Origin of the sequence: Klebsiella sp. C283, from assembly GCF_048822555.1 — a bacterium.
Lineage (GTDB): Bacteria > Pseudomonadota > Gammaproteobacteria > Enterobacterales > Enterobacteriaceae > Klebsiella > Klebsiella quasipneumoniae.
Map to the genome: position 1 here is coordinate 111722 of NZ_JBMEZS010000007.1, position 115343 is coordinate 227064.

Consider the following 115343-nt stretch of genomic DNA (forward strand, 5'->3'; position numbering starts at 1 on the left):
GACAGCTGATTTCGACAACCGGCGCGCGCGAATATAGGCACCGATGGCATGGCCGGTGACATCCTTAAACATTCGCTGCAAATGCCACTTGGAATAACCCGCCTTCGCCGCCACATTGTCCAGAGAAAGCGGCTGATCCAGGTGACCTTCCAGCCAGCTAAGGAGATCGCGAATAATCCCTGCTTGATCCATAAAATGTCCCCATCCTTAAACACAGGTGCCTGATATTAAAGTAGCGGATAATAGCATTTTTTGATGTTTTAGCATTCAGTGTTTTTTTTGCTTTTAAATGCGGTAGGTCCGTGGATCTGAACGAGAATTTTGTAAAGCTGTGATCTATAAACCTTTTCCGCAAAGTGCGTGATAATCACTCAGCTATATTTTTTAAGAATGGTAACAATATGAAATACAAGAAGTTTGCGATGGGCCTGCTGCTGCTGGCCGGCTGCCAGGTCGCTCAGGCGGAGCAGATTGGTTCCGTGGATACGGTCTTCAAATGGTTAGGGCCGGATCACAAAATTGTCGTCGAAGCCTTTGACGATCCGGATGTGCAGAACGTGACCTGCTATATCAGCCGGGCGAAGACCGGCGGGATCAAAGGCGGGCTGGGGCTGGCGGAAGATACCTCTGACGCGGCCATCTCCTGCCAGCAGGTCGGGCCGATTGAGCTGACGGACAAAATCAAAAATGGCAAAAGCCAGGGCGACGTGGTGTTCCAGAAGCGCACCTCGCTGGTGTTTAAAAAGCTACAGGTCGTTCGCTTCTATGATGCGAAACGCAATGCGCTGGTCTACCTGACCTATTCGGATAAAGTGGTTGATGGTTCGCCGAAGAACGCCATCAGCGCCGTGCCGATTATGCCCTGGAATAAATAAACGGGAGCGCGCATGCAGCAGCCACGGATTTGGTTAGTTGAGGATGAACAGAGTATCGCCGATACCCTGGTTTATATGCTCCAGCAGGAGGGCTTCCAGGTCACCGTCTTTGACCGCGGGTTGCCCGCGCTGGAGGCGGCGGCGCATCAGGCGCCCGATGTGGCCATCCTCGACGTCGGCTTGCCGGATATCAGCGGCTTCGAGCTCTGTCGGCGCCTGCTGACGCGCTTTCCGGCGCTGCCGGTGCTGTTTCTGACGGCGCGGAGCGACGAGGTCGATAAGCTGCTGGGGCTGGAAATCGGCGCTGACGATTACATCGCCAAGCCGTTTTCGCCGCGCGAAGTCTGCGCGCGGGTGCGCAGCGTGCTGCGGCGGCTGCAAAAATTCGCCGCGCCTTCGTCGGTAGTTCGCGTCGGCGAGTTTGTGCTTGACGAGCAGGCGGCGTCGATAAGCTGGTTCGGCCAGCCGCTGAACCTGACGCGCTATGAATTTCTGCTGTTGAAAACGCTGCTTCACGCGCCCGGTCGCGTCTTCTCCCGCCAGCAGCTGATGGAGCTGGTGTGGAGCGATGCCTGGGAAAGCCTCGACCGCACCGTCGACACCCACATCAAAACCCTGCGCGCTAAACTGCGGGTCGTTAATCCTGAGGTGGCGCCAATCAATACCCATCGCGGGATGGGCTACAGCCTGGGGCGCGGCTGATGCGCATCGGCATGCGCCTGCTGCTGGGCTATTTTCTTATCGTCGCGATCGCCGCGTGGTTTGTACTGTCGATCTTTGTCCAGGAAGTCAAGCCGGGCGTGCGCCGGGCCACGGAGGGGACCCTCAACGATACCGCCACCCTGCTGGCGGCGCTGGCGCGTGAGGACCTGCTGGCGGCAAACCCGCAGCAGGGCAGGCTGGCGCAGGCCTTTCACCAGCTCAACCAGCAGCGGCTCAACGCCAATATTGGCGGAATTAAAAAGGTGCGGAATGAGTACCGCGTCTATCTGACCGATGCCCGGGGCAAGGTGGTGTTTGACTCGAGCGGAGAGGCGACAGGGCAGGACTATTCACGCTGGAACGACGTCTGGCTCACCCTGCGCGGCCAGTACGGCGCGCGCAGTACGCGCAGCGATCCGCATGATGAAGCCAGCTCGGTGATGTATATCGCCGCGCCGGTGATGGATAAGGGGCGGATTATCGGCGTGCTGAGCGTCGGTAAACCCAACCTGGCGATGACGCCGGTCATTCAGCGCAGCGAGCGGCGGATCCTCTGGGCCGGCGGCGCCCTGCTGGGTATTGCCCTGTTGATTGGCTGCGGCGTCGTCTGGTGGATCAATTTCTCTATCGGCAAGCTGGTGCGCTATGCGGACTCGGTGACCGCTGAACGCCCGCTGCCGCTGCCGGAGGTCGGCAGCAGCGAACTGCGTAAGCTGGCCCAGGCGCTGGAGAGCATGCGGGTGAAGCTCGAAGGCAAAAACGCCATCGAAAACTATGTCTATGACCTGACTCACGAGCTGAAAAGTCCGCTGGCGGCCATCCGCGGTGCGGCGGAGATCCTGCGCGAAGAGCCGCCGCCTGCGGTGGCGGCGCGGTTTACTGAGAATATCCTCGCGCAAAATACTCGCATGCAGCTGTTGGTGGAGCGGTTGCTCCAGCAGGCGCGACTGGAAAACCGGCTGGAGATAAAGCCGCAGCCGGTGTCGATAGATGCGCTATACCAACGCCTGGCGGAAGAGCGCGACATCGCCCTGGCGGCGAAAGCCATCACCCTGCGCTGGCAGGAGAGTGGGATGCTGGTCAATGGCGATGGCGAACTGCTGTCCCAGGCGCTGGGCAATCTGCTCGACAACGCGATTGATTTTACCCCCCAGGGGGGCGAGATCGCCCTGGCAGTAGAGAAACGAAATGCAGAGGTGCGACTGAGCGTAACGGATAACGGATGCGGTATTCCGGAGTATGCCCTGACGCGGATCTTTGAGCGGTTCTACTCGCTGCCGCGTGAAGACGGCCACAAGAGCAGCGGCCTTGGGCTGGCCTTCGTTCGTGAAGTCGCGCGCCTGCATCACGGCGATATCCGTCTACACAATCGGCCCGAAGGCGGCGTGGTCGCCACGCTGAGACTTCACCGTCCCTTCACATAGCTTCAAATTCCCCCCACACAACCGCCCTATTGTGAGGCCATTACGATAGGGAGAAAGCTATGTTGAAATCACCGTTATTCTGGAAAATTACCACGTTAATAGGCTGTATTGTGCTGTTATCTCTGCCTTTGATGATAGTCAGGGAGCTCATCAATGAGCGGGCTGATTATCGCAGCGAGGTTGTGGATGCCATTGAACAGAGCACCAGCGGCTCGCAAAAACTCGCCGGGCCGCTGATCGCTATTCCGGTAACCGAGACGCTGACCCGCAGGGAGAACCAAAAAGAGGTCGAATATCAGCGGAGCTGGGAGTACTACTGGCTGCCGGAGTCGCTGGCGGTCACCGGCAAACAGACCGTGGAGTCGAGAAGGGTGGGCATCTACAGCGGACAGGTCTGGCATAACGCCCTGCAGATCAAGGCCTCCTTCGATCCGCTGCGTCTGGCGTCATTGCGAAAAACGAATATCTCCCTGGGCCAGCCGCGGCTGGTGGTGAGCGTCGGCGATGCCCGCGGCATTGGCGCCATTCATGCCCCGGAGGTTAACGGCAGCCTATTAAGCGTGGAGCCTGGGCTGGGGATCAGCGGCGATGGGGCGGGCATCCATATGCCGATGCCTGCGCTGGCGGAGGACAACAAGCCGCTTGAGATCGCTTTTTCGCTCGATCTGAACGGGACGGGCGCATTTTCACTGGCGCCGCTCGGGCGCAACAGCGAGCTGCAGCTGACCAGTAACTGGCCGCATCCCGGCTTTCTCGGCAGCTTCCTGCCAACGAAACGCGAAGTGAATACTGCCGGCTATCGCGCCCACTGGCAAAGCAGCTGGTTCGCCAACGATATGGGCAGCTATTTCAAGGATGATATGGAGATCCCGTGGTCGCGCCTGCCGGCGTTCAGTGCCGATGTCATGTCGCTTGCCGACCAGTACCAGCTAACCGACCGGGCGACAAAATATGCCATCCTGTTAATCGGGCTGACGTTTATGGCCTTTTTCGCTTTCGAAAGCCTGACCCATCGCTCCCTGCATCCGATGCAATATTTGCTGGTGGGCTTATCGCTGGTGCTGTTTTACCTGGTGCTGCTGGCGCTTTCGGAGCACATTGGCTTTACCGCCGCCTGGCTGGCCGCCAGCCTGTCCGGCGCGGTGATGAACGGGATCTACCTCCAGGCGGTGCTCAGGGGATGGCGTAACAGCCTGCTGTTTGTCGCGGCGCTGCTGCTGCTGGACGGGGTGATGTGGTTTCTGCTGCATTCCGAGGACAGCGCGCTGCTGTTGGGTACCGGGGTGCTGGTGCTGGCGCTAAGCAGCCTGATGTTTTTGACCCGGCGAGTGGACTGGTATGCGTTATCGTTACCGAAAGGCAGTGTGCCTCCGCCTCCGTCTGCCGATGACGACAAACTGCGCCTCTGGAAAGAGTGATGGCATAAAAAAACGGCGCCCTCGGGGCGCCGTTTTCACATCATGGCTGCGGAATAAATCGCATTATTCCTGCAGATCGCCACAGAAACGGTAACCTTCACCGTGAATGGTAGCGATGATTTCCGGGGTATCCGGAGTGGATTCGAAGTGTTTACGAATCCGACGAATGGTCACGTCAACGGTACGGTCATGCGGCTTCAGCTCGCGACCGGTCATTTTCTTCAGCAGCTCGGCACGAGACTGAATTTTGCCCGGGTTTTCGCAGAAGTGCAGCATCGCGCGGAATTCACTGCGCGGCAGCTTGTACTGTTCGCCGTTCGGGCTGACCAGGGAACGGCTGTTGATATCGAGTTCCCAGCCGTTGAACTTGTAGCTTTCAACGCTGCGACGCTCTTCGCTCACGGTACCGAGGTTCATGGTACGGGAGAGCAGGTTGCGCGCGCGGATAGTCAGTTCACGCGGGTTAAACGGTTTAGTGATATAGTCGTCAGCGCCGATTTCGAGGCCAAGGATCTTATCCACTTCGTTGTCGCGACCGGTTAAGAACATCAGCGCGACGTCAGCCTGCTCGCGCAGCTCGCGCGCCAGCAGAAGACCATTTTTACCCGGCAGGTTGATATCCATGATCACCAGGTTGATATCATTTTCAGACAGGATCTGATGCATTTCCGCGCCATCGGTCGCTTCGAATACATCGTAACCTTCTGCTTCGAAAATACTTTTTAACGTGTTGCGTGTTACCAACTCGTCTTCAACGATAAGAATGTGCGGGGTCTGCATGTTTGCTACCTAAATTGCCAACTAAATCGAAACAGGAAGTACCAAAGTCCCTGACCTGCCTGCTGCATGTCGCAAATTAACATGCGCGGCGTAACATGACTAAAGTACGTAATTGCGTTCTTGATGCACTTTCCATCAACGTCAACAACATCATTAGCTTGGTCGTGGGTACTTTCCCTCTGGACCCGACGGTGTCAAAAACGGCTGACATCCTAACCATTTTAACAGCAACATAACAGGCTAAGAGAGGCCGAACACCCAATAAAACTACGCTTCGTTGACATATATCAAGTTCAATTGTAGCACGTTAACAGTCTTGTGAAATCATTGCATCGCCATGCTCTTTATAGTCACAATCTTTACCCGGCTCAACTAGTTGCGTGGATAAATTAATAAATACAGTGAATCCAATGCCTGCAACGATGCGTCAGGTGAAATTTCATTGCCCATCATATGGATAAATGGGTTCTGTTAACATACTCCTTGTCATGGCCTCCTGAGAACAGTTTAGATTTTTTTATGGGTAAGAAAACGCAATTTTAGTGATTTTTGTTGCAAATTTGTAAATTTTCACCGCGTAAAATGCGGGGCTCCGCGCCTCGACAACGCCTGAGAGAGAGAAAAAAACCGCAATGCGTTTAACGATTATTTTAGTCGGTCCTGCCCGGGCCGAGAACGTCGGCGCCGCCGCCAGGGCGATGAAAACCATGGGATTTCGCGATCTGCGGATCGTGGACAGTGAAGCCCATCTGGCGCCGGCGACACGCTGGGTGGCGCACGGCTCAGGCGACATCCTCGATGGCATCACCACCTATTCCACCCTTGCCGAGGCGCTGCACGACGTCGATTTTACCGTCGCCACCACCGCCCGCAGTCGCGCGCGGTTTCACTATTACGCCACGCCGCAGCAGCTGTTGCCGCTGCTGGAGGAGAAGGCGAACTGGATGACCCATACCGCGCTGGTATTTGGCCGTGAAGACGCCGGATTGACCAATGAGGAGCTGGCCCTGGCCGATGTGCTGACCGGCGTGCCGATGGCCGCGGATTATCCTTCGCTAAACCTCGGTCAGTCGGTGATGGTCTACTGCTATCAATTAGCATCGCTTATGCAACAACCGGCGCCCGCCGCCGCCGCGGCAGACCATCATCAGCTGCAGGCGTTGCGCCTGCGCGCCCTGGCCTTGCTTTCGCGTCTGGGCGTGGAGGACGATGCCAAACTGGCCGACTGGCTGTCGCAACGAATGGGGCTGCTGCAGCAGCGCGACACGGCAATGTTGCATCGTTTGCTGCATGATATTGAAAAAAACCTTCCAGAATAAAGCTCTGTAATATATTTTAATTATGGTTGTATGTGCTGTTTTTGCGGGGAATGTTCCGCCGATCTGGATGTTTTTCCTTGTCGGGGTGGCGCAATACGTAAGCTCGCTGAAATGAGGTTAATTGAGAAATTCATTGACTTAAGAGGGCAGATACTTTAACCAATATAGGCAGGACACACAGACAGATAAAAATACAGAGTACACAACATCCATGAATCGCATCGGCATGATTACCACCATTATCACCACCACCATTACCACAGGTAACGGTGCGGGCTGACGCGTACAGGAAACACAGAAAAAAGCCCGCACCTGAACAGTGCGGGCTTTTTTTTTGACAAGAGATCAAGGGGTAAGAACCATGCGAGTGTTGAAGTTCGGCGGTACATCAGTGGCAAATGCGGAACGGTTTCTGCGGGTTGCCGATATTCTGGAGAGTAATGCCAGGCAGGGGCAGGTAGCGACCGTCCTGTCTGCCCCGGCGAAGATCACCAACCATCTGGTAGCGATGATTGAAAAGACCATTGGCGGCCAGGATGCCCTCCCCAATATTGCCGACGCTGAACGCATTTTTACCGAACTTCTTCAGGGCCTTGCCGACGCCCAGCCCGCTTTCCCGCTCGCCCAGCTGAAAGCCTTTGTTGAGCAGGAGTTTGCTCAGATTAAGCATGTCCTGCACGGTATCAGCCTGCTGGGTCAGTGCCCGGACAGCGTCAATGCCGCGCTGATCTGCCGAGGCGAAAAGCTCTCCATCGCCATCATGGCGGGTCTGCTGGAAGCCCGTGGTCATAAAGTCAGTGTGATTAACCCGGTGGAAAAACTGCTCGCGGTGGGCCACTATCTGGAATCCACGGTCGATATCGCCGAATCCACCCGCCGCATCGCCGCCAGCCAGATCCCGGCAGACCATATGATCCTGATGGCCGGGTTTACCGCCGGCAATGAGAAGGGCGAGCTGGTGGTGCTGGGGCGCAACGGCTCCGACTATTCGGCTGCGGTACTGGCCGCCTGCCTGCGCGCCGACTGCTGCGAAATCTGGACCGATGTCGACGGCGTGTACACTTGCGACCCGCGCCAGGTGCCGGATGCGCGTCTGCTGAAATCGATGTCTTATCAGGAGGCGATGGAGCTCTCCTACTTTGGCGCGAAAGTGCTGCACCCGCGCACCATCGCTCCTATCGCCCAGTTCCAAATCCCATGTCTGATTAAAAATACCGGCAACCCGCAGGCGCCGGGAACGCTCATCGGCGCCAGCCGCGACGAGGACGATCTGCCGGTCAAAGGCATCTCTAACCTCAACAACATGGCGATGTTCAACGTCTCCGGGCCGGGGATGAAAGGCATGGTCGGCATGGCGGCCCGCGTCTTCGCCACCATGTCCCGCGCCGGCATCTCGGTCGTGCTGATCACCCAATCCTCTTCCGAGTACAGCATCAGTTTCTGCGTGCCGCAGAGCGACTGCGCGCGTGCCAAACGGGCGATGGAAGATGAGTTTTATCTCGAGCTGAAAGAGGGGCTGCTGGAGCCGCTGGCCATTATGGAGCGTCTGGCTATTATCTCGGTGGTGGGCGACGGAATGCGCACCCTGCGCGGTATCTCGGCAAAGTTTTTTGCCGCGCTGGCCCGCGCCAATATCAATATCGTGGCGATTGCCCAGGGTTCATCCGAGCGCTCCATTTCGGTGGTGGTCAGCAATGACGACGCCACCACCGGCGTGCGCGTGACCCATCAGATGCTGTTCAACACCGACCAGGTGATCGAAGTGTTCGTCATCGGCGTCGGCGGCGTCGGCGGCGCGCTGCTGGAGCAAATCAAACGCCAGCAGAGTTGGCTGAAGAGCAAACATATCGATCTGCGCGTTTGCGGCGTGGCCAACTCTCAGGCGCTGCTGACCAGCGTGCATGGTCTGAATCTGGAAAACTGGAGTGAGGCGCTGGCGGAGGCGAAAGAACCCTTTAATCTCGGTCGCCTGATCCGCCTGGTAAAAGAGTACCACCTGCTGAATCCGGTGATCGTCGACTGTACCTCCAGCCAGGCGGTCGCCGATCAGTACGCCGACTTCCTGCGCGAAGGTTTCCATGTGGTCACGCCGAATAAAAAGGCCAATACCTCTTCGCTGGATTATTATCATCAGCTGCGCCACGCCGCGAGCAGCTCGCGCCGCAAGTTCCTCTATGACACTAACGTTGGCGCTGGCCTGCCGGTGATTGAGAACCTGCAGAACCTGCTCAACGCCGGCGATGAACTGCGCCATTTCTCCGGGATCCTCTCCGGCTCTCTGTCGTTTATCTTCGGCAAGCTGGATGAAGGCGTGAGTTTCTCGGCGGCGACGGCGATGGCCCGTGAGATGGGGTATACCGAGCCGGATCCGCGCGACGATTTATCCGGGGTGGATGTCGCGCGTAAGCTGCTGATTCTGGCCCGTGAGACTGGACGTGAACTGGAGCTGTCGGACATTATCGTCGAGTCGGCGCTGCCGGCGGACTTCGACGCCAGCGGTGATGTTGAGACCTTTATGGCCCGCCTGCCGTCGCTGGATGATGCGTTCGCCTCGCGGATCGCTAAGGCGCGCGATGAAGGTAAAGTCTTGCGCTATGTCGGTAACATCGAAGAGGATGGTACCTGCCGGGTGAAAATTGCCGCCGTTGACGGCAACGATCCGCTGTTCAAAGTCAAAAATGGCGAGAACGCGCTGGCCTTTTACAGCCACTATTATCAGCCATTGCCGCTGGTGCTGCGCGGCTATGGTGCCGGGAACGACGTCACGGCGGCCGGTGTTTTCGCCGACCTGCTGCGCACCCTTTCCTGGAAGTTAGGAGTTTAAGATGGTCAAAGTATATGCCCCGGCTTCCAGTGCCAATATGAGCGTCGGGTTTGATGTGTTGGGCGCGGCGGTCACGCCGGTCGATGGCACGCTGCTTGGCGACAACGTCACTGTCGAAGCGGCGGAGCAATTCAGCCTGCAGAATCTGGGACGCTTCGCCAGCAAACTGCCGGCGGCGCCGCAGGAGAACATTGTTTACCAGTGCTGGGAAAGCTTTTGCCGGGAGATCGGTAAAACGGTGCCGGTGGCGATGACCCTGGAAAAAAACATGCCGATTGGCTCCGGGCTGGGCTCCAGCGCCTGCTCGGTGGTTGCCGCGCTGGTGGCGATGAACGAGTTTTGCGGTAAGCCGCTGAACGAGACGCGCATGCTGGCGCTGATGGGGGAGATGGAAGGGCGTATCTCCGGCAGCATTCACTACGACAACGTGGCGCCGTGCTATCTTGGCGGCATGCAATTGATGATCGAAGAGAACGGGATTATCAGCCAGCAGGTGCCCGGGTTTGATGAGTGGCTGTGGGTGCTGGCCTATCCGGGGATTAAAGTATCTACCGCCGAAGCGCGGGCGATTCTGCCGGCGCAGTACCGCCGTCAGGATTGTATCGCTCATGGTCGCCACCTCGCGGGCTTTATTCACGCCTGCTACACCCGCCAGCCGCAGCTGGCGGCAAAATTGATGAAAGATGTGATTGCCGAACCGTACCGAACCAAACTGCTGCCGGGCTTTAGCGAAGCGCGTCAGGCGGCCATGGAGATGGGCGCCCAGGCTTGCGGCATCTCCGGCTCTGGCCCAACGCTGTTCGCGTTGTGCGATAAGCCGGACACCGCACAGCGCGTCGCCGACTGGCTTGGCGCGCACTATCTGCAGAATCAGGAAGGCTTTGTTCATATTTGCCGGCTGGACACGGCGGGCGCACGCGTAGTGGGATAACCAATGAAACTGTATAACTTAAAAGATCACAATGAGCAGGTCAGCTTTGCGCAGGCCGTTACCCAGGGACTTGGCAAGCATCAGGGCCTGTTCTTTCCGCACGATCTGCCGGAATTCAGCCTGACTGAAATCGACGACATGCTGGCGCAGGATTTTGTCACCCGCAGCGCCAAAATTTTATCCGCCTTTATCGGCGATGAGATCCCGCAGGATGTCCTGCAGCAGCGGGTCCGCGCGGCGTTTGCGTTTCCGGCGCCGGTGAGCAAGGTTCAGGAGGATGTCGGCTGTCTGGAGCTGTTCCATGGCCCCACGCTGGCGTTCAAGGATTTCGGCGGCCGCTTTATGGCGCAGATGCTGACCCACATCGCGGGCGATAAGCCGGTCACCATCCTCACGGCGACCTCTGGCGATACCGGGGCGGCGGTGGCGCATGCTTTCTACGGACTGCCGAACGTTAAGGTAGTGATCCTCTACCCGCGCGGCAAGATCAGCCCGCTGCAGGAGAAGCTGTTCTGTACTCTCGGCGGCAACATTGAAACCGTGGCGATTGACGGCGACTTCGACGCCTGCCAGGCGCTGGTGAAGCAGGCGTTTGACGATGAAGAACTGAAGGCGACGCTGGGGCTCAACTCGGCTAACTCCATTAACATCAGCCGCCTGCTGGCGCAGATCTGCTACTACTTCGAAGCGGCGGCGCAGCTGCCGCAGGAAGCCCGCAATCAGCTGGTGATTTCCGTGCCGAGCGGCAACTTCGGCGATCTGACCGCCGGTCTGCTGGCGAAGTCGCTGGGTCTGCCGATCAAACGCTTTATCGCTGCCACCAATGCCAACGACACCGTTCCGCGCTATCTGCAGGGCGGCGAGTGGGCGCCAAAAGCCACCCAGGCGACGCTGTCCAACGCCATGGACGTCAGCCAGCCGAACAACTGGCCGCGTGTCGAAGAGCTGTTCCGTCGTAAAATCTGGCGTCTCAGCGAGCTGGGCTATGCCGCGGTCGATGATGAGACCACCAAAGCGGCAATGCGCGAGCTGAAGGCCATCGGCTACATTTCTGAGCCGCACGCGGCGATTGCCTGGCGCGCGCTGCGCGATCAGCTGCAGCCGGGAGAGTACGGTCTGTTCCTCGGCACCGCCCATCCGGCGAAGTTCAAAGAGAGCGTGGAGGAGATCCTGCAGGAGACCCTGCCGCTGCCGAAAGAGCTGGCCGAGCGCGCCGACCTGCCGCTGCTGTCTCACAACCTGCCGGCGGATTTCGCCGCGCTGCGTAAGCTGATGATGGGCTAAATCCTTACCGTCCCCCTGTTGCGTCGATCGCCGTAGGGGGACCGTTTACTTACTGCTCGTGGCGTTTAAACACCAGTTCGCCTTTCTCCGACGCCTCCGCATCAAAGAAATAGCCTTCGCTATTAAAGGATTTCAGCTGTTCCGGCTGGGTTAAGCGGTTTTCAATAATGTAGCGACTCATCAGGCCACGGGCCTTCTTGGCATAGAAGCTGATCACTTTGAATTTGCCGTTCTTCTCATCGAGGAATACCGGCTTGATCAGCTGGCCCTGCAATTTTTGCGTTTTCACCGATTTAAAATATTCATCGGAAGCCAGGTTGATGACGATATCGTCGCCCTGAGCCTGCAGCGCCTGATTCAGCTTCTCGGTAATGGTCTCGCCCCAGAACTGGTACAGATCTTTGCCGCGGGGGTTTTCCAGACGGATCCCCATCTCCAGGCGGTAGGGCTGCATCAGGTCCAGCGGACGCAGCACGCCATACAGGCCGGAGAGCATGCGCAGGTGTCGCTGGGCGAAGTCAAAGTCGTCCTCGGTGAGCGTCTCTGCCTGCAGGCCGGTGTAGACATCGCCCTTAAAGGCGAGGATCGCCTGGCGGGCATTTTGCGGCGTAAAGTCAGGGTGCCAGTCGTGGAAACGGGTGGCGTTCAGATCCGCCAGCTTGTCGCTGATGCTCATCAGCTTGCCGATTTGCGGCGCGGTCAGCTGACGGGCGATGCTGATAAGCTGTTGAGAATACTCGAGGAGTTCGGGCTGGGTATAGCGAGTCGTTGCCATCGGGCTTTGATAATCGAGCGTTTTAGCAGGTGAAATCAGAATCAGCATATCCAGTCCTTGCAGGTAATTTCGACGAATTTTAACAAAAAAAGTGCATGGTGGGATCGATAGCTGCGATTGCCGCGCTATTCGCGCGGCAGTTCATTCCACGCGCCCGGGGCCAGCTGTTGGTGAATCTCAGGATAGCGCGACGCATCGAAAGTAGGCTGAATGCCCAGTTGGCGCTGACGCAGATAATCACTGGCGATAATCCGCACCGTCGGGGAGAGCAGCAGGATGGCCGTCAGGTTGGTCATCGCCATCAGCGCCATAATGATATCCGCGCTCTGCCAGACGACCGGCAGGCTAACCAGGGTTCCCAGCAGTACCATCAGGACGGTAAGTATCCGCAGCGCCCAGATATAGCGCGGCTTATCCAGACGCAGAAAGACCAGATTATTTTCCGCGTACAGGTAGTTGGCGACGATAGAGCTAAAGGCGAACAACAGCACGATGAAAGCGATAAAACCCGCCCCCCAGCCCCCGACCAGCATGCTCATCGCGTGCTGCAGGGCCTGGATGCCGTTGAGCGTATACTCATTGTCGGGGTGGGGCGCCAGCATGACGATAATCGCGCTGGCGGTACAGATGACGATGGTATCGATAAACACGCCAATCATCTGCACGATACCCTGCGCCGCCGGGTGCGGCGGCCAGGAGGCGGCGGCTGCGGCGGCGTTAGGCGAAGAGCCCATTCCGGCTTCATTGGAGAACATGCCGCGCTGAAAGCCGCTGGTCAGCGCCTGGCTGATGGTGTAGCCCACCGCGCCGGCGGCGGCTTCCTGCCAGCCGAAGGCGCAGCGAAAGATGGTGGCGAAAATCGTCGGCAGGGCGGTGATATGCCACAGGCCGATAAGCAGGCTGGTGGCGATCCACAGCAGCGCCATGATGGGGACGATCCACTGCATCAGGCGCGCCACACCGCGTAAACCACGGAGGATGGCCAGCAGAACGACAACGGCCAGCACGCCGCCGCTGACTGCCGCCGGCAGATCGAACGCATAGCGCAGGGCATGGGCCACGGAGTTGGCCTGTACGGTATTGAAGATAAAGCCATAGGCCAGCAGCAGGAGGATCGAAAACAGAACGCCCATCCAGCGCATGCCGAGCCCGCGCGCCATATACCAGGCCGGACCGCCGCGAAACTGCCCGCGGCTATCGCGCTCTTTATACAGCTGGGCAAGGGAACATTCGGCGAAGCTGCTGGCCATGCCGAGCAGGGCGGAGACCCACATCCAGAATACGGCTCCGGGCCCGCCGGCGGCGATAGCCAGCGTGACGCCGGCAAGATTGCCGCTGCCGACTCGCGCAGCAAGGCTGGTACAGAGCGCCTGAAAGGAGGTTAAACCGCCCGGCTGCGGGTGCAGGCTTTTTTTCAGGCTGCGGCCAAATTTGCGCACGTAACGGAACTGAATACCCCGGGTTTGCCAGCTAAACCAGATACCGGCGCCCAGTAGCAGATAAATCATCACTGAGCCCCAGAGTATTTCATTGATAAATGAGAGAAAATCAGGCATTAAACATCCTCTTGTCCATGCCGGCACGCCAGTGTAAGCGTTACCAATTAAGTGACAATCCTTGCGCTTTCAGCAAATTAATCTGCATAGTTTATCACACTCTGCGCTCTTCTCTCGTCGGCGGTTGCGCTGACCCGGCAGCGTGTTATCATCTGGGCAGACCGGTTACATCCCCTTAACTGCTGTTTAAGAGAAATATATCATGACGGATAAATTAACTTCTCTGCGTCAGTACACCACTGTCGTCGCTGACACCGGAGATATTGCGGCAATGAAGCTGTATCAGCCTCAGGATGCCACCACCAACCCTTCCCTGATCCTCGGCGCGGCTCAGATCCCTGAGTACCGTAAGCTGATTGACGACGCTGTGGCCTGGGCTCGTAGCCAGAGCAGCGATCGCGCGCAGCAGATCCTCGATGCTTCCGACAAGCTGGCGGTGAACATCGGTCTCGAAATCCTGAAACTGATCCCGGGCCGTATCTCCACCGAAGTGGATGCGCGTCTCTCCTACGACACCGAAGCGTCTATCGCTAAAGCCAAGCGCATCATCAAGCTGTATAACGACGCGGGCATCAGCAACGATCGTATTCTGATCAAGCTGGCTTCCACCTGGCAGGGCATTCGCGCCGCTGAACAGCTGGAAAAAGAGGGCATCAACTGCAACCTGACGCTGCTGTTCTCCTTCGCTCAGGCTCGCGCTTGCGCCGAAGCGGGCGTCTTCCTGATTTCGCCGTTCGTTGGCCGTATCCTCGACTGGTACAAAGCCAATACCGATAAGAAAGAGTACGCGCCGGCAGAAGATCCGGGCGTGGTTTCCGTCAGCGAAATCTACGAGTACTACAAGCAGCACGGTTATGAAACCGTGGTGATGGGCGCCAGCTTCCGTAACGTTGGCGAAATTCTGGAACTGGCTGGCTGTGACCGCCTGACCATCGCCCCGGCGCTGCTGAAAGAGCTGTCCGAAAGCGAAGGCGCCGTTGAGCGTAAACTGGTGTATACCGGTGAAGTGAAAGCGCGTCCGGAGCGTATTACCGAATCTGAGTTCCTGTGGCAGCATAACCAGGATCCGATGGCGGTAGACAAACTGGCGGAAGGTATCCGTAAGTTTGCGATCGACCAGGAAAAACTGGAAAAAATGATCGGCGAACTGCTGTAATCCCGCAGGTGGCCGACGCCCGTCGGCCACATTACACTGTCTGTCCCGCCAGCAGCAGTGTATCATTTCGTTTAACGCCACAGTTTGAACGGAATAACCATGAATACCTTACGAATCGGCTTAGTTTCCATTTCCGATCGCGCCTCCAGCGGCGTCTATCAGGACAAAGGCATCCCGGCACTGGAAGAGTGGCTGGCGCGTGCCCTTACCACCCCTTTTGAACTGCAGACTCGCCTGATCCCGGATGAGCAGGTCATTATTGAGCAAACGCTGTGCGAACTGGTTGACGAGATGGGGTGCCATCTGGTGCTGACCACCGGCGGCACCGGCCCGGCGCGTCGCGATGTGACGCCCGACGCCACGCTGGCGATTGCCGATCGCGAGATGCCGGGCTTCGGCGAGCAAATGCGCCAGGTTAGCCTACACTTTGTGCCGACGGCGATCCTTTCCCGGCAGGTCGGGGTGATCCGCAAGCAGGCGCTGATCCTCAATCTTCCCGGACAACCGAAAGCGATTCAGGAGACCCTGGAAGGGGTGAAAGATGCTGACGGCAACGTGCTGGTGCACGGTATTTTCGCAAGTGTACCTTATTGTGTACAGTTGCTGGAGGGGCCTTATGTGGAAACCGATGGCCGTGTGGTAGAAGCATTTCGTCCCAAAAGTGCCCGACGCGAAACTTTATCCTGAATTTGATGCATTTGTGACATAACATGCATCGCTGATGGTGTGCCGTTTTATTTACGATATAGTGCTGTTTACTTTACACACTATAAAATACGCTGCACGCCTCAGGATGAAATCGCGTTATGTCATATGCAAACCGACCGCTCAACCGCCAGGATTATAAAACGCTGACGCTGGCCGCCCTTGGCGGCGCGCTGGAGTTTTATGACTTTATCATCTTCGTTTTCTTCGCCGCCGTCGTCGGCGAGCTCTTCTTCCCCGCGGATATTCCGGAATGGCTTCGCCAGGTACAGACCTTTGGCATTTTCGCCGCCGGTTACCTGGCGCGTCCGCTGGGGGGGATCATCATGGCCCATTTTGGCGATCTGGTAGGCCGCAAGAAAATGTTTACCCTCAGCATCCTGCTGATGGCGCTGCCGACCCTGGCGATTGGTCTGCTGCCGACCTACAGCTCGGTGGGCATCGTCGCGCCGCTGCTGTTGCTGTTGATGCGTATTCTGCAGGGGGCGGCGATCGGCGGCGAGGTGCCTGGCGCCTGGGTGTTTGTCGCCGAGCATGTTCCGGAAAAACGCATTGGTATCGCCTGCGGCACGCTGACGGCCGGCCTGACCGTAGGCATCCTGCTGGGATCGGTGGTAGCGACGCTTATCAACACCAGCCTGACGCCGCAGGGGATCCACGACGGCGGCTGGCGGATCCCCTTCCTGCTGGGAGGCGTATTTGGTCTGGTGGCGATGTATCTGCGCCGCTGGCTGCAGGAGACGCCGATTTTTCTTGAGATGCAGCAGCGCAAAGCGCTGGCGCAGGAGCTGCCGGTAAAAGCGGTGGTCCTCAAGCACCAGAAGGCGGTGGCGGTCTCTATGCTGCTGACCTGGCTGCTGTCGGCAGGCGTGGTGGTGGTGATCCTGATGTCGCCGGTCTGGCTGCAGAAACACTATGGCTTCGCCCCGGCGATAACCCTGCAGGCCAACAGCATTGCCACGATTATGTTGTGCATCGGCTGTCTGCTCGCCGGGCTGGCGGCGGACCGCTTCGGCGCCAGCCGCACCTTTATCGTCGGCAGCCTGCTGCTGGCGGTTGCCAGCTGGGCGTTTTACCACCTGTCTGGCGCCAGCCCGCAGCGGCTGTTTCTGCTCTACGGCACGGTGGGACTCTGTGTGGGCGTGGTGGGGGCGGTGCCTTATGTTATGGTGCGGGCCTTCCCGGCGGAAGTGCGCTTCACCGGCATCTCCTTTTCCTACAATCTGTCGTACGCGATTTTTGGCGGCCTGACGCCAATTGCCGTCACGATGCTGATGGGGGTGTCGCCGATGGCCCCGGCCTGGTATGTGCTGGCCTTGTCGCTGATGGGGCTGGGATTAGGTATCTGGCTGCGTCAGGGGCTGACGGCGGCGAGGTTGCCGGAAGGGGAGCTGCAGCGCTAAGCAGGTTTGCCGATGATGACCAGCCGCCGCCCTGTCACAGGGCGGCGGCGGAAGATTAACGCGGTTCGCCGATCGGCAGCACGGTGCGGCCGAACTGCTCGTTCAGCACTTCGCCCATCGCCAGGTAAATGGCGCTGGCGCCGCAAACCAGGCCGACCCAGCCAGCAACTTTCACGATGCCTTCGTTATCCAGCAGATGACCAATCGCCAGCAGCGCAAACAGCACCGTCAGGCTCAGGAACACGAACTGCAGCATGCGTGCGGCTTTCAGCGTACCGAAGAACATGAACAACGTAAAAATACCCCACAGGCCGAGATACATGCCGAGGAAGTGCGCGTTCGGCGCATCAGCCAGGCCCATTTTCGGCATCAGGAGAATAGCAACCAGCGTCAGCCAGAAGCTGCCGTAGGAGGTAAAAGCGGTCAAGCCAAAGGTGTTGCCTTTTTTGTATTCCAGCAGGCCGGCAAAAATTTGCGCAATGCCGCCGTAAAAAATGCCCATCGCCAGGATAGCTACATCGAATGCGAACAGGCCGCTATTCGCCAGGTTTAGCAGAATAGTGGTCATGCCGAAGCCCATAAGGCCCAGCGGTGCCGGATTAGCCAACTTAGTGTTGCCCATAATTCCTCAAAATTATCATTAAAAGGGAAGCATTACCCCGCGACTTGGCGGCGGGGCGCGGCATAATAATGAGGCGCGGAAAGGCTGTCTATGATCTGGCGGGGTATTTTTCACCAATTTCAGTTGCGCCCGACGACGAGTGGAGCATTTGTCGTAAACAGGCAATATGCAGAACCGCGGGGATGGTGACCCGATAAGCGCTGCCGCTTACCGCTTTCACGCTGTTCAGCGCGGCGCCAAGCGGTCCCCCCAGCCCGGCGCCGCGTACCAGGCCATGGCCGATGACGCTCACGGCGGCGTGCGTGCACAGGATGGCGGTTAACCGCTCATCCAGTAGCAGGGCAACGCCTTCACTCAGCTTGCGGCGCCTCAACAGATGGGGCAGCAGGCTTTCCAGCTCATGACTCCGGCACTCCACCGCGGCGAGAAACTGCGTTTTTTGTTCCTCATCCAGCTTATTCCAGCTGTGCTGCAGAAAATGCGTCAACAACTGTTGCTCGATCTGCGGCGTCGTCATCTGTTTATCGACCTTCGCCTTTAGCCTTTTACACACATCCAGCAGGATGGCGCGATAAAATTTGCCATGGCGGCGCAGCGTATTGGCGATGCTGTCGCCGCCGAAATGCTGTAGCTCGCCGGCGATCAACTGCCAGTTGCGGCGATAGCGCTCCGGGTGGCCCTCCATAGACAGAAAGGTCTCGTTGCGCAGCAGCGTACTGGAGAGACGGGGTTTGCCATTTTCCCCGTGGGTCAGAATACGGGTAAACGCTTCCAGATGCGCCTCGCTGCACTCAGGCAGAAAGGCGAGATCGTCATCATCCAGATAGTTAATATGCATAACGTTTTCTCTCGGGCAGGGGACGACGTTAGTCGTCGCCGATAATTTTCAGTGAGGCCATATCTGAGGAGTTGACCGTGTGGCCGGAGAAGGCGATTTTTTTCACACAGCGCTTGTTGTCGTTATCGCTGTTGAGGGAGATCCAGCCGGTGGTGTGGCCCTCTTTGATCCCGGCGGGCACGTTCAGGGTGTGGCTGGCGCCGTGGCTGGCCTTAAAGTAGACCGTTGCTCCGGAGAGCTGAATATCGCCGCGTTCGGCGCTGAGCTGAATACGTTTGACCACCCGGCAGACGGGAAGCTTCAGCGTCAGATCGTTGGTCTCATTGCGCGGCATGGCTATCACGCCGAGGATCTTATGGTCGTTGGCGGCCGCCGAGGTGATAACTGACACGCTAAGGATAAGCCCCGCTGAAAGCCGGAATAGTGATTTCATTAATCTGTCCCCTGAATAAGTAAAGTGCGAGGGCGGGGATCTTATCACTGCGAAAACGGGGCTTTTAGCGCACAAGTATTGCGTTTTATGTCAATGATATTATGAATATATTCGGTTTTTTTTATTCGTTACTTGTATGGGTGTTTCGCCATCTTTTTTGCCGCCCGACAACATCGTTTGCTAAGCCATCGACGGCAGCGGGCGAGGGCGTCGGCTGGCCTCCGACAAAAAATTTTTCTGCTTGCCCCTTGATGCCGGGGTGGGCGACCCCATCTTGTAGTCAACCGCAGTGAAGAACCTGAAAAAAAATGATGTCTGGGCAGTTGAAACCGCACGTTTCGCCCTTATTACAGGTTCACAACCACATGTTGATCGAATTTTTAGTGGAGACGTTTAGATGGGTAAAATTATTGGTATCGACCTGGGTACTACCAACTCTTGTGTAGCGATTATGGATGGCACTACTGCACGCGTGCTGGAGAACGCCGAAGGCGATCGCACCACGCCTTCTATCATTGCCTATACCCAGGATGGTGAAACTCTGGTTGGTCAGCCGGCTAAACGTCAGGCAGTGACAAACCCGCAAAACACCCTGTTTGCGATTAAACGCCTGATTGGCCGCCGCTTCCAGGACGAAGAAGTTCAGCGTGACGTTTCTATCATGCCATACAAAATTGTTGCCGCAGACAATGGCGACGCATGGCTGGATGTGAAGGGCACCAAAACTGCACCGCCGCAGATCTCTGCTGAAGTGCTGAAAAAAATGAAGAAAACGGCTGAAGATTACCTGGGTGAACCGGTAACTGAAGCGGTAATCACCGTACCGGCTTACTTCAACGATGCGCAGCGTCAGGCAACCAAAGATGCTGGCCGTATCGCCGGTCTGGAAGTCAAACGTATCATCAACGAACCGACCGCGGCCGCGCTGGCGTACGGTCTGGATAAAGAAGTGGGCAACCGCACGATAGCGGTTTACGACCTCGGTGGTGGTACTTTCGATATCTCTATTATCGAAATCGACGAAGTTGATGGCGAAAAAACCTTCGAAGTACTGGCGACCAACGGTGATACTCACCTGGGCGGCGAAGACTTCGATACCCGTCTGATCAACTACCTCGTTGATGAATTTAAGAAAGATCAGGGCATTGACCTGCGCAACGACCCGCTGGCGATGCAGCGCCTGAAAGAAGCCGCTGAGAAAGCGAAGATTGAACTCTCTTCTGCTCAGCAGACCGACGTTAACCTGCCGTACATCACGGCAGACGCGACCGGTCCGAAACACATGAACATCAAAGTGACGCGTGCGAAACTGGAAAGCCTGGTAGAAGACCTGGTCAACCGTTCCATCGAGCCGCTGAAAGTAGCCCTGCAGGATGCCGGTCTGTCCGTTTCCGATATCAACGACGTCATCCTCGTTGGTGGTCAGACTCGTATGCCGATGGTGCAGAAAAAAGTGGCCGAGTTCTTTGGTAAAGAACCGCGTAAAGACGTTAACCCGGATGAAGCCGTGGCGATCGGCGCTGCCGTTCAGGGCGGTGTACTGACCGGTGATGTGAAAGACGTTCTGCTGCTCGACGTGACCCCGCTGTCGCTGGGTATCGAAACCATGGGCGGCGTGATGACTGCGCTGATCAGCAAAAACACCACTATCCCGACCAAGCACAGCCAGGTGTTCTCTACCGCTGAAGACAACCAGTCCGCGGTTACCATCCATGTGCTGCAGGGTGAGCGTAAACGCGCGTCTGATAACAAATCTCTGGGTCAGTTCAACCTGGATGGCATTAACCCGGCGCCGCGCGGCATGCCGCAGATCGAAGTGACCTTTGACATCGATGCTGACGGTATCCTGCACGTCTCCGCGAAAGACAAAAACAGCGGTAAAGAGCAGAAGATCACCATCAAAGCGTCTTCCGGTCTGAATGAAGAAGAAATTCAGAAAATGGTTCGCGAAGCGGAAGCTAACGCCGAATCTGACCGTAAGTTCGAAGAGCTGGTACAGACCCGTAACCAGGGCGACCATCTGCTGCACAGCACTCGCAAGCAGGTTGAAGAAGCAGGCGATAAACTGCCGGCTGACGACAAAACTGCCATCGAGTCTGCGCTGACCGCGCTGGAAACTTCGCTGAAAGGTGAAGACAAAGCGGACATCGAAGCGAAAATGCAGGCGCTGGCGCAGGTTTCCCAGAAGCTGATGGAAATCGCCCAGCAGCAGCATGCTCAGCAGCAGGCGGGTTCCGCTGACGCTCAGGCGAGCAACGCGAAAGACGACGATGTTGTCGACGCTGAGTTCGAAGAAGTGAAAGATAAAAAATAATCGCCCTTTGAACGGGTAAAACACTGGCACGGGCGAAGAGGTTTCCTCTCCGCCCGTGCACGCATGTTAAGGGGCTGAAAAACACCGATGGCAAAGCAAGATTACTACGAGATTTTAGGCGTCTCCAAAACAGCGGAAGAGCGTGAAATCAAAAAGGCTTATAAGCGCCTGGCCATGAAGTATCACCCGGACCGCAACCAGGGTGATAAAGAGGCCGAAGCCAAATTTAAAGAAATCAAAGAAGCGTATGAAATCCTGACTGATGCCCAGAAGCGTGCGGCCTACGATCAGTACGGCCATGCGGCCTTTGAGCAGGGCGGCATGGGCGGCGGCGGCGGTTTTGGCGGCGGTGCGGACTTCAGCGATATCTTTGGCGATGTTTTCGGCGATATCTTTGGCGGCGGACGTGGCCGGCAGCGCGCGGCGCGCGGCGCCGATCTCCGTTACAACATGGAGCTGACGCTGGAAGAAGCGGTTCGTGGCGTCACCAAAGAGATCCGTATTCCGACGCTGGAAGAGTGCGACGTCTGCCACGGCAGCGGCGCCAAAGCAGGCAGCAAACCGCAGACCTGTCCAACCTGTCATGGCGCGGGCCAGGTACAGATGCGTCAGGGCTTCTTTGCGGTACAGCAGACCTGTCCGCACTGTCAGGGACGCGGTACGCTGATTAAAGATCCGTGCAATAAATGTCATGGTCACGGCCGCGTTGAGAAGACCAAAACCCTGTCGGTTAAAATCCCGGCGGGCGTGGATACCGGCGACCGGATCCGTCTGGCGGGCGAAGGCGAAGCCGGCGAGCATGGCGCACCGGCAGGGGATCTGTACGTTCAGGTTCAGGTGAAGCAGCACGCTATCTTTGAGCGTGAAGGTAATAATCTGTACTGCGAAGTGCCGATCAACTTCACCATGGCTGCGCTGGGCGGTGAGATTGAGGTCCCGACGCTCGACGGTCGCGTCAACCTGAAAATTCCGGGTGAAACCCAGACCGGCAAGCTGTTCCGCATGCGTGGGAAAGGCGTGAAATCCGTTCGCGGCGGCGCGCAGGGCGATCTGCTGTGCCGGGTGGTGGTGGAGACGCCGGTGGGGCTGAACGAGAAGCAGAAGCAGCTGCTGAAGGAGCTGCAGGAAAGCTTCGGCGGCCCGACCGGGGAAAACAACAGCCCGCGTTCGAAAAGCTTCTTTGACGGTGTGAAGAAGTTTTTTGATGATTTGACTCGTTAATCATTTCCGTCATTGCTGATAAAAAGCCTGAGATTGAGAAATCCCAGGCTTTTTTATTTGTTCTTGATGCATCCATTAATTTAACTCTTTGATTCAGAATCTTTATTTTATTGAATCAGGAGTATTAACAGCGTTCTTCCCATTGATTTATTTTTCCCTTATGGCATAACCTACATGCATTTAATATATGTGCAGTTAATCTCAATAGGGCTTTATTATTTATAACATGAATAATTGATGGTCTGGTCATTTCGATGTTGCTGGGGCATTATGTCTTAATCATCCAGGATAAAGCCCGAACGTTTCATCTGTGGTTGCCCAAATGGGTATTGTCGGACGTCGCTCATATCAATAACGTCCTTACGCGCCAGTTATGACAAAAATAGGTAACAGACAAGTGCGTTATGATCGTGCCGGATATTTATAAATAATAACTTACCCTCACTAAAACAACATATTTTGACACATGCCTGATAATACCCATCGTCCCTTTTGATATGAGATTTTCATCACTATTTTGACGGTGTGTTTCGCTAACAATAAGCGCCGCAGAAAAGTAGTGTATGGCTATGGACGAATTATAACTTTGGGAAATACTTTCAATGCCTCGGATAAAAAATACGCTATTGGCTTGTACGATACTTGCAGCATCCTCGGGCTTTAGTCACTCCGTACAAGCATCTTTGGACTACCAATATTCTTTTGGATCGATTAATGCAGGTTATGCTGACTGGAACAGCGGCTTTGTCGATGTAGGTCGTGGTGAAGTCTGGAAAGCCACAGCTGATTTTGGCGTCAATTTTAAAGAAGCTGAATTCTATTCTTTTTTTGAAAGTAATGTACTCAACCATTCTGTCGCGGGGCGTAACCATACGGTTTCAGCGATGACGCATGTTCGCCTTTTTGGCTCTGACTATACGCTCTTTGGCAAGATTTATGGCCAGTGGGAAAATACGTGGGGGGATGATCTGGACATGTTTTATGGTCTTGGTTATCTGGGATGGTCCGGGAAATGGGGATTCTTTAAACCTTACCTCGGACTCCACAATGAGTCGGGTGATTATGTTTCGCCAAAATATGGACAAACAAGCGGCTGGAACGGGTATGTGCTGGGCTGGACGGCAGCTTATAACTTCACACTGTTTGACGAGAAATTTGTTCTGTCAGACTGGAATGAAATTGAATTTGAGCGAAATGACGCCTACGCGGAACAGCAACACGGTGATTATGGCATTAATGGCGGTTTAACGCTGGCCTGGAAGTTTTATCCTCGCTGGAAGGCAACGGTAACCTGGCGTTATTTTAAAAACAAATTAGGTTATGACGGCTTTGGCGATCAAATGATTTATATGGTTGGGTATGAATTTTAAAAAATGTCAAAGGAGTTAAAATGAAAAGAACAGTTGTTGCCAGTATGATTGGGCTGGCGCTATGTGCCGGGAGCGCGCTGTCAACAGCACATGCCGCAACAGAAAAGCGTCCTAATTTGGTTATTATTCTGGCTGATGATTTAGGGTATGGCGATCTTGCAACTTATGGACATCCCATTGTCAAAACCCCGAATATCGACAAACTGGCGCAGGAAGGGGTGAAATTCACCGATTATTATGCGCCTGCGCCGCTGTGCTCTCCCTCCCGTGCGGGTCTGTTAACCGGTCGTATGCCATTTCGTACCGGTATTCGCTCATGGATCCCGGAAGGCAAAGATGTTGCATTAGGGCGTAATGAACTGACCATCGCCAATCTGTTGAAACAGCAGGGCTATGACACGGCGATGATGGGCAAACTGCACCTGAATGCAGGGGGAGATCGTACCGATCAACCCCAGGCAAAAGATATGGGGTTTGATTACAGTCTGGTGAATCCGGCGGGATTTGTCACGGATTCCACGCTGGATAATGCCAAAGAGCGTCCTCGCTACGGGGTGGTGCATCCGACAGGATGGCTACGCAATGGGCAACGAATTGGTCGCGCAGATAAAATGAGCGGTGAATTTGTCAGCTCTGAAGTGGTGAACTGGCTGGATAATAAGAAAGATGATAAGCCGTTCTTCTTATATGTCGCGTTTACTGAGGTGCACAGCCCGCTGGCTTCGCCGAAGAAATATCTCGATATGTACTCGCAATATATGAGCGCGTACCAAAAACAGCACCCGGATCTGTTTTATGGCGACTGGGCTGATAAACCGTGGCGTGGTACGGGGGAGTACTACGCGAACATCAGTTACATGGATGCTCAGGTCGGTAAAGTGCTGGATAAAATTAAGGCAATGGGCGAAGAAGACAACACCATCGTGATTTTCACCAGTGACAATGGCCCGGTAACGCGTGAGGCGCGTAAGGTGTATGAGCTGAACCTGGCGGGTGAGACCGATGGTTTGCGTGGCCGTAAAGATAATCTGTGGGAAGGCGGCATCCGCGTTCCGGCGATTATTAAATATGGCAAACATCTGCCGCAGGGGATGGTGACGGATACGCCGGTTTCCGGTCTTGACTGGATGCCGACGCTGGCGAAGATGATGGATTTTACACTCCCGAACGATCGCACGTACGATGGCCAGTCTTTGGTTCCGCTGCTGGAACAGAAGCCGCTGGAGCGTAATAAGCCGTTGATCTTCGGCGTTGATATGCCATTCCAGGACGATCCAACCGATGAGTGGGCGATCAGGGATGGCGACTGGAAAATGATCATCGATCGTGAAAATAAACCGAAGTATCTCTACAACCTGAAGACCGACCGTTACGAAACGCTCAATCAGATTGGCAAACGGCCGGATATTGAGAAACAACTGTACGATAAGTTCCTGAAGTATAAAGCAGACATCGATAACGATTCGTTAATGAAAGCCCGTGGCGATAAGCCGACGCCGGTCACCTGGGGCTAACCGAATAACCATAAAACCGTAGTATGCCACTTAGGGCGATGCCCGCCTGATTCGGTGTTTAAACTGAATCAGGTTCTTTTTATTGGGATGGATATAGCGATCATGCGAAGAAAGAGCTGTCAGGTCATGATTAAACCGACAGGTTCAGTATGCAATCTTGATTGTAAGTACTGCTTCTATCTGGAAAAGGAAAAGCTCTACCCGGAGCGAAAGCGCAACTACAGAATGTCAGACGAGATGCTGGAACGCTTCATTAAACAACATATTGCCGCGCAAGAGGTTGATGAGGTGATTTTTGCCTGGCAGGGCGGAGAACCGACGTTGATGGGGCTACCTTTTTATCGCCGGGCGATCGAACTCCAGCAGCGTTATGCTGCGGGAAAAACGATTGTGAATACCTTCCAGACGAACGGCATTTTGATCGACGACCAATGGGCTGAGTTTTTTCGGGCCAATCAATTCCTGGTCGGTATTTCCATTGACGGCGATGCAGCCTTGCATGACGAATGGCGCGTTACGCGCTCGGGAAAAGCGACGCATGCGAAAGTTGAACAGGCCATACAATGTCTGCACCGCCACGGCGTTGAATTTAATACGCTGACGGTTGTTAATCAGAGCAATATGCGCCATCCGCTTCAGGTATATCGCTATCTGAAGAGCATCGGCAGCCGTTATATGCAATTTATCCCTTTGGTGGAAAGAAGCAGCGAAAAGAGCGGCCTTGGGCTGGCGCACCCTGAGGACAGGCAAACAAAAATGATGCCGTGGTCGGTTGATCCGCTACAGTTTGGCCATTTTCTTAACGCTATTTTTGATGTATGGGTCCGCGAAGACATTGGCGACATAGGCATACAGATGTTTGAACAGACGCTTGCCGCCTGGTGTGGGTTGCCTCCCCAGGTATGCGTATTCGCGCCAACCTGCGGCAGCGCGTTTGCGATGGAGATGAACGGCGACGTTTATAACTGCGATCATTTTGTTTATCCGCAGTACAGGCTGGGAAATATTCAGGATACAACGCTACATGCGATGAATAATAGCGCGCAAAACCAGCAGTTTGGTGATGATAAAAGCCACTCAATGGCGCAGGAGTGTCGCTCTTGTCAGTGGCAATTTGCCTGCTACGGCGGCTGCCCCAAGCACCGCTTCTTGCTATCCGCGACGGGCGAGAGAAACCACAACTATTTGTGCGCGGGTTATAAGGCATTTTTTTCGCATAGCGCGGTAATAATGAGCGCCATGAAAACGCTCCATCAGAATGGTTTTTCACCGGCAGAGATAAAATCAATATTTGTTTGAAAATCATACCGTCACAGGGAGTTAATCATGTTTTCTCAGGTTAATGTCGATAGTTGCAAAACGCCAGGCTGCAAAAACCTGGGCGTGTTGAACAGCCCCGATTACCAGAACCAGGGGAAAAATGTGTTATGCAGGGCATGTGGTTTTCCTTTTCCTGTGATTTCGGCAAGATCGCTGAATCTTTTTCGCCAGTCGGTAAATCGGGTATGGAAAGGATTGATAAAATCCTGCCCCGGATGCGGCGGCGTCTCACTAAAAAAGTATGGCTTTTCCGCGCAGGGGGAGCCACGCGTCTGCTGCCAGCAGTGCCATAAAACATTTCTTTATCCCGTCAGATATAAAACCGATCCGCGCCAGGATTATCTTGCCGCACTCATCCAGGATGGGGCTTCGCTGGCGGATATCCGATCCGCCCTTGCGTTAGACAGTACCGGACTAAGCCGTGAATTACAGAAGTTATCCCGCAGGGCAAATCAGGCGGAACGTGAGTTTGCCTTTCCCGCTTTCGACATTACCCTCAGCACCCGCGCTTTTCGGGTTAAATTTAACGGCGGTGACAATTTTCTGTATGTGCTGGTCACCGCCGAGGAGACTACCGGTCGGATTATATCCGTAACAACCAATTATTCACTCCAGCCCGTTGAAACGGAGTATCAATACCACTCTTATTACGAAGAGCGCCTGCCGCCCGGTACGCTGGTACATCTTGTGCAACGGAAAGAAGCGATAACGATGCGGCGCGCAACGCTTTTTGATGTGGATTACGGACCGGCGGCGTTATACAAAAACGATCCGGGGATGCTGGTCAAACCCGTATTGCCGGCTTATCGCCATTTTGAATTAGTCAAAACACTGACAGATGCACGTTCCCTCAATATTCAACACTACATCGATCAGGAATGTTTTATATTGGGTGGCTGCCTGATGGCGAATTTGCAGCAGGTTCAACAGGGGCGATGCCATATCTCATTTGTCAGAGAGCGAGGTATGACGCCGCCGCTGCATGATATCCCGCCGCGCCTGTTTATGGGCGGAGGGAACCGCAACAATGTCTGGCGGACCTTCTCTACACGGGACTATGCGATGGCGGTTTGTAACCTAACCGGCAATAAAAAAACGGCCAATCTGCGGCACGCCACGTTAAATGGCGCGACGAAATTTATTCAATACCTGCACGCGCATCCTTTTTTGCCGCAGCTAAATCGCCTGTCTCCGGCGAACGTGACCGTGACGCTGGATTGTCTGAAATATGAATATAATAAAAGACAGAAAATGTGGGACGATCTGCGCGGTTAATTCTGCTTTCGTCAACGCCTGGCCTTTTGCTGCCCAGTCTATCATTGTCTTATCCCTCCTCTTTAACTCGTAAAAATCGAGCATTAGCGCAACTTAAATCTGATTTTTTCGAGTTATCAGTCTGTGTATTATACTTTTATCGAGTTATTCACCAACAGGATGAAAGTAAAAGTGAAACATCTGCAACGATTCTTCAGTAGCGATGCTTCCGGCGGCATTGTCTTAATCATCGCCGCGGCGCTGGCGATGGTCATGGCCAATACCAGCGTGACCAGCGGTCTGTATCACTCCTTCCTTGATACGCCTGTACAGCTGCGGATGGGGGCGCTGGAGATCAACAAGAATATGCTGCTATGGATCAATGATGCCCTGATGGCGGTGTTCTTCTTGCTGATTGGCCTGGAGGTCAAACGCGAGCTGATTCAGGGCTCGCTGGCGAGTCGCCGTCAGGCGGTCTTTCCGGTGATTGCCGCGCTCGGCGGGATGATCGTCCCGGCGCTGGTCTATCTGGCCTTTAACGCTCAGGATCCTGTCGCCAGAGAGGGATGGGCGATCCCGGCGGCGACGGATATTGCCTTTGCCCTCGGCGTGCTGGCGCTGTTAGGCAGCCGCGTCCCGACGGCGCTGAAGATTTTCCTGATGGCGCTGGCGATTATTGATGACCTTGGGGCTATCGTGATTATCGCGCTGTTTTATACCCACGACCTGTCAATGCTCTCGCTGGGCGTGGCGGCGGCGGCGATTGCGGTGCTGGTGGTTCTGAATCTGAGCGGCGTGCGACGCACCGGGATCTATATTCTGGTCGGTGCGGTGCTGTGGACCGCGGTGCTGAAGTCCGGCGTTCACGCGACGCTTGCCGGGGTCATCGTCGGCTTTATGATCCCGCTCCAGGAGAAGCAGGGTCAGTCACCGGCTAAAGTGCTTGAGCATGTCCTGCATCCGTGGGTGGCGTTTATGATCCTGCCGCTGTTTGCCTTCGCCAACGCGGGCGTCTCGCTGCGGGGGGTTACGCTTGATGGACTGACGTCGCTGCTGCCCCTGGGTATCATGGCCGGCCTGTTTATCGGTAAGCCGCTGGGGATCAGCCTGTTCTGCTGGCTGGCCCTGAAGCTGAAGTGGGCCTCGCTACCGGAGGGGACCACCTGCCGGCAGATTATGGCGGTGGGCATTCTGTGCGGGATTGGCTTTACGATGTCGATTTTTATCGCCACGCTGGCCTTCGGCAATGTCGATCCCGCGTTAATCAACTGGGCCAAGCTTGGCATCTTAATTGGATCGGTGGTATCAGCTGTTACCGGCTACCTCATACTGCGTCAGCGCGTAACGGATACTCGCCTCGCGGTATAACCTTTCTGCAGGAGGGCCTGCCAGGCTCTCCTGGACATTATCAGGGAGAGAAGCATGTCACATATCAACTACAACCATCTGTACTACTTCTGGCACGTCTATAAAGAAGGGTCTGTCGTGGGCGCGGCGGAGGCGCTGTTTCTGACGCCGCAAACCATTACCGGGCAGATCAAAGCGCTGGAGGAGCGTCTGCAGGGAAAGTTATTTAAGCGCAAGGGAAGAGGGCTGGAGCCGAGCGAGCTCGGGGAGCTGGTCTTTCGCTACGCCGACCGGATGTTTACCCTGAGCCAGGAGATGCTCGACATCGTCAACTACCGCAAAGAGTCGAATCTGCTGTTTGACGTCGGCGTGGCCGATGCGCTATCGAAACGGCTGGTCAGCGGCGTACTGGATGCCGCCGTTGTCGAAAGCGAGCAGATCCATCTGCGCTGTTTTGAATCCACCCATGAGCTGCTGCTCGAGCAGCTGAGCCAGCATAAGCTCGATATGATTATCTCTGACTGCCCGATCGACTCGACGCAGCAGGAAGGGCTGTTTTCGGTGAAGATTGGCGAGTGCAGCGTCAGCTTCTGGTGCATGAACCCGGCGCCAATGAAGCCGTTCCCGGCCTGTCTTGAAGAGCGACGGCTGCTGATCCCTGGTCGACGCTCGATGCTGGGACGTAAGCTGCTGAACTGGATTAACGTGCAGGGGCTGAAGGTGGAGATCCTCGGCGAGTTTGACGACGCGGCGCTCATGAAAGCCTTCGGCGCCGCGCATAATGCGATTTTTGTCGCGCCGACGCTCTACGCGCATGATTTCTACCATGATGAATCGATTGTCGAAATTGGCCGCATGGATAGCGTGATGGAGGAGTATCACGCCATTTTCGCCGAACGGATGATTCAGCATCCGGCGGTACAGCGCATCTGCAATCGCGATTATTCGTCGCTGTTTACTGAACCCAGATAGCCGGAAAGCGTGGGCTGGCGTGGCTCAGGTCGCGCCAGGACGGGAAAGATGACAGGCATAAAAAAACCCGCTTTCGCGGGTTTTTTCACAAAGCGACAACAAGCAGCGATTAAGCCAGTTTGTTGATCTGAGCGGTCAGGTTAGCCTTATGACGCGCAGCTTTGTTTTTGTGGATCAGACCTTTAGCAGCCTGACGGTCCACGATCGGTTGCATTTCGTTAAATGCTTTTTGTGCAGCAGCTTTGTCGCCAGCTTCGATAGCTGCGTATACTTTCTTGATGAAAGTACGCATCATAGAGCGACGGCTAGCGTTGTGCTTGCGAGCCTTTTCAGACTGAACGGCGCGCTTCTTAGCTGATTTGATATTAGCCAAGGTCCAACTCCCAAATGTGTTCTATATGGACAATTCAAAGGCCGAGGAATATGCCCGTTTAGCCTTCTTTTGTCAATGGATTTGTGCAAATAAGCGCCGTTTAACACCACAGCGCTTCATTACGTAGTGATGGCGCAAGATTCTACCAGCTTGTCGCAGGCGAATACAGCTTTTCCACCATAAAAATCGCCGGGGGCGGGCGGTTTTCCCGCTGACTCGCGCTGAGTGAATGAATTCCTGAGAACTTTCGTTGCCGAGGAGCAATCGCTGGTTAACGTTGACAGTTGTACAAGGTATACTCGGACGATTTTCACTGTTTTGAGCCAGACATGAAGCTGATACGCGGCATACATAATCTCAGTCAGGCCCCGCACGGGTGCGTGCTGACCATTGGCAATTTTGACGGCGTGCATCGTGGGCATCAGGCGCTGCTGCAGCGCTTGCGCGAAGAGGGCCGCCAGCGCGGTTTACCGGTGGTGGTGATGATTTTCGAACCCCAGCCGCTCGAGCTCTTTGCCGCCGATAAAGCCCCGGCGCGGTTGACCCGCCTGCGTGAAAAGCTGAGCTATCTGGCTGAAAGCGGGGTCGACTATGTGCTGTGCGTTCGCTTCGACCGCCGGTTCGCCGCGCTGACGGCGCAGGATTTTATCAGTGAACTACTGGTGCGCCGCCTGGGCGTGCAGTTCCTTGCCGTCGGTGACGATTTCCGCTTTGGCGCTGGTCGCCAGGGGGATTTCTTGTTATTACAAAAGGCGGGGGCGGAATACGGCTTCGACGTCACCAGCACCCAAACCTTCTGCGAAGGCGGGGTGCGGATCAGCAGCACGGCGGTGCGTCAGGCGCTGGCCGATGACGATCTCCTGCTGGCGGAGACGCTGCTCGGCCATCCGTTTAGCATTTCCGGGCGCGTCGTGCATGGCGACGAACTGGGCCGTACCATAGGTTTTCCGACGGCGAACTTACCGCTGCGTCGTCAGGTTTCCCCGGTTAAAGGGGTCTATGCGGTAGAAGTGACAGGGCTGGGCGACAAACCGATCGCCGGCGTCGCCAATATTGGCACCCGTCCAACGGTAGCGGGCGTGCGTCAGCAGCTCGAAGTGCATCTGTTGGACGTTGTAATGGACCTCTACGGTCGCCATATCAATGTAGTACTGCGTAAAAAGATACGTAATGAGCAGCGGTTTGCGTCGCTCGACGAGCTGAAGGCGCAAATCGCACGTGATGAGTTAACGGCCCGCGAATTATTTGGGCTGACCAGCCAGGCCTGAGCCACTGGTGTTTATCAAACCGAAATACGGAACCGAGAATCTGATGAGTGACTATAAATCGACCCTGAATTTGCCGGAAACAGGGTTCCCTATGCGTGGCGACCTCGCCAAACGCGAACCGGGAATGCTGGCGCGTTGGACCGATGATGACCTGTACGGCATCATTCGTGCAGCCAAAAAAGGCAAAAAAACCTTCATTCTGCATGATGGCCCTCCTTATGCGAATGGCAGTATTCATATTGGTCACTCGGTTAACAAGATTCTGAAAGACATTATCGTTAAGTCCAAAGGACTGACGGGCTATGACTCGCCTTACGTTCCGGGCTGGGACTGCCACGGTCTGCCGATCGAGCTGAAAGTAGAGCAGGAATACGGCAAGCCGGGCGAGAAGTTCACCGCCGCAGAATTCCGCGCCAAGTGCCGCGAATATGCCGCTCTGCAGATCGAGGGTCAGCGTAAAGATTTCATCCGTCTCGGCGTGCTGGGCGACTGGTCGCATCCGTATCTGACCATGGACTTCAAAACCGAAGCCAACATCATTCGCGCGCTGGGTAAAATCATCGGCAACGGCCACCTGCATAAAGGCGCCAAGCCGGTGCACTGGTGCGTAGACTGCCGTTCCGCGCTGGCGGAAGCGGAAGTGGAGTATTACGACAAGACTTCTCCATCCATCGACGTAGCGTTCCACGCGGTAGATAAAGCCGCGGTGCTGGCGAAATTCGGCGTCGCCGACGTCAACGGCCCGGTGTCGCTGGTTATCTGGACCACCACCCCGTGGACCCTGCCGGCTAACCGCGCCATCTCCCTGTCGCCAGAGTTCGACTATGCGCTGGTGCAGGTGGACGGCCAGGCGCTGATCCTGGCGAAAGACCTCGTTGAGAGCGTGATGAAGCGCGTTGGCGCGGCCGATTACACCATCCTGGCGGCGGTGAACGGCGCCGAGCTTGAACTGATGCGTTTCCAGCATCCGTTCCTCGATTTCGACGTGCCGGCGATCCTTGGCGACCACGTGACGCTGGATGCCGGTACCGGTGCGGTGCATACCGCCGGCGGCCACGGTCCGGACGATTACACGATCAGCCAGAAATACGGTCTGGAAATCGCTAACCCGGTTGGCCCGGACGGGGCTTATCTGCCAGGCACCTATCCGTCTCTGGACGGTATCAACGTCTTCAAAGCCAACGATATCATCGTTGAGATGCTGCGTGAGCGCGGCGCGCTGCTGAATGTGGAAAAAATGCAGCACAGCTATCCGTGCTGCTGGCGCCACAAGTCGCCGATCATCTTCCGCGCCACCCCGCAGTGGTTCGTGAGCATGGATCAGAAAGGTCTGCGCGCGCAGTCGCTGAAAGAGATCAAAGGCGTGCAATGGATCCCGGACTGGGGCCAGGCGCGTATCGAATCGATGGTCGCCAACCGTCCTGACTGGTGCATCTCCCGTCAGCGTACCTGGGGCGTGCCGATGTCGCTGTTCGTGCATAAAGAAACTCACGAACTGCACCCGCGTACCCTTGAGCTGATGGAAGAAGTCGCGAAGCGTGTTGAAGTCGACGGCATCCAGGCATGGTGGGATCTCGATTCCCGCGACATCCTTGGCGATGACGCTGCCAGCTACGAGAAAGTGCCGGATACCCTCGACGTCTGGTTTGACTCCGGGTCGACCCACTCTTCCGTGGTTGACGTGCGTCCGGAATTCGCCGGTCACGCCGCCGATATGTATCTGGAAGGCTCCGACCAGCATCGCGGCTGGTTCATGTCCTCTCTGATGATTTCCACGGCGATGAAAGGCAAAGCTCCATATCGTCAGGTACTGACCCACGGCTTCACCGTCGATGGTCAGGGCCGCAAAATGTCCAAGTCTATCGGCAACACCGTTAGCCCGCAGGACGTGATGAACAAGCTGGGCGCCGATATCCTGCGCCTGTGGGTGGCTTCCACCGACTACACTGGCGAAATGGCGGTTTCTGACGAGATCCTCAAACGCGCCGCGGACAGCTATCGTCGTATCCGTAACACCGCGCGCTTCCTGCTGGCCAACCTGAACGGTTTCGATCCGGCAAAAGACATGGTCAAACCGGAAGAGATGGTGGTGCTGGATCGCTGGGCGGTCGGCTGCGCGCAGGCGGCACAGGAAGATATCCTGAAAGCCTACGAATCCTACGACTTCCACGAAGTGGTGCAGCGCCTGATGCGCTTCTGCTCCATTGAGATGGGCTCGTTCTACCTCGACATCATCAAAGACCGTCAGTACACCGCCAGGGCGGACAGCGTGGCGCGTCGCAGTTGCCAGACCGCGCTGTTCCACATCGTGGAAGCGCTGGTGCGCTGGATGGCGCCGATCATGTCCTTCACCGCGGACGAAATCTGGGGTTACCTGCCGGGCGAGCGTGAGAAATACGTCTTTACCGGCGAATGGTATCAAGGTCTCTTCGGTCTGGCCGACAACGAAGCGATGAATGACGGCTTCTGGGATGAGCTGCTGAAAGTCCGTGGCGAAGTCAACAAAGTGATCGAACAGGCGCGTGCGGATAAGAAAGTCGGCGGCTCGCTGGAAGCCTCGGTGACGCTGTATGCTGATGCCGATCTGGCCGCTAAGCTCAACGCACTGGGCGATGAATTGCGATTTGTCCTGTTGACCTCCGGGGCGAACGTCGCAGACTATGCGAGCGCGCCTGCTGATGCCCAGCAGAGCGAACTGCTCAAAGGGCTGAAAGTCGCATTGAGCAAAGCTGAAGGTGAGAAATGCCCGCGCTGCTGGCATTACACCACCGATATCGGCAAGGTGGCGGAACACGCGGAAATCTGCGGACGCTGTGTGAGCAACGTCGCCGGTGACGGCGAGCAACGTAAATTCGCCTGATGAGTAAATCGATCTGTTCAACGGGGCTACGCTGGCTGTGGGTGGTCGTAGCCGTGCTGATTATCGATCTGGGCAGCAAATTCCTGATCCTCCAGAACTTCGCTCTGGGGGAGACGGTTCCGCTGTTCCCGTCGCTTAATCTGCATTATGCCCGCAACTATGGCGCGGCCTTTAGCTTCCTCGCCGACAGCGGCGGCTGGCAGCGCTGGTTCTTTTCCGGGATCGCCATCGGCATTTGCCTGGTGCTGACGGTGCTGATGTACCGTTCGAAGGCGACGCAAAAGCTGAACAATATTGCCTACGCCCTGATTATCGGCGGCGCGCTGGGCAACTTGTTCGATCGCCTGTGGCATGGCTTTGTGGTCGATATGATCGACTTCTACGTCGGCGACTGGCACTTCGCCACTTTCAACCTCGCCGATAGCGCTATCTGCATCGGCGCGGCGATGATTGTGCTGGAAGGCTTCCTGCCGAAACCGACCGCAAAAGAGCAGGCGTAAATGTTAATGCCGGGTGGCGCCACGTCAGCCCGGCCTACAGAATGTGTGGTCTCCCGTCGCCCGGTAAGCGTAGCGCCTCCGGGCAACAGGAGGCCGAAAACAAGCGAGCAATTTGCATGTCTAAATCCGTACAGAGCAACAGCGCGGTTCTCGTTCACTTCACGCTGAAGCTGGACGATGGATCCACCGCCGAGTCCACCCGTAACAATGGCAAACCGGCGCTGTTTCGCCTCGGCGACACCTCCCTGTCTGAGGGGCTGGAGCAACAGCTTCTTGGTCTGAAAGAGGGCGAGAAAAAGGCCTTTTCGCTGGAGCCTGACGCCGCATTTGGCGTCCCGAGCCCGGACCTGATTCAGTATTTCTCTCGCCGCGAGTTTATCGACGCCGGCGAGCCGGAGATCGGCGCGATTATGCTCTTTACCGCAATGGATGGCAGCGAAATGCCTGGCGTGATCCGTGAAGTGAACGGCGATTCCATCACCGTCGACTTCAACCATCCGCTGGCCGGGCGCACCGTTCATTTTGATATTGAAGTGCTGGAGATCGATCCGGCGCTGGAGGATTAACATGCAGATCCTGTTGGCTAACCCGCGCGGCTTTTGCGCTGGCGTTGACCGCGCTATCAGCATTGTAGAAAACGCGCTGACGCTGTACGGCGCGCCGATCTATGTTCGTCATGAAGTGGTGCACAACCGCTATGTGGTGGATAGCCTGCGCAAGCGCGGCGCCATTTTTATCGAACAGATCAGCGAAGTACCGGATGGCGCGATCCTGATCTTCTCCGCTCACGGCGTATCGCAGGCGGTACGGAATGAAGCGAAGAGCCGCGATCTGACGGTGTTCGACGCCACCTGTCCGCTGGTGACGAAAGTGCATATGGAAGTCGCCCGCGCCAGCCGCCGTGGCGAAGAGTCGATTCTGATCGGCCATGCCGGGCACCCGGAAGTCGAAGGCACGATGGGGCAGTACAATAACCCGCAAGGGGGCATGTACCTGGTCGAGTCGCCGGAAGACGTACTCAAGCTGGAAGTCAAAAACGACGCCCGGCTGTCGTTTATGACCCAGACCACCCTCTCGGTGGATGATACCTCGGATGTGATTGACGCGCTGCGCGCGCGTTTCCCGAAAATCGTCGGCCCGCGCAAAGACGACATTTGCTATGCCACCACTAACCGTCAGGAAGCGGTGCGCGCGCTGGCGGAGCAGGCTGACGTGGTGCTGGTGGTTGGTTCGAAAAACTCCTCCAACTCAAACCGCCTCGCCGAACTGGCGCAGCGGATGGGTAAGGCGGCTTACCTGATTGACGATGCCTCCGATATTCAGGAAGCGTGGGTCAAGGATGCTGCCTGCGTCGGCGTGACGGCGGGCGCGTCGGCGCCGGATATTCTGGTGCAGAACGTCATTACCCGCCTGCAGGAGCTGGGCGGCGGCGAAGCCGTACCGCTGGAAGGCCGGGAAGAGAATATCGTCTTTGAAGTGCCGAAAGAGCTGCGTGTGGATGTCCGTGAAGTAGAGTAAGTTCTTTCCGTCAGCAGTATGAGAAGATGCCAGACTTAACGTCTGGCATTTTTTTTAGGGAGAAACCATGCGCTTACCGATCATTCTTGATACAGACCCGGGCATCGACGATGCTGCCGCTATTGCCGCGGCGCTGTTCGCCCCTGAGCTGGATCTGCAGCTGATGACCACCGTGGCGGGCAATGTCTCGGTAGAGAAGACGACCCGTAACGCGCTGCAGCTGCTGCACTTCTGGCATGCCGATGTGCCGCTGGCGCAGGGCGCCTCGATGCCGCTGGTGCGTCCCCTGCGCGATGCCGCCTCGGTGCATGGCGAATCCGGTATGGAAGGGTATGACTTTGTTGAGCATCACCGGCAGCCGCTGGCGAAGCCGGCCTTCCAGGCGATCCGCGATGCGCTGATGCATGCTGCCGAGCCGATCACTCTGGTGGCGATTGGCCCATTGACCAATATTGCGCTGCTGCTGACCCAGTATCCGGAATGCGTGTTCAACATTCGCCGGCTGGTGATCATGGGCGGCTCGGCGGGCCGGGGCAACTTTACGCCGAATGCCGAATTCAATATTGCCATCGACCCGGAAGCCGCCGCGAAAGTCTTCCACAGCGGGCTGGAGATTGTCATGTGCGGACTGGACGTCACCAATCGGGCGCTGCTGACGGCGGATTATCTGGCGACCCTGCCGACGCTGAATCAGACCGGTAAAATGCTCCATGCGCTGTTTAGCCACTATCGCAGCGGCAGCATGAGTAGTGGTCTGAGAATGCACGATCTCTGCGCTATCGCATGGCTGGTCCGCCCGGAACTGTTCACCCTACAGCCGTGTTTTGTGGCGGTGGAGACGCAGGGAACCTGGACCGCCGGCGCCACGGTGGTAGATATCGAAGGGCGACTGGGCCAGCCGGCCAATGCCCAGGTGGCGCTGGATATCGATGTCGAAGGGTTTCAGCGCTGGGCGGCGGAGGTGATCGCCCTGGCGCCGTAATACTCACCCAATCTTCAAGGAGAGAAGTGATGACCTATGGACAGGCGTATTTAAGCGGCTGGAAAGAGACCTTTAATTTTAGCGGCCGGGCCAGCCGACAGCAGTTCTGGACGTTTTTTCTTATCAATCTACTGATCGCCAGCGCGCCGCTGGCCGTCTGGTGGCTGGCAACCAGCATTAACCCTCAATACGGCATCCTCAGTTTTGTTGTTATTCCCTTTGCTGCGCTGTGGTTGCTGCTGATGACTCTCCCTCTGCTGGCGATCGGCTGCCGGCGGATGCATGATATCGGCCGCTCCGGGCTCTGGTTCGTGCTGGGGATTATCATTCCGTGGTTTGCGGTTATTTCGCTGGCGCTATGCTGCCTGCGTTCAGCGTCGGCACCGTCTCGCTGAGATAATCAATCATCGCCCGCATTCTGGCGGGCATATGCTTATCTCCCGCCCAGAGCAGCCACAGATCGCCAGAGTAGCTGCTGATAAATTCCCATTCGGGCAGCACCTGCACGATGTCGCCATTCGCCAGCGCTTCGCGGGCGGTGAACAGCGGCAGGCTGCCGATCCCTAAATGCTGCCTGACCGCGTCGAGGCGCACGGCGGTATGGTTGGCGGCGTACCGCCCGTATGTTTGCACCGTTTCGGTTCTCCCTTCCCGACGGAACTTCCAGCGCGCGTCGGCGGGCGTTTCGCCAAGGCTGATGCAGCTGTGCGCGCGCAGTTCCTGCGGCGTGCGCGGCATACCGTGGCGCTGTAAATAGACCTCAGTGGCGCAGATAACGTGCGTGACTGGCATCAACGGTTTGCCATGCAGACCGGGCGAGGGGGTATCGGTGATGCGTAACGCCAGATCGATACCGTCATCGATAAAATCCAGAGGGCGATCTTCCAGCCGCAGGCAGACGTCAACCTGCGGGTAACGCTGAAAAAACGCCATCATCAGCGGATGGATCACGAAGCGGCCGACGGCTTTCGGTACGCTGAGCGTCAGCTTTCCCTGGGCGACCGTTTGGCGACTGCCGGCGGAATCCATCGCCTGTCGCGCCGCTTCCAGCATCTGCTGGGCATGCTGATACACCGTTTCCCCGGCATCGCTCAGACGCAGCTTGCGGGTGGTACGCTGCAGCAGTTTGCAGCCCATCTCTCGCTCCAGCCGCGACACGCTGCGGCTAACGGCGGAAGGGGTAATGCCGCTCTGGCGGGCGACGGCGGAGAAGCTGCCCTGGTCGACGATCTGGACGAAAAGGGCAAGGTCGGGCAGGAGGCTGAGATTCATTTGTGCTCCCGGAGCAAGAGTGCATTGGCGGGTGATAGGATTATCGCTGTCGGTATTAATAATATACTGGGCGGACAGAGAGGAGAATCACTATGACTGAACGGGTTTATTACACCAGCGACGCTACCGATGGGCGCGCCCAGATCATCGCCTGCACTGCGGAAGCGGATGGCCGCTACGCCATCGAACTGAATCGGACGCTGTTTCACCCGCAAGGGGGCGGTCAACCGGCGGATCGCGGCTGGATAGCTGGTCAGGCCGTTGAGACGGTGGTTGTGCGCGGCGACAGCGTGCTGCATATTCTGTCGCAACCGCTTCCCCTCGGTGAAGTGGAGATGAGAATAGATGCCTCCGCGAGACAACTGCATGCCCGCCTGCATTCCGCCGGCCACCTGCTTGGCCTGGCGGGCGAGCAGCTTGGCTGGCAACCGGTGAAAGCGCACCACTGGCCTGGCGAGGGGCGGATCGCTTTCACCGGCGGGAACCACGCCGTGATACCCGACGCCAGCGCGCTGCTGAGCCAGGTGAAGGCATGGCAGGCGCAGGACCTCCCGCGTCAGGTGATCTTCGCTGAGGGTTTGCGCATGGTGGGGTTTGGCGAACTGCCCGCCTATCCCTGCGGTGGCACACATGTCGCCCGCCTGGCGGAACTGGGCGACATTCTTATCAGTGAGATTAAGATGAAGAAGGGGCAGTTGGTGATCAGCTATTCCCTGGCGTAAACGTTTCAGACCTGCTCAGGGGAGGTCTGTTTGCCGCGATAAATACGCTCCGGTCGACCAACCTTGCCGTAGCTAATTTCCGCTTCCAGAAAGTCGTTCTTCACCCCTTGTTCCAGATAACGGCGGGCGGTGGTTTTGCTGCTGCCAAGGATACGCGCCAGCGAGTCGGCGGTATGCACCACCCCCGTGTCGGCAAACAGCTGGAGTACGCGCTGAAAGGTGCTTTCATCAATCCCGCGTAGCGGTGCGCTGGCCGGTTCCGTCTGTTCCCGAGCCTGAATATTAAACAGCGCATCGACGTGGATCTGGCTGGCCTGTTCGCTGGAACGCAGCGAGCTGCGATAGCGAGCGAAGCGCTCCAGGGTGTGCTGCAGGCGCTGATAGTGCACCGGCTTAATCAGATAGTCGAACACCCCCAGGCGCAGTGCTTCGCTGATGGTATCCATATGATTATCAGCGGTAATAAAGATAATCCGCCCCTTGTAATGGGTACTGACCGCATGGCGGATCAGGTCGATACCTTTGCCGTCAGGTAAGAAATTATCCAGCAGGATCAACTGCGGTTGATACAGTCTGAGTTGTTTCCTGGCGCTCTCGAGTTTATCCGCAATGCCAATGACGTCGAACTGGGGAAACTGTTTGATGTTATCCACCAGGATCTCCGCCAGCATAGGTTCGTCTTCAACGATAAGAGTGGTGATGCTATCCATGATGTTCATCTCGGGTCAGGGGAATATAAAGAGTAAAGATGGTGCCAAAAGGAATGTTATTTTCGACGACGATGCTGCCGCCTGCCTGTTCCACGTAGCTGCGAACCAGCCAGAGTCCGATGCCATGATCTTTGCTGACGCTGCTGGTGACGCCGCGCTCGAAGATCCGATCGCGCAGCGTCTCGTCAATGCCGCATCCCTGATCGGCGACCTCGATAATCACCTCGTGGCCGTCACTGTTGATCAGGCACTCTATCTGCCTTGAGCCCTGCGGCTGTTGCAGGCTGGCATTGTAGGCGTTATCAAGCAGATTCCCCACGATCGAGATCCATTCGTTGTGAGAAAGGGCGGTGGGTAATCTGTCGACGAAGCAGGCTGGATCGAAAATCAGCTCAAGTCCAAGCTCTTTGGCCCGGTAATATTTGCCGATCAACAGCCCGGCCAGGTGGTTGTCCTGGAAATTACGCGCGATAAAATCGATGACCTTCTGGTGACTTTCCGACTGCTGTTGGATCAGATCCAGCGCATGATCGTAGCGTTTAAGAAACAGCAGGCCGGCGATGGTGGAGATCAGATTGCGATGCTCATGCTGCACGGCGCGCAGGTTATCGGCATATTGTTGTACCTGGCTAAGCTGCAGGCTGAGGGTGTTGATATCGTCTTTACTACGAAAGCTGATCACCCAGCCCTGTGGCTCATTATTTAAGATCACCGCCATCCGGCTGGCGATCACTTTGATCTGATTGAAGGTGACGATCTCGTCTTTTTTATTGGTCTGCGGCGCATCGTAGAAGAAAGCCTCCTGCGAAATCACGCTGCTGATCCCTTTACCGATAAGCGTCGTTTCCGGTTGGCTCAGGTTGAGCAACCGGCGGGCAGTCTGATTAATCGCGGTGATCTTGTAACGGGAGTCGATGGCGATAAGCCCTTCGAACACGGATTCAAACAATACGCTTTGCTGGATCAACAGCTGCGACAGCTGTTGGGGTTCCATATTCAGCATCTGCTTTTTGATATGCAACGAGAAGCGGCGGGCGCAGTAGAGCAGGAGCAGTAACATGATCGCCATCGGGATCAGCAGCGAGCTTATCTGCAGGCTGAGCCAGTTCTCTAACTGTTCAATGGTATAGCCTACCGACACAATGCCGATCACCTTGCCGGTCTCGTCCTGAATCGGTGATTTACCGCGCAGCGAGGAGCCCAGCGAGCCTTTGCGCACTGACACGTAGCTTTTCGCGTTTAATAGTGCTTCATCGCTATCGCCGCCCTCCATCGATTTGCCGATTTCATCAGGGTTGACGTGATAGAGGCGCTGGCCGTTAGCATCACCGACGGTGATATAGGTGGCGTCGGAGAACGAACGCATGGGGTCGATAAGCGCTTTGATTCTGGCGAGGTCGCGTTTCTGAACCGCCTCGACCAGCTCCGGCATCGCCGAAATCTGCATTGCCTGAATCAGCGCCCGCTGCCCGACCTGGTAATGCAGACGCTCTTCGGTAATGTCGGTCAGATACCATGACATCGCCAGCATAACGATCGTCGAGGTGAATAAGATCAGCAGGAAGATGCGATTCTGAAACGATCGCCTGGCAAACCAGTGGGTGATTTTTCGGGTATACATAGCGCCAATAGACATTAAATGATTAGTTTCCCCGTTTCGCGGCCCGAGAACCCGCAGATGGCGCACAGAACCGCTAATTTCAGAAAAGTGATCGATGGCAAAGGGCGTTGTTAATCCTGACCCGGAGGCGGGGCAACGGCCACGCCTCCGGGGAGGACGCCGGCCTACATCGCCAGCACGTACTTGAGCATCACCCCGGCGGCGATCGCCGAGCCGATCACCCCCGCCACGTTCGGGCCCATCGCGTGCATCAGCAGGAAGTTCTGCCCGTCCGCTTCCAGACCCACCTTGTTCGACACCCTTGCCGCCATCGGCACCGCCGACACCCCGGCTGAACCGATCAGCGGGTTGATCGGGTTCTTACTGAACCTGTTCAGCAGCTTCGCCATCAGCACCCCGGCGGCGGTCCCCACGCAGAAGGCGATCACCCCCAGCACCAGGATCCCCAGGGTCTGCGGCTGCAGGAACTTGTCCGCCACCAGCTTGGCCCCCACCGAAAGCCCGAGGAAGATGGTCACGATGTTGATCAGCGCGTTCTGCACCGTATCGCTCAGGCGCTCCACCACCCCGCTCTCGCGCATCAGGTTGCCGAAGCAGAACATCCCCAGCAGCGGCGCGGCGTCCGGCAGCAGGAGCGCCACCAGCAGCAACAGCACCGCCGGGAAGAGGATCTTCTCCCGCTTACTCACCGTACGCAGCTGCACCATGCGGATCTTCCGCTCCTTATCCGTGGTCAGCGCTTTCATGATCGGCGGCTGGATCAGCGGCACCAGCGCCATGTAGGAGTAGGCGGCCACCGCGATGGCCCCCAGCAGCTCCGGCGCCAGCTTGCCCGACAGGTAAATCGCCGTCGGGCCGTCGGCGCCGCCGATGATGCCGATGGCCGCCGCCTGCGGCAGGGTGAACGAAATCAGGCCGAAGTAGTTCAGCGTCAGCGCCCCGAGGACGGTGGCGAAGATACCGAACTGCGCCGCCGCCCCCAGCAGCAGGGTGCGCGGGTTGGCCAGCAGCGGGCCGAAGTCGGTCATCGCCCCGACGCCCATAAAAATCACCAGCGGCGCGATGCCCGAGCCAATCGCCACCTTATAGAAGATGGCCAGCACCCCGGCGGAGTAGCCCATGTCCACCGCCAGGCTCTCCATCTGCCCCTGCACCGACGGCAGGGCCAGGGCCAGCGCCTCCTTAATGGCGTGGACGTCCGGCGCGCAGTGGAGCTTCGCGGCAATCACCGCCAGCTGCGCCGGGTCGTGGTGGGCCAGCAGGCTCTCCAGGGCGGTGAGCGCCAGCCCGGCCTCCGGGATATTGGAGAGCAGGCCGCCGAAGCCAATCGGCAGCAGCAGCAGCGGCTCGAACTTCTTCGCAATCGCCAGCCAGAGCAGCAGCAGGCTGACCAGCAGCATCACCGCCTGGCCGAACCCCAGGTGCATCAGCCCCATCCCCTGAATCAGGGCGTTCAGACTTTCCATTTCCGCTCCTCGTCGTTACGCCAGCTGCAGCAGGGTGTCGCCGACCGCCACCGCATCGCCGGCTTTCACCGCGATACCGCGGACGGTCCCGGCATGAGCGGCGCGGATTTCGGTTTCCATCTTCATGGCTTCCAGAATCAGCAGCACGTCGCCTTCGGCCACGCTCTGACCCTCGCCGGCAATCACTTTCCAGATAGTGCCCGCCAGCGGCGCGGTGACCGGGGTGCCGGCGCCGGCCGGGGCGGCGGCAGGCGCAGCGGCCTGCACGGGAGCCGCTGCCGTCAGCTGGCTGACGTCGCCGCCGTCGCTGACCTTCACCACAAAGGCTTTGCCTTCCACTTCCACGGTGTAGACGCCGGAGGCGGCGGCTTTCGCCGGCGCGGCAGGCCTGGCGTCTTCCACCTGCGGCACCGGTTCAAAGGCCGCCGGGTTATGGCGGTTTTCGAGGAACTTCAGGCCGGGCTGGGGGAACAGGGCCACGGTGAGCACGTCGTCGATGGCGTTCTCCGCCAGCTGAATATTCTTCTCCTGCGCCTGGTGCTTCACATCGGCTTCCAGCTGCGCCAGCTCCGGCTTCAGCAGGTCCGCCGGGCGGCAGGTGATGGCTTCTGCCCCTTCCAGCACCCGCGCCTGCAGGGCGGCGTTCACCGGCGCCGGGGTGCGGCCGTACTCACCCTTCAGGATACCGGCGGTCTCCTTCGCGATGGTTTTGTAGCGCTCGCCGGTCAGGACGTTGAGCACCGCCTGGGTGCCGACAATCTGCGAGGTCGGGGTGACCAGCGGGATGAAGCCGAGGTCCTCGCGCACGCGGGGGATTTCCGCCAGTACCTGGTCGAGTTTGTCCGCGGCGTTCTGCTGCTTCAGCTGGCTTTCTAGGTTGGTGAGCATCCCGCCCGGCACTTGGGCGACGAGGATACGGCTGTCGGTGCCCTTCAGCTGGCCCTCGAAGGCGTGGTACTTCTTACGCACTTCGCGGAAGTACGCCGCGATGCTCTCCAGCTTGTGGATATCCAGCCCGGTGTCATATTGCGTGCCGGCGAGGGTGGCCACCAGCGCCTCGGTGGCCGGGTGGCCGTAGGTGGCGCTCATCGAGGAGATGGCGGTATCGACGCCGTCGACGCCGGCTTCAATGGCCTTTAGCAGGGCCATCTCCGCCATACCGGTGGTGGCGTGGCAGTGCAGGTGCAGGGTGACGGCAAAGCGTTTTTTGATTTCGCTGACCAGCTCAAAGGCGGCGCCGGGGGTAAGAATGCCGGACATGTCTTTAATCGCGATGGAGTCGACGCCGGTCTCCAGCAGCTGTTCGGTGAGGTCGAGCCAGGTCTGCAGGGTGTGGGCCGGGCTGGTGGTGTAGCTCAGGGTGCCCTGGGCGTGGGCGCCGTGGCTGCGGACCGCCTGCAGGGCGGCCTGCATGTTGCGCGGGTCGTTCATGGCGTCGAAGACGCGGAAGACGTCCATGCCGTTTTTGACGGCGCGCTCCACGAAGCGTTCGACCACGTCGTCGGCGTAGTGACGGTAGCCGAGCAGGTTCTGGCCGCGGAGCAGCATCTGCAGGGGGGTCTTCGGCATCGCCTTTTTCAGCTCGCGCAGGCGGACCCACGGGTCCTCGCCGAGGAAGCGGATGCAGGCGTCAAAGGTGGCCCCGCCCCAGCACTCCAGCGAGCGGTAGCCGACGTCGTCAAGCTGAGCGGCGACGGGGAGCATATCGTCGAGACGCAGACGGGTGGCGAACAGGGACTGGTGGGCGTCGCGCAGGACGACATCGGTAATGGCAACGGTCATGAATTCCTCCGTGAATTAAGGGTGAAGACGGCGGTGGTGGTGAATGGCGGCGACAATCGCCGGCGTTAAGCGGGCGAAGTCGCCGGCGGGCGCAACGGCGGGCAGTGGCGTCGCTTTCGGCGCCGCAGCCGGTTCGGGGAAGAAGCGGTTGACGGCGGCGGACATCCCCTGGATGGCGAAAATCAGCAGAAACAGAAACGCCAGCACGAACCCCATGCCGAGGCACATCAGGGTGAAGCCTTCACCCAGCAGTACAGCTTCAGTCATTGAAAGACCCTAAAGTAAGGGCACGACGGCGTGTTTGAAGGCTAACCAAACGATACTTCCGGCTAAGGAGCAGGGTGGATTTCCCGAAGCCGCCCCCGGCTCTGGCCCCTGACTGGCATCGCTGTGGTTGACGCTCAAACATCGCCATCGTGCGTGTTGGTTACATCATCATGCCGAACACAATGCTGGCGATGACCAGCACAATACCGCCGCCCAGACGGGAGGAGATTTGCGCATAAGAGATAAGATTCATACGGTTACAGGCAGAGAGCACTTCCAGGTCGCCTGAGCCGCCGCGGTTAGCCATGCACAGGCCTGCGGTGATGGCGGATTCGATCGGGAAGAAGCCAATCATCCAGCCGCCGATGGCCGCCCCGACGACAGCACCCACGACGATTACCGCAGCGATGATGACGTTCGCGAAGGTAATCGCGTCGATAATTTCCTGCAGGTCGGTGTAGCACACGCCGACCCCGACCATCAGTACCCACAGCAGCTGCTTAGAGAAGAAGTCAGACAGGCGTTTGGCCCCGGCTTTGATCTCCGGCGAGCAGAGGCCGGAAGCGTTCAGCGCCGCGACGATCAGCACCATCCAGGCGAAATAGTGGATTGAGACACCGCCAATGCTTGGCAAAATTTTCTTGGCAATGACGTAGGCCAGCAGGAAACAGGTGGTGGCGAGCACCAGGCCGACTGCCGTTTCGCGATGGGTAATCTGGCCTGCTTTTTCATCATCATCAACTTTAAAGGAGGCTTTACGTACCAGTTCGCCTTCCCCGCTCAGCCAGGTGTGTTTTTTACCGATAATATCGAGCAGCGCGGCAAAAACGATGGCGAAGATATTGGCGATGGTCAGAATGGCAATCGCGGTGGAGTAGTACTCTTCACGGGAGCGGCCGGTGACGGAGTGATAAATTTCGGACAGCGGAACCGCGCCTGCGCCGTTACCGCCGCCCATAATCGGCAGGACGTACAGCATCATGATGCGGTCTACGGAAATACCGAAGCACAGGCCGATGATAATCCCGAAGATAGATGCGCCGAGGATCCCCATAAGGATCGTCGGAATATAACCCAGCAGCGATTTCAACAGCAGTTTACGGTTAACCGAGAGAATGGCGCCAGTTATCAAAACTGCGATGAATAAGTTCAGGAAGTTGCTTTTATCCATCACATTAGTGATTGCATCAATTTCTTTTTGGGTAAAAATGCCTGCGTAAACGAAATAAGCGGCGACGAGGAAGATCATCACCGGCGCGCCGCCAATATATTTATTAAATATCGGCAGCCGTTTGCCAATCTCGCCAAAGATGGCACCGATAATAAACATAATGGCAAAGCCGCCAACCAGGTCGGTGGGTAACGCATTAAAGAAGTGGGAAAGTAATAGCGTAATTAACGCAAACGCATAAAGGGGTAACGGCATGCCGAAGATTTTAAATCCCAGCAGGTCGCTTACGCCCTTTTTCTCCGTCGCCGGAGCCTGGCTCATGTTAGTCATAAACGTTATCCTGTTTATCAATGAAGTAATAAGACCGGCGCATAGTAATAAATAGACTCAGTGTTAAGGTGTGATAACCTTCACTGAATACTCGTGTTTTTAATTAATTTAATTATTTTTATTATGCTGAATGAATTAACAACATAAAAACCATAAAGCCAATTAAGCGACGGGAAAAATTGTGATTTAAATACAAGAATCGATAGCCGAACGCTGGCGAAATACAGGTCGTTTTGGAATAACGAAGCGCTAAAAAATGACTCTGATATTAAAACGCGTTCTGCTACGGAAGGATAAATCGCGGCGAGAGGCGATTGACCTCTTTCTCCGTCAGCATCAGCTCTCATTAGAGGCTGATTGCGAAATGGCCATTGTCGCCGAGTATCAGCAGCGGCTGGTCGGCTGCGGCGCCATCGCCGGCAACGTCCTGAAGTGCATCGCTATCGACCCCTCGCTGCAGGGGGAGGGGCTGAGCCTTAAGCTACTGACAGAATTACTCACCCTGGCCTACGAGCTGGGGCGCAGTGAACTGTTTTTATTCACTAAGCCCTGTAACGCCGCGCTCTTTGCCGGCGCCGGATTCTGGCCAATCGCGCAGGCCGGCGATCTCGCCGTGTTACTGGAAAATAGCCGCGAACGGCTGACCCGCTACTGCCGCCAGCTGGCGATGTACCGTCAGCCGGGACGCAAAATAGGCGCTATCGTGATGAACGCCAACCCGTTCACGCTCGGCCACCGCTGGCTGGTGGAGCAGGCGGCCCGTCAGTGCGACTGGCTACACCTGTTTGTGGTGAAAGAGGATGCCTCCCGTTTCACGTATCAGGATCGCTACACGCTCATCGAAAAAGGGATTGCCGGCATCGACAAGGTAACGCTGCATCCCGGTTCGGCATACCTCATCTCGCGGGCCACCTTCCCTGGCTACTTCCTCAAAGAACAGGGGGTGGTGGATGACTGCCACAACCAGATCGATCTCCAGCTGTTCCGCGAACATTTAGCCCCGGCGCTGAAGATAACCCATCGTTTTGTCGGCACTGAGCCGCTGTGTTCGCTGACCCGCCATTACAACCAGCGTATGAAAGCGTTGCTGGCAGCGCCAGGCGACGCGCCGCCTGTTGAGGTGGTTGAGCTGGCGCGAATCGAAAAAAACGGCGGGCCGATATCGGCTTCCAGGGTGCGCGAACTGTACCGGCAGCGCAACTGGCAGGCGGTGGCGGCGCTGGTGCCGCCGGGAACCCTCTCTTTTCTGATGCAACTGGCGGAAAGCGAACATCAAACCGCCTGATTTTTACGCCATAACAAAGGATTTGCCTCTATGGAAATGAAGATTGACGCCCTGGCCGGCACGCTGGAGTCCAGCGATGTGATGGTCAGGATTGGGCCGGCGACGCAGCCGGGCATTCAACTGGAGATCGACAGCATTGTGAAGCAGCAGTTTGGCGATGCGATTGAGCAGGTGGTCAGAGAAACCCTGACGCAGCTCGGCGTTAGCCAGGCCAACGTGGTGGTGGATGATAAAGGGGCGCTGGAGTGCGTTCTGCGCGCCCGGGTTCAGGCTGCGGCCCTGCGCGCGGCGCAACAGTCTCAATTGCAATGGAGCCAGCTATGAAACCACGTCGCAGTATGCTGTTTATCCCCGGCGCCAATGCCGCCATGTTAAGTACTTCATTCGTTTACGGCGCCGATGCGGTGATGTTCGACCTTGAAGATGCCGTTTCGCTGCGCGAGAAAGATACCGCTCGCCTGCTGGTGTATCAGGCGCTGCAGCATCCGCTGTATCAGGATATCGAAACCGTGGTGCGCATTAACCCGCTAAATACGCCGTTTGGTCTGGCCGACCTGGAAGCGGTGGTACGCGCGGGTGTGGACATGGTACGTCTGCCGAAAACCGACAGCAAAGAAGATATTCATGAACTGGAAGCCCACGTTGAGCGGATTGAACGCGAGTGCGGCCGGGAAGTGGGTAGCACCAGGCTTATGGCGGCCATCGAGTCGGCGCTGGGGGTGGTAAACGCGGTCGAGATCGCCCGCGCCAGCCCGCGTCTGTCGGCCATCGCGCTGGCGGCCTTCGACTACGTTATGGATATGGGCACCTCCCGCGGCGACGGCACTGAGCTGTTCTATGCCCGCTGCGCCGTGCTGCATGCTGCGCGGGTCGCCGGCATCGCCGCCTATGACGTCGTGTGGTCGGATATTAATAATGAAGAGGGCTTCCTCGCGGAAGCGAATCTGGCGAAGAACCTCGGCTTCAACGGGAAATCACTGGTCAACCCGCGCCAGATCGAACTGCTGCACCAGGTCTATGCCCCGACGCGAAAAGAGGTCGACCATGCGCTGGAGGTGATTGCCGCGGCGGAAGAGGCAGAGTCGCGCGGTCTGGGCGTGGTGTCGCTGAACGGCAAGATGATCGATGGACCGATTATCGACCACGCGCGCAAAGTGGTGGCGCTTTCAGCTTCCGGTATTCGTGATTAAGGGAAATAAGATGAAAGAGACAGTAGCAATGCTTAATCAGCAGTATGTGATGCCGGAAGGATTGACCCCTTACAGCGGCGTGACGGCGAAAAGCCCATGGCTGGCCAGTGAGACGGAAAAGCGCCGGCGTAAAATCTGCGACTCGCTGGAAACGGCAATCCGTCGTTCCGGCCTGCGAAACGGCATGACCATCTCGTTCCACCACGCGTTTCGCGGCGGTGACAAAGTGGTCAATATGGTGGTGGCGAAGCTGGCGGAGATGGGCTTTCGCGATCTGACCCTGGCGTCCAGTTCGCTTATCGACGCTCACTGGCCGCTGATCGAGCATATTAAAAACGGCGTGATCCGCCAGATCTACACCTCCGGCCTGCGCGGGAAGCTCGGCGAGGAGATCTCCGCCGGGCTGATGGAAAATCCGGTGCAGATCCACTCTCACGGTGGTCGCGTACAGCTGATCCAAAGCGGTGAGTTGTCCATTGACGTGGCGTTCCTCGGCGTTCCCTGCTGCGATGAGTTTGGCAATGCCAACGGCTTTAGCGGTAAGTCGCGCTGCGGCTCGCTGGGCTACGCGCGCGTTGATGCGGAACATGCCAAATGCGTCGTGCTGTTGACCGAAGAGTGGGTGGACTACCCTAACTACCCGGCCAGTATCGCCCAGGATCAGGTGGATCTGATCGTTCAGGTGGACGAAGTAGGCGATCCGGAAAAAATCACCGCTGGCGCCATTCGTCTGACCAGCAATCCGCGCGAGCTGCTGATCGCCCGCCAGGCGGCGAAGGTGGTTGAACACTCCGGTTACTTTAAAGAGGGATTCTCGCTGCAGACCGGCACCGGCGGCGCCTCGCTGGCGGTGAGCCGCTTCCTGGAAGACAAAATGCGCCGCAACGGTATCACCGCCAGCTTCGGCCTTGGCGGCATCACCGGGACGATGGTCGATCTGCATGAGAAAGGGCTGATTAAAACGCTGCTCGACACCCAGTCGTTCGATGGCGATGCGGCGCGCTCGCTGGCGCAGAACCCGAACCACGTCGAAATCTCTACCAATCAATATGCCAGCCCGGGTTCCAAAGGGGCCTCCTGCGAGCGCTTAAACGTGGTAATGCTCAGCGCGCTGGAAATTGACACCGACTTTAACGTCAACGTGATGACCGGCTCCAATGGCGTGCTGCGCGGCGCGTCAGGCGGTCATAGCGATACCGCCGCCGGCGCGGATTTGACCATCATTACCGCGCCGTTAGTTCGCGGCCGCATTCCCTGCGTCGTGGAAAAGGTGCTGACCCGCGTGACGCCGGGAGCCAGCGTGGATGTGCTGGTCACCGACCATGGCATTGCGGTAAACCCGGCGCGCCAGGACCTGATCGACAATTTACGCAACGCCGGTATTGCGCTGATGACCATTGAGGAACTGCAGCAGCGCGCGGAGTTGCTGACGGGCAAACCGAAAGCGATCGAATTTACCGATCGGGTGGTGGCGGTAGTCCGCTATCGCGACGGTTCGGTCATCGATGTGATCCATCAGGTGAAAAACAGCGACTAAGCGCAGAGGGGAAAGGCTATGAGCGACGTGTTAATTCAACCTCCGCGTGTGCTACGCGGAAAACCACTGAGCGCCGAAGAGGTGGTCAGCGCGGTAGAGCGCGCGCTGTTGACCGAAGTTCGCCTGACCCCTAAGCCCGGGCTGGTGGATATTCGTAACGCTGGCGCGCACCGGGATATGGATCTGGCCTCGTTTGAGGCCAGTACCGCGGTGGTGGCGCCGTGGATGGAGAAGTTTTTTACCATGGGCCACGATACCGCGGCGGTCGCGCCGGAGCAGGTGTTGATGATGCTGCGTCCGGTGGGAATGGCCTGCGAGAACGATATGCTGGAGGCCACCGGCGGGGTGAATACCCATCGTGGGGCGATCTTCGCTTTTGGCCTGCTCAGCGCGGCAGCGGGCAGGCTGGTCTCGAAAGGCGAGCCGATAGAGCAGCACCGGCTTTGCGACCAGGTGGCGCGCTTCTGTCGCGGCATGGTTATGCAGGAATTGTCCTCCGCCAGTGGGGAACGGCTGAGCAAAGGCGAGATGCATTTTCTGCGTTACGGCTTCTCCGGCGCCCGCGGCGAGGCGGAGAGCGGATTCCTGACTGTGCGCACCCAGGCATTACCGGTCTTTAACCGCATGATGGAGGAGACCGGCGACAGCAATCTGGCGCTACTGCAAACCCTGCTGCATCTGATGGCATGGAATGATGACACCAACCTGGTGTCACGCGGCGGGCTGGCCGGATTGAACTATGTCCAGCAGGAGGCGCAGCGGCTGCTGTGGCAGGGCGGCGTGCTGGCTGACGGTGGGCTGGAGGCGTTGCGCCAGTTTGATGACGATCTGATTGCCCGCCATCTTAGCCCCGGCGGTAGCGCCGATCTGCTGGCGGTGACCTGGTTTTTATCCGCGTTTCCCGCCGGCGCGCTTTTCCCGCTGTAACCCTCTGCAACATGGCCCTCGCCCGCACCGTGCGGGCGGGGCATCATCATTCGCATCCTGGTTCTCACTGCGTAAACGAGGAATTGCGGCACAATCATATAGTTTTTACTGATATCGTCCGCCGTTTGTCATAAATTTCTAATTATCGGCGTTTTTGAGTAGCGGCCCGCTGACGGGCTGGTTACTCTGAAAACAATTTACGTAATGTTAACAAAAGAGAATAGCTATGCATGATGCACAAATCCGCGTGGCCATCGCCGGCGCGGGCGGCCGGATGGGACGCCAGTTAATTCAGGCTGCGCTGCAGATGGATGGAGTGGCGCTGGGCGCGGCGCTGGAGCGTGAAGGATCCAGCCTGGTGGGTAGCGACGCCGGCGAGCTGGCGGGCGCCGGCAAAGCGGGCGTCACGGTGCAGAGTAGCCTGACGGCGGTAAAAGATGATTTCGACGTGTTGATCGATTTTACCCGCCCGGAAGGCACGCTGAACCATCTGGCGTTTTGCCGCGACCACGGCAAAGGGATGGTCATCGGCACCACCGGTTTTGACGACGCTGGCAAGCAGGCGATTAGCGATGCCGCGCAGGAGATTGCCATTGTCTTTGCCGCTAACTTTAGCGTCGGCGTCAATGTTCTGTTAAAGCTGCTGGAGAAGGCGGCGAAGGTGATGGGCGACTACACCGACATCGAAATTATCGAAGCGCACCATCGGCATAAAGTGGATGCGCCGTCAGGCACCGCGCTGGCGATGGGCGAAGCGATCGCCGGGGCATTGAACAAAGATCTCAAGGACTGCGCAGTCTACAGTCGTGAAGGCCACACTGGCGAACGCGTCCCGGGCACCATTGGCTTCGCGACCGTCCGCGCGGGGGATATCGTCGGTGAACATACAGCGATGTTTGCTGATATTGGCGAACGTATTGAGATCACCCATAAAGCCTCCAGTCGGATGACATTTGCTAATGGCGCGGTTCGCTCTGCATTGTGGCTGAAAGGCAAGAAAAATGGCCTCTTTGATATGCGCGACGTGCTGGAACTGAATAGTTTATAACGATTATTACCCATCGTGATGTGGTTATTGCTATCAATAAGTTATTGATGCAAGGGGCAATATTTTGTTGCCCTTTTTTATTTTTAGCTGTTTTTGGTTGTTTTTCATCTGAGAAGGCTATAAGTTTGGATGTAGTTCGGTTTTTTAGTGAACGAAATGTAAATTTTGACCATTTGGTCCACTTTTTTGCCGTTCAGCGCCAGGTTTTACACTCTTCGCCGTCCGCAAGCGTTTTCTCAGCCAGGTTTGTTGATCTTTTTGGCGTAAAAATCACGTGTTATGCGCCAGTGGCGTAAAATGACATTAAAAATCTCCGCTTTAAGTTGACTTTTATCCGACATCTCTCCAGAATGCCGCCGTTTGCCAAAAATCTGCGGGCAACAGATTTGCATTGATTCAGATCGTGTTTATGAATTAATATGCAAATAAAGTGAGTGGATATTCTCTGGAGGATGTTTTGATTAAGTCAGCGCTATTGGTTCTGGAAGACGGAACCCAGTTTCACGGTCGGGCCATCGGGGCAACCGGCACGGCGGTTGGGGAAGTCGTTTTCAATACTTCAATGACCGGTTATCAAGAAATCCTCACTGATCCTTCCTATTCCCGCCAAATCGTCACTCTTACTTATCCTCATATTGGTAATGTCGGCACCAATGCCGCCGATGAAGAATCTTCTCAGGTACATGCTCAGGGTCTGGTTATTCGCGACCTGCCGCTGATTGCCAGCAACTTCCGCAGTACCGAAGACCTCTCTTCCTATCTGAAGCGCCATAACATCGTGGCGATTGCCGATATCGATACCCGCAAGCTGACGCGTCTGCTGCGTGAGAAAGGGGCGCAGAACGGCTGCATCATCGCGGGCGACAGTCCGGATGCCCAGCTGGCGCTGGAAAAAGCGAAAGCGTTCCCTGGCCTGAACGGCATGGACCTGGCGAAAGAAGTGACCACCGCAGAAACCTACAGCTGGACGCAAGGCAGCTGGACCCTGGCGGGCGACCTGCCGGAAGCGAAAGCGGAAAGCGAGCTGCCGTTCCACGTCGTCGCGTATGACTTCGGCGCGAAACGCAACATCCTGCGCATGCTGGTTGACCGCGGCTGCCGCCTGACGGTGGTGCCGGCGAAGACTTCGGCGGCGGATGTGCTGGCGCTCAATCCGGACGGCATTTTCCTCTCCAACGGTCCTGGCGACCCGGCGCCGTGTGATTACGCTATCGACGCGATTGAAAAATTCCTGGAGACCGATATTCCGGTGTTCGGCATCTGCCTCGGCCATCAGCTGCTGGCGCTGGCGAGCGGCGCCAAGACCATTAAGATGAAGTTCGGCCACCACGGCGGCAACCACCCGGTGAAAGATATTGATAATAACGTGGTGATGATCACCGCCCAGAACCACGGTTTCGCCGTGGATGAGGCGACGCTGCCGGCCAACCTGCGCGTGACCCACAAGTCGCTGTTCGACGGCACCCTGCAGGGGATCCATCGCACCGACAAGCCGGCGTTCAGCTTCCAGGGCCACCCTGAAGCGAGCCCGGGGCCGCACGATGCCGCGCCGCTGTTCGACCACTTTATCGAGTTAATTGAGCAATACCGTCAGTCCGCGAAATAATCAGGAGTAAAAGAGCCATGCCAAAACGTACAGACATAAAAAGTATCCTGATTCTGGGCGCGGGCCCGATTGTTATCGGTCAGGCGTGCGAGTTTGACTACTCCGGCGCCCAGGCCTGTAAAGCCCTGCGCGAAGAGGGCTACCGCGTTATCCTGGTGAACTCTAACCCGGCGACCATCATGACCGACCCGGAAATGGCCGATGCCACCTACATCGAGCCGATTCACTGGGAAGTGGTGCGCAAAATCATCGAAAAAGAGCGCCCGGACGCGGTGCTGCCGACCATGGGCGGCCAGACGGCGCTGAACTGCGCGCTGGAGCTGGAGCGTCAGGGGGTGCTGGCTGAATTCGGCGTGACCATGATTGGCGCCACCGCCGATGCGATTGACAAGGCCGAAGACCGTCGCCGTTTCGATATCGCGATGAAAAAAATCGGTCTCGACACCGCGCGTTCCGGTATCGCCCACACGATGGAAGAGGCGCTGGCGGTAGCGGCTGACGTCGGCTATCCGTGCATCATCCGTCCGTCGTTCACCATGGGTGGCACCGGCGGCGGCATCGCCTATAACCGCGAAGAGTTCGAAGAGATTTGTACCCGCGGCCTGGATCTTTCTCCCACCAACGAGCTGCTGATTGATGAATCGCTGATCGGCTGGAAAGAGTATGAGATGGAAGTGGTGCGCGATAAGAACGACAACTGCATCATCGTCTGCTCTATCGAAAACTTCGACGCCATGGGGATCCATACCGGTGACTCCATCACCGTTGCGCCGGCGCAGACCCTGACCGACAAAGAGTACCAAATCATGCGTAACGCCTCGATGGCGGTGCTGCGTGAAATCGGCGTCGAAACCGGCGGCTCTAACGTTCAGTTCGCGGTCAACCCGAAAAACGGTCGCCTGATCGTTATCGAAATGAACCCGCGCGTTTCCCGCTCCTCGGCGCTGGCCTCCAAAGCCACCGGCTTCCCGATTGCTAAAGTGGCCGCCAAGCTGGCGGTAGGTTACACCCTCGACGAGCTGATGAACGACATCACCGGCGGCCGTACCCCGGCTTCCTTCGAGCCGTCCATCGACTACGTGGTCACGAAAATCCCACGCTTTAACTTCGAAAAATTCGCCGGCGCCAACGACCGTCTGACTACCCAGATGAAGTCCGTCGGCGAAGTGATGGCGATTGGCCGTACCCAGCAGGAGTCCTTGCAGAAAGCGCTGCGCGGTCTGGAAGTGGGCGCCACTGGCTTCGACCCGAAAGTGAGCCTCGACGATCCGGAAGCGCTGACTAAAATCCGCCGCGAACTGAAAGACGCCGGCGCTGAGCGTATCTGGTACATCGCCGACGCGTTCCGCGCGGGCCTCTCGGTTGACGGCGTCTTCAACCTGACCAACATCGACCGCTGGTTCCTGGTGCAGATTGAAGAGCTGGTCCGTCTGGAAGAGAAAGTGGCGGAAGTGGGCATCAACGGCCTCGACGCTGACTTCCTGCGCACCCTGAAGCGTAAAGGCTTTGCCGATGCGCGTCTGGCGAAGCTGGCGGGCGTGCGGGAAGCGGAAATCCGCAAACTGCGCGACCAGTATGATCTGCATCCGGTCTACAAGCGCGTGGACACCTGCGCCGCGGAATTCGCCACCGATACCGCCTATATGTACTCCACTTATGAAGAAGAGTGCGAGTCCAACCCGTCCGTTGACCGCGATAAAATCATGGTCCTCGGCGGCGGCCCGAACCGTATCGGTCAGGGTATCGAATTCGACTACTGCTGCGTACACGCCTCGCTGGCGCTGCGCGAAGACGGTTACGAGACCATCATGGTCAACTGTAACCCGGAAACCGTCTCTACTGACTACGACACTTCCGACCGTCTGTACTTCGAGCCGGTCACCCTGGAAGACGTGCTGGAAATCGTGCGCATCGAGAAGCCAAAAGGCGTTATCGTGCAGTACGGCGGCCAGACGCCGCTGAAGCTGGCGCGCGCCCTGGAAGCTGCAGGCGTACCGGTTATCGGCACCAGCCCGGACGCTATCGACCGTGCGGAAGACCGTGAGCGCTTCCAGCACGCGGTTGACCGTCTGAAGCTGAAGCAGCCGGCGAACGCCACCGTCACCGCCATTGAACAGGCGGTAGAGAAAGCGAAAGAGATTGGCTACCCGCTGGTGGTGCGTCCGTCTTACGTGCTGGGCGGCCGGGCGATGGAGATCGTCTATGACGAGCAGGATCTGCGCCGCTACTTCCAGACTGCGGTCAGCGTCTCCAACGACGCGCCGGTGCTGCTGGACCGCTTCCTCGACGACGCGATTGAAGTGGATGTCGATGCTATCTGCGATGGCGAAATGGTGCTGATTGGCGGCATCATGGAGCATATCGAGCAGGCAGGCGTTCACTCCGGCGACTCCGCCTGTTCCCTGCCAGCCTACACCCTGAGCAAAGAGATTCAGGATGTGATGCGCGAGCAGGTGCAGAAGCTGGCCTTCGAGCTGCAGGTTCGCGGTCTGATGAACGTCCAGTTCGCGGTGAAAGATAACGAAGTCTATCTGATTGAAGTCAACCCGCGTGCGGCGCGTACCGTGCCGTTCGTCTCCAAAGCCACCGGCGTACCGCTGGCGAAAGTGGCGGCGCGCGTGATGGCCGGTAAGACGCTGGCGCAGCAGGGCGTGACCAAAGAGATCATCCCGCCGTACTACTCGGTGAAAGAGGTGGTTCTGCCGTTCAACAAATTCCCGGGCGTTGACCCGCTGTTAGGGCCAGAAATGCGCTCCACCGGGGAAGTGATGGGCGTCGGCCGCACCTTTGCCGAAGCGTTCGCCAAGGCGCAGCTGGGCAGCAACTCGACCATGAAGAAACAGGGGCGCGCGCTGCTCTCCGTCCGCGAAGGCGACAAAGAGCGCGTGGTCGACCTGGCGGCGAAGCTGCTGAAGTTTGGTTTCGAGCTGGATGCAACCCACGGCACGGCGATTGTGCTGGGCGAAGCCGGCATCAACCCGCGTCTGGTGAACAAGGTGCATGAAGGCCGTCCGCACATTCAGGACCGTATCAAGAATGGCGAATATACCTACATCATCAACACCACCGCAGGTCGTCAGGCGATTGAAGACTCCAAGCTGATTCGCCGCAGCGCCCTGCAGTACAAAGTGCACTATGACACCACCCTGAACGGCGGCTTTGCCACCGCGATGGCGCTGAACGCTGACGCCACCGACAAGGTGATTTCGGTTCAGGAAATGCACGCGCAAATCACCAAATAAGCGCTCCGGCCTGGCCGGATAGCAACAAACCTGGGCTGACGATATCGTCAGCCCATTTTTTTTGGCTGCGGCCATCTTCAGAGAGTTCTGCTTTTAACCCCCTGTCGGGTCAGGCTAACTATAGTTAGCACCATAACGATACCTATTGATGAAAAGACAGGAGGATACAATGCGCAACAATATTCTGGTGGCATCCGCGCTGGCAGCGACGGCAATCATGTTCGTGGCCGGTTGCTCATCGAATCAGTCGATCAAAACCACCGACGGCAAGACCATTGTCACCAGCGGTAAACCGCAGGTGGATGATGATACCGGTCTGGTCTCCTACAAAAATGCCGAAACCGGACGCGTGGAGCAGATTAACCGAGATCAGGTGAAATCCATGGATGAGCTGGATAATTAAGGCCTGACGTTTTCCATTCAGGCGCGCGTTACGTACACCACCGCGACATAAATCACAGTTATCATTGTAAGCGGTTCGCTTAACTGTCTACACTCTTGCTGATTACGACAAGAGCTAACGCAGGCCAATCAATGATTCTGATAATTTATGCGCATCCTTATCCGCAGCATTCTCATGCGAATAAGCGAATGCTTGAACAAGCAGGGACGCTTGAAGGCGTAGAGATACGCTCCCTTTATCAACTCTATCCCGACTTTAATATCGATGTCGCCGCCGAGCAGGCGGCGCTCGCCCGTGCCGATCTGGTTATCTGGCAGCACCCGATGCAGTGGTATAGCGTGCCGCCGCTGCTGAAGCTGTGGATGGACAAAGTGCTGTCGCACGGCTGGGCCTATGGCCATAACGGTATTGCGCTGCGCGGTAAATCGCTGATGTGGGCGGTGACCACCGGCGGCGGTGAAAGCCACTTTGATATCGGTTCGTTTCCCGGTTTTCCGGTGCTGGCGCAGCCGCTGCAGGCCACCGCGCTTTACTGCGGGATGAAATGGCTGCCGCCGTTCGCCATGCACTGCACCTTTATCTGCGATGACGAAACGCTGCAGGCGCAGGCTCGCCACTATCGTCAACGCTTAATCGACTGGCAGGAGGCACATCAGAATGGATAGCCATACGCTGATACAGGCGCTGATTTACCTTGGCGCCGCGGCGCTGATTGTGCCCATCGCCGTCCGCCTTGGGCTTGGGTCGGTGCTGGGCTATCTCATCGCCGGCTGTATTATCGGGCCGTGGGGGCTGCGGCTGGTGACCGACGCCGAGGCGATTCTGCACTTTGCCGAGATTGGCGTGGTGCTGATGCTGTTCGTCATTGGTCTGGAGCTGGATCCGCAGCGTCTGTGGAAGCTGCGCGCTTCGGTGTTTGGCGGCGGCGCGCTGCAGATGGTGGCCTGTGGGGTATTGATCGGCCTCTTTTGCATGCTGCTGGGCCTGCGCTGGCAGGTGGCCGAGCTGATCGGTATGACCCTGGCGCTCTCCTCAACCGCTATCGCCATGCAGGCGATGAATGAGCGCAATTTGACGATGTCGCAGATGGGGCGCAGCGCCTTCGCGGTGCTGCTGTTCCAGGATATCGCGGCGATCCCGCTGGTGGCGATGATCCCGCTGCTGGCGGCCAGCGGCGGCGCCACTTCGCTGATGGCTTTTGCCCTCTCCGCGCTGAAGGTGGCCGCGGCGCTGGCGCTGGTGGTGGTTCTGGGGCGCTATCTGACCCGCCCGCTGCTGCGCTTTGTCGCCCGTTCCGGTCTGCGCGAAGTGTTCAGCGCCGTGGCCCTGTTCCTGGTCTTCGGCTTTGGGCTGTTGCTGGAAGAGGTGGGGCTGTCGATGGCGATGGGGGCGTTTCTCGCCGGGGTGCTGCTGGCCAGCTCCGAGTATCGCCATGCGCTGGAGAGCGATATTGAGCCGTTTAAGGGCCTGCTGCTGGGGCTGTTCTTTATCGGCGTCGGGATGTCGATTGATTTCGGCACCCTGGTTACCCATCCGCTGCGTATTGTGATTTTGCTGGTGGGTTTCCTGGCGATAAAAATGCTGATGCTGTGGCTTATCGCCAGACCGCTTGGCGTGCCTCGCGCCCAGCGCCGCTGGTTTGCGGTGTTGCTGGGGCAGGGGAGTGAGTTCGCGTTTGTGGTCTTTGGCGCCGCGCGGATGGCGGAGGTGCTGGACGGCGAATGGGCAAAGGCGCTGACCCTGGCGGTGGCGCTGTCGATGGCGGCAACCCCCATCCTGCTGGTGCTGCTGACCCGTCTGGAGAAATCGTCCAGCGGCCAGGCGCGGGATGCGGACGAGATTGATGAAGAGCAGCCGCGGGTGATTGTCGCCGGCTTTGGCCGCTTCGGGCAGATCGCCGGGCGACTGCTGCTCTCCAGCGGGGTGAAGATGGTGATCCTCGATCACGACCCGGACCATGTCGATACCCTGCGCAAATTTGATATGAAGGTCTTCTACGGCGATGCCACCCGGGTCGATCTGCTGGAGTCGGCTGGCGCCGAAAAGGCGGAGGTGTTGATCAATGCCATTGACGATCCGCACGTCAGCCTGGAGCTGGTGGCGAGGGTAAAAGAGCATTTTCCGCATCTGCAGATTATCTCCCGCGCCCGCGATGTCGATCACTATATCCAGCTGCGTCAGGCTGGCGTCGAAGCCCCGGAGCGTGAAACCTTCGAGGCGGCGCTGAAATCCGGCCGGATGACGCTGGAGGCGCTGGGGCTCGGCGCGTATGAAGCGCGCGAGCGGGCCGATCTGTTCCGTCGCTTCAACCTGCAGATGGTCGAAGAGATGGTGGCGATGGCGGAAAACGATGCGGCGTCGCGGGTGGCGGTCTTCAAGCGGACCAGCGATATGCTGACTGGCATCATCAACGAAGATCGTCATCATCTGTCGCTGGTGCAGCGTCACGGCTGGCAGGGGACGGAAGAGGGCAGGCACACCGGCGATATCGCCGATGAGCCGGAAAATAAGCCCTCCGCCTGACGTTAATAGGTAACATTTTGTTTTCGTTTGGATCCTGTTCTGGCGGCCCACGGCACGAACGTGGGCTTGCCAGCAAATCAGAAAATTTTCTTATTCTTTACCCTCCGGCCAGTCGACGAAGTTGTACGCTTTCCGTATAGTGGCGACAATTTTTTGTACTCAGGAATGAATGAATGATCAGTCTGATTGCGGCGTTAGCGGTAGATCGCGTCATTGGTATGGAAAACGCCATGCCATGGAACCTGCCTGCCGATCTCGCCTGGTTCAAACGCAACACATTAAATAAGCCGGTAGTGATGGGGCGTCTGACCTGGGAATCCATTGGGCGCCCGTTGCCGGGGCGTAAAAATATCGTGATCAGCAGCAAGCCAGGCAGCGACGATCGCGTGCAGTGGGTCTCCTCCGTTGACGAAGCGATTGCCGCCTGCGGCGATGTGGAAGAGATCATGGTGATCGGCGGTGGTCGGGTTTATGAGCAGTTCCTGCCGAAGGCGCAGAAGCTCTATCTGACCCATATCGATGCGGAAGTGGAAGGCGATACCCATTTCCCGGATTACGATCCGGACCAGTGGGAATCGGTGTTCAGCGAGTTTCATGACGCCGACGCGCAGAACTCCCACAGCTACTGCTTTGAGATCCTCGAACGCCGTTAAGCGGGAAGGATAGCAATGAAAAAACCCCGGTCGCGTCTGGCGTGACCGGGGTTTTCTTTGGCGTGAATTCAGCGCGGATGCCGCTGCCACTATTTTTTCTACGCCAGGTTTCCCGTCGCGGGAGGCGTTTTTCCGGAGCGCTGCCCGGGGGGAAAAATGGCACGTAAACGTAGGTCGGGTAAGGCGTTAGCCGCCACCCGACACAAACGAGGCTCCGCGCCCGCAGTTCTTGCCCGGCGGCGCTGCGCTTGCGCGGGCCTGGGGGACGGCGCCTGTTTCTTCAGGACGCGACGGCTTCGCCTTCGTCGAGGCTTTTCTGCCGGTTCGACGGCTGGGTAAAGTACTGCTTATCCTCCCAGCGCAGGCAGGTGAGTTCCCCCCCCCAGCAGCAGCCGGTATCCAGCGCGTAAATGCCCTCAGGCGTACCGCGTCCCTCCAGCGACGCCCAGTGGCCAAAGGCAATGCTGTAGGCACTGCTGACCGGTCCCGGAATGGCAAACCACGGCTTCAGCGGCGCCGGGGCGTCCTCGGGTGCTTCTTTCGAGTACATATCCAGCTGGCCGTTCGGGAAGCAGTAGCGCATGCGGGTGAAGGCGTTAGAGATAAAGCGCAGGCGCGCCAGGCCGCTCAGCTCGTTGCTCCAGTGATTCGGCATGTCGCCGTACATGGCATCGAGGAAGAAAGGATAGGAGTCGCTGGAGAGCACCGCTTCTACATCGCGCGCGCACTGCTGGGCAGTCTCCAGATCCCACTGCGGGGTGATGCCGGCGTGGGCCATCACCAGCTTTTTCTCTTCGTCCACCTGGAGCAGCGGCTGACGACGCAGCCAGTTGAGGAGCTCATCGGCATCCGGCGCTTCCAGCAGTGATTTCAGACGATCCTTCGGCTTGTTGCGGCTGATGCCGGCGAAGACCGCCAGCAGGTGTAAATCATGATTGCCCAGCACCAGTCGCACGCTGTCGCCCAGAGATTTGACATAGCGCAGAACCTCCAGCGACCCCGGGCCACGGGCCACCAGATCGCCGGTCAGCCACAGCGTATCGATCGCCGGGTCGAATTCAACCTGCGCTAATAATGCGATCAGTTCATCGTAGCAACCGTGAACGTCGCCAATAAGGTATGTTGACATTGTTTTAATGAATGAGCGTTGGAACTGCGAGACGGAAAACAGGGATCTCGATACGGAACGGCGCGCCGTCGATATCGATCATCTCATAATGACCCTGCATGGTTCCCAGCGGCGTTTCAATGACCGCGCCGCTGGTATATTGATATTCACCGCCGGCGGGAATATGCGGTTGCTCGCCGACCACCCCTTCACCCTGAACTTCAGTCTCACGACCGTGGCCGTTAGTGATGAGCCAGTAGCGGCCAAGCAGCTGAACCTGACTCCGCCCCAGATTGCGAATGGTGACGGTATAAGCGAAGACGTAGCGCTCTTCTTCCGGAGAAGACTGCGATTCGATATAGACGCTTTGCACCTGAACGCAAACACGAGGCGAATTGATCATGGTTAGCTCTCCTTCGATGGCAGATTGTCAGACAGCCAGTTGGCCATCTGGCAGTACTGCGCCACGGAAATATTTTCTGCACGCATGGCCGGGTCGATGCCCAGCTCGGTCAGCACGTCCACGCTGAACAGATTGCCGAGACTGTTGCGGATGGTCTTGCGGCGCTGGTTGAACGCTTCGGTGGTGATGCGGCTCAGCACCCGGATCTCTTTGACCGGATATGGCATCGTGCTGTGCGGCACCAGGCGGACCACCGCGGAATCGACCTTAGGCGGCGGGGTAAACGCGCTCGGCGGCACTTCGAGTACCGGGATCACCTGGCAATAATATTGCGCCATCACGCTTAACCGACCATACGCCTTGCTGTTCGGTCCGGCAACCAGACGATTCACCACTTCCTTCTGCAGCATAAAGTGCATATCGGCAATGGCATCAGTATAGCTGAACAGATGGAACATCAGCGGGGTCGAAATATTGTACGGCAGGTTGCCGAAGACGCGCAGCGGCTGACCCATTTTCTCCGCCAGTTCGCCGAAGTTCATGGTCATCGCATCCTGCTGATAGATGGTCAGCTTCGGCCCGAGGAACGGATGCGTTTGCAGGCGGGCAGCCAGATCGCGGTCCAGCTCGATAACGGTCAGCTGGTCAAGGCGTTCACCGACCGGCTCGGTCAGCGCGGCGAGACCGGGGCCGATTTCAACCATCGCCTGGCCTTTCTGCGGATTAATCGCCGAGACGATGCTGTCGATCACAAACTGATCGTTGAGGAAGTTCTGCCCGAAGCGTTTACGGGCTAAATGGCCCTGATGGACTCGATTATTCATTGGGTATTAACAATCATTTTGATGGCGAGATTAAGCGCCGTGATAAAACTGCCGACGTCCGCTGTTCCCTGGCCCGCTAATTCCAGCGCGGTGCCGTGGTCGACGGAGGTACGAATAAAAGGTAAACCGAGCGTAATGTTCACGCCGCGGCCAAAGCCCTGGTATTTTAGCACGGGCAGGCCCTGATCGTGGTACATCGCGAGTACCGCATCGGCATGGTCAAGGTATTTGGGCTGAAAAAGGGTGTCAGCCGGCAGCGGACCGCTGAGGTGCATCCCCTTCGCGCGCATCTCTTCCAGCACCGGAATGATGGTGTCTATCTCTTCCGTTCCCATATGACCGCCTTCGCCAGCGTGCGGGTTAAGCCCGCAAACCAGCACATGCGGCTGGGCAATGCCAAATTTCGTGCGCAGGTCGTGATCGAGAATCGTGATGATCTCGCGCAGCAGGTCGGGCGTTATCGCCTCGCTGATGGCTTTCAACGGCAGATGGGTCGTCACCAGCGCCACCCGCAGCTCCTCGGTCGCCAGCATCATCACCACTTTGCTGGCCTGCGCGCGCTCTTCGAAGAACTCGGTATGACCGGTGAAGGCGATGCCGGCGTCGTTGATGTTGCCTTTGTGCACCGGGCCGGTCACTAACGCCGCAAATTCGCCGCTCAGGCAGCCGTCGCAGGCGCGCGCCAGCGTCTCGACTACGTAGGCGCCGTTTTGTACGTTCAGCACGCCGGGCTCCGCCGGGACGCTCAGCGGTACGTTAAGCAGCGTCAGCGTACCGGCACGCTGCGGAACGGGCGGTTGCGCAGCATCATATGGCAGGAGAGATAAAGGAAGACCGAGCCTCTGGGCTCGGTCAGTTAACAGGGCGCCATCGGCGCAGATCACCAGCTCAACTGGCCAGTCGCGCTGGGCAAGCTGCACGACCAGGTCAGGGCCAATCCCGGCGGGTTCGCCGGGAGTGATAACAACTTTACGGGTTTCAGGCATCGATATTAGTTGCTCAGAATTTTAACATACGCACTGGCGCGCTGTTCCTGCATCCAGGTTGCCGCTTCTTCAGAGAATTTGCGGTTCATCAGCATACGGTAAGCACGATCTTTCTGCGCGGCGTCGGTTCTGTCGACCTGACGGCTATCCAGCAGTTCGATCAGATGCCAGCCGAAGGAGGAGTGCACCGGTCCGCTGGTCTGCCCTTTGTTCAGACGCATCAGCGCATCGCGGAACGCCGGGTCGAAGATATCCGGCGTGGCCCAGCCTAAATCACCGCCCTGGTTCGCCGAGCCTGGATCTTCAGAATACGCTTTCGCCGCTTTAGCGAAGGTGGTTTTCCCGCTCTTAATGTCGGCGGCAATCTGCTCCAGCTTAGCCTGAGCCTGCGCATCGTTCATGATTGGCGATGGCTTCAGCAGAATATGACGGGCATGCACTTCGGTGACGGAGATGTTCTGGGTCCCGCCGCGCAGGTCATTCACTTTCAGAATGTGGAAGCCGACGCCGGAACGGATCGGACCGACGATATCCCCTTTCTTCGCGGTGCTTAACGCCTGGGCGAAAATGCCCGGCAGCTCCTGGATACGACCCCAACCCATCTGGCCGCCCTTCAGCGCCTGTTGGTCGGCGGAGTAGGTGATCGCCAGTTTACCGAAGTTGGCGCCGTTGCGCGCTTGCTCAACGATGGCATTCGCTTGCTCCTGAGCCGCGGCGACTTCATCAGAGGTCGGGTTCTCCGGCAGCGGGAGCAGGATGTGGCTCAGGTTAAGCTCGGTGCTGGCGTCGTTCTGGTCGCCGATCTGTTTGGCCAGCGCTTCCACTTCCTGCGGCAGCACGGTGATGCGACGACGCACTTCATTGTTACGCACTTCCGAAATCAGCATCTCTTTACGGATCTGGTTACGGTAGGTGTTGTAGTTGATGCCTTCATAGGCCAGACGGCTGCGCATCTGATCCATGGTCATATTGTTTTGTTTGGCGATGTTGGCGATGGCCTGATCGAGCTGGTCGTCAGAGACCTTCACGCCCATCTTCTGCCCCATCTGTAACACGATCTGGTCCATGATCAGTCTTTCGAGGATCTGATGGCGCAGGGTCGCGTCATCCGGTAGCTGTTGGCCAGCCTGACCAGCATTGAGCTTAACCGATTGCATCAAACCATCGACGTCGCTTTCCAGTACGACGCCATTATTGACGACGGCCGCTACTTTATCGACCACCTGGGGGGCAGCGAAACTGGTATTCGCGATCATGGCGATACCGAGAAGCAGCGTTTTCCAGTTCTTCATACTTTTTCCATTTCGATTAACCGCAAATGCGGATGATGTTGTAAACCAGCCGCATCACAGGGAGCTCTGGTACGGTAAAATGTTCGAACGCAGCATCTGCTGGGTGCCGAGGCCGTAATTAGAGCTCAGACCGCGCAATTCGATATTGATTCCGAAGGTGTTGTCGTATTTGCTCTCGCCGCCATTGTTGTTGCTATCCCAACCGTTGACTTTACGTTCGTAGCCAAGACGGATGGCGTAGCAGCAGGAGTTATACTGGACACCCAACATCTGGTTTGCTGCTTTCCGGGTATTGGTATCGTAGTAGTAGGCCCCGACCACGGACCAGCGATCGACGATCGGCCAGCTGGCGGTCATCCCCACCTGCGAGATACCCTCTTTATATTGCGCCGCAGTGGAATATGACGGCAGCGTGGCCTGAATATATTCCGGGCTGGCGTAACGATAGTTAAGCTGGACTAAGCGGTTTTCATCGCGACGGTATTCAATGGTGCCGTTGCCGGTTGCGACGTTATCCAGACGCGTATCGTACTGGATCCCGCCGCGCAGACCCCAGTTATCGGCAATGCGCCAGTAGGTGTCGCCGGCCCATACCAGTGAACCCGTGGTGTCGTTGTTCTCCCAGTTGATGTTGTCATCACCGGTGCGTGACTCGGTGAAATAGTAGATTTGACCAACGGAAATGTTAAAACGTTCCACCGCGGCGGCGTCATACACGCGCGAGGTGATACCGGTAGTGACCTGATTGGCCGACGCGATGCGGTCCAGACCGCTATAGGTACGGTCGCGGAACAGGCCGGTGTAGTCCGACTGCAACAGCGTGGAGTCGTAGCTGCCGATTTCACTCTGATCGCGGTACGGCACGTACAGATACTGCATGCGCGGTTCCAGCGTTTGGGTGAATCCCTCCTGCAGGTCGCGCTCAAAGACCATTTTGCCGTCGATTTTAAACTGCGGCATCACGCGGCTAACGGACTCTTTGTAGTCCGTACCGTTGGCGGCGTTGTACTTATCAAGATTGCTCTGCTGGTAGTGGGTCGCCAGCAGCTTGGCTTCGGTATTCAGACTCCCCCAGCCGTTGGACAGCGGCAGGTTGATCGTCGGTTCGAAGTGAACGCGGGTCGCTTCCGGCATGTTGTTGTTCGAGTTAACAAAATGGGCGACCTGGCCGTACAGATGGGTATCGAACGGACCGACATCGTTCTGGTAGTAGTTGATGTCGAGCTGCGGCTCAGCCGAGTAGGAGTTGCTCGACTCCCGATCGAAGACCTGGAACTGCTTGGTTGAGACCGTGGCGTCAAAGTTCTGATTGACATACCCGGCGCTGAATTTCTGCGTCGCATAGCCGTCGGTACTGGAACCATACTTCGAGCTGAAATCGTTGAAGTAGTCAGGATCGCTGACCTTGGTGTAGTCAGCGTTCAGACGCCACACCTGATCGATAACCCCGGAGTGGTTCCAGTAGAACAGCCAGCGGCGGCTGTTGCTGTCGCTGGAGTGGTCGTCTTCGTAGACTTTATCCGACGGCAGGTAGTCAAACTCCGTTAAGCCGCTGCCGAGCTGGGTCAGATATCGGAATTCGTTTTCCCACATCACGCCGCCGCGCTTGTTCATATAGTGCGGGGTGATAGTGGCATCGAAGTTTGGCGCGATGTTCCAGTAGTACGGCAGGGAGAATTCCACGCCGTTTTTGGTGCTGTATTTCGCGTTCGGGATCAGGAAGCCTGAACGACGCTTATCGCCCACCGGCAGCTGCAGGTAGGGGCTATAGAAAATCGGCACGGAGCCAAGCTTGAAGCGGGCGTTCCAGATCTCGGCAACTTGCTCTTCGCGATCGTGGATAACTTCGCTGCCCACGACGCTCCAGGTGTCGGAGCCCGGCAGACAGGAGGTAAAGCTGCCGTTTTCCAGAATGGTATAGCGGTTTTCGCCGCGCTGTTTCATCAGGTCAGCGGTGCCGCGTCCCTGGCGTCCGACCATTTGATAATCGCCCTGCCAGACGTTGGTATCTTTGGTATTCAGATTCGACCAGGCTTTTGGCCCTTTGAGGATCACCTGGTTATCGTCGTAGTGCACGTTGCCCAGCGCGTCCACCGTGCGCACCGGCTGCGCCTGGCCCGCGGCCTGCTGCTGATGCAGCTGAACTTCGTCGGCGCGGAGGCGGCTATTCCCCTGGTTAATATCGACGTTACCGGTAAAGACGGCGTTGTCCGGGTAGTTGCCCTTCGCATGATCGGCGTTAATCGTCACCGGCAGATCGCCAGGCCGACCTTCCACGAGCGGACGATCATAGCTTGGCACGCCAAGCATACATTGCGTTGCGAGATCGGCAGCGAGGCCTTGTTGGCTATACAAGGCGCTGGCAATCATCGTAGCCAGGAGGCTGGGAATACGTTTTTTCATACGTTGTATTTATTGTTCCATCATCTTGTGGCAGCGGCTTGCAAACGGTCAGAGCCTAACTTACTCAACTTTATCACGCTAGTGTTAATCCTGCCCGTTTCGAGCCCGAGCGTTAGGCACCCTGTTGAATGACGAGTATGATAAAGCAAATTATAGGCTATGTCCCACAATTGACCGAGGCGCGAGTGCCGGGTAACGTGCGGTCATATTCGTGCTTAACGGCGACAAACAGTTGGGGAGTCTATGCAGTATTTGGGTAAAGTGATTGGCGTGGCAGTGGCTTTGCTGATGGGCGGTGGGTTCTGGGGCGTGGTGCTCGGCTTCCTGGTCGGCCATATGTTTGACCGGGCGCGCAGCCGCCGGTTGAATCTCTTCGCCAATCAGCAGGAGCGTCAGTCGCTCTTCTTTTCCACCACCTTTGAAGTGATGGGTCATCTGACCAAGTCCAAGGGCCGCGTTACCGAAGCGGATATTCACGTCGCCAATGTGCTGATGGATCGCATGAATCTGCACGGCGCTTCGCGCACCGCGGCGCAGCAGGCGTTTCGCGACGGCAAGGCCGACAATTATCCGCTGCGCGAGAAGATGCGCCAGCTGCGCAGCGTCTGCTTTGGCCGCTTCGATCTGATTCGGATGTTTCTGGAAATTCAGCTGCAGGCGGCGTTCGCTGACGGCGAACTGCACCCTAACGAACGTGAAGTGCTGTTCGTCATCGCCGATGAGCTTGGCATCTCCCGCGCCCAGTTCGATCAATTCCTGCGAATGATGCAGGGCGGCGCCCAGTTCGGCGGCGGTTCGCAGCAGCAATCTTATGGTCAGCACGGCGGCAACGCCGGCTGGCAGCAGGCGCAGCGCGGTCCAACGCTGGAGGACGCCTGCAACGTGCTGGGGGTGAAACCGACTGACGACGCGGCGACGGTGAAGCGCGCCTATCGTAAGCTGATGAACGAGCACCATCCGGACAAGCTGGTGGCGAAAGGGCTGCCGCCGGAGATGATGGAGATGGCCAAACAGAAAGCCCAGGAGATCCAGAAGGCCTGGGAGCTGATTAAAGAGCAGCGCGGTTTCTGAGTTTTCCAGCCCCTCCCACCCGGCGAGGGGATTAGCGTTTGGCCTGTGCGCGGCGATACAGCCGCCGCGGATGGCCGATTTTTCCGTACAGCATCTCCACCTCCAGAAAACCGGTCTCAACGCCGTGTTCAAGATAGCGGCGGGCGGTGGTTTTGCTGAGCCCGGCGGCGCTGACCACCTCATCAACGGAAAAGCAGTGCGCTTCCCGGCCGCTAAACAGACCCTGCACCAGCGCCAGCGTTTTCTCTTCAATCCCTTTGCTGCCACTATCCATACGATAGTTCTTCGCCTGCAGTTGATAGAGGGAATCGACGTTCTGCTGATCGACGATTTTCCACTCCCGCTGCTGATCGTAGAACTGGATAAAACGCTCCAGCGACTGGCTCAGCCGCTTCCATGATACCGGCTTAAGAATATAGTCGAAGGCGCCGTTGCGGATGGCCTGGCTGCAGGTTTCCATATCGCTGGCGGCGGTGATAAAGATCACCGAGCATTGGCTGGTCGCCAGCGCCGGGTCGGTCATCAGCGTCACCCCTTTGCCGTCCGGCAAATAGTTATCCAGCAGCACCAGCTGCGGCGGTGTGGCGTGGAGCAACTGACGGGCCTGAGCGAGGGAGGCCGCCATGCCCGCCAGCCGCAGGCGCGGGTGTTTCTGCACAAGCTCGGCGTGCAGGCGCGCCAGCTCGCTCTCATCTTCAATGATTAGCACATCGACCAGGTCATGATGCATCGTGGGCCTCCGGTTGCGGACAGGCGGGCGCGTCGGCCGGGATAAACAGGGTGAAGATCGTTCCCCGCGGCGCGTTATCGGCGACTTCGATGGTGCCGCCCGCCTGAGTGACATAATGTTCAATAAGATACAGACCAATGCCGTGATCGCCACGGGTTTTGGTGGTGACGCCGCGTTCAAAAATGCGCTCGCGGATATCGGGGCGGATGCCGACGCCGCGGTCGGCCACTTCGATAATCAGCTCCCGGGCGTTGAGCTGGATCAGAACTTCCACCGGCTCATGCGGAAGCTCGGCGCGCTGCGTGGCTTCGATGGCGTTATCCAGCAGGTTGCCGATGATGGAGATCAGTTCGGATTCCATCAGCGACGGCAGCGGACGGTCAATGCGGCAGGCCGGGTCGAAGCTCAGCGCCACGCCTTTTTCGCGGGCGCGGGTGGCTTTGCCGAGCAGCAGACCGCACAGCGTCGGCGAGTGGAAGTGCGAGGAGATAAAGTCCAGTAGCTCCTGAGCATGCTCCGACTGGGCCTGAATATAGCGGATCGCTTCGTCATAATGGCCCATATGCAGCAGGCCGGAGAGGGTGGTCATCCGGTTGAGCTGCTCGTGGCGCATGATGCGAAGATTGTCGACATAGCGCTTCACCTGGCTCAGCTGGGCGGTGAGGGCATTGATTTCATTGCGGTCACGGAAGGTAATCACCCAGCCCTGCAGGGTGTTCTCCAGCATAATGCGCACCCGACTGGCGAGCACGGTCAACTGGTTGAAGCGGCACAGCTCATCATGGGTGTCGCGCTCAAGCATGTCGCCGCTGGCGAAAAAGGGCTGCGGGGAAATCACGCTGTCGATGGACTGGCCGCGCAGCTGACGGGCGGGCTGGCTGAGTCCCAGCAGGCTGCGGGCGGCATGGTTAATCACCTCAATGCGCCGCTGGCGATCGATGACGATCACCCCCTCAAAGATCGACTCCATCATCGCCTTTTGCTGGCGCACCAGCAGGCCTATCTCCCGCGGCTCGAGCGAAAAAATCTGTTTCTTGATGCTGCGGGTAAAGTACCAGGAGAAGATAAACAGGGCGGTGAGCAGCAGGACGGCGGCGATAAAAATATTGATCACTTTGCTCAGGGTAATGCTATCGAGATAGCTGGTGAGGTAGCCGACGGAGACAATGCCGATCACCCGCCCCGCGTCATCGACGATGGGCGTTTTACTGCGCAGCGAGACGCCCAGGCCGCCTTTGCGAATGGTGGTAATGGACTTTCCCTCCAGTACCGCCTGGTTGTCGCCGCCGACCAGCCGCGTGCCGACCCACTCCGGATGGACGGAATGAAACAGATGCATCCCCTGGCGGTCACCGATGACGATAAAGCTGGCGTCGCTATGGGCGGCGATTTGCTGCATAAACGCCTGAATCGCCTGCGGGTCATGCCGGCTGACCTGCTGACGTAAATTTGGCATCAGGGCTATCTCTTCGGCCTGAATTTTGGCCCGGGCGCTCATTTCCTGATAAAGCTGGCGGCTGGCGTCAAAGTAATAATAAATACCCAGCGCGATAAACAGGACTGAGAAAAAAGCGACCAGCGAAATAAACAGCTTATATTGAAAAGATAATTTCATAGGTCCCGGACGACGTATTCACCATACCGGCACTCTATCATTTTTCTGTCACGTGACGTAAATGTTAAGGGAAAGTTGTGATCAGCGGCGCAGGCGCCGGCTGTCGCCAGTAGTCGCGGCGGAAATAACGCGTGGCGGGAAATAAAAACCATAAAAACCACGATAATAAATCAGAGATATATCACCCCTGCGCGGATCAGCGAATAGAAACCATAAAAACCATAGTGACCATTAAAACTTCTTTTTTAATTCGGGGAGCTTCACATTAACGACGCCGCTGTCCCTTTACGCTGAAAATGAATAATAACGACAGGGCTGAATTTATGAGCACCACAGACAACGCATTCTCTGCAACCCTTGAACCGATCAATACGCCGAAAACCACGCTCAGGCAGCGCTGGTGGCACATCATGGATAACTGGAAGGTAGGGATCGTCCCGCTGCCGCTGTTTCTGCTGGCCGGGGGGCTGATCGCTCTCGACTGCCTTGGCGGTAAACTGCCGAGCGATATCGTGGTGATGGTGGCTACGCTGGCTTTCTTTGGCTTCGCCTGCGGCGAGTTTGGCAAACGTCTGCCAGTGCTGGGAAAACTCGGCGCGGCGGCGATCTGCGCCACTTTTATTCCTTCCGCGCTGGTCCATTATGGCCTGCTGCCGGACGTGGTCGTTGAATCCACCACCAAATTCTATAAATCCACCAACATCCTCTATCTCTATATCTGCTGCATTATCGTCGGCAGCATCATGAGTATGAACCGCACCACCTTGATTCAGGGCTTCCTGAAGATCTTCTTCCCAATGCTGTGCGGCGAGGTGGTCGGCATGCTGGTGGGCATCGGCGTCGGCACGCTCTTGGGCATGGAGCCGTTCCAGGTGTTCTTCTTTATCGTGCTGCCGATCATGGCCGGCGGCGTAGGGGAAGGGGCGATCCCGCTGTCGATGGGTTACGCCGCGCTGATGCATATGGAGCAGGGAGTGGCCCTGGGCCGGGTGTTGCCGATGGTGATGCTCGGCAGCCTGACGGCGATCGTCATCTCCGGCTGCCTCAACCAGCTCGGCAAGCGTTTCCCGCATCTGACCGGCGAAGGGCAACTGATGCCGAACCGCAGCCATGAAACCCGCAGCCTCGGCGAGAGCGAAGGCGTGAGCGGCAAAACCGACGTCGGGACGCTGGCCTCCGGCGCGCTGCTGGCGGTGCTGCTGTATATGATGGGGATGCTCGGCCACAAACTGATTGGTCTGCCGGCGCCGGTGGGCATGCTGTTTCTCGCGGTGCTGTTAAAGCTGGCTAATGTGGTTTCTCCGCGCCTGCAGGAGGGATCGCAGATGGTGTATAAATTCTTCCGCACCGCGGTCACCTACCCGATCCTCTTTGCCGTCGGCGTGGCGATCACCCCGTGGCAGGAGCTGGTGAACGCCTTCACCTTCACCAACCTGCTGGTGATCGTCAGCACCGTCTCCGCGCTGGTGGCGACCGGTTTCCTGGTCGGTAAAAAGATAGGGATGCACCCGATCGATGTGGCGATTGTCTCCTGTTGCCAGAGCGGGCAGGGCGGCACCGGCGATGTGGCGATCCTGACCGCTGGCAACCGCATGAGCCTGATGCCGTTCGCGCAGATCGCTACCCGGATTGGCGGGGCGATAAATGTCTCGCTGGGGTTGCTGTTCCTCAGCCACTATCTGGCGTGATATAACGCTACGCTCAGCGATAAACCTGCTATTTTCCGCTACAGAACGCCGAAAATATCTGCGTTCTGTATCCTAAATGCTCCGCATTTAGCGTTACAATCAGCGCGCGATCGGCTATCGCAACCATCATCATGACAGTCCAGGCGCTGTCGCATTTATCATATGTAGGAGAGGAATTAATGTCAGTGGATACTCCCGCCCAGGCGGGCGTCAGCATCGACGCATTGCTGGCGGCGAAAGAGCAGCGTGCAGCCCGCCAGGCCGACTGGTTGGCCCATTATCAGCAGCCTGTTATTTCCCTGACCCTGGTGACCCCCGGGGCGGTGAAGGACAGCATTCGCTATCGCAACATGATGGGCGTAGCCCTCCAGGCCTGCGATCAACTGCTGTGGAAGCACCGCTGGCAAACGCTGGATCGTCAGGTGCTGTGGCTGCCGACCGGGCCTGAAGCGCTGTGGTGCGTGGCGCACCCGGCCAGCGAAATCAAAGCGATGTGCAGTACGCTGGAGCAGAGCCATCCGCTGGGACGCTTGTGGGATATCGATGTGATCTGTCCGCAGAGCGGGCAGGTGGGACGCCAGTCGCTGGGCGAGTCGCAGCGCCGCTGCCTGCTGTGCGATGAGCCGGCGCACGCCTGCGCGCGCAGCCGTCGTCACGACACCGATCTCGTCGTTGCCCGCGTTGAGCAGATGATTGACGCGTGGTTTGCCCGCGATTAGCGGGTCAGTATTCCCCGGCGGCAAAGCGCTGCCGGGTAGGTCCTAAAAGTCGATCGGCGCGCGGAAGGTCATCGCGTTGCCGTAGGCGGGGTGGGTAATGGTGAGCGTCTCGGCGTGCAGCAGCAGGCGCGGGGCCATCGCCAGCGCCTCAGGCGTGGCGTAAAAGCGGTCGCCAAGGATCGGATGCCCCAGCGCCAGCATATGCACGCGCAGCTGGTGCGACCGTCCGGTAATCGGCTTCAGGCGCACGCGGGCGGTGTTATCTTCCGCGTACTCCAGCACCTCATACTCGGTTTGCGCCGCTTTGCCGGTTTCATAACACACCTTCTGCTTTGGCCGGTTCGGCCAGTCGCAAATCAGCGGTAAATCCACCAGGCCCTCCGCCGGCTGCGGATGGCCCCAGACGCGGGCGATGTACTGCTTCTTCGGCTCGCGCTCGCGGAACTGACGCTTCAGTTCGCGTTCCGCCGCCTTATTCAGCGCCACCACAATCACGCCGCTGGTGGCCATATCAAGGCGATGCACCGATTCGGCCTGCGGGAAGTCGCGCTGAATGCGCGTCATCACGCTGTCTTTATGTTCATCAAGACGACCCGGCACGGACAACAAGCCGCTCGGCTTGTTGACCACCATGATGTGCTCATCCTGATACAGGATCACCAGCCAGGGATCCTGCGGCGGATTGTAGTTTTCCATCGCCATTTTGCGTTCCGTTACTGGTGAGTGACGACGATCAGACGCAGCGCGTCCAGACGCCATCCGGCCTGTCCCAGCGCCTCCAGCACCTGCTGGCGGTTACTTTCAATCGCCGCCAGTTCGTCGTCACGGATGTTCGGGTTGACCGCCTTCAGCGCTTCCAGACGGGAGAGTTCCGCCGTCAGCTTATCGTCGGCTTCGCTACGCGCCGCGTCGATCAGCCCCTGCGCCGCCTTGGCGATCTGCGCTTCGCCCTGCTGCAGAATGGCGTGAACGTCCTGTTGAACCGCGTTGACCAGCTTGCTGCCGGTGTGGCGATTGACCGCGCTCAGCTGGCGGTTGAAGCTTTCAAACTCCACCTGGCCGGCGAGATTGTTGCCGTTTTTATCCAGCAGCATGCGAACCGGGGTCGCCGGCAGGAAGCGGTTGAGCTGCAGCTGCTTCGGCGCCTGCGCTTCGACCACGTAGATCAGCTCCAGCAGCAGAGTGCCGACCGGCAGCGCCTTGTTCTTCAGCAGGGAAATGGTGCTGCTGCCGGTATCGCCGGAGAGGATCAGGTCGAGGCCGTTGCGGATCAGCGGGTGCTCCCAGGTGATGAACTGCGCGTCTTCACGCGACAGCGCCACGTCACGCTCAAAGGTGATAGTGCAGCCGTCCTCCGGCAGACCCGGGAAGTCCGGGACCAGCATATGGTCGGAAGGGGTGAGGACGATCAGGTTTTCGCCGCGGTCGTCCTGGTTGATGCCGACGATATCGAACAGGTTCATCGAGAAGGCGATCAGGCTGGTGTCGTCATCCTGCTCTTCGATGCTCTCCGCCAGGGCCTGGGCTTTCTCGCCGCCGTTGGAGTGGATCTCCAGCAGACGGTCGCGGCCCTGCTCCAGCTGCGCTTTCAGGGCGTCATGCTGCTGGCGGCAGGACTTGATCAGATCGTCAAAGCCGTCGGTGGATTCCGGCGCCGCAAGGTAGTTGATCAGCTCGTCATGGACGCTGTCGTAGACGGTCCGTCCGGTCGGGCAGGTATGTTCGAAGGCGTCGAGACCTTCGTGGTACCAGCGCACCAGCACCGACTGCGCGGTCTTTTCCAGGTACGGGACGTGGATCTGGATATCGTGCGCCTGGCCGATACGGTCGAGACGGCCGATACGCTGCTCCAGCAGATCCGGGTTAAACGGCAGATCGAACATCACCAGATTGCTGGCGAACTGGAAGTTACGTCCTTCGGAACCGATCTCAGAGCACAGCAGCACCTGGGCGCCGGTGTCTTCTTCGGCAAACCACGCCGCGGCGCGGTCGCGTTCGATAATCGACATTCCTTCATGAAACACGGCGGCGCGGATACCTTCGCGCTCGCGCAGCACCTGCTCCAGCTGCAGCGCGGTGGCGGCCTTGGCGCAGATCACCAGCACCTTCTGCGAACGGTGGCTGGTCAGGTAGCCCATCAGCCACTCGACGCGCGGGTCGAAGTTCCACCAGGTGCCGGTATCGCCTTCAAATTCCTGATAGATCTGCTCCGGATAGAGCATGTCGCGCGCGCGCTCTTCCGCGGTTTTGCGGGCCCCCATGATGCCGGACACTTTGATGGCCGTCTGGTACTGGGTCGGCAGCGGCAGGCGAATGGTGTGCAGCTCGCGTTTCGGGAAACCTTTGACGCCGTTACGGGTGTTACGGAACAGCACGCGGCTGGTGCCGTGGCGGTCCATCAGCATCGAGACCAGCTCCTGGCGCGCGGCCTGGGCGTCTTCGCGATCGCTGTTGGCGGCCTGCAGCAGCGGCTCGATATCCTGCTCGCCGATCAGATCGCCGAGGGTATTGAGTTCGTTATCGCTCAGCTTGTTGCCCGCCAGCAGCAGGGCGACGGCGTCGGCCACCGGACGGTAGTTCTGCTGTTCTTCGACAAACTGCGCGAAATCGTGGAAGCGGTTCGGATCCAGCAGGCGCAGGCGCGCAAAGTGGCTCTCCATCCCCAGCTGTTCCGGCGTCGCGGTCAGCAGCAGAATGCCCGGCACGCGCTCGGCCAGCTGTTCAATGGCTTGATATTCGCGGCTCGGCGCCTCTTCGCTCCACACCAGGTGGTGCGCTTCATCGACCACCATCAGGTCCCACTCGGCGTCGCACAGATGCTCCAGACGCTGCTTGCTGCGGCGCACGAAGTCTAAAGAGCAGATCACCAGCTGTTCGGTTTCAAACGGGTTATAGGCGTCATGCTGCGCTTCGGCGTAGCGCTCGTCGTCAAACAGCGAGAAGCGCAGGTTGAAGCGGCGCAGCATCTCCACCAGCCACTGGTGCTGAAGGGTTTCCGGGACCACAATCAGTACGCGCTCGGCGGCGCCGGAGAGCAGCTGCTGGTGCAGGATCATCCCGGCTTCGATGGTTTTACCTAAGCCCACTTCATCGGCCAGCAGGACGCGCGGAGCGTGACGACGACCCACGTCGTGGGCGATGTTCAGCTGATGCGGGATCAGGCTGGTGCGCTGCCCGCGCAGGCCGCTCCACGGCATGCGGTACTGCTCGCTCTGGAACTTGCGCGCGCGGTAGCGCAGGGCAAAGCGGTCCATGCGGTCGATTTGGCCGGCGAACAGGCGGTCCTGCGGCTTGCTGAACACCAGTTTGCTGTCGAGCAGCACTTCACGCAGGGTGACGTTCGCTTCCTGGGTATCGAGGCGGGTGCCGGTGTAGGACAGCAGCCCGTTCTCTTCATGCACTTTGTCAACGTGGAGCTGCCAGCCTTCGTGGCTGGTAATGGTGTCGCCCGGGTTAAACATCACGCGAGTGATCGGGGAATCGTTGCGTGAGTACAGACGGTTTTCGCCGATGGCGGGGAAGAGGAGAGTGACCATGCGCGCATCCAGCGCTACCACCGTCCCTAATCCTAGTTCGCTCTCTGTGTCGCTAATCCAGCGTTGACCAAGTGTAAAAGGCATATATGTTCGGCTCTTTAGTTCTTTAATTGCAGGCAATAGTTGATCATCCCCATGTACAACCGGAGATGCGTCAAAATTGGGGCCAGGAATGGAAAGGGCGCTATATTACTGGATGGCAGAACGTTCGTCACGTCCTCCTCACGGTTCATTTTCAGGCTTCTGCGCCCGCGGAATGGGTGTGAAAAAATCAAAATAGCCCCAGCTGTCCTGTCACTATTGTAGCAAAGTCGTCGTTGACGAAGGGCAGGATCCCTTCCGCCACCGGCTGCAGCTGCTTTGACAAATAGTGGTCGTAATCGAGCGGCGATTGCTGATAATCCACCGGTTCCGGGCCGCCGGTGGTCCAGACGTATTTGATGGTGCCGCGCTGCTGATACTGCTGCGCCCGACCCCGCTTCAGGTTGTGCTCATCGGCAAGCCTCGCGGCGCGCACATGAGGCGGCACGTTGCGCTGATACTCCGCCAGCGGCCGGCGCAGGCGTTTGCGATAAACCAGCTGCTCATCGAGCTCGCCGTTCATCAGCCTGGCGATAGTCTCCCGCACATAATCCTGATACGGCTGGTTGCGGAAGATGCGCAGGTACAGCTCCTGCTGAAACTGCTGGGCCAGCGGCGTCCAGTCGGTGCGCACCGTTTCCAGCCCTTTGAAAACCATGCGCTGGCCGTCGCCCTCCTGAATCATGCCGGCGTAACGCTTCTTGCTGCCGGTATCGGCGCCGCGGATCGTCGGCATCAGAAAACGGCAGAAGTGGGTTTCGTATTCCAGCTCCAGGGCGCTGGTAAGCTGGCTTTTGCCAAGCTCCTGCGCCCACCAGGCGTTGACATCGTTCACCAGCGTCCGGCCTATCTCCGCCGCCTGCGCTTCGCTGTGCGGGCGCTTAAGCCAGACGAAGGTGGAGTCGGTATCGCCGTAGATAACGTCATAGCCTTTGGCTTCAATTAACGCTTTGGTCTGACGCATGATCGCGTGGCCGCGCATGGTGATCGACGAGGCGAGACGCGGGTCGAAGAAGCGGCAGGCGCTGGTGCCCAGTACGCCGTAAAAGGCGTTCATGATGATCTTCAGCGCCTGGGAGAGCGGCTTATTGTGCCGGCGCTTGGCTTCATCGCGGCCATGCCAGATCTGGCTGACAATCCCCGGCAGGCAGTGCTTGTCTCGCGAGAAGCGGGCGCCGAGGAAGCCCTCAATGCTGTGCTGGTCATCGGGCTGCGCCAGGCCCTCCACCAGGCCGACCGGATCGATTAAAAAGGTGCGAATGATCGACGGATACAGGCTCTTGTAGTCCAGGACCAGCACCGAGTCATACAGGCCGGGGCGGGAGTCCATCACATACCCGCCGGGGCTCGCCTGCGGCGGCACGTCGCCGAGGTTCGGCGCCACGTAGCCCAGGCGGTGCATGCGCGGAAAATAGAGGTGGCTGAAGGCGGCGACCGAGCCGCCGTGGCGATCGGCGGGCAGGCCGTTGACCGTCGCTCGTTCGAGCAGAAACGGCATGATCTCCGTTTTGTGGAAGATCCGCGTCACCAGCTCGCAGTCCTGTAGGTTATAGATGGCCAGCGCCGGTTTATCGTCATGGAAGCGGCGATCGATCTCGTCCATCCGATCCCACGGGTTGTCGATGGCTTTGCCTTCGCCCAACAGCTCGCGCGCCACCGCCTCCAGCGAAAAGGAGGAGAAATTCCAGAACGCCGATTTCAGCGCCTCGATACCGTCGATAATCAGCCGGCCGTTGGCCTGGGCGAAGAAGACGCCGTGCTTAAAGCCGTGCTCGCGCCACTCCAGCTCGCTGTTGCCGCGGCCGAGCCGCAGCGGGATACGATAGCGTTCGGCATGCTTTTGCAGGACGCGCAGATCGAACTGCACCACGTTCCAGCCGATCAGCACGTCGGGATCGTGATCGGCAAACCAGGCGTTCAGCTTTTCCAGCAGCAGGGGGCGACTGGCGACGTAGACCAGATCGAAATCGACGTCTGGCGGCGTTTCCGGTTCGGGGCCCAGCATGTAGACCACCCGCTGACCGCAGCCTTCCAGGCCGATGCAGTACAGCTCGCCTTGACGGCTGGTTTCGATATCCAGCGACACCCATTTCAGCGGCGGGCGATAGTCAGGATGGGGTTTCATGCGCGCGTTGACCAGATGCGGGCCACGCGTTTCGCCTTCCACCCACACCGGGGCGGTAATAAAGCGCTCCATCAGGTAGCGCTCCGGCGGACGGATATCGCCCTCATAGAGGGTGACGCCGCTATCGCGGAGCATCTTCTCCAGACGCATCAATTGACGATGGGCGCGGCAGTAGAGGCCGACCACCGGCTGGCGGTGGAAATCTTTCAGGGCCAGCGGGGCGAAGCGGAAGCCTTTCTCACCCTGCAGCAGTCGCTCAGCCTGCGCCCGCTGCGCGGCGGGGATAAAGGCGACGGACTCCTGCGGCGGCAGCGTGACCTGCAGCGGGCCGTCGTCGGTGGCCAGCCAGAAGGACAGCTCGGTGCCTTGCGGAGTGTCCCGCCAGTGACGGGTGAGTAAAAAACCTGCTCGTGGCTGGGTCACGGGTGCTCTCAACGATAAAAAACCAGGCCTGATTATAGCCTGGTTTCTCAGTGGGTGCTGGGGTTTTATACAGGTACTCGGCGCTAAGGTGGCGCCGGATTTCGGCTTGCGCGCTTATCCGGGCTACCCGACGCGGCAGAGCCGTAGCCCTGCCAGGCGCAGCGCGAGCAGGGTGATTATTGGCCGTAGTAGGCTTTAGCCCCGTGCTTACGCAGATAGTGCTTATCCAGCAGGGTCTGCTGCATATCCGGCAGCTGCGGCGCCAGCTGGCGGCAGAAGATGCCCATATACGCGATCTCTTCCAGCACGATGGCGTTATGCACCGCGTCTTCAGCGTTTTTACCCCATGCGAACGGGCCGTGGGAATGAACCAGCACGCCGGGCATCTGCGCCGGGTCGATCTCGCGCTGGCGGAAGGTTTCAACAATCACCTTGCCGGTTTCCCATTCGTATTCGCCATTGATCTCCGCATCGGTCATCAGCCGGGTGCAGGGCACTGGACCATAGAAATAGTCGGCGTGGGTGGTGCCGGTCGCCGGAATAGCTTGCCCGGCCTGCGCCCAGATGGTGGCGTGGCGCGAATGGGTATGCACAATGCCGCCCAGCGTCGGGAAAGCCTGATACAGCAGGCGATGGGTCGGGGTATCCGACGAGGGCTTCTTCTTACCCTCCACCACTTCGCCGCTCTCCAGACTGACCACCACCATATCGTCGGCGGTCATTACGCGATAATCCACGCCGGAGGGTTTGATAACCAGAACGCCCTGGTCGCGGTCGACGGCGCTGACGTTGCCCCAGGTTAAGGTCACCAGATTATGCTGCGGCAGCGCTAAGTTGGCTTCCAGAACCTGGCGTTTAAGATCTTCTAACATAGTGTGCTCCGAATAGCAGGCGAGTCGGGTATCCCTCACCCCCGGCCCTCTCCCGGCGGGAGAGAGAGAAAGGCGGCATCGCGCCCGGCCGGTACCCTCTCCCCGGCGGGGAAAGGGGTAGGGTGAGGGGACGACCTTTTAGCGTTTTGAACCGTAATAGACTTCATTCCAGCGCAGCGCGTCTTTGAAGGCCGGCAGACGGGTATCGTTGTCGATGACGGTCAGCTCGATATCATTCAGCTCGGCGAACTGGCGCATATCGTCGAGATTCAGCGCATGGCTGAAGACGGTATGGTGCGCGCCGCCGGCGATGATCCAGGCTTCCGAAGCGGTACGCAGATCCGGCTGCGCTTTCCACAGGGCGTTGGCCACCGGCAGCTTCGGCAGATCGTGCGGCGTCGGGACGGTTTCAATGGTGTTGACCAGCAGACGGAAGCGGTCTCCCAGGTCGATCAGGCTGGCGACAATCGCCGGGCCGGTCTGGGTATTGAAGATCAGGCGCGCCGGATCCGCTTTGCCGCCGATGCCCAGCGGCTGGACGTCGAGGATCGGTTTCTCGGCGGTGGCGATCGTCGGGCACACTTCCAGCATGTGCGAGCCGAGCACCAGATCGTTGCCATTGTCGAAGTGGTAGGTGTAATCCTCCATAAAGGAGGTGCCGCCCTGCAGACCAGTTGACATCACCTTCATGATGCGAAGCAGAGCGGCGGTTTTCCAGTCGCCCTCGCCGGCAAAGCCGTAGCCCTGCTGCATCAGGCGCTGTACGGCGAGACCCGGGAGCTGTTTCAGGCCGTGGAGATCTTCAAAGGTGGTGGTAAAGGCGTGGAAACCGCCCTGTTCGAGGAAGCGTTTCATCCCCAGCTCAATGCGCGCGGCGTCCAGCACGTTCTGGCGCTTGTCGCCGTGAACCTGCGCCGCCGGGGTCAGACGGTAGCTGCTCTCGTATTCATCGACCAGCGCGCTGATATCGCCGTCGCTGACGCTGTTGACCACCTGCACCAGATCGCCGACCGCCCAGGTGTTCACTGAGAAGCCAAACTTGATCTGCGCCGCGACTTTATCGCCGTCGGTCACCGCCACTTCACGCATGTTATCGCCGAAACGGCACACTTTCAGATGACGGGTATCCTGTCTGGAGACCGCCTGGCGCATCCAGCCGCCGATGCGCTGGTGGGCCTCTTTATCCTGCCAGTGGCCGGTCACCACGCTGTGCTGCTGGCGCATACGGGCGCCGATGAAGCCGAACTCGCGGCCGCCGTGCGCGGTCTGGTTCAGGTTCATAAAGTCCATATCGATGCTGTCCCACGGCAGCGCGGCATTGTACTGCGTATGGAACTGCAGCAGCGGCTTGTTGAGGATGGTCAGGCCGTTGATCCACATTTTTGCCGGCGAGAAGGTATGCAGCCAGACCACTAACCCGGCGCATTTGTCATCGTAGTTGGCGTCGCGGCAGATATGGGTGATCTCGTCCGGGGTAGTGCCCAGCGGCTTGAGGACCAGTTTGCACGGCAGTTTGGCTTCCGCATTCAGGCTGTTCACCACATGTTCGGCATGCTTCGTCACCTGGCGCAGGGCTTCCGGGCCGTAGAGATGTTGGCTGCCAATAACGAACCATACTTCATAGTTATCAAAAATCGTCATTTTCGTATCCTTAATGGGTGAGCGCTGCCTGAGATTGCGGGGCTTTTTCCGCCTTTGCAGCCGAAGGGAGATAGTGTTGTTCGGCGCTGACCGACCACTGCTGGTAGCGCTGATAGAGTTGTTCGAAACGCTGTGCCTGCGCCGGGCGCGGCTGCAGGGTGGTTTCCACCTGGCTTGCCATCCGCTGCTGGGCGGCTGGAATATCCTCATAGACGCCGGCGGCGACGGCGGCGAAGATAGCCGCCCCCAGCGCGCAGCACTGATCGGAGGCGACAATCTGCAGCGGACGGTTCAGCACGTCGCAGCAGGCCTGCATGATGACCTGGTTTTTCCGCGCGATACCGCCGAGCGCCATGACGTTGTTAACCGGGATCCCCTGCTCGGTGAAGCACTCCATAATGGCGCGGGCGCCGAAGGCGGTGGCGGCGATCAGTCCGCCGAACAGCGCCGGCGCGTCGGTCGCCAGGTTAAGATCGGTGATCACCCCTTTCAGGCGCTGGTTGGCATTCGGCGTGCGGCGGCCGTTGAACCAGTCCAGCACTACCGGCAGATGATCGAGCGATGGGTTACTGGCCCAGGCTTCGGTGAGCGCCGGCAGTAACTGTTTTTGGCTGGCTTTGATTTGTTCGCGCAATTCCGGATGCTGCTGGGCCAGCTGTTCCAGCGGCCAGCCGAGGATGCGCCCAAACCAGGCGTAAATATCGCCGAAGGCGGACTGGCCTGCCTCCATACCGATAAAGTGCGGGACCACGCTGCCGTCGACCTGGCCGCAGATGCCTTTGACCGTGCGGTCGCCGACGCTCTCTTTATCGGCAATCAGAATGTCGCAGGTGGAGGTGCCGATGACTTTCACCAGCGCGTTAGGCTGCGCGCCGGCGCCAACGGCGCCCATATGGCAGTCGAAGGCGCCGCCGGAGATGGCCACGGTCTGCGACAGACCCAGGCGCTGGGCCCACTCTGCGCTTAGCGTGCCGACCGGCACATCGGCCGTCCAGGTATCGGTGAACAGCGGCCAGGCCAGATGCTGGTTAATGATGGGATCAAGCTCATCGAAGAAGCTGGCCGGCGGCAGACCGCCCCAGCTCTCATGCCACAGCGATTTATGCCCGGCGCTGCAGCGGCCGCGGCGCAGATCCTGCGGACGCGTAGTGCCGGAGAGCAGGGCGGGCACCCAGTCGCAAAGCTCCACCCATGAGGCTGCTGCCTGGGCGACGGCGCTATCTTCCCGGGTGACGTGGAGGATTTTGGCCCAGAACCATTCGCTGGAGTAGATCCCGCCGATATAGCGCGAGTAATCCTCTTTGCCCGGCTGGTGGCACAGGCGGGTGATCGCCTCGGCTTCCTCGACCGCGGTATGATCCTTCCACAGGACAAACATGGCGTTAGGGTTGTCAGCGAATTCTTCGCGCAGCGCCAGCACGTTGCCTTCGGCATCAACGGGAGCCGGGGTTGAGCCGGTGCTGTCGACGCCAATGCCCACGACGTCGGCGCGCTGTTCGGCGCTCAGGGAGGCAAGTACGCTTTTCAGCGCCGCTTCCATGGACTCGATGTAATCTCGCGGGTGGTGGCGGAAGCGGTTGTTCGCGCCATCGCAATACTGTCCTTCCCGCCAGCGCGGATACCACTCCACGCTTGCCGCCAGTTCTGCGCCGGACGCGCATTCCACCGCCAGGGCGCGGACTGAGTCACTACCAAAGTCGAGGCCAATCGCAATTGCCATCTTGTTACTCCATGCAGAAATCATTCATGCAGCAACAGTAGATATCCCCGGCAAAATCCGTCAGGCCGGATTCGCTAATCTTATGGATTATTTTGCTGTCACCTCGCAAAGTGTGACGCCGTGCAAATATTCGATGTGGACTTTCCTGCCGTATTTATAGACACTTTTGTTACCCGGCATATCCCGGTGGAATGCACGCTGCTGGCGCTTTTTTCGCTTGCTGTGCGGCTTTTTAGCGAAATTTCCACCGCCGTCGCAGTCGTGACAGGGCCGAGAGCGATAAAATGATGAATATGGACAATTGGTGTCACTAATACCTTCGGGAGAACCACGCGTATGGCCGAAACGCAAAACGATCCGCTGCTGCCGGGCTACTCTTTTAACGCTCATCTGGTCACCGGCCTGACGCCGATTGAGGCGCAGGGATACCTGGATTTCTTTATCGACCGCCCGCTGGGTATGAAAGGCTATATCCTCAACCTGACGATCCGCGGCGAGGGGGTGATCAACAACCACGGCGAGCAGTTTGTCTGCCGGCCGGGCGATATGCTGCTGTTCCCGCCGGGGGAGATCCATCATTACGGCCGCCATCCCGACGCCAGCGAGTGGTATCACCAGTGGGTCTACTTCCGCCCGCGCGCCTACTGGCACGAGTGGCTCAACTGGCCGACGATCTTCGCCCAGACCGGCTTTTTCCGTCCGGACGAGCAGTGGCAGGCGCGCTTTGGCGAACTGTTCGGCCAGATCGTCGATGCCGGGCAAGGGGCGGGGCGCTATTCCGAACTGCTGGCGATTAATCTGCTGGAACAGCTCCTGCTGCGGCGGATGGAGGCGATCAACGAATCGCTGCATCCGCCGCTGGATAACCGGGTGCGCGACGCCTGCCAGTACATCAGCGACCATCTGGCGGACAGCCATTTTGATATCGCCAGCGTCGCCCAGCACGTCTGCCTGTCGCCCTCGCGCCTGTCGCACCTGTTCCGCCAGCAGCTGGGGATCAGCGTCCTCGGCTGGCGGGAGGACCAGCGTATCAGCCAGGCCAAACTGTTGCTGAGCACCACGCGGATGCCGATCGCCACCGTCGGGCGCAACGTCGGCTTTGAAGATCAGCTCTATTTTTCCCGCGTATTCAAAAAATGCACCGGCGCCAGCCCGAGCGAATTCCGCGCGGGATGTGAATAAAAAGTAAAGAAAGTGAAATGATGACCCGCTTAAATGTCACAGCCAGTAAACTATTAAGACAATTGGTGGCTTGACGACGGCGCGATGGCTTCGGAGAATCCGGGCTTCGTTTTTTAACCGGGTACATTATGCAAGCATTGCTCGAACACTTTATTACCCAATCCACGGTCTACTCGCTGTTAGCCGTGATGCTGGTGGCCTTTCTCGAGTCGCTGGCGCTGGTGGGGCTTATCTTACCCGGAACGGTGATGATGGCCGGCCTTGGGGCGCTGATTGGCGGCGGTGAGGTTAACTTCTGGCAGGCGTGGCTGGCGGGGATCGTGGGCTGTCTGCTGGGCGACTGGATCTCATTCTGGCTCGGATGGCGCTTTAAAAAGCCGCTGCACCGCTGGTCGTTCATGAAGAAAAACCGCGCCCTGCTGGAGAAAACCGAGCATGCGCTGCACCAGCACAGCATGATCACCATCCTGATTGGCCGCTTTGTCGGGCCGACGCGTCCGCTGGTGCCGATGGTCGCCGGGATGCTCGACCTGCCGGTGGCCAAATTCGTGCTACCGAATATTATCGGCTGCCTGCTCTGGCCGCCGCTCTATTTCCTGCCTGGCATTCTCGCCGGGGCGGCGATTGATATTCCGGCCGATGAAAACAGCGCCAGCTTTAAATGGCTGCTGCTGGGGGCGGCGCTGCTCGCCTGGCTGGCGGGGTGGCTGTGCTGGCGGCTGTGGCGGAGCGCGAAAACGTCTGGCGATCGGCTGACCCGCTGGCTGCCGCGCGGGCGTCTGCTGTGGCTGACGCCGCTTATGGTTGCGCTGGCGGCAACGGCGTTAACGTTTGTCTTCCGCCATCCGCTGATGCCGGTCTATCTGGCGATCCTGCACAAGGTTATTGTGCGCTGATCCCCATCAGATAAGAGGCGCTGCTGTGGCCGCTTAACAGCTCGGCGGTAGCGCCATCCCAGACAATGCGCCCTTCGGCGACCACAAACGAGCGCGGCGCAATGCGTGCGGCATCTTCCACGCTGTGCGAGACCATCAGCAGGGTGAGCTGCTGCTGCTCGCAGACATCAGCCACCAGCGCCAGCATCTCCTGGCGCAGCGCCGGGTCGAGCGCTGAGAAGGGTTCATCCAGCAGCAGCACCGGCTGCTGGCGCACCAGACAGCGGGCCAGCGCCGCGCGCTGCCGTTGACCGCCGGAGAGCTCTCCCGGCAGGCGTTCAAGCAGGTCATCAATTCCCATCTGGGCGGCAATCGCCGTGACTTTCTGCTGCTGTTCGCGGCTCAGTTTCAGGCCAGGGTGGATCCCGAGGCTGATATTCTGCCGAATGGTCAGATGGTTAAACAGGTTATTCTCCTGGAACAGCATCGAAACCGGACGCTGCGCCGGCGGCGTCGCGTGATGCGTCTCGCCGTTAATCTGCAGGCTGCCGCTGGCGGGCGGCAGAAAACCGGCGATCAGATTCAGCAGGGTGCTCTTTCCGGCGCCGCTGGGGCCGAGCACCGCGATGCGCTCGCCGCGCGCGACGTCGAGAGTAAAGCGCATCGGCAGATGCTGGTACAGCCAGGTCACATCATTGAGTTTTAGCATCACGCCCCGGAAGTTTTTCAATCAGCGTAAATAATAAGAAACAGAGCAGCAGCAGAAGCAGGGCGGTGACGGCGCCGTCCTGGCTGCGGTAGGCGCCTATCTGCTGGTACAGATAGAAAGGTAGGGTGCGGAACGCCTCGTTGCCGAACAGCGCCACCACGCCGAAGTCGCCAATCGACAGCACGCAGGCGAAGGCTAACGCCTGGGCCAGCGGGCGCCGGAGCGCGCGAAGTTCGATGACCCGCAGCCGCGCCAGGCCTTCGATCCCCAGCGACTGGCAGAGCATGCTGTAGCGGACGGCAATGTCGCGCATCGGGTTTTCCAGCACTTTAAGCGCGTAGGGGATCGCCATCAGGGCATTGGTAAAGATGACGATGCCGTCGGCGGACTCCGGCAGGCCGATGCTGTTATTGAGCAGCAGGAAGAAGCCGGTAGCCAGCACGATGCCCGGCATGGCAAGGATCAGCATGCCGCTCAGCTCCATCGCCTGCCCGGCCAGCGGCCGCTGACGGGCGCGCAGCTCGCGACTGCTCCATAGCAGCATCATCGTCAGGGTCACGCTCAACAGCCCGGCGGCAATGGCGATGCGCAGAGAAGTCGTCAATGCCTGCCAGAGGGCGGGCTGCGCCAGCACGTCCAGCATGTTGCGGTTGATCCCGTCGACGATGACCGCCAGCAACGGCGGCAGCAGAAGCAGCAGGGCGGCGCCGATCAGCAACCCATCGCTCAGCCGGCTATGCAGGCGATCGTCAGGGTCGCGCCAGCCGCGGACATGGCTGACGCCGATAGCCACCGCTTTACTGAGACGCTGGCTGAGCAGCACCAGCCCGAGGCAGCAGAGCATCTGGATCAACGCCAGCATCGCCGCTCGCGCCGGATCGTAGTCAAAGCTCAGCGCCTGGTAGATAGCCAGCTCAATGGTGGTGGCCTTCGGGCCGCCGCCCAGCGACAGCACGGTGGCGAAGCTGGCAAAGCAGAGCATAAAAATCAGCGCGGCGACGGCGGGAATGTGCCGGCGCATCCATGGCCATTCGACGAGGCGGAAGAAGGCATAGCCGCGCATGCCAAGCTGGGCGGCAATTTGCCGCTGCTCGCCGGGAATGTTCTCCAGCGCCTGCAGCAGCAGGCGGGTGGCCATCGGCATATTGAAAAAGACGTGCGCCAGCAGGATGCCCTGCAGGCCGTAAGGCGAGAAATCCCACTGCCAGCCGAAAGTGTGAAACAGCGAGGCCAGCCAGCCCTGGCGGCCATAGACGCTGAGGATGCCGAACACCGCCACCAGCACCGGCAGGATCAGGGTCATCGCGCACAGGCGCAGCAGCAGGGTGCGGCCGGGAAAGCGACGCCGATAAAGCGCGCGGGCGAGAAAGACGGCCGGGCCCACCGAAAGCAGCGCTGAGAGCGACGCCTGCCAGAAGGAGAAGCGCACCACGTGCCAGAGGTAGCTATCGCTGAAAACCGTCTGCCAGCCCGTGCCGGGCGCGCTGAACCACAGCGCCAGAAACGCCGCCAGCGCGACGGCGCAGAGCAGCGTGGCGGCGAACAGGCCCGGCAGCAGCCCGCTAAGGTTTAGCGGCTGACGGCGCGTTGCCATGCGCTAATCCAGGTCTGACGCTCGCTGGCGACCTGCTGCGGGGTAAACGTCAGCGTGGTCTGGGGCTTCACCAGGGTTGCAAAACCGGCCGGCAGCGCGACCTGGGTCACCGGATACATCCAGTTGCCGGTGGGGATGGCGTTCTGGAAGCCAGGAGATACCATGAATTTGAGGAATTTTTCCGCGAGTTCCGGCTGCTTGCTGGCGGCGGTGCGGGCGGCAACTTCGACCTGCAGATAGTGGCCTTCGGCGAAATTCGCCGCCGCATAGTGGTCTTTTTTCTCTTCAATAATGTGGTAGGCCGGCGAGGTGGTGTAGCTCAACACCAGGTCGCTTTCGCCTTTCAGGAACAGACCGTAGGCTTCGCTCCAGCCCTTGGTGACGGTAACGGTCTTCGCCGCCAGTTTCTGCCAGGCCTCGGGCGCTTTATCGCCATAGACTTTTTGCATCCATAGCAGCAGCCCCAGCCCCGGGGTGCTGGTGCGCGGATCTTCATAGATGACGCGCCACTTCTGCGGGCTCTCGACCAACTCTTTCAGGCTTTTCGGCGGATTGGCCAGTTTGTTTTTGTCATAGACGAAGGCGAAATAGCCGTAATCGTAGGGGACAAAGGTGTCGTTATCCCAGCCGCCCGGCACGCTGACCGCGCTGGCGGGAACGTGGCTTTTAGCGAACAGCTGACTCTGCGCCGCGGCTTCCAGCAGGTTGTTATCCAGGCCCAGCACGACGTCAGCCTTGCTGTTCTTGCCTTCCATGCGCAGACGATTCAGCAGCGAAACGCCATCTTCCAGCGCGACGAACTTCAGCTCGCAGCCGCAGTCCGCTTCAAACGCTTTTTTGACCGCCGGGCCGGGGCCCCAGTCGGCAGAGAAGGAGTCATAGGTATAGACGGTGAGGACAGGCTTAGCCAGAGCGGGCATGGCGACCAGCGCCAGCAGCGGGAGTAATTTTTTCAACACTTTGCACCTCAGAAAAAAGGGGTGGCAAAGGATTTTGAGTGAGCCTCAAATCCCTTCGCCGGCGTTATCCGGATCAGGTTCGACGGGTATTTTCTCAGCCCATACGCTTCATCCTTCAAGCCGCATCTGCGTTAGCTTCGCGCGTTCACCCCAGTCACATAGCTATCTATGCTCCAGGGGATTCACCCGCTTGCTGCCTTGATGCAACTTGAATGATATTGCGTATGTTTATTAGCACCCCGTTGAGAACGGCCTTAGTGTAATGATTTTGTCAGATGACGGAAAGCGCTTACGGCTCAGGCGGCGCAAACCATGCGGATTTAAAATCGAACCAGCCGAGGGTGTTCATCCGCACGCCGCGCATACTGCGCTGCCCCTGAATCATCAGCCAGTGATGGATCAGCGGCACGATATGCTGGCTGGCCAGCAGGCGCTGACTCCAGGTAGCCGGATTAAACTCTCCCGCGCGCCAGCGGCTGGCGTCTTCCTGCCAGTCGATGGGGATGCAGCGCTGAATCAGCGGGACTTCGTACAGATAGGCGAATAGCGAGAATTCGATCGGCAAGGTGAAGTTAACGCTGTTGAGCCAGATATCGCTGACCACCTCGCCGCGATGCCAGGCATCGTACTCCAGCTCCTGGATCTCCAGCTTTACCTGATGCGCCGCCAGCAGGTCGCGCATGATCCCGCCGATCACCCGATGTTCGACGTGATCGCGGTAGTAGGTGAGGGTAACCGTCTCCAGGCCCGCCGGCTTGTCGCAGGCGTGGTTGCTGGCGTGATGCCAGCGCGGCAGCAGGCCGTAAGCGGGAAACCAGTTGCCCTGGTAAAGCTCGCCCGCGTGGTAGAGCAGGTTCGCGGGCTGGAACAGATAGCTTAACCAGCGGCGCACCGCCTCGTTGGCGCCCAGCGGGCTTCGCGAGTCGAACAGCAGGTAGTAGCACCCCTCTTCCAGACGACTCTCCACCGCCTTTTCGCTTTCGGTATTGCCCTGCAGCGTCAGGCCGCCGTTGGGCTCTTCGCTAATTTCCGGTAGCACCCAGACGTTCACCTCATCGATCAGCGCCCGGTAGCCAAAATAGTCCTCAAAGGCGTGGATCTTGAGCTGGTTCTGATTGTTGCGCACCACGGCATACGGGCCGGTGCCGACCGGCATCGAAGAAAAGTGGTTCATGGTCCGCCACTCCTGCGGCAGCACCATCGCCGGCACCTGGCCCAGCAGCCAGGGCAGCCAGCGGTCGGGCTGGCGCAGATGAATATCCAGGGTCCAGGCGGTGGGCGATTCAATGCGTTCGATATGCGAATAGAGCGGCAGGGCATTGCTGCGCTGCAGAGAAGCGATCACATCGGTCATCTCCAGCTCACGGCCATGGTGAAAATGGATGCCTGGCCGGAGGAAAAAGCGCCAGTGGGTGGGCGTCAACTGCTGCCAGTGGTGGGCAATATCGGCTTCCAGTTCCCCATTTTCCTCATTTACCCGCGTCAGAGCGCTGAATATTTGCCGGGCGATATGGGTTTCCGAACGTCGCAGCGCGCTGCCGGGCAGTAAATTCTTCATTGGCCGGTAGTAGAGCACGCGCAGGATGTGCCGCCCCTGGCGGAAGCTGCGCCCGAGATGCGAGACCAGCATCTGACGGACGGCGGCTTTATCGCCGACCAGCTGCACCAGCTGATCGATGCGATCCTGTTCAAGCAGATCTTCGGCACGCTGCTGCTGCAGGGCGAGGCCGGTATAGAGAAAGCTCAGCCGCGAGCGTTTTCCGCGGCCAGCCTCCGCCTCCCAGGTCAGCCAGCCGCGGGACTCCATCATATTGAGCAAGGTGCGCATGTGGCGGCGCGAGCAGCTCAGCATTTCCGCCAGCTCGTTGAGGGTGGTCTCCTGCGACTTGCCGTCGCAGCACTGCCATAGACGGATGAACTGTTGTTGCAGACGGCCGGAAGACATAAAAGGGGAACTCCTGCGCAAAACTCAGCAATTTATTACTCCCCATATTAAGCCAATAATGAATCCCGATGAAGCGAGGAGGTGAATATGATGAGGTCTATCGCAAAATCGTTCTACCAGCGCTACTTTTCTGCGACGCAGGAAGCGTCCTGGCTGGCCCGCCTGATGGCAGGACGACAGCAGGAAATTCTGGGAGAACTGATGCAGTGGGGAGTGACGTCAAAGACCTCTGATCATTGACTTGCAGACATCATGTGTGACTGAGTATTGGTGTTATACTCGTCGTTTTTCAAGCTGCAGGTGCGTGCGCTCGCCCGGGTTTATCGCTGTCGATGCTCCCAGAGCCCTATGTTCTGGCCGCGTGAATCGCCCCTACGGGACTCACCCTTTCGGCGCCAGCGCAAAAACGGTTAACCGTTTGTCCTGCAACGTGAATTCCAAAGAGTATAGAATCACCCGCCAGCAGAAAGCCTCTGCTGGCTTTTTTCGTTTACTTCGCGTGTGTTAAGGACATTTCATGCTGTGGTTGATGACGATGGGACGACGGCTAAACGGCGTCTATGCCGCCTTTATGCTGGTTGCTTTTATGATGGGCGTGGCGGGCGCATTGCAGGCGCCGACGTTGAGTTTGTTTCTCAGCCGCGAAGTGGGGGCGCAGCCGTTCTGGGTGGGCCTGTTCTACACCGTGAATGCGATAGCCGGGATCCTGGTGAGTCTGGCGCTGGCCAAGCGCTCCGATAGCCGCGGCGACCGGCGGCGGTTAATTATGTTCTGCTGCCTGATGGCGGTAGGCAATGCGCTGCTGTTTGCCTTCAACCGCCACTATCTGACGCTGATCACCTGCGGGGTGATGCTGGCATCCATCGCTAACGCCGCCATGCCGCAGCTCTTTGCCCTGGCGCGGGAGTATGCCGACAGCTCGGCGCGGGAAGTGGTGATGTTCAGCTCGGTCATGCGTGCCCAGCTGTCCCTGGCGTGGGTGATTGGCCCGCCGCTGGCCTTTATGCTGGCGCTCAACTATGGCTTTACCACCATGTTCTCCATTGCGGCGGGCATCTTTGTGATCAGCCTGGCGCTGATTGCCGTCAAACTACCCTCGGTTCCGCGCGTGGAGCAGCCCTCGGAAGAGGCGGAGGCGCTGGCGCAGGCCGGCGGCTGGCAGGACAAGAACGTACGCATGCTGTTTATCGCCTCCACCCTGATGTGGACCTGCAACACCATGTATATCATTGATATGCCGCTGTGGATCAGCAGCGATCTCGGGCTTCCCGACAGCCTGGCCGGGATCCTGATGGGCACCGCCGCCGGGCTGGAGATTCCGGCGATGATCCTCGCCGGCTACTACGTGAAGCGCTTTGGTAAACGCAAAATGATGGTGGCGGCGGTGGCGGCCGGTGTGCTGTTTTATCTGGGGCTGATCCTGTTTCATGGCCGTACGGCGCTGCTGGCCCTGCAGCTGTTCAACGCCATCTTTATCGGCATTATCGCCGGGATCGGCATGCTGTGGTTCCAGGATTTAATGCCGGGGCGCGCGGGGGCGGCGACCACCCTCTTTACCAACAGTATTTCCACTGGCGTGATCCTGGCCGGCGTGATGCAGGGGGCGCTGTCGCAGAGCTATGGCCACGCCAGCGTCTACTGGACGATCGCCGCGATTTCGCTGGTGACGCTGTTTTTAACCAGCAAGGTAAAGGATATCTGACCGTTCTCTTCGCCCCGGCGTGCAATTCGCCGGGGCCGCCGGGTTTACTTCAGTTCGATTCGCTTGATGTCGCCGATGATAAAGATGTAGGCAATCACGCCGATCAGCGCCGTCAGGCCGACGTAGATCAGTGCGTAAAAGAAGTTACCCGTTGCGGAGATAATCACGCCAATTATCAGTGGGGCTATAATCGACGCCATATTAGCGCAGAAATTAAATATACCGCCGGTCAGGCCTGCCATATTTTCCGGGGCAATATCAGAAATTAACGTCCAGCCCAGGCCAACCATTCCCTGGCCAAAAAACGCCACCGACATGATAATAATAACGGTGCTGTTGGCGCTCACCCAGTTCGCCGCAATAATACAGCTGGAGAGTAATAATCCGGAAATTATTGGTAACTTCCGACTGATGTTGACGGAGCCGGTTTGCTTCAGCAGTCGGTCCGAGATCCAGCCGCCGAAGAGGATGCCGATGGCGGCGGCGAGGAACGGCCAGGTGGCGAAGAAGCCAACGTGCAGCCAGGGAAGATGGCGCTCGTTGGCCAGATAGCTGGGAAACCACGTCAGGAAAAACACCAGCGTGGTGTTGCCGGCAAACTGACCCAGACTGGCGCCGAGGATCTGGCGACAGCCCAGCAGGCGCCTGGCGTCACGCCAGTTAAATGGAACGTTCTGGATTTTATTGTCAATGCCGTTTGCGCCGATATAATCCAGCTCCGCTTGATTAGCCGTGCGCGATTCATGGGGTTCATGATAAAAACGCCACCACACCAAAGTAAATAAAATACCTAATCCGCCGGTGAGGAAAAAAAGCGTTCTCCAGCCATGATGTTCGAGGATTAAAAATAACAGCGGCGAGAAGGCCGCCAGTCCTATATATTCACCAACCGTATATGTTGCCGTCGCCCGCGCGCGCTCATGCTGCGGGAACCAGGTGCTGACGATGCGGCTGTTGGCCGGGAAGCAGGGCGCTTCACTGACGCCGAGTCCCAGGCGCAGAAGCAGCAGAGATTTAAGCCCGAGGGTGAAACTTTGCAGCAGGGTAAACAGCGACCAGAAGAAAATTGACAGGGCATAGGTCAGTTTGTTGCCGAAGCGGTCTAAAAACATGCCGCCGGGGATCTGCGCCAGGGCATAGGTCCAGGCAAAGGCGGAGAAAATGATGCCCATCATCGCCGGATCGATATGAATTTCCTGGGTTAACTGTGGGGCAACGATACCGAGGATGGTGCGGTCGAGATAATTGATCATCGTTCCGACGGACAACAGCAGTAAAATAACTATCCGAACGCGGCTTCTTTTTTTCGTCCCCGATGAGGAAGTGAGGACTTCCTGAGAGTTTGACATACTCATAGCGAGTTCCTTTAAAGTTTAAAATATTTTTGCATATATTTGTATATGCAAAAATAGCTCCGGGAACTATAGGTTGTATCTATGAATGGCAACGCTTTGTGGCACATTCATCCGCTTCAGAAAATAATATTTGATGCACCGCCAATATTTTCCCGCACGTGCGCATTATTGGTGGCTTGCATGGTATATTAGCATCAGTGAATTTATTCTTATATTATACGGGCAAAAATAATGAACCTAAAGCAACTTTATTATTTTAAACGTCTGTCTGAAACTGAACATTATACCGAAGCGGCCTCCAGTCTGTGCATCACCCAGCCTTCACTAAGCCATGCGATATCAGAGCTGGAGAAGGAGTTAGGGGTCGCGCTGTTCGCCAGACAGGGACGGAACGTTAAAATTACGCAAAACGGCAAGCGGTTTCTGCCGTATGTCGAAGATGCGCTGGCCTCACTGGAAAATGGCCGCACAGTTTTGCAAAAAAACGGCGCTGAAAATAAAGAAAACATTCGTATAGCCTTTATTTACACGATGGGCGAATATGTTGTTCCGCAGTTAATTAATAAATATTCTCTTTCACCTGAATTTCACAACGTGACTTTTTCTTTTACTCAAGGGACCTCGCTGACGCTGTTGCAAGAGCTGAAAGCGGGAAAAGTCGATCTGGCGATCTGCTCTTATATTGCCGATGAACCCGATATCGATTTTATTCCGGTTATTCAGCAGGAGCTGGTGGTGGTGACCGCCAGGGATCATCCGCTGGCCCGGCTGTATGAACATGAAGTCGACCTCGTGGAGACGATTCATTATCCCTATATCTATTTTTCAGAAAATAGCGGCTTACGTCCGTTTATCGATAATGTATTTATGCAGCAAAAGCTGGTGCCGGAGATTGCCTGCTACGTGGAAGAGGATACCGCGATGGCCGGGCTGGTCAGCATTGACTACGGGATCGCGATCATGCCGCGGATCTCGGCGCTCTCCCATTACAACGTCCATATCCTGAAGATTAAAAACACCCTCCCTCCGCGCTATATCTATCTGGCGACCATGAAAGACCGCGGACTTTCCCCTGCGCTGCAGTCGTTTAAAAATGTGGTCATCCACGACAGCCAGAAGATCTGTTAGCGAATAGCCCGGAGAGGTCCTCCGGGCTGAGGGGTTATCAGGAGAGAATATCCATCACTTCACGCAGCTTGTCGATGGCGATCTGTCCCGGCGCGGAAGCCTGACCCACGGTACCGAAGGTCATGGCTGAGCCAAAAAGACGCCCGGTCACCCGGCTGACGCCGCCCGATTTTCCCATCGACATGGTGATCAGCGGGCGGGTGGCATACTTCTCTTTCATGGTCAGCGTGGCGGCGAGCAGGGTCAGAACGTCCTGCGGCGATTTCGGCATCACCGCGATCTTCGGCAGATCGGCGCCCAGATCCTGCATGCGGCGCAGGCGATAGATGATATCTTCCTGGGCGGGGGTCTTATGAAAATCATGGTTACTCATGATCACTTTGACGCCCGCGGCATGCGCATCGTCAACCAGCGCGCGGATCTGCGCTTCATCATTGAACAGCTCGATATCGATGACATCAACCAGGCCACTGCGCGCCGCTTCGCGGTTGAGCGCGAAGTAGGCCTCGTCGCTGAGCTCGGTCTCGCCGCCTTCTTTCTTGCTGCGGAAGGTGAACAGCAGCGGCAGCGCTTTCAGCGCGCCACGGATTTCCGCCAGCGCGGCCATCACCTGAGCCATCTCTCTCACCTGAGTAAAGTGGTCAACGCGCCATTCGATGATATCGGCGCCGGCGTCGACCAGGCCGTGGGCGTTACCCAGTATTTCATCCAGCGTTTTGCCGATCAGCGGTACACAAATTAAGGTTTCCCCTTCCTGGAAGGTGATGTTCTTTACGGTAACTGCATTTGTCATGTAGGCATCCATTATTATTCGCGTTGAACCTCAGGCGGTGACTGCGGTGGGTGATACTTTTTGCGCCGCCCGAGCCTGCAGTTGACGATAGCCGATGTACAGGGCGATCACAAAGCCGATCACGGCGATCGCAAAATCAAACCACATAATGCTGGCAATACTGATCTGCGAAAGTTTGGCGGTGATCAGCGGGATCGTGAAGCTGGCGATACTGCCGGCGGTGTAGAAGATGCCGGTTGCCTTGCCTTTCCCGTTCGGGAAGCTCATCGCCATGATCGTCGCTCCCAGCTGTAGCACTCCGCCCGCGGCGGCAAAGCCGATGACAAAGGCGAAGCCGGTAACCATCATCGGCGTCGGGAACAGGCACACCAGCAGCAGCGAGACCATCGACAGGCCAGTATAGATGATCATGGCGACGGCGGAGCTGAACACCTCTTTGACGAAGGCGGCGGTCACGAAGACGCAGACCAGCGACCCGACGGTGTAGATGCTGAGCAGCTTAATCGCCGAGGCATAGGGCAGGCCGACCACGAACTGACCGTACTGCGCCAGCCACTGGCTGACCAGATAGAAGGTCGCCATGCCGATATAGCCGTACAGGGTGAAGATCACCATATCCAGTTTGTTGGCCTGCGGACGGGCGGAGGTTTCCGCCTGTGGCCCTGGGGTGGCCTCTTTTTTCGCCGCCTGGCTATCCGGGAACGGCATTTTGAGCAAATAGAGGCCGCTCACAACAAACAGCGCCGCCGCAATCACGAACGACCAGCCGAACCACAGATTCGCCCAGATCAGGAAACTGATAATGAACGGCAGCAGGAACTGTCCGGCGGAGACGAAGGCTTTGATCAGCACGTTGGCCCGGCTGGCGGAGTGCGGGAAAGATTCCATCAGCGCCGGATAGGTGCCGGAGTCGAGGAAGCTGTTCGCCAGGCCCGCCATAATGCCGAAGACATAGGCCAGATAGATATTTTTGGTCAGCAGAATGCCGATAAAAAAGATCAGATAGCTGAGGATCCCCAGATAGATAAAGGGCTTACGACCAAAGCGATCCGACAGAAAGCCGGTCACGATGGTCGCCAGTTTGCCGATCCCTAACGAGGAGATCACCACTGATACGCCGGCAGCGTCTGTTCCCCACTGCTCCTGGAGATGGGCCATGTTGAGGGTGATCAGCAGCACCCCCATGCCATGAATCAGGTAGTTGAGGTACAGCCCTGCCGCGGTAGGGACGTATTTATTTTTCATCGCTTGCCCCTTAGAACAGGATGCTTTTGATGTAATCAACCGGCATCTGTTTACCCGTCCAGATTTCGAACGCGCGCGCGCCTTGCCACAGCATCATCCCGAGGCCGTTTAGCGTACGGCAGCCTTTTTTCTCAGCCACTTCCAGAAGGTGGGTTTTGCGCGGGTTGTACACGACGTCGGAGACGATCAGGTCCGGACGCAGGAAGCTGTCGTCCGGGAGCAGCATCTGGCCTTCGAACGGCTTCATGCCGACCCCGGTGGCATTGGTCAGGATCACGCTGCTGTCGATTTCGGCACGCAGTTTGTCATGATCGTCGAGATCGAACAGATGGATCTCGCAGCGCGTGTTGTTGCGGATCTTGGCTACCGTTTCTTCGGCGTTGGCGAAGAATTTATCGCGACGGTTGAAGATCGAGATCGCCTTCACTCCATCCAGTGCCGCCTGGACGCAGAGCGCGGTCGCCGCGCCGCCGGCGCCGAGCACGGTCATCTTCTTGCCAATAATATCGATACCCGCTTCGCTAAGGGCGCGCATATAGCCGGTGCCGTCGGTAATATGCCCGGTCAGTACGCCGTCGTCATTGACCACGGTATTCACCGCCCCGACCAGCTGCGCCGCCGGCGAGAGCTTATCGAGATACTGGCAAATCTCGGTTTTGTTCGGCATAGAGACGTTAAAGCCGCGCAGCTTCAAAGCCCGGAAGCCCTGCACAACGTCTTTCAGCTCCTGATTACCGACTTCAAAAGCCAGGTAGACGTAGTCCAGCCCGAGATGGGCGAAAGCCTCGTTGTGCATGGTGGGCGACATGCTGTGGCGAATCGGGGTGGCGATCAGACCAATCAGCTCAGTGTGTCCAGTAATACGTTCTGCCATGACAAAAATCCTCAATAAGTTAGAAAGGGAATTCGTTGTGCTTCGCGGCTGCCCAGCGCACCCATGTCTTCGAGGGTGTCCAGCACGTTGCGGCCTTCGCGGATGCCGTCGATAATGCGTCGCGCCATCACGCTGTCGCCGATATTCATGATTTTGACGTTATTGGCATTGGCCCAGCGCTCGATCTCGTCGAGACCCGTCCGGTTGGCGCGCATCCCCAGGCAGACAAAGCCGTAGTCGAAGGGGATATCGAAGGTATGCTGTGTATTTTTCACCTGGAAATGGTCGGCAGCCACCGCCATCAGTTGCGTATTCATGTGCTGTTCGACCTGGTGCTCGTCGAGCATGTTCAACATGGCATTCCTGGTAATGATGTCGAGATCGCGACCGGCGGCGTCCTGCATTTCGATTAATACCGCTAGCGCGCCGCGAGCGGTAAAGTATTCGATGACGTCAAGGCCAACGGCGCCCGCGCCGACAACGGCGATGCGTTTGCCCTCGACATGGGTAAATTTCGCCAGATTGTCGATCATGCCGGTAATGGAAAAGACCTTGCCTTCCGCGGCGTCAATATTCTCCCGCAGTCCTGCAATAGGCGGCAGCAGGGGGGTCGAGCCGGTGGCATTGACGATCAGATGCGGACGCAGGGCGGAAACCGAGGCTACGTCTGCCCGTTTGCCGACCTGCAGCATCAGGTTGTCCAGCGTGGCGATGCGGTTTTTCATAAACTGCGGGAAATCCGCGATGCGTTTTTTCTCCGGCAGACGGGCGATATCGCTGGCGAGACCGCCGACGTGATTTTTCGCCTCCAGCAGCCAGGTGTGGCAGCCGACTTCCGCCGCGGTGCAGGCGGCCTCCATCCCGGCAGTGCCAGCGCCGATGACGACCACGTTCGTTTCGCGATTAACGCGCCGCGTTTTGTAGGTATCGCCGTGAATGATGTCCGGGTTAATTGAACAGCGCAGCGGGCGCGAGCGGGCGATGCGATGGTCGGCGCAGCCGATATTGCAGGAGATGCATTTGCGCATCAGGCGTTCTTTACCGCTTTGCACCTTCTGCACCCACTCCGGCTCGGCAATCAGACCGCGACCAATGGCAATGAGATCGGCATCGCCGCTGGCGAGGATATCCTCGGCCACCTGCGGGGTACGGATATTGCCGGCGATGACCGTGGGCTTATGGAATTTATCGCGCACCGCGCGGGAGAGATAACGTTTCCAGCCATCCTCCAGCGACATCTGGTCGATTTGCAGATTCAGGTTGTCGTTCTGCGCCGCCGAGACGTTGATGATATCGACCTTCTCCTGGCAGAGCTCAAGGATGCGCAGAGAATCTTCGAGGGTATTGCCGCCCTTGAGGAAGTCGTCGGCGCTAATGCGCAGGCTGACCGGAAAACGCGGCCCGACGCAGGCGCGAACTTTATCGACAATCAGACTTAATATCCGGGCGCGGTTTTCGACGCTGCCGCCAAATTCATCGGTGCGCTTGTTAAATAGCGGCGATAAAAACTGGCTAATTAAATAGGAGTGGCCAGCATGAATTTCGACGCAGTCAAAACCCGCGCGACGAACGCGCTCTGCGGCGTCACCGAATTTTTCCACCGCGTGATAAATTTCCTCATGGGTCATTGGCCGCGGAATATTACCGTGCTTTTTCGAGGGCGTCGTCGAGGAGGAGAGCGGTGTCTGACCTTCGAGGCGGTAGGCATAAGCCGAAGCGCCTGCGTGATTTAACTGAATGGATACGCAGGCGCCATGTTTATGCAGGGTCTCGGTTAATTTAAACAGCCGCGGGATATATTGATCGTTATCGATCCGCAGCTGGGTGGTGCCGTTGGAGGCGAAAGGGAAATCAATACAGATGTTTTCGATGGTGATAAGCCCGGTGCCGCCTTTGGCCCGCAGTTCGTAGTATTCCAGCTGTTCCTGCGAGACCTCGCCATTGAGCGTGGCCATATTGGTGCCCATCGGGGGCATAATAATGCGGTTTTTTAGCGTCATGCCGTTGATGGTCAACGGACTGAAAAGGTGCGGATAGTGGCTCATCTCTTCTCTCCACAGGAGGCCGGGAAACCGCTATGCGGGGGCCCGGGCGTGTCCTTAGTTAATATTTCTCTGTGGGAAAAGATAGCGAGGCGAAAAATCGAAAAATAATGCTTTTTTTTGCTGTGAGCTATAGGGGTTCTCTATGAGATTAACGCTTTTTTCACATTGTTATATTTTTATATTAAACACTCGTACCTTATTTTTACTTGCAGTGAAGGGATAATACATAAACCACGCAGGTCAGGGGGAGGAAAGCGGAATCATTCGTCTTTATCGCGTGGGGCAGGCCAACGTCATGGGCTGACGATCGGCGAAGCAATATTGTTTTTTGTGCGTAAGATCTCAATTTTCTGCCGCAATAAACTAAAAAGCCCGGTCAAATGACCGGGCGCGAAGATTAATTCATAAACGCCGGCAGCTTGTGCTCATAGTCGGAAATAGCCGCTTCATGTTGCAGCGTCAGGCCGATGCTATCCAGGCCATTGAGCATGCAGTGGCGACGGAAATCGTCGATCTTAAAGCTGTAGGTTTTATCCCCCGCTTTAACCACCTGCGCTTCCAGGTCCACTTCAAACGTAATGCCCGGTTTGGCCTGCACCAGTTTGAACAGCTCGTCGACCTGCTCATCGCTCAACGTCACCGGCAGCAGCTGGTTGTTGAAGCTGTTGCCATAGAAAATATCGGCAAAGCTTGGGGCGATAACGACTTTAAAACCGTAATCGGTCAGCGCCCACGGCGCATGCTCGCGCGAGGAGCCACAGCCGAAGTTTTCCCGCGCCAGCAGGATAGATGCGCCTTTGTACTCAGGAAAGTTCAGCACGAACTCCGGGTTCGGCTGTTGACCTTTATCGTCGAGGAAGCGCCAGTCGTTGAACAGGTGCGCGCCAAAGCCGGTGCGGGTCACTTTCTGCAGAAACTGCTTGGGAATGATCGCATCGGTATCGACGTTTGCAGCATCCAGCGGAACCACCAGGCCGGTATGTTGGGTAAATTTCTCTGCCATGATGGTCTCCTTACTTCAGATTACGGATATCGGCGAAATGGCCGGTCACAGCTGCCGCCGCGGCCATTGCCGGGCTCACCAGGTGCGTGCGTCCGCCGCGGCCCTGGCGGCCTTCAAAATTACGGTTGCTGGTGGAGGCGCAGCGCTCGCCCGGGTTCAGGCGGTCGTTGTTCATCGCCAGACACATAGAGCAGCCCGGTAAGCGCCACTCAAAGCCGGCTTCGATGAAGATCTTATCCAGGCCTTCCGCTTCCGCTTGCGCTTTCACCGGACCGGAACCCGGCACCACCAGCGCCTGGACGCCCGGCGCCACTTTACGCCCTTTGGCGATTTCCGCCGCCGCGCGCAAATCTTCGATACGCGAGTTGGTACAGGAGCCGATGAATACTTTATCGATAGCCACTTCCGTCAGCGGAATGCCGGATTTCAGCCCCATATAGGCCAGCGCTTTCTCGGCGCTGGCGCGTTCCACCGGGTCGCTGAACGACGCAGGATCGGGGATATTATCGCTGACCGAAATCACCTGGCCCGGGTTGGTGCCCCAGGTCACCTGCGGGGCAATCTCAGCCGCCTGCAGCGTCACTACGGTGTCAAATGTGGCGCCGTCGTCGGTTTTCAGGGTTTTCCAGTACGCCACCGCATCGTCAAAATCTTTGCCTTTCGGCGCGTGCAGACGGCCGCGTACGTAATTGAAGGTGGTTTCATCCGGCGCGACCAGGCCCGCTTTCGCGCCCATCTCGATCGCCATGTTGCACAGGGTCATACGGCCTTCCATGCTCAGATCGCGGATCGCTTCGCCGCAGAACTCCACCACGTGGCCGGTGCCGCCGGCGCTGCCGGTTTTACCAATGATCGCCAACACGATATCTTTGGCGGTGATGCCCGGCGCCGCTTTGCCTTGCACTTCGATTTTCATGGTTTTCGCACGACCCTGTTTCAGGGTCTGGGTCGCCAGCACATGCTCTACTTCGGAGGTGCCGATGCCGAAGGCCAGCGCGCCGAAGGCGCCGTGGGTGGCGGTATGGGAGTCGCCGCACACAATGGTCATCCCCGGCAGGGTAACCCCTTGTTCCGGGCCCATCACGTGAACGATGCCCTGGTACGGGTGGTTCAGATCGTACAGCTCAACGCCGAACTCTTTACAGTTCTTAATCAGCTCCTGCATCTGAATGCGGGCCATCTCGCCGGACGCGTTAATATCTTTGGTCTGCGTCGAGACGTTGTGATCCATGGTGGCGAAGGTTTTACCCGGCTGGCGCACCTGGCGGCCGTGGGCGCGCAGGCCGTCAAAGGCCTGCGGGGAGGTGACTTCATGCACCAGATGGCGGTCGATATACAACAGCGGAGTTTCGTTTTGCGCCTCATACACCACGTGCGCATCAAACAATTTTTCGTATAACGTCTTCGCCATGATTACACCCCTTCTGCGACATAGCGGGCAATGATATCGCCCATTTCATCAGTGCTGACCGCCGCCGTGCCGCGCGCTAAATCGCCGGTACGAACGCCTTCCTCCAGAGCGCGGTTAATCGCGCTTTCAATCGCGCTCGCCGCCTCGTCAGCGTCGAGGCTATAGCGCAGCAGCAGCGCCAGGGAGAGGATCTGCGCGATCGGGTTAGCGATATTTTTGCCGGCGATATCCGGCGCCGAGCCGCCCGCTGGCTCGTACAGGCCGAAACCTTGTTCGTTGAGGCTGGCGGAGGGCAGCATACCCATCGAGCCGGTGATCATTGCGCACTCGTCGGAGAGGATGTCGCCGAACAGGTTGGAGCACAGCAGCACGTCGAACTGGGACGGATCTTTAATCAGCTGCATGGTGGCGTTATCGATATACATATGCGCCAGCTCAACGTCCGGATACTCCTTGCCGATCTCGGTGACGATTTCGCGCCACAGAATGGACGACTGCAGGACGTTGGCTTTATCGATGGAGGTCACTTTGTGACGACGTTTACGGGCGGATTCAAACGCGATGCGCGCGATACGTTCGATTTCAAAGCGGTGATACACCTCGGTATCAAAAGCTTTCTCATGCTGACCGCTGCCTTCGCGACCTTTCGGCTGACCGAAGTAGATGCCGCCGGTCAGTTCGCGAACGCAGAGAATGTCGAAGCCGTTGGCGGCGATGTCGGCGCGCAGCGGGCAGAACTCTTCCAGCCCCTGATACAGTTTGGCCGGGCGCAGGTTGCTGAACAGTTTAAAGTGTTTACGCAGCGGCAGCAGGGCGCCGCGCTCTGGCTGTTCTGCGGGCGGCAGGTGTTCCCACTTCGGGCCGCCGACAGAGCCGAACAGGATCGCGTCCGCCTGCTCGCATCCGGCGACGGTCGCCTGCGGCAGGGGAGTTCCCTGACGGTCGATGGCCGCGCCGCCGACGTCGTACTGGCTGGTGGTAATGTGCATGGCAAAACGTTGGCGCACGGCTTCCAGTACTTTCATCGCCTGGTTCATCACTTCCGGGCCAATGCCATCACCCGGCAAAACGGCAATATGGTAATTCTTCGACATTACACGGTTTCCTTATTGTTCTCTTTATTCTGAGCTTTGCGTTGCAATTCTTTTTCGACTTCGGCGGCGCGCCAGATGTTGTTCAGCACGTGAACCATCGCTTTGGCTGACGACTCTACGATATCCGTTGCCAGACCAACCCCGTGGAAACGGCGACCGTTGTAGTCAACGACGATATCCACCTGGCCCAGGGCGTCTTTGCCGTGGCCTTTCGCGCTTAAGCCATATTTCACTAATTCAATGTTGTAATCGGTGACGCGGTTAATCGCCTGGTAGATAGCATCAACCGGACCGTTGCCGTTGGCGGCTTCGGTTTTGATCTCATCCCCGCAGACCAGCTTGATCGAGGCGGTGGCGATATCGCTGGAGCCGGACTGAACGTTGAAGTAATCCAGGCGGAAATGCTCCGGCTCTTCCTGCTGCTTGTTGATAAAGGCCAGCGCTTCCAGATCGTAATCGAAGACCTGGCCTTTTTTGTCCGCCAGCTTCAGGAACGCGTCGTACAGGTGATCCAGGTTGTAATCGCTCTCCTGGTAGCCCATCTCTTCCATCCGGTGTTTCACCGCCGCGCGGCCGGAGCGGGAAGTCAGGTTCAGCTGCACCTGGTTCAGGCCGATGGATTCCGGGGTCATGATTTCGTAGTTTTCGCGGTTCTTCAGCACGCCGTCCTGGTGGATACCGGAGGAGTGGGCGAAGGCGCCGGTGCCGACGATGGCTTTGTTCGCCGGGATCGGCATGTTGCAGATCTGGCTGACGGTCTGGCTGGTGCGCCAGATTTCATGGTGGTTGATATTGGTGTGCACGTTCATGATGTCTTTGCGCACTTTAATCGCCATGATGACCTCTTCCAGCGCGCAGTTGCCGGCGCGCTCGCCGATACCGTTCATCGCGCCTTCTACCTGGCGGGCTCCGGCGTGGACCGCGGCGAGGGCGTTGCCGACGGCAATACCCAGGTCATCATGGGTATGGACGGAGATAATGGCTTTGTCGATATTCGGTACGCGCTCATACAGGCCGCTGATAATGTTGGCGTACTCGAACGGCATGGTGTAGCCGACGGTATCCGGAATATTAATGGTGGTGGCGCCAGCGTTAATCGCGGCTTCCACGACGCGAGCCAGGTCAGCAATCGGCGTACGGCCGGCGTCTTCACAGGAGAACTCGACATCGTTAGTGTAGTTGCGCGCCCGCTTCACCATATAAACCGCGCGTTCAATGACCTCATCCAGGGTGCTGCGCAGTTTGGTGGCGATATGCATCGGCGAGGTGGCGATGAAGGTGTGGATACGGAACGCTTCGGCCACCTTTAAGGATTCCGCCGCCACGTCGATATCTTTCTCGACGCAGCGCGCCAGGGCGCATACGCGGCTGTTTTTGATGGTGCGCGCGATGGTCTGCACGGATTCAAAATCGCCCGGAGAAGAAACCGGGAAACCGACTTCCATCACGTCAACACCCATGCGCTCGAGGGCCAGAGCGATCTGCAGCTTCTCTTTGACACTCAGGCTTGCCTGTAACGCTTGTTCGCCATCACGTAAGGTCGTATCGAAAATAATGACTTGCTGGCTCATGGTTTGGATCCTTAGTCTGTGTCCTGGCGCCTTGTTGACGAGCATAAAAAAACCCGCGCCAAGGCGCGGGTTTTATAGTCTTGCTGGAAGATGACTTAACGCTGAACGTCGCCCAACAGCCTACCGCGCAAATGGCATGCGTTTAGTAGTAGTAGGCTGGTGATGCGAGTGGTGCGAATCATTGCGTCAAACTCCAGATGAAATCGTTATGCTTTTAGAGTTACTGGATAGCCGTTTCAAAGTCAACCCCTGGCATGGAAAAAGCGTTTTTGGTCCGCGGCGTGAATTAGCTAATTGTGCTGATGTTAGCCCTTTTTTGCCGAAGATCCTATTTTGGACCTGCGGGGGCATACAGGGATATGTTTCATTTGAAAATGCACTTTGCATTAAAGGCCTCGCTCACGATGCGCCGCGAGCGAAGCGGTAAAAAATCGCTATCTGAATGAAATAATTATATTTATTTTTCGTGTGAATATGTCTACCCCTTAGCGGATCTTTTTTCAATGATAAATAGTTGTTAATTTTATGGGGTGGAAAATAAAATACTTTATTATTGCTTAAGTTACAGTTAACCATTGGTGTTCTTTTTATTTTCCTGGATTATGGTTAGACTCATCTTCATTAAGTAACTCATATTGTTTGAGCAGTTTATTTATTCCGGTGGTACCGGTTTGACACTGCCACTCATAGCCTTGATATATTCCTAAAATACACCTTTGCTATTTTTCAAATGTCATTGGCATGATAAATGATATTTTCGGCGCTAATTATAGCGGTTTAGTAAAGGGAATTCATCGTGACGGCGGAACTAGATATGTTAATTGAAAGTCCAGAATATAAATCAGCCCCCGGACAGGAAGTCGTAAAACCTCAACTACGGATGGTTGATCTCAATCTGCTTACCGTTTTTGATGCGGTTATGCAGGAACAGAATATTACCCGTGCCGCCCATACGCTCGGCATGTCTCAACCGGCGGTGAGCAACGCAGTTTCACGTCTGAAAGTGATGTTTAATGATGAGCTGTTTGTGCGCTATGGCCGCGGTATTCAGCCGACGGCGCGGGCCTATCAGCTGTTTGGCTCAGTGCGTCAGGCGCTGCAGCTGGTACAAAACGAATTGCCAGGCTCCGGTTTTGAACCCTTGAGCAGTGAGCGTGTTTTCAATCTGTGCGTCTGTAGCCCGCTGGATAACATCCTGACGTCGGTGATTTTTAATAAAGTCGCCGAAATCGCGCCCAATATTCATTTAGTCTTTAAATCAGCGCTTAATCAAAATACGGAACATCAGTTACGTTATCAGGAAACGGAATTTGTGATCGGTTATGAAGAATTTCGTCGTCCTGAGTTTGCCTGTGTACCGCTATTCAAAGATGAAATGGTTCTGGTGGCTAGCCGCAACCATCCGCGTATCTCCGGACCGGTGATGGAGGCTGATATTTATCGCGAGGAGCATGCCGCGGTGGCTCTCGATCGGTATGCCTCATTCAGTCTGCCGTGGTATGACACCGCCGATAAACAAGCGCGCATCGCATATCAAGGTAATGCGATGGTCAGCGTATTAAACGTGGTGTCGCAAACGCAGATGGTGGCCATTGCGCCGCGCTGGCTGGCAAATGAGTTTGCCGATAAGTTAGCGCTGCAAATATTACCTCTGCCGCTGAAGGTGAATAGCCGGACCTGCTATCTCTCCTGGCACGAAGCGGCGGGTCGCGATAAAGGTCATCAGTGGATGGAAGAGCTGCTGGTGGATATTTGTCAGCGCTGAGCCGATGGCAATAAGCATGAAAGGGGCTTCGGCTCCTTTTTTTATATGATTTAATTACAATAATGCAGAATTTTATGCTGTTTACCCTTTCGGTTGCTCTCCGCCCGTTAACAAAAAATGGATCAATTCCTGCTATCGCGCCTTTTCTCCGAGTATTTACTATTCTCTTTTCTTATATCTGAAGCATTCCACCATATTTTCCTCTCTCCGCTTGTTTTTCTTCTTATTCTACTTAGAAAGCATCTCCGGTGGCGAATTGCCTGCCTGCTGGCGAGCAGTTATGGTAGTGGCATGCAGTCCATTCACCTCAGTGCGGAGGGGTACTCCTTCGCATCGTGCGAGCGCGCGGAAATTGAGTTCCGCTGTCGTAAAACAATAAGCCTGGAGGCAAACCATGGAGATGTTGTCAGGAGCCGAGATGGTCGTCCAATCGCTTGTCGATCAGGGCGTCAAGCAAGTATTCGGCTATCCCGGAGGCGCAGTCCTCGATATCTATGATGCGTTACATACCCTTGGCGGTATCGATCATGTGCTGGTTCGCCACGAGCAGGCGGCGGTGCATATGGCGGATGGCCTGGCGCGAGCGACCGGGGAGGTCGGTGTGGTGCTGGTGACCTCAGGGCCTGGGGCGACGAACGCCATCACCGGTATCGCGACGGCCTATATGGACTCTATCCCGCTGGTGATCCTCTCCGGGCAAGTGGCGACATCGCTTATCGGCTACGATGCCTTCCAGGAGTGCGACATGGTGGGGATTTCCCGCCCGGTGGTGAAGCACAGTTTCCTGGTGAAGCAGACCGAAGATATTCCCGGCGTGCTGAAGAAAGCCTTCTGGCTGGCGGCCAGCGGTCGCCCCGGGCCGGTGGTGGTCGATCTGCCGAAGGATATACTCAATCCGGCGAAGAAACTGCCGTACGTCTGGCCAGACGCGGTCAGCATGCGCTCGTATAACCCGACGACCAGCGGTCATAAAGGCCAGATCAAACGCGCCCTGCAGACCCTGGTGGCGGCGAGCAAGCCGGTCGTCTACGTCGGCGGCGGGGCGATCAATGCGCATTGCGAACCTCAGCTGCGCGAGCTGGTGGAAAAGCTGAAGCTGCCGGTGGCCTCCTCCCTGATGGGGCTGGGCGCTTTCCCGGCGACACACTCGCAGGCGCTGGGGATGCTGGGCATGCACGGCACCTATGAAGCCAACATGACCATGCACCATTCAGACGTGATTTTTGCCGTCGGCGTTCGCTTTGACGATCGGACCACCAATAACCTGGCCAAATACTGTCCGAACGCGACTGTGCTGCATATCGATATCGATCCGACCTCAATCTCGAAAACCGTGCCGGCAGATGTGCCGATCGTTGGCGATGCCCGGCTGGTGCTGGAGCAGATGCTGGAGCTGCTGGAGCAGGAAGAGGCGCAGCAGCCGCTGGACGACATTCGCGACTGGTGGCAGCAGATTGAGCAGTGGCGCGCCCGCCATTGCCTGCGCTACGACGACCAGAGCGACAAGATCAAACCGCAGGCGGTGATAGAAACGATCTGGCGCCTGACTCAGGGCGATGCCTATGTCACTTCCGATGTGGGTCAGCACCAGATGTTCGCCGCCCTCTATTACCCCTTCGACAAGCCGCGGCGCTGGATTAACTCCGGTGGCCTCGGCACCATGGGCTTTGGCCTACCGGCTGCGCTGGGGGTCAAAATGGCTCTGCCGGACGAAATGGTCGTCTGCGTGACCGGTGACGGCAGTATTCAGATGAACATTCAGGAACTCTCTACTGCGCTGCAGTATGAGCTGCCGGTCCTGGTGCTTAACCTCAACAACCGCTATCTGGGGATGGTGAAGCAGTGGCAGGATATGCTCTATTCCGGGCGCCACTCGCAGTCCTATATGGAGTCGCTGCCGGACTTCGTTCGTCTGGCGGAAGCCTATGGCCACGTTGGGATCCGCATCAGCGAGCCGCAGGAGCTGGAGACGAAGCTTGCAGAAGCCCTGGAGCAGGTGCGACAGCGCCGGCTGGTGTTTGTCGATGTCACCGTCGACGGCAGTGAGCATGTGTACCCCATGCAGATCCGCGGCGGCGGCATGGATGAAATGTGGTTGAGCAAAACGGAGAGGACCTGATTATGCGCCGGATATTATCGGTATTACTGGAAAACGAATCGGGCGCATTGTCCCGCGTTATCGGCCTCTTTTCCCAGCGCGGCTATAATATAGAAAGCCTGACTGTCGCCCCGACGGACGATCCGACCCTCTCCAGGATGACCATCCAGACCGTGGGCGATGAAAAAGCGATCGAGCAGATTGAAAAGCAGCTGCACAAGCTGGTGGATGTCCTGCGGGTCAGCGAGCTGGGGCAGGGGGCTCATGTCGAACGCGAAATCATGCTGGTGAAGGTCCAGGCCAGCGGTTACGGCCGTGAAGAAGTGAAGCGCAACACCGAAATCTTTCGTGGACAGATTATCGACGTGACGCCTTCTATCTATACCGTTCAACTCGCCGGCACCAGCGATAAGCTCGACGCTTTCCTGGCCTCTCTGCGCGATGTCGCTCGGATCGTGGAAGTGGCTCGCTCCGGCGTGGTCGGCCTGTCTCGCGGTGATAAAATCATGCGCTGAGGATCGGGAACTGATGCAAAAATAGCCCGGCAGCGACTGTCGGGCTTTTTTTTTTGCGAAATCAGTAGGAACTGTAAGCGAAAGCGGTTGCTGCGCTAACTATTCTGCGCTTAGATGTTATAAAAAGGGTTCCATACCTGAATAATGGTTATGTTTGGCACTTCTTACCCAAGGGGCAATTGTGAAACTGGATGAAATCGCCCGGCTGGCCGGTGTTTCAAGAACCACCGCGAGCTATGTGATTAATGGCAAAGCGAAGCAGTACCGCGTAAGCGACAAAACGGTCGAAAAAGTGATGGCTGTCGTGCGAGAGCACAACTATCACCCGAATGCGGTCGCTGCTGGCCTGCGTGCAGGACGCACACGCTCTATCGGTCTGGTGATCCCGGATCTGGAGAACACCAGCTATACCCGCATTGCAAATTATCTGGAGCGGCAGGCGCGCCAGCGCGGTTATCAGTTGCTGATTGCCTGCTCGGAGGATCAGCCCGATAACGAAATGCGCTGTATCGAGCATCTTCTACAGCGCCAGGTGGACGCCATCATTGTTTCCACCTCGCTGCCGCCGGAGCACCCTTTTTATCAGCGCTGGGCTAACGATCCGTTTCCGATTGTCGCCCTCGACCGCGCCCTTGACCGCGAGCACTTCACCAGCGTCGTCGGCGCTGACCAGGACGATGCCGAGATGCTCGCCGCCGAGTTGCGGACCTTTCCCGGCGAAACGGTGCTTTATCTGGGCGCGCTGCCGGAACTGTCGGTGAGCTTCCTGCGCGAGCAAGGCTTCCGTAAAGCCTGGCAGGACGATCCGCGTGAGGTGCATTATCTCTATGCCAACAGCTACGAGCGAGAAGCGGCGGCCCAGCTGTTTGAGAAATGGCTTGAAACCCATCCGATGCCGCAGGCGCTGTTCACCACCTCTTTCCCGTTGCTGCAGGGCGTCATGGATGTGACGCTGCGCCGTGAGGGTAAACTGCCTTCCGAGCTGGCGATCGCCACCTTCGGCGATAATGAGCTGCTCGATTTCCTGCAGTGTCCGGTACTGGCCGTGGCCCAGCGCCATCGCGATGTCGCTGAGCGGGTGCTCGAGATCGTCCTCGCCAGCCTCGATGAACCGCGCAAGCCGAAGCCGGGCCTCAGCCGTATTCGACGTAATCTTTATCGCCGCGGCAGCCTGAATCGCCGTTAAGGGCGCAATATCGTCAGCACCCAGGATTATTCCTGGCAGGCCTGCCAGAGAGCAGGCCGCTGGCGATAAATCAGGCAACTGACGTCCAGAATGCAAAACTGAATATATTTCAGACAAATCCCTAAACTTCTTTACGCGTTATTTTGTTTTATTCGCTGGCAATCGTTTTGCGACTCAAAACGGGACACAAAAAATGATTGTGCCGGCTTTAATTGTATTATTTTGTTACATTCACCAGGTTAATTGCTGAATTAACACCCATTTTGTTAGCCCCAACCTTTCTCTCCTGCCTTATCCCGCGCCTGGTCAGCCCTTCAGCCAGCAACAGGTACTGTTAACGGCCGGCATAATGGCCTAAAATGCCGCTCGCGTCGCAAACTGACACTTTATATTTTCCCGCCGAAGATATTTTGATGTTTATAACTGTTACGAGTTTGTTGGTTATTTTCTTACACGTATTCATAACGTTAATTTGCCTCGCCTGTTGATGATTTTTTCATCAGGGCTAATGTCGGCTGTAAATAATGGGTTTTTGAGCTCCGTTGGCATTCGTGCTGGCTTGACAAGCTTTTCCTCCGCTCCGTAAACTCCTTGTGGTGGGGATTTGTGGGATAAAGTGGCGAAAAGGGGTGAGGCTGGCATGTTCCGTGGAGCAACGTTAGTCAATCTCGACAGCAAAGGCCGCCTGGCCGTGCCAACGCGCTATCGCGATGGGCTGATCGAGGACGCTGCCGGTCAATTGGTATGCACCATTGACATTCATCACCCGTGCCTGCTGCTTTATCCATTGCCTGAATGGGAAGTCATCGAGCAGAAATTGTCGCGTTTATCGAGCATGAATCCCGTTGAGCGGCGCGTACAGCGTTTGCTTCTGGGTCATGCCAGCGAATGTCAGATGGATAATGCCGGTCGCTTGCTGATAGCGCCGGTGTTACGGCAGCATGCCGGGCTGACAAAAGAAGTGATGCTGGTCGGGCAGTTTAATAAATTTGAACTGTGGGACGAAACGACCTGGTATCAACGGGTCAAGGAAGATATCGACGCTGAGCAGTCCGCGACCGGTGAACTGTCGGAGCGCCTGCAGGATTTGTCTTTATAAAAATGATGGAAAATTTTAAACACACTACGGTACTTCTGGATGAAGCCGTCAACGGCCTCAATATTCGTCCAGACGGTATCTATATTGATGGTACCTTTGGTCGCGGCGGTCACTCGCGCCTGATCCTCTCCCAACTGGGAGCGGAAGGACGCTTGCTGGCAATCGATCGCGATCCTCAGGCGATTGCCGTCGCGCAAACCATCGATGATCCCCGCTTTTCCATCGTACATGGTCCATTTTCACAGCTTGCTGAGTACGTCGGCGAGCGCAATCTTACCGGTAAGATCGACGGCATTCTGCTCGATCTTGGCGTCTCTTCCCCGCAGCTTGACGATGCGGAACGCGGCTTTTCCTTTATGCGCGACGGGCCGCTGGATATGCGCATGGATCCGACCCGCGGTCAGTCCGCGGCCGAATGGCTGCAGACCGCTGAAGAAGCGGATATCGCTTGGGTGATTAAAACCTTCGGCGAAGAGCGTTTCGGTAAACGGATCGCCCGCGCGATCGTCGAACGTAATCGCATTGCACCGATGACCCGCACCAAAGAGCTGGCGGAGGTCATCGCCGCGGCGATGCCGGTAAAAGATAAGCACAAACATCCCGCGACCCGTACCTTCCAGGCGGTGCGCATTTGGGTAAACAGTGAACTGGAGGAGATAGAGCAGGCGCTAAAAAGCTCGCTCAGCGTGCTGGCCCCGGGCGGGCGGCTGTCGATCATTAGTTTTCATTCGCTGGAAGATCGCATTGTAAAGCGCTTTATGCGTGAGCAAAGCCGCGGTCCGCAGGTTCCGGCGGGAATACCGATGACCGAATCGCAGCTCAAAAAACTGGGCGGCCGTGAGTTACGAGCACTAGGCAAGTTGATGCCGGGCGAAGAAGAGGTGGCAGAGAATCCACGTGCCCGTAGTTCAGTGCTGCGTATCGCAGAGAGGACGAACGCATGATCGGCAGAGTGACAGAGGCCTTAAGCAAAGTTAAAGGGTCGATTGGAAGCAACGAGCGCCATGCTTTGCCTGGCGTGATCGGGGACGACCTTCTGCGGTTTGGGAAACTGCCACTCTGCCTGTTCATTTGCATCATTATTACGGCGATTACCGTGGTCACCACCGCGCACCACACGCGCCTGTTGACCGCGCAGCGTGAACAACTGGTTCTGGAACGCGACGCCCTGGACATTGAGTGGCGCAACCTGATCCTCGAAGAGAACGCGCTCGGCGATCACAGTCGGGTTGAACGGATCGCGACCGAGAAGTTGCAGATGCAACACGTCGATCCATCACAAGAAAATATCGTTGTACAGAAATAAGGATTATTGCGACGGATGAAAGCAGCGCCAAAAACGCCAAAAGCAAAACGTCAGGAAGAACAGGCCAACTTTATCAGTTGGCGTTTTGCGTTGCTGTGCGGCTGCATTCTGCTGGCGCTGACTTTCCTGCTGGGCCGCGTTGCCTGGCTACAGGTGGTCAGCCCGGATATGCTGGTGCGTCAGGGCGATATGCGTTCCCTGCGCGTACAGGAAGTGTCCACCGCGCGCGGGATGATTACCGACCGCTCCGGACGTCCGCTGGCGGTCAGCGTGCCGGTGAAAGCTATCTGGGCCGATCCGAAAGAACTCCATGATGCCGGAGGGGTAACCCTGGATACGCGCTGGAAGGCGCTGGCGGATGCCCTCAATATGCCGCTGGATCAGCTGGCGACGCGCATCAATACCAATCCGCGGATGCGTTTCATCTATCTGGCGCGTCAGGTTAACCCTGACATGGCCGACTACATCAAAAAACTGAAGCTGCCGGGCATTCATCTGCGTGAAGAATCCCGTCGTTACTACCCTTCCGGGGAAGTGACCGCTCACCTCATCGGTTTTACCAACGTCGACAGCCAGGGGATTGAAGGGGTCGAAAAAAGCTTTGATAAATGGCTCACCGGCCAGCCGGGCGAGCGTATCGTGCGTAAAGACCGCTATGGCCGGGTAATTGAAGACATCTCTTCCACCGACAGCCAGGCGGCGCACAACCTGGCGCTGAGCATCGACGAGCGTCTGCAGGCGCTGGTATATCGTGAGCTGAACAACGCCGTGGCCTTTAACAAAGCCGAGTCCGGTAGCGCGGTGTTAGTGGACGTGAACACCGGCGAAGTGCTGGCGATGGCCAACAGCCCGTCCTACAACCCAAATAATTTCGCCGGCACGGCGAAAGACACCATGCGTAACCGCGCCATCACCGATGTCTTCGAACCGGGTTCGACGGTGAAGCCGATGGTGGTGATGACGGCGCTGCAGCGCGGTATCGTCAACGAAAATACCGTACTCAATACCGTGCCTTATCGAATTAACGGCCACGAAATTA

Annotated in this window: 100 protein-coding genes, 1 pseudogene, 1 riboswitch and 1 other annotated feature (2 of these 103 running past the window's edge); of the genes and pseudogenes, 58 read left to right on the plus strand and 43 right to left on the minus strand. The window is 57.7% G+C overall.

Annotated features, from left to right (window positions below; translation table 11 throughout):
* Positions 1–192: the 5' end (the start) of an MDR efflux pump AcrAB transcriptional activator RobA gene (gene robA / locus ACOI7Z_RS15085; protein WP_004204217.1), read on the minus strand. Its footprint begins 678 nt before the window's first position; only the first 192 of its 870 coding nucleotides appear in the window; its start codon is at positions 190–192; its stop codon lies beyond the left edge, outside the window.
* 209 nt (positions 193–401) lie between these two features.
* On the opposite strand from robA, the gene creA reads away from it, so the two are divergent.
* Genes creA through creD form a run of 4 tightly spaced genes read left to right on the plus strand, consistent with a single transcriptional unit; the run spans position 402 to position 4419 of the window.
* Positions 402–875 (plus strand): protein CreA, encoded by a 474-nt coding sequence (gene creA, locus ACOI7Z_RS15090; protein WP_009309170.1) that lies wholly within the window; start codon positions 402–404, stop codon positions 873–875.
* A gap of 12 nt (positions 876–887) precedes the next feature.
* Positions 888–1577: a two-component system response regulator CreB gene (gene creB / locus ACOI7Z_RS15095; RefSeq protein ID WP_023291904.1), complete on the plus strand. Its 690-nt coding sequence runs from the start codon at positions 888–890 to the stop codon at positions 1575–1577.
* Positions 1577–3001: a two-component system sensor histidine kinase CreC gene (gene creC, locus ACOI7Z_RS15100; RefSeq protein ID WP_087848856.1), complete on the plus strand. Its 1425-nt coding sequence runs from the start codon at positions 1577–1579 to the stop codon at positions 2999–3001. The genes creB and creC overlap by 1 nt, the downstream gene beginning before the upstream one ends.
* 59 nt (positions 3002–3060) lie before the next feature.
* Positions 3061–4419, plus strand: a complete 1359-nt coding sequence (gene creD / locus ACOI7Z_RS15105; RefSeq protein WP_170927821.1) for a cell envelope integrity protein CreD — start codon at positions 3061–3063, stop codon at positions 4417–4419.
* Between the two features lie 63 nt (positions 4420–4482).
* Here the strand turns inward: creD and arcA are convergent, their stop codons facing one another.
* Positions 4483–5199, minus strand: a complete 717-nt coding sequence (gene arcA / locus ACOI7Z_RS15110; RefSeq protein ID WP_002887843.1) for a two-component system response regulator ArcA — start codon at positions 5197–5199, stop codon at positions 4483–4485.
* A gap of 95 nt (positions 5200–5294) precedes the next feature.
* On the opposite strand from arcA, the gene yjjY reads away from it, so the two are divergent.
* The 6 genes from yjjY to thrC all read left to right on the plus strand — a co-directional run bounded on the left by yjjY (position 5295) and on the right by thrC (position 11557).
* Positions 5295–5435 (plus strand): protein YjjY, encoded by a 141-nt coding sequence (yjjY, locus tag ACOI7Z_RS15115; RefSeq protein ID WP_004146984.1) that lies wholly within the window; start codon positions 5295–5297, stop codon positions 5433–5435.
* 396 nt (positions 5436–5831) lie between these two features.
* Entirely contained in the window at positions 5832–6518 is a 687-nt protein-coding gene (locus tag ACOI7Z_RS15120) for a tRNA/rRNA methyltransferase (RefSeq protein ID WP_087848857.1), read from the plus strand.
* 211 nt (positions 6519–6729) lie between these two features.
* Positions 6730–6798, plus strand: coding sequence for a thr operon leader peptide (gene thrL / locus ACOI7Z_RS15125; RefSeq protein ID WP_004222578.1), 69 nt, complete (start codon positions 6730–6732; stop codon positions 6796–6798).
* Positions 6737–6854 (plus strand) — a sequence feature (Thr leader region). Its footprint overlaps the gene before it by 62 nt.
* Positions 6855–6879: 25 nt before the next feature.
* Positions 6880–9342: a bifunctional aspartate kinase/homoserine dehydrogenase I gene (gene thrA / locus ACOI7Z_RS15130; protein WP_044525310.1), complete on the plus strand. Its 2463-nt coding sequence runs from the start codon at positions 6880–6882 to the stop codon at positions 9340–9342.
* 1 nt (position 9343) lies between these two features.
* Entirely contained in the window at positions 9344–10273 is a 930-nt protein-coding gene (gene thrB / locus ACOI7Z_RS15135) for a homoserine kinase (protein WP_087848858.1), read from the plus strand.
* A 3-nt stretch (positions 10274–10276) separates the two neighbouring features.
* Complete coding sequence (gene thrC, locus ACOI7Z_RS15140) at positions 10277–11557, plus strand: threonine synthase (protein WP_087848859.1); 1281 nt, start codon at positions 10277–10279, stop codon at positions 11555–11557.
* Positions 11558–11606: 49 nt separating this feature from the next.
* On the opposite strand, the gene yaaA is transcribed toward thrC, so the two are convergent.
* Together yaaA and ACOI7Z_RS15150 are read right to left on the minus strand one after the other, a co-directional pair.
* Positions 11607–12380 (minus strand): peroxide stress protein YaaA, encoded by a 774-nt coding sequence (yaaA, locus tag ACOI7Z_RS15145; RefSeq protein WP_087848860.1) that lies wholly within the window; start codon positions 12378–12380, stop codon positions 11607–11609.
* A 77-nt stretch (positions 12381–12457) separates the two neighbouring features.
* Positions 12458–13888 carry an alanine/glycine:cation symporter family protein gene (locus ACOI7Z_RS15150; protein ID WP_086075188.1) on the minus strand — a complete coding sequence of 477 codons (1431 nt, stop codon included), beginning with the start codon at positions 13886–13888 and terminating at the stop codon, positions 12458–12460.
* Between the two features lie 202 nt (positions 13889–14090).
* On the opposite strand from ACOI7Z_RS15150, the gene tal reads away from it, so the two are divergent.
* From tal to ACOI7Z_RS15165, 3 genes are all read left to right on the plus strand, one after another.
* A complete protein-coding gene (gene tal, locus ACOI7Z_RS15155; protein WP_004204228.1) occupies positions 14091–15044 on the plus strand; it encodes a transaldolase in 954 nt (317 codons plus the stop codon).
* A gap of 99 nt (positions 15045–15143) precedes the next feature.
* On the plus strand, positions 15144–15731 hold the full coding sequence (gene mog, locus ACOI7Z_RS15160; RefSeq protein WP_004204229.1) for a molybdopterin adenylyltransferase: 588 nt from the start codon (positions 15144–15146) through the stop codon (positions 15729–15731).
* Between the two features lie 119 nt (positions 15732–15850).
* Positions 15851–17152, plus strand: coding sequence for an MFS transporter (locus tag ACOI7Z_RS15165; RefSeq protein WP_023291913.1), 1302 nt, complete (start codon positions 15851–15853; stop codon positions 17150–17152).
* Positions 17153–17207: 55 nt separating this feature from the next.
* Here the strand turns inward: ACOI7Z_RS15165 and satP are convergent, their stop codons facing one another.
* From satP to ACOI7Z_RS15180, 3 genes are all read right to left on the minus strand, one after another.
* Positions 17208–17774 (minus strand): acetate uptake transporter, encoded by a 567-nt coding sequence (gene satP, locus ACOI7Z_RS15170; protein WP_044525313.1) that lies wholly within the window; start codon positions 17772–17774, stop codon positions 17208–17210.
* Positions 17775–17862: 88 nt separating this feature from the next.
* The gene (gene msyB, locus ACOI7Z_RS15175; RefSeq protein ID WP_086075190.1) at positions 17863–18612 is read right to left on the minus strand and encodes an acidic protein MsyB; all 750 of its coding nucleotides are present in this window, start codon (positions 18610–18612) and stop codon (positions 17863–17865) included.
* 28 nt (positions 18613–18640) lie between these two features.
* The gene (locus ACOI7Z_RS15180) at positions 18641–19045 is read right to left on the minus strand and encodes a DUF2541 family protein (protein ID WP_023291916.1); all 405 of its coding nucleotides are present in this window, start codon (positions 19043–19045) and stop codon (positions 18641–18643) included.
* Positions 19046–19442: 397 nt separating this feature from the next.
* Between ACOI7Z_RS15180 and dnaK the strand changes: the two genes are divergently transcribed.
* From dnaK to nhaR, 8 genes are all read left to right on the plus strand, one after another.
* Positions 19443–21359, plus strand: coding sequence for a molecular chaperone DnaK (dnaK, locus tag ACOI7Z_RS15185; RefSeq protein ID WP_023291917.1), 1917 nt, complete (start codon positions 19443–19445; stop codon positions 21357–21359).
* Between the two features lie 87 nt (positions 21360–21446).
* The gene (gene dnaJ / locus ACOI7Z_RS15190) at positions 21447–22580 is read left to right on the plus strand and encodes a molecular chaperone DnaJ (protein ID WP_002887955.1); all 1134 of its coding nucleotides are present in this window, start codon (positions 21447–21449) and stop codon (positions 22578–22580) included.
* A 602-nt stretch (positions 22581–23182) separates the two neighbouring features.
* Positions 23183–23950, plus strand: a complete 768-nt coding sequence (locus ACOI7Z_RS15195) for an outer membrane protein OmpK (protein ID WP_065883321.1) — start codon at positions 23183–23185, stop codon at positions 23948–23950.
* A 20-nt stretch (positions 23951–23970) separates the two neighbouring features.
* Positions 23971–25464 (plus strand): sulfatase, encoded by a 1494-nt coding sequence (locus tag ACOI7Z_RS15200; RefSeq protein WP_049014573.1) that lies wholly within the window; start codon positions 23971–23973, stop codon positions 25462–25464.
* Between the two features lie 99 nt (positions 25465–25563).
* The gene (locus ACOI7Z_RS15205) at positions 25564–26763 is read left to right on the plus strand and encodes an anaerobic sulfatase maturase (RefSeq protein WP_087848876.1); all 1200 of its coding nucleotides are present in this window, start codon (positions 25564–25566) and stop codon (positions 26761–26763) included.
* Between the two features lie 27 nt (positions 26764–26790).
* Positions 26791–28059 carry a cytoplasmic protein gene (locus ACOI7Z_RS15210; RefSeq protein WP_087848861.1) on the plus strand — a complete coding sequence of 423 codons (1269 nt, stop codon included), beginning with the start codon at positions 26791–26793 and terminating at the stop codon, positions 28057–28059.
* Between the two features lie 171 nt (positions 28060–28230).
* On the plus strand, positions 28231–29406 hold the full coding sequence (gene nhaA, locus ACOI7Z_RS15215; RefSeq protein ID WP_087848862.1) for a Na+/H+ antiporter NhaA: 1176 nt from the start codon (positions 28231–28233) through the stop codon (positions 29404–29406).
* 54 nt (positions 29407–29460) lie between these two features.
* The gene (gene nhaR, locus ACOI7Z_RS15220) at positions 29461–30357 is read left to right on the plus strand and encodes a transcriptional activator NhaR (RefSeq protein ID WP_023291923.1); all 897 of its coding nucleotides are present in this window, start codon (positions 29461–29463) and stop codon (positions 30355–30357) included.
* Positions 30358–30466: 109 nt separating this feature from the next.
* On the opposite strand, the gene rpsT is transcribed toward nhaR, so the two are convergent.
* Positions 30467–30730 carry a 30S ribosomal protein S20 gene (gene rpsT, locus ACOI7Z_RS15225; protein ID WP_002887965.1) on the minus strand — a complete coding sequence of 88 codons (264 nt, stop codon included), beginning with the start codon at positions 30728–30730 and terminating at the stop codon, positions 30467–30469.
* Positions 30731–30846: 116 nt separating this feature from the next.
* Here rpsT and ACOI7Z_RS15230 point away from each other — a divergent pair.
* The 8 genes and pseudogenes from ACOI7Z_RS15230 to ACOI7Z_RS15265 form a co-directional block, all read left to right on the plus strand.
* A pseudogene (locus ACOI7Z_RS15230) lies at positions 30847–31052 on the plus strand (DUF2575 domain-containing protein); the annotation flags it as partial.
* 7 nt (positions 31053–31059) lie between these two features.
* Positions 31060–31998 carry a bifunctional riboflavin kinase/FAD synthetase gene (gene ribF / locus ACOI7Z_RS15235; RefSeq protein WP_004204236.1) on the plus strand — a complete coding sequence of 313 codons (939 nt, stop codon included), beginning with the start codon at positions 31060–31062 and terminating at the stop codon, positions 31996–31998.
* 43 nt (positions 31999–32041) lie between these two features.
* Entirely contained in the window at positions 32042–34858 is a 2817-nt protein-coding gene (gene ileS / locus ACOI7Z_RS15240) for an isoleucine--tRNA ligase (protein ID WP_087848877.1), read from the plus strand.
* Complete coding sequence (gene lspA, locus ACOI7Z_RS15245) at positions 34858–35358, plus strand: signal peptidase II (RefSeq protein WP_086075193.1); 501 nt, start codon at positions 34858–34860, stop codon at positions 35356–35358. The genes ileS and lspA overlap by 1 nt, the downstream gene beginning before the upstream one ends.
* 116 nt (positions 35359–35474) lie before the next feature.
* A complete protein-coding gene (gene fkpB, locus ACOI7Z_RS15250; RefSeq protein ID WP_023291927.1) occupies positions 35475–35924 on the plus strand; it encodes an FKBP-type peptidyl-prolyl cis-trans isomerase in 450 nt (149 codons plus the stop codon).
* A gap of 1 nt (position 35925) precedes the next feature.
* Positions 35926–36876, plus strand: a complete 951-nt coding sequence (gene ispH / locus ACOI7Z_RS15255) for a 4-hydroxy-3-methylbut-2-enyl diphosphate reductase (RefSeq protein WP_002887979.1) — start codon at positions 35926–35928, stop codon at positions 36874–36876.
* Between the two features lie 67 nt (positions 36877–36943).
* The gene (gene rihC / locus ACOI7Z_RS15260) at positions 36944–37858 is read left to right on the plus strand and encodes a ribonucleoside hydrolase RihC (protein ID WP_065882784.1); all 915 of its coding nucleotides are present in this window, start codon (positions 36944–36946) and stop codon (positions 37856–37858) included.
* Positions 37859–37887: 29 nt separating this feature from the next.
* A complete protein-coding gene (locus ACOI7Z_RS15265; protein WP_065882783.1) occupies positions 37888–38253 on the plus strand; it encodes a DUF805 domain-containing protein in 366 nt (121 codons plus the stop codon).
* Here ACOI7Z_RS15265 and ACOI7Z_RS15270 read toward each other — a convergent pair.
* Entirely contained in the window at positions 38201–39130 is a 930-nt protein-coding gene (locus ACOI7Z_RS15270; protein WP_087848863.1) for a LysR family transcriptional regulator, read from the minus strand. The genes ACOI7Z_RS15265 and ACOI7Z_RS15270 overlap by 53 nt on opposite strands.
* A gap of 92 nt (positions 39131–39222) precedes the next feature.
* Here ACOI7Z_RS15270 and ACOI7Z_RS15275 point away from each other — a divergent pair, with 92 nt between their 5' ends.
* Positions 39223–39852 carry a hypothetical protein gene (locus ACOI7Z_RS15275; protein WP_087848864.1) on the plus strand — a complete coding sequence of 210 codons (630 nt, stop codon included), beginning with the start codon at positions 39223–39225 and terminating at the stop codon, positions 39850–39852.
* Positions 39853–39857: 5 nt separating this feature from the next.
* On the opposite strand, the gene ACOI7Z_RS15280 is transcribed toward ACOI7Z_RS15275, so the two are convergent.
* The 6 genes from ACOI7Z_RS15280 to citS all read right to left on the minus strand — a co-directional run bounded on the left by ACOI7Z_RS15280 (position 39858) and on the right by citS (position 47199).
* Complete coding sequence (locus ACOI7Z_RS15280; RefSeq protein ID WP_044525323.1) at positions 39858–40562, minus strand: response regulator; 705 nt, start codon at positions 40560–40562, stop codon at positions 39858–39860.
* A complete protein-coding gene (locus ACOI7Z_RS15285; RefSeq protein ID WP_086075196.1) occupies positions 40555–42183 on the minus strand; it encodes an ATP-binding protein in 1629 nt (542 codons plus the stop codon). The genes ACOI7Z_RS15280 and ACOI7Z_RS15285 overlap by 8 nt, the downstream gene beginning before the upstream one ends.
* Before the next feature lie 164 nt (positions 42184–42347).
* Complete coding sequence (locus tag ACOI7Z_RS15290) at positions 42348–43649, minus strand: oxaloacetate decarboxylase subunit beta (RefSeq protein ID WP_087848865.1); 1302 nt, start codon at positions 43647–43649, stop codon at positions 42348–42350.
* Positions 43650–43664: 15 nt separating this feature from the next.
* Positions 43665–45431 carry a sodium-extruding oxaloacetate decarboxylase subunit alpha gene (gene oadA / locus ACOI7Z_RS15295; protein WP_087848866.1) on the minus strand — a complete coding sequence of 589 codons (1767 nt, stop codon included), beginning with the start codon at positions 45429–45431 and terminating at the stop codon, positions 43665–43667.
* A 15-nt stretch (positions 45432–45446) separates the two neighbouring features.
* Positions 45447–45698 carry an oxaloacetate decarboxylase subunit gamma gene (locus ACOI7Z_RS15300; RefSeq protein ID WP_044520980.1) on the minus strand — a complete coding sequence of 84 codons (252 nt, stop codon included), beginning with the start codon at positions 45696–45698 and terminating at the stop codon, positions 45447–45449.
* Between the two features lie 160 nt (positions 45699–45858).
* Positions 45859–47199: a citrate/sodium symporter CitS gene (gene citS / locus ACOI7Z_RS15305; protein WP_023291938.1), complete on the minus strand. Its 1341-nt coding sequence runs from the start codon at positions 47197–47199 to the stop codon at positions 45859–45861.
* 256 nt (positions 47200–47455) lie between these two features.
* Between citS and citC the strand changes: the two genes are divergently transcribed.
* The 12 genes from citC (at position 47456) to folA (ending at position 61613) form a co-directional block, all read left to right on the plus strand.
* Positions 47456–48484 (plus strand): [citrate (pro-3S)-lyase] ligase, encoded by a 1029-nt coding sequence (gene citC / locus ACOI7Z_RS15310; protein WP_044520982.1) that lies wholly within the window; start codon positions 47456–47458, stop codon positions 48482–48484.
* A gap of 30 nt (positions 48485–48514) precedes the next feature.
* Complete coding sequence (gene citD, locus ACOI7Z_RS15315; protein ID WP_023291940.1) at positions 48515–48808, plus strand: citrate lyase acyl carrier protein; 294 nt, start codon at positions 48515–48517, stop codon at positions 48806–48808.
* A complete protein-coding gene (gene citE, locus ACOI7Z_RS15320; RefSeq protein WP_023291941.1) occupies positions 48805–49674 on the plus strand; it encodes a citrate (pro-3S)-lyase subunit beta in 870 nt (289 codons plus the stop codon). Before citD ends, citE begins: the two co-directional genes overlap by 4 nt.
* A 10-nt stretch (positions 49675–49684) precedes the next feature.
* Complete coding sequence (gene citF / locus ACOI7Z_RS15325) at positions 49685–51211, plus strand: citrate lyase subunit alpha (RefSeq protein WP_032429096.1); 1527 nt, start codon at positions 49685–49687, stop codon at positions 51209–51211.
* 18 nt (positions 51212–51229) lie between these two features.
* Entirely contained in the window at positions 51230–52138 is a 909-nt protein-coding gene (gene citG, locus ACOI7Z_RS15330) for a triphosphoribosyl-dephospho-CoA synthase CitG (RefSeq protein ID WP_087848867.1), read from the plus strand.
* Positions 52139–52364: 226 nt separating this feature from the next.
* The gene (gene dapB / locus ACOI7Z_RS15335) at positions 52365–53186 is read left to right on the plus strand and encodes a 4-hydroxy-tetrahydrodipicolinate reductase (RefSeq protein WP_023291944.1); all 822 of its coding nucleotides are present in this window, start codon (positions 52365–52367) and stop codon (positions 53184–53186) included.
* A 457-nt stretch (positions 53187–53643) separates the two neighbouring features.
* Positions 53644–54792 (plus strand): glutamine-hydrolyzing carbamoyl-phosphate synthase small subunit, encoded by a 1149-nt coding sequence (carA, locus tag ACOI7Z_RS15340; protein ID WP_023291945.1) that lies wholly within the window; start codon positions 53644–53646, stop codon positions 54790–54792.
* A 17-nt stretch (positions 54793–54809) separates the two neighbouring features.
* Positions 54810–58034 (plus strand): carbamoyl-phosphate synthase large subunit, encoded by a 3225-nt coding sequence (gene carB, locus ACOI7Z_RS15345; RefSeq protein WP_004204267.1) that lies wholly within the window; start codon positions 54810–54812, stop codon positions 58032–58034.
* A gap of 169 nt (positions 58035–58203) precedes the next feature.
* Positions 58204–58437, plus strand: a complete 234-nt coding sequence (locus ACOI7Z_RS15350; RefSeq protein WP_002888059.1) for a YgdI/YgdR family lipoprotein — start codon at positions 58204–58206, stop codon at positions 58435–58437.
* 131 nt (positions 58438–58568) lie between these two features.
* Entirely contained in the window at positions 58569–59102 is a 534-nt protein-coding gene (kefF, locus tag ACOI7Z_RS15355; RefSeq protein WP_004204269.1) for a glutathione-regulated potassium-efflux system oxidoreductase KefF, read from the plus strand.
* Positions 59095–60960 (plus strand): glutathione-regulated potassium-efflux system protein KefC, encoded by a 1866-nt coding sequence (kefC, locus tag ACOI7Z_RS15360; RefSeq protein ID WP_023291948.1) that lies wholly within the window; start codon positions 59095–59097, stop codon positions 60958–60960. Before kefF ends, kefC begins: the two co-directional genes overlap by 8 nt.
* A gap of 173 nt (positions 60961–61133) precedes the next feature.
* A complete protein-coding gene (gene folA / locus ACOI7Z_RS15365; protein WP_004204271.1) occupies positions 61134–61613 on the plus strand; it encodes a type 3 dihydrofolate reductase in 480 nt (159 codons plus the stop codon).
* Between the two features lie 280 nt (positions 61614–61893).
* Here folA and apaH read toward each other — a convergent pair whose 3' ends face one another.
* The 6 genes from apaH to lptD are packed head-to-tail and all read right to left on the minus strand — an operon-like array spanning position 61894 to position 68629.
* Complete coding sequence (apaH, locus tag ACOI7Z_RS15370; RefSeq protein WP_023291949.1) at positions 61894–62742, minus strand: bis(5'-nucleosyl)-tetraphosphatase (symmetrical) ApaH; 849 nt, start codon at positions 62740–62742, stop codon at positions 61894–61896.
* 4 nt (positions 62743–62746) lie between these two features.
* The gene (apaG, locus tag ACOI7Z_RS15375; protein ID WP_004204274.1) at positions 62747–63124 is read right to left on the minus strand and encodes a Co2+/Mg2+ efflux protein ApaG; all 378 of its coding nucleotides are present in this window, start codon (positions 63122–63124) and stop codon (positions 62747–62749) included.
* A 2-nt stretch (positions 63125–63126) separates the two neighbouring features.
* The gene (rsmA, locus tag ACOI7Z_RS15380; protein WP_023291950.1) at positions 63127–63948 is read right to left on the minus strand and encodes a 16S rRNA (adenine(1518)-N(6)/adenine(1519)-N(6))-dimethyltransferase RsmA; all 822 of its coding nucleotides are present in this window, start codon (positions 63946–63948) and stop codon (positions 63127–63129) included.
* Positions 63945–64934: a 4-hydroxythreonine-4-phosphate dehydrogenase PdxA gene (pdxA, locus tag ACOI7Z_RS15385; RefSeq protein ID WP_023291951.1), complete on the minus strand. Its 990-nt coding sequence runs from the start codon at positions 64932–64934 to the stop codon at positions 63945–63947. Before pdxA ends, rsmA begins: the two co-directional genes overlap by 4 nt.
* Positions 64935–64939: 5 nt before the next feature.
* A complete protein-coding gene (surA, locus tag ACOI7Z_RS15390; protein WP_023291952.1) occupies positions 64940–66226 on the minus strand; it encodes a peptidylprolyl isomerase SurA in 1287 nt (428 codons plus the stop codon).
* A 54-nt stretch (positions 66227–66280) separates the two neighbouring features.
* Entirely contained in the window at positions 66281–68629 is a 2349-nt protein-coding gene (gene lptD, locus ACOI7Z_RS15395) for an LPS assembly protein LptD (protein WP_032429098.1), read from the minus strand.
* Positions 68630–68872: 243 nt separating this feature from the next.
* Between lptD and djlA the strand changes: the two genes are divergently transcribed.
* A complete protein-coding gene (gene djlA, locus ACOI7Z_RS15400; protein WP_008807470.1) occupies positions 68873–69700 on the plus strand; it encodes a co-chaperone DjlA in 828 nt (275 codons plus the stop codon).
* A gap of 31 nt (positions 69701–69731) precedes the next feature.
* Here the strand turns inward: djlA and ACOI7Z_RS15405 are convergent, their stop codons facing one another.
* Positions 69732–70430 (minus strand): response regulator, encoded by a 699-nt coding sequence (locus ACOI7Z_RS15405; RefSeq protein ID WP_023291954.1) that lies wholly within the window; start codon positions 70428–70430, stop codon positions 69732–69734.
* Positions 70420–72045 carry an ATP-binding protein gene (locus ACOI7Z_RS15410; protein ID WP_087848868.1) on the minus strand — a complete coding sequence of 542 codons (1626 nt, stop codon included), beginning with the start codon at positions 72043–72045 and terminating at the stop codon, positions 70420–70422. The genes ACOI7Z_RS15405 and ACOI7Z_RS15410 overlap by 11 nt, the downstream gene beginning before the upstream one ends.
* A 323-nt stretch (positions 72046–72368) precedes the next feature.
* Here ACOI7Z_RS15410 and ACOI7Z_RS15415 point away from each other — a divergent pair, with 323 nt between their 5' ends.
* The gene (locus ACOI7Z_RS15415; RefSeq protein ID WP_023291956.1) at positions 72369–73733 is read left to right on the plus strand and encodes a 2-hydroxycarboxylate transporter family protein; all 1365 of its coding nucleotides are present in this window, start codon (positions 72369–72371) and stop codon (positions 73731–73733) included.
* Positions 73734–73912: 179 nt separating this feature from the next.
* The gene (gene citX, locus ACOI7Z_RS15420) at positions 73913–74452 is read left to right on the plus strand and encodes a citrate lyase holo-[acyl-carrier protein] synthase (protein ID WP_004204286.1); all 540 of its coding nucleotides are present in this window, start codon (positions 73913–73915) and stop codon (positions 74450–74452) included.
* Between the two features lie 42 nt (positions 74453–74494).
* Here citX and rluA read toward each other — a convergent pair whose 3' ends face one another.
* The 6 genes from rluA to araB form a co-directional block, all read right to left on the minus strand.
* Positions 74495–75154 (minus strand): bifunctional tRNA pseudouridine(32) synthase/23S rRNA pseudouridine(746) synthase RluA, encoded by a 660-nt coding sequence (gene rluA, locus ACOI7Z_RS15425; protein ID WP_023291957.1) that lies wholly within the window; start codon positions 75152–75154, stop codon positions 74495–74497.
* Positions 75155–75165: 11 nt separating this feature from the next.
* The gene (rapA, locus tag ACOI7Z_RS15430; RefSeq protein WP_032453828.1) at positions 75166–78072 is read right to left on the minus strand and encodes an RNA polymerase-associated protein RapA; all 2907 of its coding nucleotides are present in this window, start codon (positions 78070–78072) and stop codon (positions 75166–75168) included.
* A gap of 187 nt (positions 78073–78259) precedes the next feature.
* Positions 78260–80617: a DNA polymerase II gene (polB, locus tag ACOI7Z_RS15435; RefSeq protein WP_087848869.1), complete on the minus strand. Its 2358-nt coding sequence runs from the start codon at positions 80615–80617 to the stop codon at positions 78260–78262.
* Positions 80618–80793: 176 nt separating this feature from the next.
* Positions 80794–81489: an L-ribulose-5-phosphate 4-epimerase gene (gene araD / locus ACOI7Z_RS15440; protein WP_017901201.1), complete on the minus strand. Its 696-nt coding sequence runs from the start codon at positions 81487–81489 to the stop codon at positions 80794–80796.
* A 138-nt stretch (positions 81490–81627) separates the two neighbouring features.
* Positions 81628–83130, minus strand: coding sequence for an L-arabinose isomerase (gene araA / locus ACOI7Z_RS15445; RefSeq protein ID WP_023291959.1), 1503 nt, complete (start codon positions 83128–83130; stop codon positions 81628–81630).
* A 10-nt stretch (positions 83131–83140) separates the two neighbouring features.
* Positions 83141–84850 (minus strand): ribulokinase, encoded by a 1710-nt coding sequence (gene araB / locus ACOI7Z_RS15450; RefSeq protein WP_023291960.1) that lies wholly within the window; start codon positions 84848–84850, stop codon positions 83141–83143.
* Between the two features lie 336 nt (positions 84851–85186).
* Between araB and araC the strand changes: the two genes are divergently transcribed.
* On the plus strand, positions 85187–86032 hold the full coding sequence (araC, locus tag ACOI7Z_RS15455; RefSeq protein ID WP_004204301.1) for an arabinose operon transcriptional regulator AraC: 846 nt from the start codon (positions 85187–85189) through the stop codon (positions 86030–86032).
* 128 nt (positions 86033–86160) lie between these two features.
* Positions 86161–86928, plus strand: coding sequence for a DedA family protein (locus ACOI7Z_RS15460; protein WP_087848870.1), 768 nt, complete (start codon positions 86161–86163; stop codon positions 86926–86928).
* Here the strand turns inward: ACOI7Z_RS15460 and thiQ are convergent.
* From thiQ to sgrR, 4 genes are all read right to left on the minus strand, one after another.
* Positions 86915–87616, minus strand: coding sequence for a thiamine ABC transporter ATP-binding protein ThiQ (gene thiQ / locus ACOI7Z_RS15465; RefSeq protein WP_087848871.1), 702 nt, complete (start codon positions 87614–87616; stop codon positions 86915–86917). The two genes, ACOI7Z_RS15460 and thiQ, sit on opposite strands and share 14 nt — an antisense overlap.
* Positions 87600–89210, minus strand: coding sequence for a thiamine/thiamine pyrophosphate ABC transporter permease ThiP (gene thiP, locus ACOI7Z_RS15470; protein ID WP_065882770.1), 1611 nt, complete (start codon positions 89208–89210; stop codon positions 87600–87602). Before thiP ends, thiQ begins: the two co-directional genes overlap by 17 nt.
* Positions 89186–90169, minus strand: coding sequence for a thiamine ABC transporter substrate binding subunit (gene thiB, locus ACOI7Z_RS15475; protein WP_023291964.1), 984 nt, complete (start codon positions 90167–90169; stop codon positions 89186–89188). Before thiB ends, thiP begins: the two co-directional genes overlap by 25 nt.
* Positions 90170–90201: 32 nt before the next feature.
* A riboswitch (TPP riboswitch) is annotated at positions 90202–90421 on the minus strand.
* Positions 90422–90458: 37 nt separating this feature from the next.
* A complete protein-coding gene (sgrR, locus tag ACOI7Z_RS15480; RefSeq protein WP_065882768.1) occupies positions 90459–92114 on the minus strand; it encodes an HTH-type transcriptional regulator SgrR in 1656 nt (551 codons plus the stop codon).
* 87 nt (positions 92115–92201) lie between these two features.
* Here sgrR and sgrT point away from each other — a divergent pair, with 87 nt between their 5' ends.
* Entirely contained in the window at positions 92202–92354 is a 153-nt protein-coding gene (gene sgrT / locus ACOI7Z_RS15485) for a glucose uptake inhibitor SgrT (protein ID WP_087848872.1), read from the plus strand.
* A 277-nt stretch (positions 92355–92631) separates the two neighbouring features.
* Entirely contained in the window at positions 92632–93816 is a 1185-nt protein-coding gene (locus ACOI7Z_RS15490) for a sugar efflux transporter (protein WP_023291966.1), read from the plus strand.
* 44 nt (positions 93817–93860) lie between these two features.
* Here the strand turns inward: ACOI7Z_RS15490 and ACOI7Z_RS15495 are convergent, their stop codons facing one another.
* Complete coding sequence (locus tag ACOI7Z_RS15495; protein WP_087848873.1) at positions 93861–95171, minus strand: MFS transporter; 1311 nt, start codon at positions 95169–95171, stop codon at positions 93861–93863.
* A 231-nt stretch (positions 95172–95402) separates the two neighbouring features.
* Between ACOI7Z_RS15495 and ACOI7Z_RS15500 the strand changes: the two genes are divergently transcribed.
* Complete coding sequence (locus ACOI7Z_RS15500) at positions 95403–96299, plus strand: LysR family transcriptional regulator (protein WP_004204315.1); 897 nt, start codon at positions 95403–95405, stop codon at positions 96297–96299.
* A 37-nt stretch (positions 96300–96336) separates the two neighbouring features.
* Here ACOI7Z_RS15500 and aroD read toward each other — a convergent pair whose 3' ends face one another.
* The 9 genes from aroD to leuL all read right to left on the minus strand — a co-directional run bounded on the left by aroD (position 96337) and on the right by leuL (position 106517).
* Positions 96337–97092, minus strand: coding sequence for a type I 3-dehydroquinate dehydratase (aroD, locus tag ACOI7Z_RS15505; protein WP_087849882.1), 756 nt, complete (start codon positions 97090–97092; stop codon positions 96337–96339).
* Between the two features lie 30 nt (positions 97093–97122).
* Positions 97123–98337 carry an MFS transporter gene (locus tag ACOI7Z_RS15510; RefSeq protein ID WP_032453837.1) on the minus strand — a complete coding sequence of 405 codons (1215 nt, stop codon included), beginning with the start codon at positions 98335–98337 and terminating at the stop codon, positions 97123–97125.
* Between the two features lie 10 nt (positions 98338–98347).
* Positions 98348–99211 (minus strand): shikimate dehydrogenase, encoded by an 864-nt coding sequence (locus ACOI7Z_RS15515; RefSeq protein WP_017901194.1) that lies wholly within the window; start codon positions 99209–99211, stop codon positions 98348–98350.
* 11 nt (positions 99212–99222) lie between these two features.
* Positions 99223–101256 carry an FAD-dependent oxidoreductase gene (locus ACOI7Z_RS15520; protein WP_087849883.1) on the minus strand — a complete coding sequence of 678 codons (2034 nt, stop codon included), beginning with the start codon at positions 101254–101256 and terminating at the stop codon, positions 99223–99225.
* 397 nt (positions 101257–101653) lie between these two features.
* Positions 101654–102259 (minus strand): 3-isopropylmalate dehydratase small subunit, encoded by a 606-nt coding sequence (gene leuD / locus ACOI7Z_RS15525; RefSeq protein ID WP_048336394.1) that lies wholly within the window; start codon positions 102257–102259, stop codon positions 101654–101656.
* 10 nt (positions 102260–102269) lie between these two features.
* The gene (gene leuC / locus ACOI7Z_RS15530) at positions 102270–103670 is read right to left on the minus strand and encodes a 3-isopropylmalate dehydratase large subunit (RefSeq protein WP_023291973.1); all 1401 of its coding nucleotides are present in this window, start codon (positions 103668–103670) and stop codon (positions 102270–102272) included.
* Between the two features lie 2 nt (positions 103671–103672).
* The gene (gene leuB / locus ACOI7Z_RS15535) at positions 103673–104764 is read right to left on the minus strand and encodes a 3-isopropylmalate dehydrogenase (protein WP_023291974.1); all 1092 of its coding nucleotides are present in this window, start codon (positions 104762–104764) and stop codon (positions 103673–103675) included.
* A complete protein-coding gene (gene leuA / locus ACOI7Z_RS15540; protein WP_023291975.1) occupies positions 104764–106335 on the minus strand; it encodes a 2-isopropylmalate synthase in 1572 nt (523 codons plus the stop codon). Before leuA ends, leuB begins: the two co-directional genes overlap by 1 nt.
* A gap of 95 nt (positions 106336–106430) precedes the next feature.
* The gene (gene leuL, locus ACOI7Z_RS15545) at positions 106431–106517 is read right to left on the minus strand and encodes a leu operon leader peptide (protein ID WP_017901192.1); all 87 of its coding nucleotides are present in this window, start codon (positions 106515–106517) and stop codon (positions 106431–106433) included.
* A 614-nt stretch (positions 106518–107131) separates the two neighbouring features.
* Between leuL and leuO the strand changes: the two genes are divergently transcribed.
* The 8 genes from leuO to ACOI7Z_RS15585 form a co-directional block, all read left to right on the plus strand.
* Positions 107132–108100, plus strand: coding sequence for a transcriptional regulator LeuO (gene leuO / locus ACOI7Z_RS15550; protein WP_072140386.1), 969 nt, complete (start codon positions 107132–107134; stop codon positions 108098–108100).
* A gap of 394 nt (positions 108101–108494) precedes the next feature.
* Complete coding sequence (gene ilvI, locus ACOI7Z_RS15555; RefSeq protein ID WP_002888534.1) at positions 108495–110219, plus strand: acetolactate synthase 3 large subunit; 1725 nt, start codon at positions 108495–108497, stop codon at positions 110217–110219.
* A 2-nt stretch (positions 110220–110221) separates the two neighbouring features.
* Positions 110222–110713: an acetolactate synthase small subunit gene (gene ilvN, locus ACOI7Z_RS15560; protein WP_002888536.1), complete on the plus strand. Its 492-nt coding sequence runs from the start codon at positions 110222–110224 to the stop codon at positions 110711–110713.
* Positions 110714–110894: 181 nt separating this feature from the next.
* Complete coding sequence (gene cra / locus ACOI7Z_RS15565) at positions 110895–111899, plus strand: catabolite repressor/activator (protein WP_004145952.1); 1005 nt, start codon at positions 110895–110897, stop codon at positions 111897–111899.
* A 640-nt stretch (positions 111900–112539) separates the two neighbouring features.
* Positions 112540–112998, plus strand: a complete 459-nt coding sequence (gene mraZ / locus ACOI7Z_RS15570) for a division/cell wall cluster transcriptional repressor MraZ (RefSeq protein ID WP_004204327.1) — start codon at positions 112540–112542, stop codon at positions 112996–112998.
* A gap of 2 nt (positions 112999–113000) precedes the next feature.
* The gene (rsmH, locus tag ACOI7Z_RS15575) at positions 113001–113942 is read left to right on the plus strand and encodes a 16S rRNA (cytosine(1402)-N(4))-methyltransferase RsmH (RefSeq protein WP_004204328.1); all 942 of its coding nucleotides are present in this window, start codon (positions 113001–113003) and stop codon (positions 113940–113942) included.
* Positions 113939–114304, plus strand: a complete 366-nt coding sequence (gene ftsL / locus ACOI7Z_RS15580) for a cell division protein FtsL (protein ID WP_002888550.1) — start codon at positions 113939–113941, stop codon at positions 114302–114304. Before rsmH ends, ftsL begins: the two co-directional genes overlap by 4 nt.
* A 15-nt stretch (positions 114305–114319) precedes the next feature.
* A protein-coding gene (locus ACOI7Z_RS15585; protein WP_023291977.1) for a peptidoglycan glycosyltransferase FtsI crosses the window boundary here: on the plus strand, positions 114320–115343 show its 5' portion. It continues 743 nt past the right edge of the window; the window shows 1024 of its 1767 coding nt (coding positions 1–1024); the start codon lies at positions 114320–114322; its stop codon lies beyond the right edge, outside the window.

Bases quoted from the DNA above. Each gene is read 5' to 3' on its own strand.
- creA (WP_009309170.1), top strand. From the start codon at position 402: ATGAAATACAAGAAGTTTGCGATGGGCCTGCTGCTGCTGGCCGGCTGC.
- creB (WP_023291904.1), top strand. From the start codon at position 888: ATGCAGCAGCCACGGATTTGGTTAGTTGAGGATGAACAGAGTATCGCC.
- creC (WP_087848856.1), top strand. From the start codon at position 1,577: ATGCGCATCGGCATGCGCCTGCTGCTGGGCTATTTTCTTATCGTCGCG.
- creD (WP_170927821.1), top strand. From the start codon at position 3,061: ATGTTGAAATCACCGTTATTCTGGAAAATTACCACGTTAATAGGCTGT.
- arcA (WP_002887843.1), bottom strand. From the start codon at position 5,199: ATGCAGACCCCGCACATTCTTATCGTTGAAGACGAGTTGGTAACACGC.
- yjjY (WP_004146984.1), top strand. From the start codon at position 5,295: ATGACTAAAGTACGTAATTGCGTTCTTGATGCACTTTCCATCAACGTC.
- ACOI7Z_RS15120 (WP_087848857.1), top strand. From the start codon at position 5,832: ATGCGTTTAACGATTATTTTAGTCGGTCCTGCCCGGGCCGAGAACGTC.
- thrA (WP_044525310.1), top strand. From the start codon at position 6,880: ATGCGAGTGTTGAAGTTCGGCGGTACATCAGTGGCAAATGCGGAACGG.
- thrB (WP_087848858.1), top strand. From the start codon at position 9,344: ATGGTCAAAGTATATGCCCCGGCTTCCAGTGCCAATATGAGCGTCGGG.
- thrC (WP_087848859.1), top strand. From the start codon at position 10,277: ATGAAACTGTATAACTTAAAAGATCACAATGAGCAGGTCAGCTTTGCG.
- yaaA (WP_087848860.1), bottom strand. From the start codon at position 12,380: ATGCTGATTCTGATTTCACCTGCTAAAACGCTCGATTATCAAAGCCCG.
- ACOI7Z_RS15150 (WP_086075188.1), bottom strand. From the start codon at position 13,888: ATGCCTGATTTTCTCTCATTTATCAATGAAATACTCTGGGGCTCAGTG.
- tal (WP_004204228.1), top strand. From the start codon at position 14,091: ATGACGGATAAATTAACTTCTCTGCGTCAGTACACCACTGTCGTCGCT.
- mog (WP_004204229.1), top strand. From the start codon at position 15,144: ATGAATACCTTACGAATCGGCTTAGTTTCCATTTCCGATCGCGCCTCC.
- ACOI7Z_RS15165 (WP_023291913.1), top strand. From the start codon at position 15,851: ATGTCATATGCAAACCGACCGCTCAACCGCCAGGATTATAAAACGCTG.
- satP (WP_044525313.1), bottom strand. From the start codon at position 17,774: ATGGGCAACACTAAGTTGGCTAATCCGGCACCGCTGGGCCTTATGGGC.
- msyB (WP_086075190.1), bottom strand. From the start codon at position 18,612: ATGCATATTAACTATCTGGATGATGACGATCTCGCCTTTCTGCCTGAG.
- ACOI7Z_RS15180 (WP_023291916.1), bottom strand. From the start codon at position 19,045: ATGAAATCACTATTCCGGCTTTCAGCGGGGCTTATCCTTAGCGTGTCA.
- dnaK (WP_023291917.1), top strand. From the start codon at position 19,443: ATGGGTAAAATTATTGGTATCGACCTGGGTACTACCAACTCTTGTGTA.
- dnaJ (WP_002887955.1), top strand. From the start codon at position 21,447: ATGGCAAAGCAAGATTACTACGAGATTTTAGGCGTCTCCAAAACAGCG.
- ACOI7Z_RS15195 (WP_065883321.1), top strand. From the start codon at position 23,183: ATGCCTCGGATAAAAAATACGCTATTGGCTTGTACGATACTTGCAGCA.
- ACOI7Z_RS15200 (WP_049014573.1), top strand. From the start codon at position 23,971: ATGAAAAGAACAGTTGTTGCCAGTATGATTGGGCTGGCGCTATGTGCC.
- ACOI7Z_RS15210 (WP_087848861.1), top strand. From the start codon at position 26,791: ATGTTTTCTCAGGTTAATGTCGATAGTTGCAAAACGCCAGGCTGCAAA.
- nhaR (WP_023291923.1), top strand. From the start codon at position 29,461: ATGTCACATATCAACTACAACCATCTGTACTACTTCTGGCACGTCTAT.
- ribF (WP_004204236.1), top strand. From the start codon at position 31,060: ATGAAGCTGATACGCGGCATACATAATCTCAGTCAGGCCCCGCACGGG.
- ileS (WP_087848877.1), top strand. From the start codon at position 32,042: ATGAGTGACTATAAATCGACCCTGAATTTGCCGGAAACAGGGTTCCCT.
- lspA (WP_086075193.1), top strand. From the start codon at position 34,858: ATGAGTAAATCGATCTGTTCAACGGGGCTACGCTGGCTGTGGGTGGTC.
- fkpB (WP_023291927.1), top strand. From the start codon at position 35,475: ATGTCTAAATCCGTACAGAGCAACAGCGCGGTTCTCGTTCACTTCACG.
- ispH (WP_002887979.1), top strand. From the start codon at position 35,926: ATGCAGATCCTGTTGGCTAACCCGCGCGGCTTTTGCGCTGGCGTTGAC.
- rihC (WP_065882784.1), top strand. From the start codon at position 36,944: ATGCGCTTACCGATCATTCTTGATACAGACCCGGGCATCGACGATGCT.
- ACOI7Z_RS15265 (WP_065882783.1), top strand. From the start codon at position 37,888: ATGACCTATGGACAGGCGTATTTAAGCGGCTGGAAAGAGACCTTTAAT.
- ACOI7Z_RS15270 (WP_087848863.1), bottom strand. From the start codon at position 39,130: ATGAATCTCAGCCTCCTGCCCGACCTTGCCCTTTTCGTCCAGATCGTC.
- ACOI7Z_RS15275 (WP_087848864.1), top strand. From the start codon at position 39,223: ATGACTGAACGGGTTTATTACACCAGCGACGCTACCGATGGGCGCGCC.
- ACOI7Z_RS15280 (WP_044525323.1), bottom strand. From the start codon at position 40,562: ATGGATAGCATCACCACTCTTATCGTTGAAGACGAACCTATGCTGGCG.
- ACOI7Z_RS15285 (WP_086075196.1), bottom strand. From the start codon at position 42,183: ATGTATACCCGAAAAATCACCCACTGGTTTGCCAGGCGATCGTTTCAG.
- ACOI7Z_RS15290 (WP_087848865.1), bottom strand. From the start codon at position 43,649: ATGGAAAGTCTGAACGCCCTGATTCAGGGGATGGGGCTGATGCACCTG.
- oadA (WP_087848866.1), bottom strand. From the start codon at position 45,431: ATGACCGTTGCCATTACCGATGTCGTCCTGCGCGACGCCCACCAGTCC.
- ACOI7Z_RS15300 (WP_044520980.1), bottom strand. From the start codon at position 45,698: ATGACTGAAGCTGTACTGCTGGGTGAAGGCTTCACCCTGATGTGCCTC.
- citS (WP_023291938.1), bottom strand. From the start codon at position 47,199: ATGACTAACATGAGCCAGGCTCCGGCGACGGAGAAAAAGGGCGTAAGC.
- citC (WP_044520982.1), top strand. From the start codon at position 47,456: ATGACTCTGATATTAAAACGCGTTCTGCTACGGAAGGATAAATCGCGG.
- citD (WP_023291940.1), top strand. From the start codon at position 48,515: ATGGAAATGAAGATTGACGCCCTGGCCGGCACGCTGGAGTCCAGCGAT.
- citE (WP_023291941.1), top strand. From the start codon at position 48,805: ATGAAACCACGTCGCAGTATGCTGTTTATCCCCGGCGCCAATGCCGCC.
- citF (WP_032429096.1), top strand. From the start codon at position 49,685: ATGAAAGAGACAGTAGCAATGCTTAATCAGCAGTATGTGATGCCGGAA.
- citG (WP_087848867.1), top strand. From the start codon at position 51,230: ATGAGCGACGTGTTAATTCAACCTCCGCGTGTGCTACGCGGAAAACCA.
- dapB (WP_023291944.1), top strand. From the start codon at position 52,365: ATGCATGATGCACAAATCCGCGTGGCCATCGCCGGCGCGGGCGGCCGG.
- carB (WP_004204267.1), top strand. From the start codon at position 54,810: ATGCCAAAACGTACAGACATAAAAAGTATCCTGATTCTGGGCGCGGGC.
- ACOI7Z_RS15350 (WP_002888059.1), top strand. From the start codon at position 58,204: ATGCGCAACAATATTCTGGTGGCATCCGCGCTGGCAGCGACGGCAATC.
- kefF (WP_004204269.1), top strand. From the start codon at position 58,569: ATGATTCTGATAATTTATGCGCATCCTTATCCGCAGCATTCTCATGCG.
- kefC (WP_023291948.1), top strand. From the start codon at position 59,095: ATGGATAGCCATACGCTGATACAGGCGCTGATTTACCTTGGCGCCGCG.
- folA (WP_004204271.1), top strand. From the start codon at position 61,134: ATGATCAGTCTGATTGCGGCGTTAGCGGTAGATCGCGTCATTGGTATG.
- apaH (WP_023291949.1), bottom strand. From the start codon at position 62,742: ATGTCAACATACCTTATTGGCGACGTTCACGGTTGCTACGATGAACTG.
- apaG (WP_004204274.1), bottom strand. From the start codon at position 63,124: ATGATCAATTCGCCTCGTGTTTGCGTTCAGGTGCAAAGCGTCTATATC.
- rsmA (WP_023291950.1), bottom strand. From the start codon at position 63,948: ATGAATAATCGAGTCCATCAGGGCCATTTAGCCCGTAAACGCTTCGGG.
- pdxA (WP_023291951.1), bottom strand. From the start codon at position 64,934: ATGCCTGAAACCCGTAAAGTTGTTATCACTCCCGGCGAACCCGCCGGG.
- surA (WP_023291952.1), bottom strand. From the start codon at position 66,226: ATGAAGAACTGGAAAACGCTGCTTCTCGGTATCGCCATGATCGCGAAT.
- lptD (WP_032429098.1), bottom strand. From the start codon at position 68,629: ATGAAAAAACGTATTCCCAGCCTCCTGGCTACGATGATTGCCAGCGCC.
- djlA (WP_008807470.1), top strand. From the start codon at position 68,873: ATGCAGTATTTGGGTAAAGTGATTGGCGTGGCAGTGGCTTTGCTGATG.
- ACOI7Z_RS15405 (WP_023291954.1), bottom strand. From the start codon at position 70,430: ATGCATCATGACCTGGTCGATGTGCTAATCATTGAAGATGAGAGCGAG.
- ACOI7Z_RS15410 (WP_087848868.1), bottom strand. From the start codon at position 72,045: ATGAAATTATCTTTTCAATATAAGCTGTTTATTTCGCTGGTCGCTTTT.
- ACOI7Z_RS15415 (WP_023291956.1), top strand. From the start codon at position 72,369: ATGAGCACCACAGACAACGCATTCTCTGCAACCCTTGAACCGATCAAT.
- citX (WP_004204286.1), top strand. From the start codon at position 73,913: ATGTCAGTGGATACTCCCGCCCAGGCGGGCGTCAGCATCGACGCATTG.
- rluA (WP_023291957.1), bottom strand. From the start codon at position 75,154: ATGGCGATGGAAAACTACAATCCGCCGCAGGATCCCTGGCTGGTGATC.
- rapA (WP_032453828.1), bottom strand. From the start codon at position 78,072: ATGCCTTTTACACTTGGTCAACGCTGGATTAGCGACACAGAGAGCGAA.
- araD (WP_017901201.1), bottom strand. From the start codon at position 81,489: ATGTTAGAAGATCTTAAACGCCAGGTTCTGGAAGCCAACTTAGCGCTG.
- araA (WP_023291959.1), bottom strand. From the start codon at position 83,130: ATGACGATTTTTGATAACTATGAAGTATGGTTCGTTATTGGCAGCCAA.
- araB (WP_023291960.1), bottom strand. From the start codon at position 84,850: ATGGCAATTGCGATTGGCCTCGACTTTGGTAGTGACTCAGTCCGCGCC.
- araC (WP_004204301.1), top strand. From the start codon at position 85,187: ATGGCCGAAACGCAAAACGATCCGCTGCTGCCGGGCTACTCTTTTAAC.
- ACOI7Z_RS15460 (WP_087848870.1), top strand. From the start codon at position 86,161: ATGCAAGCATTGCTCGAACACTTTATTACCCAATCCACGGTCTACTCG.
- thiQ (WP_087848871.1), bottom strand. From the start codon at position 87,616: ATGCTAAAACTCAATGATGTGACCTGGCTGTACCAGCATCTGCCGATG.
- thiP (WP_065882770.1), bottom strand. From the start codon at position 89,210: ATGGCAACGCGCCGTCAGCCGCTAAACCTTAGCGGGCTGCTGCCGGGC.
- sgrR (WP_065882768.1), bottom strand. From the start codon at position 92,114: ATGTCTTCCGGCCGTCTGCAACAACAGTTCATCCGTCTATGGCAGTGC.
- sgrT (WP_087848872.1), top strand. From the start codon at position 92,202: ATGATGAGGTCTATCGCAAAATCGTTCTACCAGCGCTACTTTTCTGCG.
- ACOI7Z_RS15490 (WP_023291966.1), top strand. From the start codon at position 92,632: ATGCTGTGGTTGATGACGATGGGACGACGGCTAAACGGCGTCTATGCC.
- ACOI7Z_RS15495 (WP_087848873.1), bottom strand. From the start codon at position 95,171: ATGAGTATGTCAAACTCTCAGGAAGTCCTCACTTCCTCATCGGGGACG.
- ACOI7Z_RS15500 (WP_004204315.1), top strand. From the start codon at position 95,403: ATGAACCTAAAGCAACTTTATTATTTTAAACGTCTGTCTGAAACTGAA.
- aroD (WP_087849882.1), bottom strand. From the start codon at position 97,092: ATGACAAATGCAGTTACCGTAAAGAACATCACCTTCCAGGAAGGGGAA.
- ACOI7Z_RS15510 (WP_032453837.1), bottom strand. From the start codon at position 98,337: ATGAAAAATAAATACGTCCCTACCGCGGCAGGGCTGTACCTCAACTAC.
- ACOI7Z_RS15515 (WP_017901194.1), bottom strand. From the start codon at position 99,211: ATGGCAGAACGTATTACTGGACACACTGAGCTGATTGGTCTGATCGCC.
- ACOI7Z_RS15520 (WP_087849883.1), bottom strand. From the start codon at position 101,256: ATGAGCCACTATCCGCACCTTTTCAGTCCGTTGACCATCAACGGCATG.
- leuD (WP_048336394.1), bottom strand. From the start codon at position 102,259: ATGGCAGAGAAATTTACCCAACATACCGGCCTGGTGGTTCCGCTGGAT.
- leuC (WP_023291973.1), bottom strand. From the start codon at position 103,670: ATGGCGAAGACGTTATACGAAAAATTGTTTGATGCGCACGTGGTGTAT.
- leuB (WP_023291974.1), bottom strand. From the start codon at position 104,764: ATGTCGAAGAATTACCATATTGCCGTTTTGCCGGGTGATGGCATTGGC.
- leuA (WP_023291975.1), bottom strand. From the start codon at position 106,335: ATGAGCCAGCAAGTCATTATTTTCGATACGACCTTACGTGATGGCGAA.
- leuL (WP_017901192.1), bottom strand. From the start codon at position 106,517: ATGATTCGCACCACTCGCATCACCAGCCTACTACTACTAAACGCATGC.
- ilvI (WP_002888534.1), top strand. From the start codon at position 108,495: ATGGAGATGTTGTCAGGAGCCGAGATGGTCGTCCAATCGCTTGTCGAT.
- ilvN (WP_002888536.1), top strand. From the start codon at position 110,222: ATGCGCCGGATATTATCGGTATTACTGGAAAACGAATCGGGCGCATTG.
- mraZ (WP_004204327.1), top strand. From the start codon at position 112,540: ATGTTCCGTGGAGCAACGTTAGTCAATCTCGACAGCAAAGGCCGCCTG.
- rsmH (WP_004204328.1), top strand. From the start codon at position 113,001: ATGATGGAAAATTTTAAACACACTACGGTACTTCTGGATGAAGCCGTC.
- ftsL (WP_002888550.1), top strand. From the start codon at position 113,939: ATGATCGGCAGAGTGACAGAGGCCTTAAGCAAAGTTAAAGGGTCGATT.